Below are 115343 nucleotides of genomic sequence, written 5' to 3' on the forward strand. Positions count from 1 at the left end.
TGTTTGTTCATCAAGTGATAAATGAATTTGAATAAACTGAATTTCTGAAAGAGGTAAATCGATCGCAAAGCTTTGTTCCAGTTCTCTTACTAACAGGTGTATATCTTGTGTTAAAACAAATTCTTTTTCGATTGGCGCTTTTTCTATGAACTTTCCTTCTTTAATTCGTTCAACCGCTATCAATAAATGGAGTAACAACGAATGATAACTCATATCACTCAGTTTTTGCTGCCTATTGGATAAATAACGCTGAACGATTTCATCGATCTGCTTTAACAAATCTAAATTGACTACATCACTCGCAAAATCAGGAATGCCATCGATCGTATGAACAAACGAATGCTCCGTTTTTACTACCTGCCAGTTTTGCCCCCAAAAGTAATAAATCAGATCGACAGCCAGTTTTCGTTTTTCTTGTTCCATCAGATTAAGAAACGAGCCTTTACCTGGAATCCATTCAATCGTCACATGGAATAATGAAAAGATTTCACTGACTTTCATCATATCTTTTTCCAGTGTTGTTTTACCGATATACAATGTCTCTTGTAGATCTTGTCTCGTAAAATAACCTGATTTTTTTAGTATCTCAAAGCAAAGATATTGAACACGTTCCTCTTTACTCGTTGGAATCGTCTGTTTAACAGATGACCGCATTTGTTTTTTTATTTCTTCTAGATTTCCCATTAAAGAAATGCCAACTTTGGGTTTACGAATAAGCGAAACACTACTTCCTTCAAAATAGTGGTCAATATTTTTTAAAGATTGTGAAATTGTTTTATTGGATAAATGCAGTGCTTCAGCAATTTGCGAGATGGTCATCAATTCGTTTTTCAACAAGAGATTTAAGATTTCTTGTTCTCGTCTTTCCAATACCATTTCAGTTCACTATCCTTTCTACATACCTATCATAAGTTTAAATCGCTTTCAGGAAAACCCTTTCTTTTACAGGATTATATCCTGTAAAAAGTGGGGAATGCCTTTAGAATTTACCTTTGAATTATAGCATTGAACCGTTTTTAATGGGTATCAAAAATCTTCACCGTTCTTCTAAACCAACAATAAAAGTGAGGAGTGAAAATCTTTTTACGATTTTCGCTCCTCACTTTTATAAAAATAATTTTGTTCTATTTATTAATGTTGCGCTTTTCTTTATTAATAATTTTCAGATAGCGTTTTACCATTTTGTTACTGATTTTTCCTCCTGTAAAACGTTCAATCTGACGAAACGGCATATTAATAACAAAATACATATTATTCGACCAAATCGGATTTTTAAATAGCATAAAGCCGTCTCTGATAATGGCGACTAAACCGTATGTGGCCTTTCCTAGCCAATGTTTATAACGCGCCTGAGCGATCGTATCATTCATTCCTAATGGTTTTTGGGGATCCCATAATTTTTCCGGTGGCTGATAACCTAACAATTCCTTGAACTCGTGATCCGTCACTTGTTGTACCTTACCAGCAAAATAATCTGGAAACTCATTTGGCGTATATTCGTCTATCACTTGCTTTCCATCGATCGTGATCGTTTCATTCAAATGAATCGCTTCGACCGATGAACCGATTTGAATGTCGTATTGCCCCGCTTCAGTTTGCCAAGAATTTTCTTTAATACCGAAATACTCAAAATCATGCGGGTCCAATTCAAATGTAATAGTTTTCGTTTCACCCGGTTTTAGATAAACTTTTTGGAAATCCTTTAGTTCTTTTTTTGCTCTAAAAATCTGTGTGTCTTTTTTCTCGATGTAGAGCTGTGCAATTTCTTTTCCCGCTATCTCACCAGTGTTTGTCACATCAAAAGAAACGGTTGCTCCATCGATTATAAGATTTTGGTATTCAAAGGTAGTGTAAGATAAGCCATAACCGAAAGGAAATAGAACTGGTTTTTCTACTGTGGTAAAGTAGCGATATCCGATAAACAGTCCTTCACGGTGTTCAGCTGTTGCTTCTTTTCCAGGATAAAATGGAGCGGAAGGCGTATCTTCATAATGCAACGGAAAGGTTTCACTTGTTTTTCCACTAGGATTCTCGTTTCCAGTCAAAATTTCTCGCAGTGCCTCTGCCCCGCCCTGTCCTGGCAAATACGTATGCAGTATTCCTTTCACTTTTTGTGCAAATGGCATCTCAATCACACCGCCACCAGCAATAATGACGACAACATTTGGATTGACTTTCGTAACAGCTTCAATTACTGCCAGTTGATTTTCAGGCAATCGCAGATTCTTGCGGTCTACACCCTCTGCTTCACTACTTTCATCTAAGCCGACGAATAGAAGAACTGTTTCTGCATGTTCCGCTAATCGTACTGCTTCTTGAAGCAGCCCATTAATCTTGCCGCCCATTCGTTTAAATCCTTGCGCATAGCCAGAGATATTGATCGAAGAATGTTGCAGTACTTCTAACGCATTTGGTAATTTTGTTGGGTTGATCAACGAACTACCAGCACCTTGATATCGTGGCTTAGCAGCAAATTCGCCAATAACTGCCACTTTTCTCTGGTCTGCGATCGGTAAGATTCCTGCATCATTTTTTAGTAAAACGATCGATTGCTTGGCAATTTCAACTGCTTTTTCATGATGCACTTCGTAATCGATCGAAATCTGCTTATCGTTGATTGCTTGACTTGTAAAAATCAGCTCCAATAAATGATCGACAGCATCGTCAACTATGGACTCTTCTAACTGACCATTTTCAACTGCTGTGATAATTTCTTGATCTGTAATTCCGTTTGTTGATGGCATTTCAAGTTGATTTTTTGCTTTTAAGCCAGCTACCCGATCGTTATTGCCGCCCCAATCCGTGACCATGACTCCTTTGTATTGCCATTCATCATATAAAATATCATTCATCAAATGTTGGTTCTCATTGGCAAAAGTACCGTTCACTTTATTATAAGAAGACATAATGACTTTTGGCTGACTTTGAGTAATTACTTTACGGAAGCCCTCTAAATAGATTTCTCTCAATGAACGCTCATCAACGATTTCATCGATCGTCATCCGCATATGCTCTTGGCTGTTCACAGCAAAATGTTTGGCACAGGCTCCTACCCCTTGAGACTGGATTCCTTGAACCATCGCTGCAGCTAATTCGCCTGTTAAATAAGGATCTTCAGAAAAATACTCAAAGTTACGTCCACCAAGCGGATTGCGCTTAATATTTAATCCTGGTCCTAAGATGACATTTACATCTTCGCTGATACATTCTTTTGCCAAATAAGTGCCCATTTCAGCAATCAATTCTCTATCCCAGCTGTTGGCAAGCGTAGCTGCAGTAGGATAACACGTTGCAGCGACACTTTTATTCAAACCTAAATGGTCTGCTTTTCCAGCTTGTTTGCGCAATCCATGAGGACCATCCGTCAACATGATCGAAGGGACACCTAACCGTTCAATCGCTTTTGTATTCCAAAAATTTTCACCTGACATCAGCGAAGCTTTCTCCGCCAATGTCATTTTTTCGATCAATGTTTTGTATTTCATTTTTTCTCCCTTATCTCTATTGAAACGTTATTTTTCAAATATATATGTTTGCAAAATGGCATACAAGGCATTGTGAGCACTTGTTTTTAAGCCATTTGCAATGCCGGATTGATCTTTTTTATAGGCTTGTTTCAATCTCTTTTTATTGGCCGTTTTTGACATGATATCAAGCATTAGATCATTCCCTGAAACAACCGCATCATCTGCATGCATGAAACCGAATACTGCATCGCTAGATACAATTCCTTCAAAGCCCCATTCTTTACGTAAAACATCATTTAATAAAGTTGAATTGGCTCCAGCCCATTGTCCGTTTAAGAAGCTGAAACTAGACATTGCACCATATGTTCCGCCTTCTTTTACGGCAATTTCAAACGGTTTTAAATGAAGCTCACGCATGGCTTGCTCATTTGCCCAAACGTATAAACCTGAACGAGCATTTGTTTCTTGATCATTCATAGCAAAATGTTTGATAAAGACGATCACGCCTTGATCTTGAGAACCCTTGGTAACAGAGGCAGCCATTTTTCCAGACAATAACGGGTCTTCAGAGAAATACTCAAAATTACGTCCGCCTTGTGCTGTACGGTGGATATTCATCGCTGGCGCATACCAACCATGAACGCCCATAGCACGTGCTTCTTTTCCGACTGATTGTCCCCACTCATAGGCCAACTGATCATTCCAAGTCGAAGCAATCACAATTTCTGTTGGGTAGGCTGCTGCTTTAACTGGCTTAAAGAAGAAGTTGATCCCAGCAGGACCGTCTAAAAGAACTGTTGCAGGCACACCTAAACGTTCAACAGCATTTGTTTTATATGCTCCTTGTGTGTAAAAATCCATTAATTCTTCTACTGAGAATTGTGCTAAGAAATCATCCCATTTTGGATCATCATAGCTTAAGTCTTTTAGATCTTCAAGCTTGATGCCATTTTCTTGTTCGAATTTTGGCATTGTCATTTTAGAATCAGTCCGTTGTTTATTCACTTCATCTAAAACAAATGTTGGCGCCGTATAATTTAAATTATCATCTGATGGATACGTTTTTTCCCAGTCATTACGAGATAGATAGGTCTGTTCATTCGCATTTTTCTCGAACTGATTTTGGATTTGTGTACCTGTTTGGGCATCTTCTTTGATCACTATTTCTTTTGGATTGTGATACTCAACAGTTTCTGTAATATCATGAACATTTTTGCCTAATTTGATCTTGTAAGTTCCTTCTTCTAGAACATACGCTTCTTTATCATTCATATCATAAGAAGCCATATCATTTGTTGAAAAAGTTAGGGTAACTATTTCTTTTTCATTTGGTTTCAATAGTTTTGTTTTTCCGTATGCGCCAAGTTCGATCGCTGATTTTTCTATGCCATTTTTTGTATAAGGTGCTGAAAAGTACAGTTGCAGAACATCTTTTCCTGCTGATTCACCAATATTTGTCACTTCAACGTCCAACGAGATCGTTTTTTCGTTCATTTTGGTATCGACGAGTTTCCAATCGAAGTTTGTATAACTTAGGCCATAGCCGTATGGGAATTGAACGGCTTTTTCATACCCTGCTTCGTTTTGCTCATAAAATGTTTCATAGAAACGATAGCCAATATAAATTCCTTCTTGATAGTTGACAAAGTGCTTGTCTAAATTATCGTATTTATAGCTGCCAAAATTTTCACTAGCCGGTGCAGAATCAATTTGATATGCATAGGTATCAGTTAGTCGACCGGAAGGATTTATTTTCCCTGCTAAAACATTACCCAATGAGCGTGTGCCGTATGGACCAGGTGTTCCGACCCAAACAATCGACCGAATCGTTGGAAATTCTTCTAAATAGCCTAATTCTAAAGTATTCCCTGAATTGATGACAATTGTGACATTTTCAAAATTTTCCGCCACTTGTTTAATCAACGCTTTTTTATTTTCAGTCAATTTCAACTGAGATTGATCCATATCACTGCTTTCTACTCCTGCACTAGCCAAAACGATCACTGCATTTTGTGAATAGTCAGTTGCTTGTTTTACGATATCTTTCGTCAAATAATCGATTTCAGGCTCATCGCCATCCTCTTTTGACACCATCATTTTTGCAATCGCCATTAACCCTGTATCGCTTTTTCCTGTTGTATCTTTCACCTCAGGTCGTTCCATATAAAAATCATATAAGTCCTTGTTATACGCTAGTCCTGCTTCTTCAAGACCGTCATACAAAGAAATCGCTCTAGAAGTATCTGAACCACCGGAACCGCCGCCACCATACCTAAAGCCAAAGGATGACACGCCAAACACGTTGACTTTTTTATCAGCTAACGGTAATGATTGCTGTTCATTTTTTAATAATACGATGCCTTCATCAGCAATTTTTTCAGATACTTTTTCTCCATCTGACCTAGCTTGGCTTGAAGCTTTTGAATCCTCTGCCAGTTCGATGCCCTTACCCGACATTGTTTCAGTCATATCTTTTACTGTCGGTCCAACTTTTACAACGATTGTAAGTATTGCCAAGACAATGACGGACCAAATGATCCCACGTCGTGGTCTATTTTTGATTTTTTTATATAATCTATGTTCTTTCTTTAATTGTTTCTTTTGAGCCTTGTCTGTTATCTGCAGCTGTTCTTTGTACTCGATTTTCTTAGCTTTTTGTTTCTGCTTCAATGCTTGCTTAGCCGCTTCTTGCTCTGCTTGTGGTAATGTCTTGATGGCAGCTTTTTCTTCTTTTAACTGTATTCGATCTTTTTTCACTTCAGCAACGATTTTCTTTTTTCGTACTTTTCTTGCTTGTATCCACTCTTTCATAAATAGCCCCTCCTCAAAAATCTATATCAATCATAAAACAGCGCTTTCATTTTGTCGGTCGATTAATTGTTTGAAATAAACAATAAATTGCTATTTTAGAAGAAACCTCATTTCTAAAATAGCAATTTTTCACCTATTTATTTTATTTTTTTTAAATCAATCATCATGATTCCCAGTAAAGGGACAGCTACATCCAGTTGGTAATCTTCCGATACATCCAGCCTTTTCATACTTCTTTTTGGCTGCATGAACTGATTGATCAGCGTTACATCTTCCCAAGACAATATCACGTCTTCTTGATAATCCATGTACTCTTTTTGCTGTCGTTTGACTTCTGGTGTTAATTCTTGCTTTTCAATCTGATATTGTCCATTCAATCCCTTTAACTGAAAATGTAAAGAAATCATCGGCTGTTGATGATACGTTGATTCTCCTTCTACATCCCAGCGATTTGCTAAATCCACTACCTGGTTTTCTGGATAGATTGCTAAAATCCGATAATTATCATTTTTCTTCGTGATACAGCAATATTCATTTTTAAAAACAACATCTGAATATAACGAATGAGAAAAAAGATAGGTAAACCAACTGTCTCTGATGACTCCTCTTGGTGACACTAATGCCAGTTTATTTGCCAATTCTTCAGGAAAATACGTAAATAGTTTTTCACCGTCTAGAGAAACGGGCTGATAAAAGTCAGTTTGATAATCGAAATCATTAAAAAACGTCCAAATCATTAAATTCGCATAAATCAGCTGAGGAAACTGTTGGTAATAGTCATCTTGCTCCAGCTCAGTCATTCGTTTTAAAATGATACTTTGCCAAATCATATTTTCATTCTTTTCAATGATTTTTAAATATTTCTGTTCAGCCAAACTGGCAAGTGCAGTTCCTAGACCTATTGGTTTTACAGATGTCATATCATCGATGCTGAACACTTTTTTTTCTCCAGAAACCTTAGCATCATAATGTCTGGTTTCCAATGGATGAGTAGGAAAATGAATCAACACTTTCTCTATACTGCTAAATAAAGGAATCAGCATTCGGATCGGTTCACACAATTCTCCTTTATCTGTAAATTCGTAAAAACAACGAAATTCGATCACCCATTGATCGTTTTCTGGAAAAGCAGCATCTAAAAAATAAACAAAGGCTTGGAAAAGTGTATAAAACTCCTGTTGCTGCTTACCTGTTATTTGTTTAAATCGATCGTAATCTGCCGCTCCAATCTGTAAATACGGAACCATACCTGCATCTAAAATTTGCTTAAGTATGCGTTCTACTTTATTAAAACTTGTTTCCCAGCTATCCACTTCAGCTGATAAATCAAATTTTTCTACTAATTGCTGGACAGCTACATATTGAAACCCAATTTGTTTTTTGACGAGTGGTAAAAATGCTGCCAAATTTTCTTCTCTCACTTTTACAACATGCCAAATTTTTTTCAGCTGGGCTTTTATTTCTCTCATATCTACTGAACGATGGATCACATGGGTTCGTTTCAAAGCGGTACTTATTAAGTCTGTTTCAGAAATATATGGGGTAAGTAGTTTAATGATTGCTTGATCGCCCTCAATCACCGGCTCTGATTCCTTCCATTGCTCATGATGCAGTTTACGAAAGACTTGAGGGGTAATGCCATTTTTCTTTTTAAATGCTTCATTAAACGAACGACTGGTCGGAAAGCCATTTTGTAAAGCAATGTCCAGTATACTTTTATTTGTTAATTCCAGCATTCTGACACTATTCAACAAACGAATTTCTTGTAAATATTGACCAATGGAAATCCCCAGCTGCTTTTTGAATAAGTGAGCTAGATAGTATTTGCTGATAAAGAAAGTTTCTGCCAGTTTTCCCAGTGTTAAATTTTCTTGGTAATGGTCATTGATATAATCGATAATCGCTGAAGTTTTGTCTGAAATAGCAATATTTTCTGGATTTACTTCAGCTGTTTCCCTTGGAACATATCGAAGCAAAAGACCTACTAATCGTTGAATAAAGCCATCGATAATGTAAGTGAAGCCTTCTTTTCGCTGCGCACCTTCTACAAAAATAGATGCTAAACATTGTGTCAATTTATCATACAAGCTTTCATTATAGGTTGGAGAAAGAGGCCGCGAAAGCTTGAATTTTTCTTTCCTTTGTTCTAATGGCAATAAGATCAGCTGAACACTCATGGTGAGATTATGTTCTTTTCCAATATAGCAAACGACTTCTCCCGCATTTACAAGATAGATCTCACCCGTTTGTAAATGAATCATTTTTCCTTCGGTCAAGACTTCCAATGTACCAGATAACACAAACAGAATTTTAGTCTTTTCATTTACGTGAAACTCTGTTTTTTCAATCGTTTCAACGATTGCTGGCGAAGCTGACTGATTCAACTGCATTTTATGCACCTCTATTGTTTTTAGTAGATTTCTTCAATCACATTATACTATAAGCGCTATCAGATAAAAGTCAATAAAAAAAGGAATGAGGCATAACTCTTCGAGTTATCTCTCATCCCTTTAAAAACTGAATAAACGCTTTTGTTCCATTTTCGTGTAACTGTTCGTTTATTCGGCTAGATCTTCAAACTGTGAATTGTAAAGTGACGCATAATATCCGCCTTCAGCCAACAATTCTTCATGTGTTCCTTGTTCTTTGATATCACCATCTTGCATATAAAGAATTTTATCTGCATCTTTGATTGTTGATAATCGGTGAGCAATAACAAATGATGTACGACCAGCCATTAAATTATTCATCGCTTCTTGAATCAAGCCTTCCGTCCGTGTATCGACAGAGGAAGTTGCTTCATCCAAAATCAAAATCGGTTTGTCAGCTAAAATTGCACGAGCAATAGTCAATAATTGTTTTTGTCCTTGTGAAATATTTGAAGATTCTTCATTTAATTCCATGTTGTACCCGCCAGGTAATGTTTGGATAAAGTGATGTACATGAGCAGCTTTTGCCGCAGCATACACTTCTTCATCGGTTGCGTCTAAACGTCCATAGCGCAAGTTTTCCATGATCGTACCCTTAAACAGCCACGTATCTTGTAAAACCATTCCAATATTTTTACGTAAATCAGCGCGGTTAAAATCTTTGATGTTATGACCATCGATTTTGATTGCACCAGAATTGACATCGTAAAAACGCATCAATAATTTTACCATTGTTGTTTTTCCTGCACCGGTTGGTCCAACGATGGCCACTGTTTGTCCTGGCTCAACATGAGAACTAAAGTCTTGAATGACGATTTTATCCGGTGTATAGCCGAACTGAACATGATCAAAGTCGACCATACCTTTCGCCTTATCGATTTTAACTGGATTTGGAACGGTTTGATCTTCTTCTTCCTCACCAAGGAATTCAAAGACACGTTCTGCCGCTGCAGCCATTGATTGAAGCATGTTTGATACTTGAGCTAACTGTGCGATCGGCTGCGTCAAATTACGAACATATTGGATAAACGCTTGAATATCCCCAACAGTAATTGAACCATTGTACGCCATAATACCACCGACGATAGCAACAGCGACATACCCTAAGTTTCCGACAAAGTTCATGATTGGCTGCATCAAACCTGAAAGAAATTGTGATTTCCAAGCTGATTTGAACAACACATCATTTTGGTCTTTAAATTCTTTTAATGAGTTTTCTTCATCATTGAACAAACGAACGATATTATAGCCGCCGATCGTTTCTTCAACTTTACCATTGATGACGCCAAGATATTCTTGTTGTGTTTTAAAGTATTTTTGAGAATTTTTTACAACGATCATGATCAAAATAAATGAAATCGGCACGATTAAAATTGCGATACCTGTCATTTTTACAGAAATCGAAAGCATCATTACGATAACCCCGATAATAGTAAATACAGATGTAATCAATTGAGTGATCGACTGATTCAATGATTGACCTAAGGTATCTACGTCATTTGTGATACGTGATAGTACTTCACCTGTTGTGCGACTTTCAAAATAATTCATAGGCATACGATCTATTTTTTCAGAAATTTCTTTTCTCATACGGTAAGTGATTTTTTGTGAGATCGTAGACATGATCCATCCTTGGATTATCCCAAAAAGTGCTGCAACCAGATACAGACCTAGCATAAATAGTAAAATACCGCCGATTTTGTCGAAATCGATGCCGCCTGTTCCTTGATATTTTTTGATTAAACCGTTAAACAATTCTGTGATTGCTTTTGATAAGATCTTAGGTCCCCAAATATTGAAGACGGTTGAGGCGATCGCAAAGATGATCACAAAGAATACCGGGATTTTATAGGCGCCGATATAGGACACTAATTTCTTAATAGTGCCTTTGAAATCTTTTGCTTTTTCAACTGGAGCAATATTTCCAGGACCGCCGCCGCGACGAGGCCGATTTTGTTTTTCTTCTGCCATTTTTTGCTCCTCCTTAATCCGCTTCTTCTATGCCTAATTCAGCATTGCTTAATTGTGACTGGGCAATTTCTTGATAGACTTGTGATGATTCCATCAACTCTTCATGTGTTCCCTGATCAACGATACGGCCTTCATTCAATACAATAATGTTATCTGCATGAAGAATGGTCGAAATCTTTTGAGCCACAATGATTTGGGTCACATCGTTGATATTTTCAGATAATGCTTTCCGTAAAGCTACATCTGTCTTGTTATCAAGTGCTGAGAAAGAGTCATCAAAAATCAATATTTTAGGATTTTTTGCTAATGCACGAGCAATCGATAAACGCTGTTTTTGTCCACCTGAAACATTGGTTCCGCCTTGAGAAATTTCACGAGTGTAGCCTTTTTCGTTTGAATCGATAAATTCTTCTGCTTGAGCGATCCGAGCAGCTTTTTTCATTTCTTCATCTGAAATATCTGCATCTCCAAATTTAATATTAGAGGCAATATCCCCTGAGAACAGCATTCCTTTTTGTGGTACAAAGCCAATGATTTCATGTAGTTTGTGTAAGGACATTTCGCGTACATCCACACCATCGATCGTGATTCTACCTCCAGTTACATCGAATAAACGCGGAATCAAGTTGATGATCGTCGATTTACCCGAGCCTGTCGATCCGATCAAGGCTGTTGTTTGTCCTGGCTTAGCAACAAAATTGATATGATGCAGCACATCTTCATCCGCATCACCATAACGGAATTGAACGGCTTCAAATTTCACTTCACCAGTAAAATCAGTGTCATCTTTTGGTTGTTTTGGATCTGTGATTGTCGGTACAGTATCTAATACTTCTTCAACACGTCCAGCTGCTACATTCGCACGCGGAAGAATGATAGAAACCATGGATAACATCATAAAGGCCATAACGATCATCATTGTGTATGTGATAAAAGCCATCATATCCCCAACCTGTAATTGACCGTTATTCATATTGTGACCACCGACCCAGACGATCAAGACAGAGATCCCGTTCATCATCAGCATCATCACCGGCATCATAATGGACATGGAGCGGTTAACGAAGAGCTGTGTTTTCATTAAATTCGTATTGGCAACATCAAATCGTTTTTCTTCGTACTTCTCACGAGAAAAGGCACGAATAACTGGCAACCCTGTAATAATTTCACGAGAAACTAAGTTCACTCGGTCAACCAAGTTTTGCAACGCTTTGAATTTTGGCATCGTAAAAATCAAGAGTGTCATTACTAAGACTAATACCGCTGCAACTGCGACTCCAACGATCCAGCCCATTCCAGTTCCAGTTTTGTATACTTGATAGATCCCACCGATCCCAAGAATTGGCGCATACAAGACGATACGCATGATCATGACGATCCCCATTTGCATTTGCTGGATATCGTTTGTATTACGCGTAATCAATGACGCTGGAGAGAATTTTTCCATTTCAGTATTTGAGAATTGTAACGTTTTTTCATATTGACCCACACGTAAATTACGTCCCACAGAGGCCGCAACAAGTGACGCAATCAAACCTACGATGATCGCAGCCACAGCTGAAACAAGTGTTAATAGGATCATTTTTGTTCCTGTTTTGATAATGTAATCTGTTTGAATTTGTTGTGTATCCATCTTCAATGCTTTGTATTCGGCTAAGGTCAACTGAATACCAACTGTTTTGATTGAATCTGCGCCAAGATCACCAAGGCTTTCTTTCGTTTTCTTTCTGGCAGCTTCGACTTTTTCAGGCATAGCATCTGTTGCAGATTTTAAAGAATCCGCAAGTTTTTGCGCTTCAGCCCCTTTGGCTTGTGCTTGCGCGGCTAGGGTTTGAGCTTCACTTGCATTTTCTGCTGCTGTAGCCATATCTGTTGCTGTAGCGGCAGCTTCACCTGCTGCTTGGGCTTGCTCTCCTAAAGCTTTAGCTTCTTCCCCTAATTTTTTGGCTTTTTCTGCATCTGTGCCGATTGCTTTATACTCTTCAATAATTGCTTTTGCTTCACTGGCAGAAGAAGAATCTTTTGCTTGAGAAGATGCCAACATCATCATTGGTAAGTTAAAGATATCTGCTAATTTTTCTTCAGTCATTCCATTTTGAAGATCTAATTTATAAATATCGACTTTTTTTCCATCAATCGTTTGAGTCGTTTCTTTATAATTATCTTCAATGATTTTCTTTTCATCTTCGGTCATAAACATTTCGATTCCCTGAAGAGTTGTTTTCCTGATTTTCTCAGGCGTAGAGTTTTCAAGCCCTCCTTGTTGAATACCGATATCAACAATGTCTGATGTTAAGTTTGGTAAGCTTAGATCACTATTAGCTTGCACGACTAAAAGCACAAGAACTGCGATGACCGCATACCAGTATTTGCCTAGATATTTAAAAATCTTCACTATTGGTCACCTTCCTCTTTCAGAGATATTTTTTGGGCGCAGTCAACAAATTTCGCAACAAGCTCTATGAACAATACTGTATCGTCTTCGCCCATCATTTTGAAAATTTGAACGATTTTATCACGCATCTGTTTTTTTTCATGCTTTGCCGCTTTTTTGCCACTTTCAGTTAACGTGACATTGATCCGTCTTCGATCATTTTCATCCATGTTTCGTTCAATCAGTCCTTTTTTCTCTAAGCTTCCTAAAACGACTGCAATTCGAGCGCTAGATAAATTCAATGAATCCGCTAAATGCTTTGGACTTGTTGGTTCACCATATTTATAGAGAAATTTGATGACCATACTTTCACCTTGATTACTCTTTTCAAATCTGCTAAACGCACTATTACGGTTTTCCACCATCAAACGAATGAGCTCTTGTTCAGCTTCTTCTGCGAATGACATATGACTCCTCCTTCTTTAAAAATAATCACTTTCACCATTAATAACTAACAGTGTTAGTAATTAATACTGTTTGATATTAACCCATGCATCTTTTAATGTCAATACTATTGAACGAAAATAGAAAATGAATACGTTTTTATTTAAAAAATTATAAATCATTCATTCTATCTATTAAGATTTTGATTTTTTCACTATAAAAAAGCATGGAACAAAACAAAAAAGCGAGCAATACAAGAAGCGTATCGTTCGCTTGTTACTCCAATTGCTCGAACCTAATTGACTGTTGGCTCAACCTCTTTTTCTACTACTGAATTTTTGCTTAATCTTTTGATAATATAAAAAGGTTTGGCGGGCGTGTTTCATCTTTCGATATCTTTTTGGTTGTTTTTTATAAAACTCTTGATGGTAATTTTCTGCTGGCCAAAAGGTTGTTGCTGGTTTAATTTCTGTGACGATTGGCTTATCGAATTTTCCCGAGGTAATCAATTCATTTTTAGAACGTTCGGCAATTTGTCTTTGCTGATCGTTTTGCACAAAAATAATGGGTCTGTATTGATTTCCTCGATCTTGAAATTGTCCAAAAGCATCGGTCGGATCAGAAATTGTCCAATACAAAGCCACCAGCTCTTCATAAGAAATACGCCGCTTATCAAAAATAATTTCGACTGCTTCAACATGTCCTGTATAACCGCCACTGACTTGGTCATAGGTGGGATGATCTGTTTTTCCTCCTATATAACCAGATAAGACAGAAATAATTCCTGGATGGGTTTCAAAAGGTTCAACCATACACCAAAAACAGCCTCCAGCAAATACTGCACGTTCTTGATTGATAGGATCTACTATCTCATGTTTCGAAAAGTCATACGTCACTTTTCCTAATGGATTATTTGTGATCCTTAAGTAAAAATCCATAACATCCGGAGTTAGATTGTTTCTGCTGGCTAACGGTCTGAATACTGCCTCTAGTTTAGCAAGTTGATCAGACAGTTTGCTGCCTGTTTCAAGCTTCTCTTTAGTTTCCATCAGTTGTGTTCGTTCCCACTCACGAGTTCCAGGATTCAAAATGAGGTTATACATTTCATTGAGTGCTTCTTCTTGTGTTAATCGCATCATAAAAACTCCTTTATCTTTTTTATTTTGCTTCATCGATTAAAGAGCCGGATCATATAGTTGAATCCTAACTGACGATCATGAGTAGCCACCGATTTTCAGTCAAAAAATCTCATCTGAAATGTATCACATTTTTATTTTCTACGCTACTAAACGAATTGGTCTAATTTTTTGTAAAAAAATAACTGGAGCATAACTCAACGAGTTACAATCCAGTTATTTAATATTTGAATACAGATGGAAACTTTTCAACCTAAGCCATGTTCGAATCAACGGACAAATGCCTTGATCGTCTTTATGGTCTTTCCTTTACTTTTACCATAAGGTTCAATTTCATAGCTGCCTATGGTTGCTGGAATAATAAACGTTTGAGCATATTGGACAGAAAATGGTTGAAATTTGCCTTCTGTACTCGTGACCAGTGCCTCCTCTCCTTCAACAAGATTCAAAACATTGACACTGCCATGATTTTCATGGTGTACTTTTTTGCTAAATGTGTGTCGGCGTGTTTCAATAAATTCCGTTTCATGAAGCCCCGTCTTTTCCTCTATCCAGCCGTCACCTTGATCCACAACAGTGATCGGGTTAATCAACTCCCGTTCGACCCAAGCTGAATCTTTATACATATCAATATTTTTCTCACCATGATCGATATTGACAGGTCTTGGCAAGCCATCAAAATCAACGCGGTCCCAATCCCACAGCTTAAAGGTAAAACGGTTCGGTGTTGCACTGATTTCTAAAATCACTGAATCTTTCCCGCTGGAATGGATCGTCCCAGAAGGAATCGAATAATGATCATGTTTTTTCATGGTGTGGCGATAAATGTATTTTTCATCATCAAAACCAGCCCCGTTTTCAGCAGCTTTTAGTGCATCGATCAAGGCTTCTTTTTGTACACCTTGATTTAAACCCAAATATACGACCGCCTCATTTTTAGCCTCTAACACATAGTAGCTTTCATCCTGCGTATAATTGACGCCAAATTGCTGCTGTGCATAATCGACTTTTGGGTGGACTTGCAGACTGAGATTTTGTCCATCCATTGTATCCAGAAAATTAAATCGGATCGGAAATTCATGTCCAAATCGTCCAAATGCACGGGCACCTAATAATTTTTCAGCCTGATTAAAAATGAGATTATTTGCTGGAACCTCAATACTTATTCCTGAAAAATCTAATAATAAACTGTTTTCTTCTGGAACACCATTAAAACTCCATGCTAAATTCGGTTCATTTTCTCCAACACCAAATTGCTGCTGCATCCATGTTCCACCCCAAACACCGGGATCAAAAAAGGGCACTAAAGAAAAGGGCTGATTAACGACTTCTTCTAAGCCTTTTAAATAGTCTGGATAAGCAATCAATTTAGGTTCATCTTCATCATGGATATCCAATAAATAATCGATTTTTTCGGAAAGCTGCTGTTTGTAGCGATCAGCCAACGGCCATTCAAAAAAGTACCCTCGTTTGATCATTCTTAGAGAATCTTCTCCGTTATTTTCAGCCAGCCAGTTGCTATATTTACCTGAACGATACCTTTTTTGAATTTCCCATCTAGCCAAATCAACGTAGATAACCATATCTGCTTTTTCTATTAAGGAAGCGCCCATTCCATAAATGACGGTTAGACCGCCTTGTGACGATTGTTCTGTTATTCGTTGTACTTGATTTATATACTTTTGTTCGTCGATAAACTCTTGTATTGTATGGTGGCTCATCAAACCGAAAATGCGATCATCAGTTATATTTGCTTCAATTATCGTATTGATTTCTGCTGGCGTCTTAAACAGTTCTTCTGCCGCAATGACTAATGCTGGACTCAGTGGATGAATCAACTGCTTCAATAAAAGTTTTTCATTCGTTACAGGATAGCATTCAATAGCTAGTGTAAAAGAATCTTTCATAGCTATTTTTTCTTTCAAACTTTCGACGATCGTTTCATAGGTTGTTACAACGTTTGCTTCACGATTTATTTTTATCTTCGGACGTACAATTGATAATTTCAACATTGCTCTCTCCATTCTTAACTACTCTAATTGGAAAATGACAATTCACATAATCATGTCCAGATTCCGTCAACCAACACGCTCCCACTGACAATTTTTCAATACCGCTATTGATCAGACGATGACTAGTGTTGCCGGGAATATAATGAACGGATCCCTCTTTAACCTCTTGCAGCTCATAGCTATTATCAGCAAAAACAAGCAGTAACAAGCCTTCTCCTTTTAAGCCCCAATAATATTCTCCTGTCGCCTTTTTTTGATGAAGATGGCCTTTGGTCATATGGTATTCATCACCGATCGTTCCAGGCATCACATGTGAAATTCCCCAAAATAAACCGCCCTCATCGCCTTCTTTTAAACCATTATCATGATACTCCACCTCGTAGATCACCTTTTCAGGATCGTCCAGTTCAGTGAGCTCTTGATAATACTCTGCATAACTCCCTAGTTTGGGCTGGCTGTATTTTATTTCGTTTCCTTCTAAACAAAGATGTTCTTTATTAAAATGAATCATTTTTGTCCTCCCTTTTTATGGTTCAAAATTCTCCCATAATGATTGATAGGCGGCTGGATTTGTGACAAAATCAAAAGTCGATGTTTTTTGCTCATATTGAGAATAGAGGTTTTCTTTTGATAACCCAAATTCCGGATACATTCGAGCAGTTTTTTCTATTAATTTGGCTTGCGTGTAATGGTTATTTTTTACCCACACGACTTGATCATTTTCCATCACTGGATAAAAGGCTAAACCATGTTTTTCGCGTATTTCTTTGTATTCAAAGGCATAATCACGAATACACCATGCTCCAAAAAGCATTTTTTCACTCGTGCTCGCATTCACTGTATAATGTGCCCAGTTTGGCGGAACGATCACACTATCTCCCGCTCTAGCAATGACTGCAAAACAACGTCCTGGACTTTCAGCTACAAACTCCTGCATATAAATGTATGCTTTTCCCTGCCAAATTTCATATACTTCAGGTGTTGATGACTTGCAGGAGGCTGAAACTGCATGAATATGACCTTGACTTCTCACCAATTCAGTACCGATGAGTCCATTATTGTAAGCGACCATGCCATATAATAAGTGTCGCTTATGCAAATCTTCAAAATGAACTGTTTTCCCTACGTCCATTGCGATTGTATACAACACTTCCGGTCCTTCAGCATGTTTGTCCAGTAAACTGCTACGAACATCGTTTAAATACCTTCTTTCCAATCGGTTCGGATAAAACAAGCCTGTTCCAAATTCCAGTGTCAGCTCTGTCTCGTTTAACTGAACAGCCAATCCTCCATCAAAACTCATCATCAACCTCCTCATTTGTAACGATCGTATAGTCTTGAATCGCTTCTTTAGCAGAACTAATCGCCTCTGGAATCAACGCATCAATAGTTTTCACTGAGCTTGATAAGACTAAATCAAGAAGTAAGGGTAAATTCATTCCGCTAATCAAGCGGACATCACCAGTCCCATTTAATAGGCTGAACGCTGTTGCTCCAGGTGATCCTGCTGGAAGATCACTAACAATAATAGTTGTTCCTTCAAAAGAATCTTTAGATAAAAGACGACACTTTTCTTTAAACGCTTCAATCCCTTCTTCATCCAATTCGATCGTGTAAACTTCCTTTTGAACACCTACAATGAACTCTAAAGCCTTCTTTATTCCAGAAGCTAACCCAAAATGACTGACCAAAATAATTCGAGTATTCACCTTTTCATTCCTCCTCTTAAAATAGATAAGCTAGACCAACCGCAGCAAAAGCGACGATAAAATAAATGAAAATCAGCTTAACCGGAGACACACTTCTTTTTGCCATTAAGTACCATGAAGCAAAGATTGCAGCTAACGGTGCTAGTTTCGGGAATATCCCATCTAATATCGCCTGCACATCGATTTTCGTCCCTGTTAAAGCAAAGGTCGCAGCTATGTCAAGATTGACATAAGAAGCGGCTACACCTCCAATAACTGTCATCCCCAAAACCGTAATCGCTTTCGTAATTTGTTGCGCTTTTTCACCAGTAAATACATCCACAGATTCCGCACCTAATTCATATCCTTTAAAAAATAGATAGCGTGAACCAAAATAAACAATGCTATTAAATGAAAGAATATAAAATAAAACACCTAAGATACTACCATTCGCTGAAAGTCCCATTCCTATTGAAAGTAAAATAGGAATCAGCATTCCCGGAATCATTGAATCACCAATTCCAGCTAAGGGACCCATCAAACCAATTTTCAAACTATTGATCAGCTCTCCTGTGATACCAGTGTTGCCCATTGCTTTTTGCTCCTCAAGCCCAACGGCGATCCCGTTGATCAATGCACCTACTTGCGGTTCTGTATTATAAAAAGCAGTGTGTCGCTCCAGCATCTCTTTTTTCTTTTCTGGTTCTTCTTGATACAGTTTATCTGCAACCGGCTCCATTGAAAGTGCAAACCCCATTGCTTCTAAAAATTCAAAACTCATTGCTACTAAGTTATACATCATCCATCTATGATAAGATTTTGTTAATGTCTTTTTATCTAAAATTTTTTCAGCCATCCTTAAAACTCCTCCTCGTCCTCATCTTCAACAAGTACTCCTGCTGAACTAACCGGGGTATTTTTACTTGATCCAATATAATAAAGATAGGCAATCACTGCCGCAACAATCGTTAATGCGATCATATTTAACTCTAAGAACACAATGCAAACAAACCCCAATAAGAAGAATAAAAACAATGAATTCTCTTTGACTACCGCTGTTAATAGCATTGCAATCCCGATTGCCGGAAGTACACCACCTAAGTAGCTCATGACATCAACGATATATTGAGGCATCGACTCCAACATGTTTTTTGCGAAACCAGAACCAAAATAAATCACTAAAAACGATGGAACAAAACGAGAAACAAAGTTGACCAGCTGAGGACCTATGATTGCATTTGTTCGAAACTTCTTATAATCTCCTTCTTGAATAGCGGCAACAGCGCGATGATTCCAAAATGAGTTGACCACTTGATACATATTGAAAACGATCGTGCCAAGAATTCCAATTGTTGTTGCCAATGTCACCGCAACCTCGGTACTCGTATGAGAAAGCATTGCTAAAGCAATCGCTGGGAACGCCACAAAATTCAGATCAGCTGGCATTTGACCTCCAGGAGTAACCATTGCGATATAAACCGTTTGAATCGCAACTCCCATGATAATTCCCTGTTTCATGTCTCCTAAAATCAATCCAACGATCATTCCTGAAACTAAAGGTCGAGTAATCGTATACCAACCACCAGTCAATCCCAACAGCCAAGGTGTCGATAATGCGCCCAAGTAACAAAAGATCGAAATAGCAACTGCTTGAACCAATAAAGTGATGTCCATCCTATGCTCCTCCTTCTGCTTTCAACTCGTCCCATGTTTTCTTTTTCGAGTCCGGAACAAGTTGAAATGAAATAGTCATCCCGTATTTTTGTAAAGTATCAAATGCGCTTTCCTCTGCTGAGAGCATACTTAAATTTTTACCGTATTTTTTTGCGCCATCACGAGCACTCATCGGCCCAACATTTAATTCACTTAATTGCGAAATAAAATCGACACCGCTTTCAAAAATTCGGACAAGTGTTTCTGGCGAGCGTGCGATCAAGAAATACTGACGTTTACTCTCAACAATTTTCGGCCATTTTTGAATGATTTCCTCTTCTGTCATCACAAATCCTTTTAAAGGCAACGGAACTGCTGACTTCAACATTTTCGCTAGTACTGGATTTTTCGCTGATGGATCATCGACTGCCACAACACCATCACACTTTCTCTCACTCATCCAACGAGTGACCACCTGACCGTGGATAATGCGGTCGTCGATCCTAATAAATGAAATTGCCATTTTTTGCTTCCTCCTCAATTGATATAATGTCATTACAATAAGATATAATAAAAATATATTTCTAAATGAAGAAATATATTTTTTACCAAATTTAAGTGAAATCATTGACATAGTAACGATATTCACTACCTATATAAAAGCATTCTGAGTACTCATGAAACGTCTTTCCGACCTGTTGCGTGATTCGAACTCTTTTTAAAATGGGTGTGTGCTCATCAATTTCTAGAACCTTCACCAACTGCTCGTTAGGTTTGACTGCTTCCACATATTCCTTGATTGAATCAACAATAATATCAAAGGACTTCAAATATTCATAAAAAGAACCATAATAATCCTCATCATTTATTGAAAAGAACGATTCATAGGTGAAATAGGTGTCGAAAAAGGCAAAAGCCAATTCGTCTGTACCAAACACCCGCTGTAAATTCAACACAGGATTCCCTTCGTTGATATTTAAAAAGTTAGCAATTTTGGCAGTTGCTTTTTCCGTTTTGATTTGTGCTTTTAACGTATGGACTTTTCTGCCAAGATTATTCATTTCCTGTGTAAAACTTTTAACGACTGTTTCTTTCGCTTCTACTTCTTTTTCCTGAACAAACGTACCTACTGCACGCTTACGATATAACAACCCTTCGTTGACCAGCTGATCGATTGCTTTTCTAATCGTAATACGGCTGACATCATAAATCGTACAAAGTTCATATTCTGTCGGGATCTGATCTTCGACGTTCCACTCACCAGAGTTGATCTTAAACTTCAAGTCACTGGCAATTTGAATGTATAGCGGTAATCGATTATCATTCATTCCTCCACCATCTTTCTACATCTCATTGTCATAACAATAGCACATGATTTTATTTCATGCAACCGTTTTTAAAATAAATCGAATGATACGATACCTAAAAAAATGAAAAAAAGCTAGAAACGCCTTCATTTTAAAGGCCTTTCTAGCTAACACGTTTCATTCAAAAATATAGTTCCTGTTACTTTTCAATGCCGCATAGTTGATGCCTAAAAAAATTTTGATATAGATCAACCTATTGAAAAACATTCGTTAATGTCTTGAAAATGCTTACATGTCCTCATTTTGCACAAAATAACTAAGGTCAAATGAACCCGGAACAAAACGACTTTCGGTATACTCGAATGATTTGCCCATATCGTTATAGACTAAATTCTCTAAGACACCAACGCAATTATAGGTACCCAAATCCAGCTTCTCTTGATCATTACTCGTTGCAGCTACAACTAGAAATCGGCGTTTAGCTGCAGCTAGCCGTAAATTATGCTTTTTAAAATAGTCATAAACGGACTCTTCCACGATCGTCTGGTCTAACTCTGGCACCTGCTCTGCACGAAAATAGCTATGATCTAAAATCAGTCTAGACTCATTAAGAAATCGAATCCGCTCTACTTCATATAATGTCTCTCCCTTTGAAAACGGTAATCGTTGACTATCCTCTTCTTGAACAACGATTTTCTGGAATTTCGTCACTAATGTCTCTGTTGTTAGATCATTATCTGTTTTGATTGCTTCTAATCCACCAAACGTTTCAGCGTTGAACGACCAGCGGCTATCATCAAATGTCTCTAAAATGACAACTCCTCTACCTTTCACACTATACGTGTAGCCGTCCTCATTCAAAAGACTAATGGCACGTCGAATCGTATTTCTACTTGCATTGAATTCTTTTGTTAAAACGTCCTCTGTCGGCAACATTTCTTTGTATTGATTTGTTTTTATTTTTTCGACTAATGTTAAATAAATCGAATGAAACTTAGCTTGTGCCATTTTTCCCTCTCCTTATCAAGAATACACGTTAAAATGAATTGTAGTTGATTTATCGTTTATGAACAACCCTTTACTAATAAAATCTGCTATAACACAGCCGTATCTAAAGAGCCACTCACCTTTTTAGCATGAATTGTTTTCCCATACAAATAGGTTAACACAAAAGAAAGAGCAAATGCTACAAACATGATGATATAGTGCGGCAACCAAAATTGAACTGGAATGATTGTAAAGGCTAACGGTCCACTTGGTCCAAGTGATATTGCATAGATTTTGAAAATCATCACTAACGCACCAGCCACACCAGAACTAATAATTGAGCATATAAACGGAAATTTTGCCGGAATCGTTACACCAAACATTGATGGTTCTGTCACGCCTAAAACAGATGAAAGTCCAGCTGAAAATGCGATGCCGCGGTCTGATTTATTTTTTGCCAGTAAGCCCATAGCAATGTCAGCGCCTGCTTCTGCTACACAAACGATCGTAATAATAGACAACATATAGCTTTGCTGTGTAGTAGCAATGAGTTGAATGTTGATTGCAATCAATGCATGATGCATCCCAGTAAGAACTAACGGTTCCCATAATAAACCAAAAATCAATCCTGCTAAAATCGGATTAAAATCGAATAAGAACAAGACACTATCTGTAATCCAAGTAGCAACTTGATTCATTACTGGGCCAATCACAAGAAATGTTAGAAATGACGTAACCAAAATCGCAATAGGTGCAATCAAAATCAGTTGTAACACACCTGGAACAACCTTTCGTAAATTTTTTTCAATCAATACAAGAACGTATGAGGCAACTAAAGGAGGCAGGACTGAGTTTTGATAGCCGATTTTCATAATATCCAACCCAAAAATTGACCAATATTCCGGCTCAACGGCTCCTGAAATGACCGAGGACAACTGGCTGCCAGATAACAAGTCCGCATTGATCAAAACCAATCCAAGTAAAATTCCCAGTAATGGATTGCCCCCAAAACGTTTTGTCGCTGACCAAGCAACCAATACCGGAATGTATGTGAACGCCGTATTAGCAACCATCAATATCATTTCAGCTAAACCGTCGATTGCTGGATAGCTGCTAACTAGAGCATCCGTACCAAAAATCCCTGGTGCTGTAAGAATATTTCCGATTCCAAGTAAAATACCTGCACCGACGATCGCTGGTAGAATTGGGATAAACACGTCTGAGAATATTTTTAGTCCCTCTTGAAGCGGAGTTCTTTTATTCGTTTTTTCAGTACCTGTTTTTTGATCAGATAATCCACTACTAATTTGTGATTGAATCTCATCGAACACATCATCCACCGTTCCAGGACCAATAATCACTTGATACTGACCGTTAGCAACAATCGTGCCTTTTACTAATTTGATTTTTTTAAGTTCCTCTTCTTTGATAAGGCTTTCATCTTTGAGGACAAATCGTAATCTAGTGATACAATGAGTGAAATGTACAATATTTTTCTCCCCACCAATACATTCTACGATCTGCTTTGCATCTTTTTCAAACTTCCGGCTCATATTCACCACTCCTAAAATTTGTTTAAACACATTTTTTGTCTAAACAAATTTAACATGTCGTTGGTAGCGTTGTCAACTATTTTTTTATTTGTATTTCAGTCATTTTAGATAGAAAACTCTTAAACTGGCTAACAAGCATTTTCGGGTATTTGTTTAAACAAATATTGACAAAAAAATAAATCGACTGTATGATATTTCATAATCAGATAGCAGAATCAGAGAAATCATTCTCCATTGCTCTTTTTTTGCTGATTAACCAAAAGAATAAAGTAATTTTGAGGTGACAGTATGGAAGCCTTAGCATGGCATCAAACATTTTCTAACTACCATAATCTTTCTTATCAACCAAATCAAAAAAAAGAACACCTATGTATCAAACAAAATCTACAAGGTAAGCGCATTCGTGTTGAATTATCAAATCAATATGACTCAATTTCTCTTCATGTGAAACGAGTACAAGTCAGCTTAACAGCAGATATGAAACAAGCAGTCGCTTTGACTTTACATGGAGAAAAAACATTCACGATACCACCAAATCAACGTCTTTGGACTGATTCTGTAGCATTTGATATTCCTCCAGCACATGAATTGTATTTTGAATTAGAACTTCAAAATGAGCGAAATCTACTGGCCAGTTCTGCAAACCTTTTATCTAATGAAATCGTTCGTGGCAAAGAATACGCAGGACCTACTTTCATTTACGGATTGACCTCTATTAAAATTGATACCGGAAGACAAAAGCCAATGACTATCGCTTTTTTTGGAGATTCTTTAACCAATCAAGGCTATTTTAGTGATCATGTTCTTCACTCACTGTATCAAACTGATTTACCAATAACCGGATTCAACGCAGGTATATCAGGAAATCGCTTGTTATTAGCTGGAACTGCTAATTCTCAGTGGAAAGAAAGCTTCGGTCTAGCAGGTGTTCAACGCTTTCGCGACAATGTTATCACCCATCAACCAGATATCGTTATCGGTCTAATCGGCACCAATGATTTACTGCATCCAGGAACTGGCAGCTCAATCGCAGAATTGCCTTCAGCTGAACAAATGATTACAGGCTATCAGCGATTATATAACGAAGCGGATGCAAATAATACTAGTTACATCGCCCTGACAATACCGCCTTTTGGCAACTCATCTAATCACGATGTACCTGCTTGGAATAATGAAAAAGAAATCCTTCGACAGACAATCAACACTTGGCTTTTAGCACAGCCAAATACGATCGACAGCGCCTCTTTTTTAACCGATGCTGATCATCCTCATCTCTTAAAAGAAGCGGTTGATTGCGGAGATCATATTCATTTTTCAGAAAATGGCGGAAAGCTGTTAGGAACATATATTTTTGAAGCCTTGCTTCCATTATTGACTAATAAACTAAACGAGAGAGGTCCTAACTATGCAAACATTTAATTTGTCCCTTCAATCAAAAGAACAAGATTTTCCAGCTTCGATTGACGTGTACTTACGTGAAAATATTTCAATAGAAAATCATTTGTTGCCTGTTTTAGTCATTTGCCCAGGAGGAGGGTATGATTTTTTGTCCAACAGAGAGTCTGAACCACTAGCTTTAGCTTTTTTAGCCCAAGGTTTTCAAGCAATCGTGCTAAATTACACAACTATGCAAGATGATCTAAAAACAGATTTTCTGAATGCAACAGTGAATCAAGTGAAACAAACCTTTGATATGATTTATCAAAACAAGGAAGAATGGCAAATCGATACAAACAACATTTTTTTACTTGGTTGCTCCGCTGGCGGTCACTTAGCCGCATCTTATTCAACAAGATGGCAAGAATTTGCAGACAAGACTTCTCATTATAAGCCTGCTGGAACAATTTTATGCTATCCAGTGACTAGTTTTCAGCTAGGATGGCCTAAAGCTATCACTCATTTTGATTTTCCAATCAGTGATATCGAACGATATGATACAGCGAATAAGATCGATCAAAATACACCAGAAACATTTATTTGGCATACTGCTAATGACACTGCTGTTCCAGTTTTAAATACTTTGAACTATTGCGAAAAATTAGAGAAAAGTTCAATTCCCTTCGAATGTCATATCTTTGAATCTGGTCGACATGGTCTTTCCCTAGCCACTCGTGCTTCTGCTTCAAAAAATACTGAGCAGTATCTTGACCCGATTGTCGCAAGCTGGTTTCCCACCTGCATAACTTGGCTAAATAAACGCTTATAAATACAATTTTTATTCACGAAATAAGCTAAACTAAAAAAGTCTGCGGCAACTATGTTACGCCGCAGACACACTATTTGAATAGATTGATTGAGTATTAACCGCAGCTTTTCAGTACTCTATTCGCTATACAGAAAATTATTCCTTCTATAGCTAATTTAAAGCAACGTTAACGTTATGTATTCGTATATTTCCTTTTGAGCGGTAGATCCCTTTCCTTTTTAAATGATTATACAATGTTCCTGTTGAAATATCGCATTTCCGACAAATCTCGTGAATAGTTAAATCTGTTGTATAATAAAGTTCAAGCGCCTCTTCTACTTCAGTAACAAGTTTCGGTCTTCCTAGCTTGACCCCCTTTTTTTTAGCAGCATACAAGCCCGCTAAAACGCGTTCTCGAATCAGTTCCGATTCCATTTCTGCAAAAGCACTCATAATTGTAAAGAAAAACTTTCCAGTCGCTGTTGAGGTATCAAGATTATTTTGAATGCTGACAAATTGAATATTCCGCTCATTAAAGCTCTCCAATAAAGCCAGCAACTGCTGGGTTCCTCTTGAAAGTCGATCTAATTTAAATATAACAAATGTGTCACCAGGTTCCAAAGAAGAAAGCGCTTTATTCAATTCGCTTCGAGATTTTTTTCGACCACTTTCATTTTCTCTATAGATTTTATCTACACCATATTCTTCCAATGCTTGTTTTTGAGAATCAAACTTTTGATGCTGTGTGCTTACCCTCATATAACCAATAACTGCCATTTTATTCTCCTCCTAAAAATGGGTGCAGGATAGATAATTGTTTCTCTCCTACACCCAATACAAAAATAATGGACAAGTCGGATTAAAAGATTTTAGCTGTATTTCCCCACTTGATCGTTGAATTCATTTATTGATCTGACATTCATTTTGAAGAACCAGTGTACCTATTGAAATAATTTAGTTTTACCGTGTCTCCTTCTGACATCGTTCCTATTTGAATTTGAGATTGATTTTCTGCTAATACATAGTTCGGTGGACATGCTATTTGAATAACCGTATATCTACCAACTGACATACTATCGACCTGCACTCTGCCATTTTTATCACTGACTAAATCCCTATGCCAAGTACCATCCGAAGTGATAACTTCAAATTTAGCTCCCTCAACCGCATGGTTAGTCAGCTGGTTTTTAGCATCTACTTCGCGAACATAAATACTAAATCCGCCTGGTTCTCCTTCTTTTAAATTATATAGATCAATTTCTGTTTTTTGACCTTCCGTGATTATAACGGTATAAGGTGTGTTGTCAATAATGTAACCATTTGGCGCCTTCGTTTCTACAACAGTATACGTACCAGGTTCTAAGGTTAGATTGATAACCCCTTTGTCGTTGGTCGTAGCAACCTCCGTAAATCCTTGGGTATTTGTAATTGTATACTCTGCATCTTTCAAGACTATATCTGTTGGATAGCCACTCTCATCATAAGCATATTTCGTGATGATTAACTCTCCATTTTTCACCTGTTTTTTATTGATTACTGTAAGTGTTACTTTGTCTCTATCAACGGTTATCTCTTTAATACTATAATCACCTTCATAACCGTTCGGTGCTTGATATTCTGCAATTTTATATTTTCCGTATGGCAGATTTTCTAATAGAGCTTTTCCGTCAACGCCAGTTTCAACATCGGTACGCTGACCGTCCTGCATAGACCAGACATAGAACTTAGCACCTTGCAGTTTGTTACCTTCTTCATCTGTTTTAACGATCTCAATGCTACCTGTTTTTTGTTTATTAATGACAGTTAGCGTGACTTTATCTTTATCAACAGTTACATCTTTTACCGTGTAATCTCCTATATATCCATCTGGCGCTTTTGTTTCTATTACTTTGTACTCACCATAAGCTAGATTTTCCAGTATGATTTTGCCTTCTGGACCATCAACACCAGTCTCATACATTTCCATTGTTCCTGTGGTTGTAGACAATACGTGGAAAACAGCTCCAGACAACAGCTTGCCTTTTTCATCTGTTTTAACAATTTCTAGTGAACCTTTTGGTGTTTCTAGTTTTTTATTGTAGAAAGTAATGGATGATTTTGCTGAATTCAAAGATACGTTTTGGGCACCCATAAGTGCTTGATAGCCATTTGGAGCCTTTGTTTCTGTAACTGTGTAAGTGCCATATTCCAAACCACTTATTGTTACGAGACCATTTGTATCACTTGTACCCGTTCCTACCACCGTACCTTGCGCGTTTTTCACTTCAAACTCAGCACCAGCTAAAACTTTGTTCGTGCCATATTCAAGTTTTTTGATCTCTATTGATCCTTTTGAAGTTTCTAACTTCTTATTGTAAAAATTGATCGATTTATTTGCTGAATCAATTTGGGTCGTATAAGAAGCGTATACGATTTGATAACCTGTTGGTGCTACTAATTCTGTAATCGTATAAGTACCATAGGCTAAATCAGAGAGTGTCGCTCTTCCGTCATTCCCACTAGAAATAATGCCCACAGAAGCTCCTGACGAATCTTTCACTTGGAATATCGCTCCTGCTAAAGGCTGATTGTTCGCTTGATCCAGTTTATTGATCGTCAATGTGCCTTTTTGCGTCGCTATTTTCTTGTTATAAAATGTAACGGATTTACTTGCAGAATTTATTGAGACTGCCTGTGATGTCGTCAGAATTTGGTAACCTGACGGTGCAACAGTTTCTGTTACCGTATACGTTCCATAATCTAAATTCGACAATGTCGCTACACCTAAATTATTTGTCGTTACGGAACCGACCAGTGTGCCTGATGCATTTCTGACTTGGAAAACGGCGCCAGATAAAGGCTGATTGTTCGCTTGATCTAGTTTATTGATCGTCAATGTGCCTTTTTGCGCTGCTATTTTTTGGTTATAAAATGTTGTTGTAGTACTTGCTGTATTCAAATACACGGTTTGCGTGCTAGTCAACGCCTGATAACCACTTGGCGCTTGGATCTCTGTCAGCGTATAAACACCATAATCCAAATTAGCTAAAGAAGCATAACCGTTTGTGTTTGTTACCACGGTACCAACAACTGCCCCTGCAGCATTCTTGACTTGGAAGACTGCTCCCGACAATAATTGCTGTGAACTTACATCTCGTTTATAGATACCGATCGTCCCTCTTTGTACGACTACAGGCTTTTTCTTATTTGTAACATTAAGCGTCGTTACAGCTGAACCGATCGTTACATCTCGAAATGTTTGATCCAACTCATATCCAGGCGGGGCTACATCTTCTCTCACTCTGTAGTTTCCCTGTGGTAGTGAAATTGTAGCTACTCCATTTGAATTTGTAGCAACCGTCCCCATATCTATTCCGGTACCTTGTGTATATACTTTGAACACGGCACCCGCTAGCCTATTGTTTGATTCATCTGTTTTGATAATTTGCAAGGTTCCCATTTTTGCTTTTTGATTAGTAAATACAACCTCTTCATTCCAACAGGATATATATACTGTTCCAACATTGGTAACGAGCGGATAACCTGCGGGTGCTTGAATTTGTTTTACATAATAAATCCCTGGAGATAAATTGTAAACCGTAGCCTTACCGCTACCATTCGTAGTTACTGTCCCCATCAATTTTTGGAAACCATTTGTCCATACCTCAAATTTAGCGCCAGCTAAAGGTGTCTTGACTCTCGGAATACTATGATAATTATCATAATCATAGTTAGATATTTCAATATTGTAACCAGCAGCATCTGCTACTTCAGCTTTAGCAACAAATAAACCTATTACTACGAACATCAACGCCAACAACGGAATAAATAGTTTTGATTTAAATTTCATTTTCTTCCTCCCTTTCCATTTTCCCAAAATGTATACTATAAAAATTTAAATACACATAAATAAATCACCTCCTTATTTTATTTTTATTTTATTTCCATTTTAATAAAATTTCTTTATTTCTTTTGGTATAATAACATTATATAGTCTGTTGTTGTTGGTTGGTAAAGAACTCTTGACTATAAAGGAGTATTATGATTAATTATGGAACGATTATTCGAACAATAAGAGAGGAGAAAGGGCTTAGTCAAAAATGTATTTATGAAGGAATTGTTAGTCGCCAAGCTTATTATCTAATTGAATCTAATTTATCAATCCCCTCTCTAGATAATTTTTTAAAAATCCTTGAACGTTTAGCTATTTCTTTTAATGATTTTTTATATCTACTTGATTCAGAACAGTTTCCCTCAGATAAGGAACTGTATGATAAGCTGATTTTGCTTAAAACGAAACAAGATTCACAATCCTTTCAAACATTTATTCGACAAATGGAAAGGAGCTTTTTAGATACATCTAATGAAAAGTATCGACATTTTTCCTGTATTGCTAAAGCGACTTTTCTACACCTTTTCCCCTCAGAATACGACAGAAATAAAAATGAATTGGAACATCTCATTGAGCCCATTAAGAACTATTTACTTGAAATTGAAACATGGTACCTTTATGAACTTAGACTATTTCACCTATCAATTTTTGGTTTTTCTTTGAAAAATTTAGAACTTTTGGGAAATTTACTGACTGCACGTAGCTTTAACTATTGCAACTTCTTAGAATTTACAAGAATTCAAAAAAATATTCGTCAAGATATTTATCAAAGAATACAGCATTCTATGACATAAAAAAACCAACCATACTTATATGTGCAGTTCTATTATTTCTTCATTTAGAGTGTGTTTCAATAATAGGTCGTAATTCGAAACACGCTCTAACTCCTTAAAAAAACAAGAAAAAAGCAGCTGCTATCCCCCGCTGCGATTATAGTACTATTAACCCTAACCTATTATTCATTAGAACCTATCAAAAAAATTTACTTACTTCACATCTTACTATTTATCCACTTTCTGGAAACAAATTGAGCTTGTCGTTCACCACCTACTTTGCCAGCAAAATAGATGATGAACATTACTCACTTACTTGGTCATACACTATTAGTAACTACTAAGCAGACATTTATTCTCCAAAAAGATTTACCGCATAGTCCCAACTGTAGGCTCTAGGTGCAGTATCACCCGCTCCAAATTTTGGTTTAATAAACATCGTCAACCAGTACTCAGATGTGGCTGAATAGTCTATCGTTAGTTGTTCGTCAAAGGTCAAATCAACTAAATTACTTGATACATGCTTTTCAGAGATCTTACTTTTATCAGAAGTAAGGATATATCCGGAAAATTCATAATATTCAGGAATCCTTCCTTTAAGCGCTAACTGAACTTGTTGATCCATCAAATGAATTGCGTATTGATCAAAAACAGATTGATCAATTTCTATAGGCGAATCCTTAATAGAACTCTTCGACGTCAGATATACTTCACCACCATTTGAATATTTGGCTTGATAAAAAGCTTTCTCTGGCACAACAAGTTCTTCGTTAGGACTTAGAACCGCTTGTCGAATATTTAAATAGCCATTTAATAGTATTGCAGTATTAGATACAACAATCTGTTGATGAGCATAGCTATCTGGATCAGTGCCAAAATTAAAGACTGCGCTTACTTGATCATTGATCTTAATCTCTACGTCATACTTTTGACTACTAGATAATTGTTCACTTACTGTATAATCAGTATTATTTTTCCAAGGGTGAACAATAGAAATACGATTGCCATCAGCTTTTATTTGGAACTGGTCTGATTGTGTATAATTAATCTCTCCAGGTGCGAGTGCTTTGTCCTCATAACTCACGTTAAAGCGTTCATCACTCGTTGTGATTGGATTATCATTTGCATCAAACAACTTCTTTTCTAAATGAACAATAATGGGTTTTACTGATCCAAAAGTAGTATCAACACCTTGCTTTTGCTGGTCGAAATCTAGGTATTCAAACATATAATTGCGGCCAATCACTGTTGATTTACCTGCTATATTTGCATAATCACTCGTAATAATTCCAGGCTTCAACACATTATTATTCGCACTTACACGGTAGGTCATGCTTGCTTTCATATGTTCTTTATTGCTTGGAATCGGCGTAGCTAATGTTCCAGCATTCCAAAAAATTTCATTTGTTGCTGAATTATAGGTTATGCTTCCTTGAGAGACGTTGGTATTCGTTAACGTTCCTTCAATTTCAAAACCTTCTACTATTTTTTCTGTATAGCTACTTTGTTGAGCAGTATAAATCATTTTTTCACTGATTTCTTTAAGAATCCCTTCTACTTCGTCCGTATCGGCATTATAGTTATTTCCATTTGTCGCTACTTCTTTTAACGTCTTTTCAGCCACTTGGACAACATCCTCTGAAGAAGAGGTCAATGAAAGATCAATACCAATCGTATAGATTTCATCCAGCAATTTTTTTGACGTGTCTTTGCTAAACGCCATATCTTTTATCAATTTAGATTCTGCAATTGTACTATTTGAATGATTAAAAAAACGATATACTTCATTATTAATCAATTCTGGATACTGTAATTTAACTTCTGGTGTAATATTGTCACTTGTCATTGGAGGCGCAACAAATCCAAAACCATTGATCATTCTAAAGCGATAACTTCCAGCCGAACCCTGATAAGGAACGATTTTATCATAATCAAACGCATCAATTGAATCAATGGTTTCATATTGAATAATTTTGTTGTTATAAACTCCGAAGAAATCCATATTAACTTTATTATTCGTATAAGGAATCATCCACTTTTCATCTACAGGCAGCGCACTATCTGTTGGAACACCATCAGAAAGTAAAATCATACTACGACTGACTTCTCCTCCACTTACACCAGTCAAACGAGCATTGGAAGGATCATTCATCTCCTCCGCTGTTTTTCTTAACGCTAACTGAATATTCGTTCCATCTCCTGTCTTCACTGATATACTATCAATGTAAGCTAAAAGTTCATCTCTTTGTGAGGAAGTCTTGTAAGATACAATGTCGTTTACTTCACGACCAAATAGTAAGAAACCAACACGATTATCATAGCCATCTTGCAGTACTTCAGTGACAAATGTTTTAGCTGTTTCTTTTAACATCTCTAGTCTTGTCTTTCCCGTACTCGAAACGATGCCCAACATACTGCCAGATACATCTAAAGCGATAAAAATATCTTGAGATGGTGGTGGAAAATGATTCTTCGCTTCCAAATCAACGGTCACATCCCATTGGTTGACCATGCCGTCAACAGGCGTAACCTTTTTTGTTACTCTGACTTCTCCAGGTGCTAACTCACTTTTAGTTTCTGCCTTAATAATTTGTTGAGAACTTGATAGCAGATTGCTCGAAAAGAAGGCGCCTAATAAGATGAAAAGAAGTACAATCAATACTTTAGCTTTTGACATTGCTTTTTTTCTCATTTTTTCACCCTCTATTCCTTAATAACTTGCGGTTCTAATACTTGATCGATAGGTAATAGCACTCCAACTGTCGGTTTTTGTCCATTCCACCAGGCATCCCTATAGGCATAAGCAGTTGTGTTAACACTTTCTACCTTTAGTTCAAACGTTAATATCGCACCAGTGTAATTGGTATCGATCGATTGACTGTTCATGCGTACTTTTTCAAATAGGGAGCTCGTCTTTTCTCCTGTTTTTAATGCTTGTTTATAGTAATAAAAACCGTCTTGCCCATCAATCCAATCCACATCGTTAAAGTCAATACTTAAAACGGGTGCTGACCCATTCATTGTTGCAGGCAACAAAATCGTTTGATTAGTCATCGTGTCCTTGGTCGTAATTACTGGGGAAACAAGGACACGGACAAAGGCTAGATCTTCTCCATCATTTTTCACACGTACTATTTTTTTATAGTCGATATCTGCTTCAAATTTTTTACTTGGCTGAAAATCTTCTTCGATCGATGTTTTAAAATCAGCAATTTTAAAATTATTTTCTTTTGAATCTTGTCCTGTCAAAGCTGCATAGGTTTGGTACATTCCGATTCCTAGACAAACGAGGATAGTTAATGTGCTAAGTAGTAGGATTAAAAACTTTTTTGATTTTAATCGTGAAATAACGACGTGAGATTTCAAGAAGTATTTACGTTTTTTCATTTTCTATTCCTCCTACTTATTTTTTATGAACTCTTTATACATCTCATAAATTTCTCCTGTTTCAGATATATTCCATGCTGATACGATTGTTTTTGTTGTATCATGTGCATCTAATTCCACATCGATTTCATACACTGAACCTTTATAGCTATTTGGCGCACTGGCGCTTAAGGTGACATCGTTCAAAACAGCAGAGGTCGTTTGCCCTGACTCTAAAACTTCTGAATAGTAGAAATAACCATCCTTATACAACCAATAATTTTTTGTGCCTGTTGCTGGCTTGCTTAAATAAACATCTTCAGAAACGTTTAATTTAAACCATTTTAAAAGAGAGTTCTCACGTTGACTATCATTCATCTTAAACATGTCTGTTCCTGTTGTTTTGTCCGAAATATAGGCATCCTTTACGACATAAAATGTTCCACCAGCATCATATGTACCATTTGCAGTGGCAGCTGCTTTCCATGTCTCTTTATTCTCATAAATCAAGGTTGGGGCCTTTTCATTAGGAACTGTCAACAGATGACCGTTACCAGTTTGATCAGTCGTATCGATTTTAAATAAAGCGATATATTCATAAAAGGATAGTCTTACAAAGGAGGGAACACTACCAATATTTTTCGCTTTAACTAATTTCTTTTCTGTTCTTGCCGGTCGCCATTGATTCACTTGTTCAAAATCTTCTATGATTTCAACTGAGAGAATGCCTCCCTCAAAATGATTTTCTTTATCATCTTCAGCTGTTAGCCAAGCATACGTATTTCCTAAAACCATCAAACTAGAAAAGAATAGCGCTGCAATAAAAAGAAACAGTTTGTGATTTTTTGTCAAGTTTTGCTTTAAAAGATTGGCGAATTGCTTGCTTCTCTTCATCTTTTTGGTCCTCCTAATAATTTGATCGTTCTAAGAAATACATTTATTTCCCAATTTCATTTTTCTTTTTTTGCAAATAACGATGTTTGATAATCAATAAAAACAGTACAATGCAGCATAATCCTAAAGACATAATTAATAGAGCGTTTTTCCACTCTTCACCTGTTGATGGGAGGCGTAATAACTCTTTGATTTGATCGACAAACGTTTGTTCTTCGTCACTATCATCCGTTCCGGTTGACGGTAGCGTCGCTTTTACCGCACTAAAATACCAAACGTTTTCCACTACATTTTTTTCAAAGAATTCACTATTTCCATACTTATTTCCATCTAATTCAAAATACACCTTTAATACTTTTGTCTCTCCACTCACTAAAACCCCCAGATTCAGAGGCTGCGCCTTATTTTGTAGATTTACTGTATCGCTTTTGCCAGATAAAGGTCCCTTATACAATTCTTTGCCATCATAAACCAGACGCATTTGCACTGCTTCAGCTAGATTTATGCTCCCTTCAATGAAATCAGGCTGACTCGAATAAAATGTGACTAAGTAGCTAGTATCTTTCTCAACATTTAAAAAGTTAATCGTTGTTTCCCATTGTTTGCCTGGCATAATATCATTGATTTCAATTAAATATTTTCCATCTGCTTGTACTTTAAAGGCCTTATCGTCACCAATGACCATACCAGAAGGAAGAGACTCTGCTTTTGCAAACACTGGGCAAAAAAGAGTAAATATGATTAATATAAATAGAACATTACCAACAATTCTTCTTTTTTGCCCATTTTTCATTCTTCTTCCCCCTAGTAAAACTCATCAAACGTTTTTATTATACTTATTTTTCAGGTGTAATTGCTTTTAGTGCATCTGATAATGTAGTGTTGCTTGTTCCTACCCATTCATCCACAGCGCCCTGGAAGGCTTGAATACCTTTAGCATTTACTGTTAAATCATATTTTAGTTTACTATAGCTGTTATCATAGTTTCCTACTAAAGCAACAGCATTAATGATTTGAGTTGTATTATTCCCAGCAGAAACAACACTTGTGTAATAGAAGTAACCATCCGCAGTATTGAAATACCACTTGTTAGGAGTTGTTGGATCATCCGTAATATTGTTGAATGTAATTTGAATATTGTTGTCAATCATTGATTTTACATTCCAAGCATCGGTACCCACAGCTGTGAAAGCTGGGTTGTATGGATCAGTTGTCCAGTCTCCAGTCGTTGCAGCAGCATATTCTAAATCAACATAGCTTAATGAAGCTGCCCCGCTACGAATCTTGATCTCATCAGAAGCATTTCTGTCAAAGCCTGTAATACCTGAAGCATGGAATAATTCCCCATCATTTCTTTCCCAAACATAGCGATAAGTGTATGTAACTTCCCCTGTAGGTTCTGTCACTTTACTTTCTTTTGCTTTCAGCGTATACGTACCTGTGAATGCTCCATCTAAAACTGAAATCGTTGGCGCGCCGCCTTCAAATGTTGAATTAGTAAAATCACTTGATGTTGGCAACGCTGTACCTGGAACTAAATAAGTATTTGCCAATGTCTTTCCTTCTAAAGCTGTACCTGTTGTAATTCTTTTAGATTCATGATCTTTTAGTTTTGCTAAAGATTCATCAAAGGTTACCCGCACGAGTTGATCAAACGAACCAATATTGGCGATTGTAACTTTTTTCGCTACTTCTCCTTCCCAATCGGTAGGTGGTGTAAATGTTTCCACTACCTCAATGTCATCTCCCGTAGCAATTTGGCCTTCAAAGTGGTTGGTTTCGCTATCTGAGCTTTGGAACCAGGCAAATGTTCCTGCTAGAATTGCCAGCAATGCAAAACCGCTAGCCGCAGCAATTGTCTTTTTCTTGTTCATTTTTTTCATTTGTGAAAAATCCTCCTTGTAAAAACTTTTTTTATATTTTCTTTTTATTCTTCAACTTAGAAGATTAAAAAGTAAACACCATAATTATTTGTTTAGTACATAATGTTTCATTACCGTAATAAACCCAAAAACTGAAAATAGAAAAACAATTGATAATAAAAGATTATTGGTAATAAAATTTAGAATGCCACCAATTTTAGGAAGAACAGCTATTTTCTTTCCAACTACCTGTTCTGAATTGACTGGTGTATCTTCCACAAGATTGGCATCCCCTTGAGTGATATAATAGGTTCCTTCATGATTATCTAAATGATCCAATTTTTCTTTCACTCGGTGTGTTAAGAATGCTTTACTATTGATATTCGGACGGAAAGTAATGATATCTCCCACTTCCGCATCTTCACCTGCAATGTTTTTTACAATAATCACATCACCTGCATGAAACCCACCCTTTTGCGTTTTAGGATCTCTTGGCACCATTGAATCAGTCAAAACACCAAAAAAACGATACCCAAGAAAACTTTTATTTTGATCCTTACTTACAGCAAAAATGAGAGAGCCAATAACCATTAATAAGATCACGCCATAAAACAAACTGTTCATTATTAGTGAGCGAATTGGAGCAGACTTTTTTTTCGTATTGCGTTTGTTTTTAGTCTGGCCTTTTTTTGTCGTTGTCTTTTTTTTAGGTGACTTTCGCTTATTCTCTAAATTCTTTACGTTCTTTCCAGAACTCTTTTTCGTTGCAGTAGCCCGCTTCTTTTTTTGAATTTTTCTTTTGTTAGCTACTTCCAATAAGTTCCCCTCCAACGTTCTACACGCATATTTAGACTTTCCTCAAAATCCATCTTTTGATAGTTGTTATTTTATAATTCAAAATTTCTCGATTTCGAATTAAAATAAAGCTAATTTTTATGACAATAGCCTTTATACACTGGGCTTTTCCTTTAAAGAAACTTTCAAAAAAACAATTGTTAAAGTAAATGGCAAATAATATGCACACAAAAAAAGCGCCGAGTCGGAAAAATACCGTCCCTACGCGATTCTTATTTTTATATTTTTAGAAAAATAACAAAAATGACAATTTCAAAAAAACAATAGTTTATTATAAAAATAAAGCCGCGTCAATGGTTTTTTATAAATAAAGGAGAAATAAGGATTCAGTTGGAATAATGTTAAGGAGAGTGTGGCCAATGACTGTCATAGGCTATATGCGGGTGAGTACCCATCACCAAAAATTCGATTCTCAAGAAAGAGCTTTAAAAAAGTATGGCGTTGATCACATTTTTAAAGAGTATGAGAGTGGCAGAAAAACCTCTAGATCAGAGCTAGATAAGGCATTGAGTTTATTGAAGGAGGGAGATACATTAGTGATTTTTAAATTAGATCGCTTATCTAGGGGAACAAAACAATTGTTAACTCTATTGGAAGAATTCAATCAAAAAGGAATTCATTTTGTCAGCATTCAAAACAATATTGATACTTCTACGGCAATGGGGAAATTTTTCTTTACAGTTATGAGCGCCTTTGCTGAAATGGAAGCGGAACTGATTCGTGAACGAGTAATGGCAGGTTTAGAAGTCGCTAAAGAAAATGGAAAACGCTTAGGACGACCGCCAAAAACGCAAGAACGTGAATTGGCTATCAAAATGTATCAAAGTCACTCTTTTTCAGTATCGGAAATTGCTGAAAAAACAAGGCTTTCTCTTCCTTCCGTGTATAAAATTATTCATACACAAAAAGAAGAAGAACTGTAATCTAAGTTCAACATTTTTCATATTAAAGTAAATTAATGCAAACAATAAAAAATGCCTTTAAAAACTGGTACTGTAAAATACAAGTTTTGAAGGCATTTTTATTGTTTTAATGAAATAATATATAATTTTTGGCTATGCCATCTGTAGCAATTTAAATAGTTATCACACTGTGACTTACGATGCAAATACTACAAACTGCTTGATATCTTGAGCTTCTATTCTTCCAACTGCCCTTAAAGCTTACGTATCCAAACAGAGCTTAACAGCAGTAGCTTTAGCCGTATTCTATGCTCAATACAAATTCTATTTACTCATAAAAATCAAAACATGCAATGGCTTAAATCATTTTCCAGATACAATTGTCATATTTTTTCCATTAAACTATAATAGAGAAAGAAAGATATATCCACTAGGAGGCGATTTAGATGAAAAAGAAACTCTTTGTTGTACTTGCTTCTATCCTGACAATTGCCGTTTTCATTGTTCTATACTCTACTTCTAAGAACAATGACTCAGAAAAAATCATTGTTGAACAGCCAAAAACGAAAGCGCTATCAAACGAATCAACCAAACTACATCAAACGCTAGTATCTGAAGGTGCGCAGGATTTCCATTATTTTACTATTACAAGCGCCAACAAGAAACCAATCTATGTCGAACTATCTAGAAAACGAGCGTTTAATAATGAATCAAAAAATGAAGATTTCCAACCGTTTTTAGCTTTTCCAAATGATAAAGATAGCCTTACATCACATTTAAGCCAAACCAATACCCTCCTTGTTATTTTCAAAAAAGACGGGAACTTGCATGAACTTTTAACTTATGCGGATGCTACCTCACTTTTCAACTCAGGCAGCTCTGCTAATGAAAAAAGCTTTTGCAGCTTTATCCCTAACGTACATTCAGATACAAAGAAAAGTAGCACTTTAGGCTATAGTGTTTATACCGATAAAGAAAATATCATCAATAAAATAGAAAATGAGCCTAATAAAATTGAACAACTAATTTCTGATGATGATATCGTTTATGAATACAAGGTAACGATTGAGCCCTCAGAGAAGGATTGATGCTTTACCACCGTTTTTTTGAAATAAATCAGGCTGAGAGATAATTCTATGAATTACATCTCAGCCTGATTTATTTTTATTGGTCCTCACTAAGCATTAACCAGCTCGATATCCTCCACCGCCAGAACTAACCTCAGGAATCGTCATTCCAAAGCCGCCTGTCGCTCCTCTGGTAAACCCAAGGAGTAATAAAAAGCGGTAAAATAAACGAATACTTTTTGGTTTAGGAACCTTTTTCAATTTGATTCTTTCCTGACTGCCACACAGATAAATTGAAATTCCTTGCTTTTGATAATGATACAGAATAAATGATAAATCTTTTTGCAGGCCCTCCGTTCGAACTACGATCTCTTTGATCCCCTGTCTTTTCAAATAGTTAGCAGAAGGCATATCTTGTACAACAACACACCACCGATTATCAAAAGTACCAGGCTTTTTCTTGTTTCCTTTTAACCGATTACTATCTAGTAGAAAAACAGGATTTGCCTTATTGGACAGCTCAATGTTCGCTAATACTTCCGCACCTTTGCTTAATCCTTCAACAATTTTCTGGTTTGAAACAACAGCTTTACGTCCACCTGGCACACCATTATAAAGGGGTATCGGACGATAACCGATCGTTGCTAGAGCCAAGCCTTGTTTGATTCCTTCATCGCTTGGTAAATCAACGATCAGCATTCGATCTGCTTGATAATCTGTCCATGAGACAGTGCTTTTAGGCATCGTTCCTTTTGTCGTTGTTGATGACACATTCATATTCATAAAAACAACCGGCTTTACCCATTGGGTCCATAATGCTGTATCGGGCGCCCATTTTTTATATACTTCTAGTTCTTTGCTCATGGTTCCTCCTTGTACTTCTTGTCAAATTCTGATTTATACGTGCTAAACGCTGGATTTCCTTATAATGATTGGAATGTCCTTAGCCTTTTCATCGATTCTGGCGTAAGGACTTATCCGTCCATAAAATCCTGAAAAGACACCATCTACAACAAAAACACCAATACAAAGATGAAATTCTTTGCCGTCGTCTGTTTTTATAGGCTGACTGTTAAATCGTTTTTGAACCACCCATTCTTTTTTTCTCTTTAGAGCTTCTTTTTTGATTCGTTTAAATTCTTTTTCACTGGTTGCCTCTTTTATAGTGATATCGCCGCCAACACGGCCAAAAACAGGTTTATAAATAAAGTCAGACTCTTCGTAGCTTAACTCATAAGCCTTTTTTGTTTCAGGTAATAATTTCTGCCATGTCGGACACTCTACGTTCAACTTATCCCAAATTAAGGGCAGACTTTTTGGTTGCGTCAACATTGCAACTGGATGATTACACGAAGGTGTAGTTGTAGAATAGTAGCCTTGCCAATCTGCTGAAAAGGGTAATCTGGGCATCCACTCTAAAGGAAAAAAACGGATAATCCCTGATAAAAGCTGTGGCTGATCCTCTAAAACACTATATGCTTGTTTCTGCTCAAACTTAACATCATCAGGTGCTAAATAGACTGAACGATAGCCTTTAGACTCAAAATGATCTCCCATAAACTGCATAACTTGCCGATCATCTGCATACGATGTAGCATGAACAAAACCGATAGTGCTGCCTGGCTGAATCCGTTTCTCAAACCCTTGATATAAATGTCTCCCAAAATTTTCTGAAGGTTCCGTATCCGGAAAAAAACGAGCCGCAATTTCTGGCAAAATCGAACTTTCAGCAAAACCACCTGGAACATCGCTATTAACTTCAGAAATCTGCCAGCCTTGGTCTGTTGGATGAAAGTCAAAACGCATCAAGCGAACATGTTTTTCTTTTTGATAGTCCTTTGCCTTTTTCATTCCTCGACACATGCTTTTAGGCAAACCTAGCTCTTTTGCATATTCCAGATTGTCCAACAGTTCCAGCTCCATGGCTGTCGTTTCAAGTGCCAGCTGTTCGGCTAAATTAGTCAGCTCTTCAACTGCATGCTCGTCCAATACTGCAACATACTCACTTACTGTATTTGCATCCTCTACTTGTGGATCCCATTTATATGCTTCAAAAATCACCTCATAGCGATAATCTGAATAATCATGCTCAGGGACTTTCAATAATTGAATATTTCCTTTCACAGTTTACCTCCTAAACTCTCGGCATCAGCAACGTAAATGTAACAATCGCATACAAGATATAGCAAACTGATACTCCGATCGACATTATTTTTGTATTTCCTTCATCAGTATTAGTCGTTTGGGGCTTAAAAATAAACCGTTCAATCAAAATCACTAATCCTGCTAAAGGCAGCACCGGCCAGCCCACCATAAATTCTTTTACAGTCATTGAAAAAGACGTCCAATCCCCTGATGAAGCACGCGCCAAAATCACGCCAGAAGCTGCTAAATAAGTAGAAAAACGAATAGCACTATTGGTGTCATACTCCATTGTGATCGATTCGATGATTGTAGTTGTTTGATTGATCAACATACCTAAAACCAACCAAGAAACCGTGCCTAAGCCACCAGCAAACACAACTGTCCACCAGCCGGGACCATCACCAATATTAGCCCCTGCATAAATCAGTGAACTCCCCACAATGGCCCCTGTCATCAAGATTAACGCTGCTTTATTTTTACTCATTAAAACATCATCTTCATAAGAAAAAGACCACAATAATAGCATCCCATCAAAGCTTAAAGCAAGCCAAGCAATCCCTAAAAATAAATACATAATAATATAAGCCATTTCTCCTACGACATCCCACGAGGCAACTGTTCTCAATGTATATAGATATAACAGTATGGGAATAGCCGGCAATCCATATAAGTACGCTCGGCGCTTAGGTTGATTGAAAAATCGTGTCACATGAGCTGTTTTCACATACCAGCCTTTCAAAAAATAAAAACTAGTACAAATGGACAGCCCCATAATGAATCCTTCTCCGAGAGAAAAATATAATATTTCCCAACACAACACCATGGTAATCACTGAAATGAAAAATACCAGTTTCATATTTTGCTTTACAACCATAGAACTCTCCTTTTTTATCAATAATAGAACGTTCCTTTAACAGAACTTTCTATTAATTATACAATATTATTTATTGTACTAGCATATTAACTTAGAATTTTTTGCAAAAGTCCATATAAAATAGCCTTTTAAAATCACTCTGGTTTCACGCAAAAAAATACTGTTACGGCTCTGAATCATGTTCAGTGTCATAACAGTATTTTTTATTTGTTTGGACTTACGCTTTCACGGTATTTTATTTCATAAGGAACCGTTCGGCGCGTTTTAGCATTTGTTTCATTTTTATCTATGATATCTGTTAAAAGTTTTGCTGCTTCAAATCCAATTTCTTCCATATTTTGAGCAATAGAAGTCAATCGAGGTGTCACATACGAAGCTAAAATGATATCATCAAAACCGATGATCGAAATATCTTCCGGCACCCGTTTCCCCATATCTTTAACAGCGCGCATCGCACCAATCGCCATAATGTCACTTGCGCAAAACAACGCTGTAATCTCTTTATGGTTGCTTAATAAATTTTTCGTTATCAAAAAAGTAATATCCTCATCGAAATTGGCATATTGGATATACGCCTCATTGATAAGCATTTCATTTTCCTGCAATGCCTCACGATATCCTTGTTCCCTTAATATACTAACATTCGCGTCTCTGCTCCCATTGATCATACCAATATGTTGGTGGCCTTGACTTAGCAAATAATTCACTGCTTTCAAAGAGGCAGCCTGATTATCTATAGAAACGGTTCCTACTTTAGGATTGTCACTTACAATATCAATCAATACAGTTGGTAAATCAGTTTCTTGGATCTCATAATAATACGGATCCGTCATTTTCAATCCCTGAATAACTGCTCCAGTAATGTTATGTTCATTACAAAATTGCCTGAACGTTTTGGATTCCTGTTTTTCAGTGCTCGTTCCATAAAAAACAAATTCAAAATCAGATTGCTCAGTAAACTTGTAAACCCCGTTTAATACTTCCATCGGCATTGTTGATTTCCGATTAAAATTAAGTTCATTTAAAATCAAAGCAATTGTTTGCTGCTTTTTGGAAGACAATGTTCTGGCAGCCATATTCGGTGTATAATCCAGTGTTTTGGCAACTTCAAAGATTTTTTCTTTCGTCTCATTGTTAATATCCGTATATCCATTAAAAACTTTAGAGACTGTCGCAATCGAAACACCAGCTTTTTTCGCCACATCACGAATGGTTGCACGCATCTCTTTCGCCTCCTTTTAATTAATTAGCACTTCTTTCCCGCTAATCGTCAACGTATGTTTTGAGTTTGGAATCAATACACAATCTATTTTTTGTTGTGTCAATATCACTTCGATCCTTTCTCCTTTAAACATTAGTTGGAAACGAAGTTCTTCAATTTCTTTTGGTAAATAGTTGGTCAACTTAAGCCCTTGATCATAACGCAAACCAGCAAAACCATACATTAGGCTTAACCAACTTCCACCCATATTTGCAGCATGAATACCGTCTTCTACATTTCCTTGAAGATCTGTCACATCCATCAAAGCGGTATCCATAAAATAATTATACGCCTTTTTTACCTGCCCTGTACGACTTGCCATGATACTGAAAATCGAACGTGACAAAGAAGAATCATGTGTCGTTACTTTCTCGTAATACGCATAATCTCTTAATAACTGCTCCTTAGAAAAGTCATCTGTAAATAGCATTTCTGCTAAAACTGTATCTGCTTGTTTGCATACTTGATATTTGTAAATGATCATTGGATGATAGTTTAATAATAGAGGATAATGATCTTTTGGCGTTTTTTCGAAATCCCAAAGCGCTTGATCTAAAAATCCATCATCTTGTTTAGTCAATCCCATCTCTTGATTATACCCGAAATACATAAGATCGGCAGCTTTTTGCCATTTCTCTCGCTCATTTTCAAATAGCTGATACCTATTAGCAAGCTCAACTGCGTAGCGCAAATTGTTCTGTGCCATTTTATTTGTATAATAATTATTGTTGACTAAGGCACTATACTCATCCGGTCCAGTCACACCGTTGATACAAAAAGCAAGTTGACCCTCTTTGTTTATAAAATCACCAAAATCCACCCAGAATTTCGCTGTTTCAAAAACAACCTCACGACCTTTTTCCTCAATAAATTGGTGATCACCTGTTACCCGTTCGTACAGTTGAAAGCCGTAAACGATATCTGCATTAATATGAACTTGTGCGGTTCCAGCGGGATAGTATGCACTTGTTTCTTGACCATCGATCGTCCGCCAAGCAAATAAAGCACCGGACTGATTCAATTCTTTTGCACGAGCTTTTGCCTGTTCTAAAATGGTCCATCGATAGCTCAATAATGCTTTCGCTGTTTTAGGTTGAGTATATATGAAAAATGGCAAAATGTACAATTCAGTATCCCAAAAATAATGACCTTCATAACCTTCACCAGTCAAGCCTTTTGCAGCAAAATTCGTTTGCCCATCACGACCAGCTCCTTGATTTAGATGAAAAAGATTAAAACGAATCCCTTTTTGTAACGTGTCATTTCCTTTGATACGAATATCACTAACTGACCAGAAGTTATGATACATCTGTCTCTGCTCTTTCAAAAGGGTATCAAATTCAGCTAACTCACAGCTAAAGGAAGGAGCTGACTCGTCTGTCGCATCCATTATCGAACTGATTTGAAAAATAGAGACAAATTGATCTTTTTTCCCTTCAAAACTATCATCATTCTTAATCCATTTAATTGCAAGTTTTTTTTGACTATTTTTGGTAGTAAATTGATAGATATCCTGATTTTGCTCAATCCCTAAGTCTTGTTCTTTACTTACTACTCGAGGATCATCATTTTCATTGATCGCTTCCCTTTCTTGAAAAAGACTTTGAGTAAAATGAACCGGCTCTTCAAAGTTGTGCTTACTGATTTCATATTTGCAGACAAACAGTTCACTGCGAGCCAGCGAAGCAAATGACGTCATTTTCAGATCAAAGGATTTACCAGCAGGCGTCTTTACAGCGTAACGTTCAAACAGCACCCCCTGTTTCATATCCAGCTGTGCATGTGTCAGCTTTATTTGCCATTCTTCTTTAGCGGAATCTTCTGAGCCAATGCGCAAAGTCACTCCACGCAGATTTGGTAATTTACAGATCGTTTGATGTTGCTTCGCATAGCCATACGCCCATTCGCCATATTGAATCTCTTCACTTTCAAAAAAGCCATTGACAAACAAGCCCGGATTCCCAGGATATTGCTGATTGACCTTCAACGGATTACCAGCTCGCACCCCGAATTTACCATTTCCTAAAGCAAACAGTGTCTCTAAATATTCAGCATTGCGATTGGGTAATTCCTTGATATCGAGTATAAAGTCACTATTTTTCTCCATCCATCCTCACTCCTTGCAAGAAATACTTGTTGAATACCAAATATAAAATAATAATCGGAATGATCGTAATAACACTTGCTGCCATCGTCTGATCCCAACGTACGCCGCCATTTTGACTTTGGAAAGTTTGCAAGCCTAACGTCAGCGTATATTTGCTTGGTGTCGTTAAATAAAGCATCGGTTTCATAAATTCATTCCAAAATCCCATAAAAATAAATACTGCTTGAGTGGCAATCGAAGGTTTAGCTAGTGGCATGACAATTCTGAAAAAGGTTTGAAATCTGCCTAAACCATCGATAGCGGCGGCTTCTTCCACATCTTTTGGAAAAGACAAGAAAAATTGACGCATCATAAAAATATTTCCTATATTGATTGCCGCAGGTAAAATCAACGCAGAAAAACTATCTAGCATACCTAGATTCATTAGAATCAAATAATTAGGAATCAATAGAACTTGCGCTGGAACCATCATTAAAGCCAAAAAGCCATAGTAAACACGTTGACGACCTGGAAAATTCAGACGAGCCAACGCATAGCCAGCCATCGTGTTTAAAAGAATGTTGATTGCTGTTCCAATCACAGAAATAATCACTGAATTGATAAACCAACGGGTAAATAAAGATGAACGCCCCAACACATATTGATAATTGCCCAATGTAAAATTCTGTGGAATTAAGCTTAGATCGCCAGAAACAATCTCTTTTAAGGGTTTGAACGAAGCAGCAATTGCCCAGATGAAAGGATAAAAGGTTGCTAACGCATAAATGATCAACACTGCATATAATAGTCCTTTTAGAACTTTTTCTTTTTTCGTCGCTTTCATAGTTACCTCCCGCCGTTTAATTTTTCAGCCAAACGTGATGCCATAAATATTATAATCGCTAAAACAATTGCTAACGCTGCTGCATAGCCCATCGTATTCATTTGACCAAAAGCGTATTGATAAATCATTAATGAAATCGTTAGCGTTGAATTGTTTGGTCCGCCAGATCCATTTGAAAAGATATAAGCTTGGTCAAACATTTGAAATGTACCAATGATCCCAGTTAACAATACATATGTCGTAATCGGTCTTAAATAAGGAATCGTAATATAACGTAATTTGTCAATCGCTGTAGCGCCATCTACTGATGCGGCCTCATATAAGGACGAAGGCAGATCGACTAACGAAGCCAAATAGATCGTCATATAATAGGGAACGGTCGACCAAATATTCATCACCATGATTACTTTCAACGCATAAGCAGGCTCTTGTAAAAAATTGATCGGCTCATTATATAACCCTAAGCACATAAAAAATTCATTGATGGGGCCATAAACATTGAAGATAAACATAAAGATAATCGTTAAAGCTGAACTAGAAGTTAACGTAGGTAAAAAATAGACCATCCGAAACATTTTTTTCCCTTTGATGCCTTTACTACTTAAAATGTAGGCGATTACCAAAGCAAAAAGAGTTTGCAACGGCACTACAACAAACGCAAACGTCGCTGTATTCTTAAGAGCGATCAAGGCCTTTTTATCCTGGAACATACGTAAATAATTATCAAAGCCTTTGAATGTATACGTACTTGAATACAAATTCACATCATTAAAAGAAAGATAGACAGCAAATGCTATCGCTAACACAAAGAAAATCGAAACCACAATAATTGCTGGTGCTAAAAAAAGCCATGCTTGGCGGATTTCTTGCGCCTGCCCTTTCGTCCGCCTTTTTTTCATTTTTGGAATTTCCATAAGTTGACTCCTTTCACAAATGTAACGAAGGCCGAAACAAAATGAGCATGCGTTCATTTTTTTGTTTCAGCCTCAGTTATCAACAGCATTTACTGTGCATCAATATCTGCATTGGCCTGTTCATCTGCTTGTTTCATTGCTTTTTCAAAACTTTCACTACCATCAATTGCTTGTGGCAAGTAATTCTCATAAGCTTTGCCGATCGTATCAAGTGTTACACCGTTTTGCCAAACAGTTGCATAATCCCAAGCTTCCAAATGGACAAGTAAATCTGGATTATCTGTAATTTTAGCAGCCTCTGCAACATCTTCTCGGCTAGGCAATGTTCCGGTTCCTTCTACCCAAGTTTGCATTCCTTCTTTACTTGTTGTGTATTGAATCCACTTGTCAGCAAGTTCGGATTGCTTCGTTCCTGAATATTTACCCCAGCCAACTGAAAACATCATTGAACCCTCTGCATCTTTATACGTCGGCATTTCTCTTACAGTGAATGGAATATCTGAAAACTCAGTCTTCAACGTTTGATATACCCAATTCCCTTCATCCATAATCGCAACTTTCCCCGTTCCAAAGGCTTCGCCATTCCAGCCAGTTCCAACATCTTTTGGTGACACTACAGCCTTTGTATCAACTAATTCTTTTAAGATCGTTAAATTTTCAACCACTTTTTTATTCGATAAATTTGCACTACCATCATTTTTGATCGGTTCAGCACCATCACGAAGTGCTAAATGATAATTACGTGACAATTCTGGTGTATAGCTCATTGCAAAAACCTTACCTGCACCATAAGCATCATCGATTTTCTTTTGAAAATCTGGTAACCATTTTACATATTCTTCATACGAGCTTGGAATATCATCGACAGAAACGCCTGTTTTCTCAAAAACTTCTGTATTTAGATACAACGCTAATGTAGACATATCTTTAGGTACTGCGTATAAATCACCATCCGTTGAAAATGTTTCAGTCAAACTTTCATAAAATTTATCTGACTCAAATTGATCTTTATCCAACTTGGCTAACATGCCGTTTTGAGAGAAAAATGGGTACATTTGAGCATCAACATAAAACACATCAGGAGCGGTTTTTCCAACCATATCAGCTTGAATTTGTGTATTATAATCTGTATACACTTTTTTTTCGATTTTTGCGCCAGTATCTTTTTCAAACGTTTTAATCATTTCATTTAGTGAAACTTCCTCTGCTTCATTTCCTCCCCAGACACCAATCGTTAATTTTTCACCAGAAAAATCAGTTTTACCGCTTTCTGAACCTCCAGCATTTTTACCATCATTCCCACATGCGCTAAGCATGAATGCAGCCATTAACACCATTCCTGTACCGATCATTTTTTTCCAAGCTTTCATCTTTATTCCTCCTATAATGTTATTATTATTTCTTCTTTAATCGTGTAGCTTTTTCCAAATGATTCAATTTCTACCTCTTTTTCGCCATGATTGACAATGGTCATCTGCTCTTTTGTGATCTCGATCGTCAATGGGTTATTCTGCCAGATGATACCAAACGAAAGCTTATTCCACGCTTTTGGTAAGTGAGGCTCAATACGTAACTTCCCATCTAAACAACGAACACCGCCATACCCAAACACTGTCATCTGCCAAATACCGCCTAATGAAGCCGCATGGATTCCTTCGTTTGAAGAAGTCATGTTTTCGCCCATATCAATATCTAAGGCTTTATTAAATAATTCATATGACTCTTCTAATTTTCCTAAATCAGCAGCCAAAATAGCGTGTGTAGACAAGGAAAGTGATGAGTCATGCAAGGTTTTTGGTTCATAATAGTTCCAGTTGATCAGCTTTTCTTCCTTGGGGAATAAATCCTCGAATAAAAATAGTAAAAGTAGGACATCCGCTTGTTTTGTTGCCTGTAAATTATTGACTTGATCTAAGTTATATTCATGGAATAACGTTCCAACATGGGCATCATTTTTATATTTCGTCAAATCGATAATTGGTTTTGATAAATAAGTGTCATCTTGTGGTAAGACTTTGTCTTTATTTGGCTGCGGTAGGTATAATTTAGCTACTTTTTCTTGCCATTCATTATAGACACGCGTCAGATCTAGCTTTTTATTCAAGCGATCAAAGACTTCTGGATCGTTGGCTTTCAATTCTTCATAAAGCTTCATCGCTAAAGTAATATTCCAATGCGCTGTATAATTTGTAAACGCATTATTATCAACATGTTCTTTATATTCATCTGGACCAACAACTTCTAAAATTTCATATCGTTGGTTCGCTTCTTGCCATTCTAAACGGCTAGCCCAAAATTTAGCAGTGTCAAGGATCACTTCATACCCTTTTTCTCTGGAAAATGTTTTATCTCCTGTAACATCCATAAATTGTTTCATTCCAAAAGCAACATCACTAGTAATATGCTGTTCAATAAAGCCAGACCAAATCTTCGTTGGTTTGCCTGTGATGATATCAGCGGCTCCCCATACTGGCGTCGTCTCTCCGTCATCAGGCCAAGCTGCTTCCCATGGAAACTGCGCACCTTCAAACCCATTTTCTGCCGCCTTCTTATGCGCACCTTCAAGTCCGAGATAACGATAAGTCACTAACTTTTTAGCAATTTCTGGATGGGTAAATGTGAAATAAGGCAACATGAAAATTTCTGTATCCCAGAAAGTATGACCCTTATAACCTTCACCAGACATGCCCTTCGCCCCAATATTCATCCGTTCATCATGTGCTGGTGTCATAACATGTAAATGATATTTCGCAAAATTCACAGCTAGTTGATCTTTGATATTCTCTGACTCAATCGTAATCGGTAAAACAGACCAAACTTGTTTATCCCAAGCATTCTTTGATTCTTCATGGAGTGCTTGATACCCCAGCTCTTCTGCTTGTTTTAGTTCGACTAAGGAGCTGTTTTTGACTTCTTCCAGCGTTTTTCCGCTAGTTTCTAAGTCAATACTTGTATGAATAGACGAAATTTTTTCAATCGAGACTGATTCATTTTGATCCAGGTCCAGCCAATATCGGTTATAGATTTTGCGTCGTCCCATCTCAATTCTCTTTTTGGTTTCGTCATAGATATCGTGTTCTTTCGCAATTTTATGAACGGTCGATAATACAAAGAAGATATTTGACTGGCTAGTATACGGCATCATCTGCATATATTTACCCTCTGATAGCGCTTTATCTCCTTCCGTAAAGTGTTGAGAACCGCTATTCGATACTTGACCATTAATACCAGATATCACTTCAATTGTTAACGGTACTCCTAAATTTTGAATCTCAACTTTTTGCGCAATTAAATGTTTATTTGAAAATGAAGCAAAGCGCCTAAAAGTGAATCTAGCTTTAATCTCTTGATATTCCCAGACAAATGAACGAATCAATTCACCCGTTTTCAAATTTAGAGTGCGTTGATATTCAGACACAGTGCCTAAGGTTAAATCCAAACGCTGATTATTCAAGCGAAAGTCCATACCGATCAAATCAGGAACATTAGGCAGTTCGGTTACTTCATTGTCATCAAATTTGTTAAAGGTACCGGCTACAAAGGTGTTTCTTGTTTCTCCAATATACGATTCTTCTGTAGCAGAACGGATTCCTAAATAGCCATTGCCTAAACACATGATTGTTTCAGCTTTACCAAGCCAATCTGTTCTAAATTTCTCTTCTCCAATCAACCATTGATTGTCTTCAAAATACTTTATTCCTGTTTCCATGATTTCCCCCTAAAGAAAACGTTTTAGTTTTATTATAAAAAAATTAACCGTAAAAATAATGATTTGAACGAAACAGCGTGAATACACTGCCTAGCAAATAAGAGCCAATAACAAGAACCAACGCAGCTTTAAATACGAATAGCCCAACGAGTAAATGAATCATACCATATAAGAGATAGGCTCGAACTAAATAGCGAGCATTGTACTTATCTTTTAACAACCATGTCAGTAAATACCCCGCACCCACAGCAGCGAAAATCAATAAAAGCAAACACTCTGTGTTGATGTGTGCAATCGGATTTTTCACTAACACCTCATCGAGTGAGCCGTTTTTCATAAGAATCTCCTTTCTCTAACGTCACCTTTTCAATATCTAATAGTACTTGACTTTTACCAATCCAATCATGCAGTGTGCGATTCAAAAATAAACATGTAAAAAGATTGATTCCTAAAAACAGCATTCCTATATTCGGTAAAAAGTACAATAGCTTGCTAACTTCACGAATGCCTAAATGTAATGCCCCGCCTTCTTCCGAATATACAGAAAGTCGAGCAAAAAATTTTCCTATTGTCTTGCCATTAAACGATGTGATCGAAATAACATTGTAAACTGCAAACAATAATTGGGGCAGTAAATTATAAAGTAATCCGTCCACTTTTAAGACAGTCATCACCATATATCCTGGAATCAAGAGTAATAAAAGATCAATGGCGCCTGCCAATAATCTCACTATCCATTTACTTTTCATAGAAAACACCTCCTAACGAAAACCTTTTCGGTATAATTGGATATTAGCAGATTTTTCTTCGATAATCAAGCGTTTTCAAAAAAAAGTTGCATTTTAATCTAGACTAAATTATACTAAAAATCGAAATTATCTAAAACGTTTTAGGAGGAACTGGTATGTTAAAAGCAATTATTTTTGATTTAGATGGTGTTATTACCGATACTGCTGCATTTCACTTTATTGCCTGGAAAAAATTAGGTGAACGATTAGGCATAGAGCTTACAGAAGCATTTAATGAAGAACTAAAAGGAGTCGATCGAACGGAATCGTTGCGGAGAATTTTAGCGTTAGGAAATCAGGAAGACTCTTTTAGCGAAGAAGAGAAAAACGAGCTTGCTACTGAAAAAAATGATTTTTACGTACAGTTGATTCAACAAATCACGCCTAGCGATATTCTTCCAGGAATTGCACGTTTGTTGGTTGAACTAAAGGAGCATCAACTAAAAATTGCCTTAGCATCTGCAAGTAAAAATGCCCCGACAATTTTAGAAAGACTTGGACTAAGCGAATCCTTTGATACAATTGTCGATCCAACAACACTATCTAAAGGAAAACCTGATCCAGAAATTTTTATTAAAGCCTGCGAACAACTAGCTATTGTTCCTGACGAAGCCATTGGTGTCGAAGACGCATACTCCGGCATTCAAGCAATCAATGATGCACAGATGCTTTCAATTGGTATAGGTGATCCTGTCACTTTGTCCGATGCAGATCATACGTTTCCTACAACAGAAGAATTGACGTTTGAAAAGCTGATGACTATTTGGCAGCTACACAAAAAAGGGTAAGATAAAAAAGCTCTTCAGAAATCGGTTTGCCGCCACAAAAATCTAAAGAACGACTTTTGTGACTCCTAACTCCTTTCTTAGAGCTTATTTTTTGTTACTTCATATCATTTAGCAGATCCATTAATTCAAATCCTGTATTCATTTTAGAGTATATTGAGGAAACGACAAATAGTTCTTTATCTGCAAATGTTACCCTTTTGTATCGTCCTGTAGATGCTGGTATATGATGATGACCATGAATCGCACCAATTATATTATACTCCTCAAATAGAGCTTTGATTTTTGGCTCTGAGCATATATAGTCGCTATTATATGCTGCACTATCTGGAGAAAGCATACTTAGTTCATTAAACAAAGGAGCATGTGAGACAATTACAGTGGGTATAGCATATTCTTTGTTTAATAGGTGTGTCAATGCCTTAAGGATAAATGCTTGCTGTGCTTTTTTTCGTTTCACCAATACTACTGGAATCGTCAGTCCAATATAGCGGATCCCTTTATGGATAATACTGCGATTATTTAACACATTCATTGCTGGAAATCGTTTTTCTAGTTCTACTTTCACACATTCATAATAGATATGATTACCAATAGGCAGCTTATACCATGACTTGTCTGGATCTTGTAAAAGATCTTGGAACCACTTATAGTTGAAAAATGGCCGCCATTTCTCCCATTCCTCTGTTTCCTTACTCTGACTTTTTGGCAATACGGCAGTTAGATCATGATTTCCAATAACATATAACCCCTTCATATCTTCGTTTACAGCATTGGCATTCGAGCTATCCCCAGCTAGAATTGTAAAGTTTTTATTTGTAACAGCACGTTCACCGTTAATCGTATGAATATCTGAAACAACATTTATGATATTTGTATTTTCAGTTGGATGAACATTTTCAAAATATTGCTCCAGCTCTTTTGGATCAACACTATGTGCAATATAATTTTTCCTAACTTCTGACAATTCTTTGCCAAACTCTGAGCGTAAAAGCAACTTATTATTTACTGGCAGAGCTTGTTTTTCTGCAACTATCGATCTTTCTATCGTTTGTTTTAACTCTAGAGGAAGTAAATCTAATGCTGGTTTAATATCAGATGCTATAGATAATTGATTCTCAGAGACAAAGACACCTTGAAGATCCGCTTCCACTAGCTGTACACTTTTCCCATCAGTCTTTATAGGTAGAGCCTGAGTAAGCTGAACAATAAAATGAAGATATTCTGAAACATAGCCGGATATACCCGTTTTTCTATTTTCGCTAAACAAAAACTTTCCTGCAAGATTGGCAGAAAGCGCCCCCGTCTCATCGTGTTGCAACAAACGTCCGAGGATTTGAATCTCAAATAATGGATCTTCAAAAATGGCTGCATAGGCTTGAATAATTTCAGAAGAATTCTTATCCACTCGTTTGTTTGTTGTCTGAAAAATACTAAGTATAAGATAGGTTTCTAAAGTCTCCTTATGGGATTCAATGTACTGACGAGCTGCTTCCGGGTAGAGTAAATATTGAATTGCTGCGCGCTGGATATAGTTTCTGGCCGTATCATACGGGATCGCCGAATAGACAAGATCACCTCTAGAAGACACATTCATAGAAGTTGTTTTTACGTTATAAGTCAATTGAAAATAGTCATTTTTAAACAATCGTTTATTCACGGGTCGTCGCTTATTTTCTGGATAAAGCTCAAAACGACTAACAAGTTCGGGAGGTAATCCTCTTTCCACTTCTGACGTTAAAAATGGCTGTTGCTTTTGGCTAATCAAAGACGTTTCCTGTTGATTTGATTTCATTTTCGAATCCCCTCCTTTGAAATTTTTCTTAAATACTTTAGTCTAAATAATCTCTTGGCATTTTCATTGTATTATGCATTATTCAACAAATCAAAGGCTTTTTTTAATAATTTGGAGAAATCAAAATAAGAAGATAAAACTTTATGTTGTATTAATTTTTTCTGGAGTTTTGTGAGGTTGTCATATCCTCTTAATTTCATCCTTTCGGTTGATATATTTTTTATCCTACCTTACTTATACTTTAGATAAAGGAGCTGAAAACAATGACAACCTTAATCGAAGTTAAACACTTATCAAAAAGCTATCAGAAAAAACAAGTAATCCATGACATCAGTTTTTCAATCAACGAAGGTGAAATTCTATGTTTGCTTGGTCCAAACGGAGCAGCGAAAAGTACAACCATCAATATTCTATGTGGCTTGCTAAATTATGACCAAGGAGAAATTTTTTATCGTAATGAAAAAATAGAACGTAATCTCCTATATTACAAAAAATATTTAGGAATAGTCCCCCAAGAACTGGCGCTGTATGAGGATTTAACTGCAGAAAAAAATATCCAGTTTTTTGCTTCTCTATATGGTTTGAAAGGTGAAAAGTTAAAAGCAGGCATTGACTTTGCGCTGCGTTCAGTTGGCTTGTTAGAGCATCGCAAAGAAAAAGTTGAGACGTTCTCCGGAGGGATGAAACGCCGCTTGAATATTGCCTGTGCGATTGCTCATGAACCAGAGCTTCTAATCATGGATGAACCGACCGTTGGGATCGATCCACAATCACGTAATCACATTTTAGCTACCATACGGAAGATGCGAAAAAAGGGAATGACCATCCTTTACACGACCCATTATATGGAAGAAGTTGAAGAAATCTCTACTCGTATTATTATTATGGACCATGGCAAAATCATCGCTGAAGGAACAAAGGAATGGTTGAAAGATCGCAAAAATGAAAAGGAAATTGTCATTCAACTAGCTGATAATTCAGCGTTATCCCTTAAAGAAATCTATCAGATCGAAGGAATAATGAATGTGCAGCTTGAAGAGAATGAATTGAAGATAACTGTCATTAAAGGGGTTGAAAATTTAGATTCTATAATCGCTAAACTCATTCAACAAAATAAAAAAATTCAAAATATTGTAATTGAAGCAGACAATTTAGAAACCGTGTTTCTTGATTTAACTGGTCGTTCATTAAGAGATGTGAGGTGAAGATATGTATCGTTTTATGACTATCCTAAAAAGAGATACGCTCAATTTGATCATCAATCCTATGTGGGTAATTTTATGTATTGCCTTTCCCTTCCTTTTCACTGCCATTTTAGGTTTACTCACGGAGGGCCTTTATGGTTCGACCGTGTCCAGCTACGATTACTATGGTGTCACAATGCTTTTGTTCAGTTCATTATATGCAGGAACCTATTCAGCTAACAGTTTTCTTGAAGAGCGGATTAAGCAGCCAAACTTGCGAATTATTTTTTCGCCAATCCCTTCCTGGTTTATTCCAATTTCCAAGATAATCGCTACGTTTCTTTTCACAGGTATATTCTTTTCACTTTCCAGCGGCATTGCCTTTTTAGCATTTAATGTGAATTTCGGAGGGAAAATGCTGCCGTATGTGTGGTTGCTTATCCTAGCCTTGGATTTTCTATTTAGTTGTATAGGTGTGCTAATGTGTTGTATCTTCAAAAGTGAAGGTGCAGCCAATCAGGTATTAAGTATTTTAACAGCCCTTCTTGGCTTTCTTTCAGGTCTATTCTTCCCTATAGCTAGTTTAGGTAAAACGATGGTCACTATCAGTGAGGTTTCTCCTGTAACCAAAGTGCTGGATGCCATTTTCGCATTCATATATGATCAAAATGTCTCTCAGTTCTTTCCGCTTTTACTTCTATTGTCGGCTCTATCCTTTGCCACGATAGTACTAATCATTTTTCTATTTAATGAGGAGGATTATGTATGATTGCATTATTGAAAAATAATGGGTTTCGGCTCATTCAAAAACATCAAAGACTCTTATTGATGCTTGGGATAATGGTTATCTCGATCATTATTGCTATCTATATGAGTGGTCGAGAAAATGCGCCGCTGCACATAGGTGTTATCGGAGATGAACATCATGAATTAGTTTCCAATCAACGAATAACTGTTTCTCATTTAACCGAAGATCCCTCTATGCTTCAACTGCTTAAGGGAGAGTATGATGCAGTAATAACAAAAGAAAAAAACCAGCTTACGGTAGCTTCAATAAAAAATGAACCCTTTGAAAAAGAAATACGGCAATCTTTATTAAACCCAAACAACACAGCTTTGAAACAACAAACGACTTCGATAGGAAGCCGTATCATCGGCTTCTTATTGATGTTTCTACTAATGTCTGCCGTTGTAAATATGTACATTTTCAATGAAGATAAAGAAAAACACCTACTGGAGCGCATCGTCGCTACTCCTACATCTTTTTGGAAACTATTGCTCTCTTACAGTTTGCTCACATTTGGTTTGTTACTATTTCCAACCTTAGCGATCTTAGCTATAGCCAAAACCATATTTAGTGTCACGATTGGTTTTTCCTTTATACAGTATTTGTTTTTACTTTGCCTAATTTCGTTGATTGGAACAGCTTATTCGTTATTCATCGCTGCGTTCATTTCTACTAGTGATCAAGCCAATATGATAGGTTCGATGACCGTAATGCTAACAACGATTCTATCCGGCAGTTTCTTTTCATTTGAAGGAGGCAATCGCTGGATTGATGGGTTAATCAAATGGCTTCCTCAAAAAAATTATTTAAACATCGTTGAACTCATTGAATCAGGTGGTCCTCTAAAGAATGTCTATTTTGAGCTATTTTATCTTCTTGGTCTCACATTGCTTTTCTTTTCTCTAGCAGTTCTAAAAACAAAAAAAGAGTATGTACGCAAATAGCCAACCTGTTATACTAAGTAAAAAGACCTTTTGAAGGGAGATCGAAATGTGGATAAGAAAATTGCCAATATAAGGATCCAATTACCTGAAATTCGTAGAAACACTATAAACCGAAATGAACTGTCACAAAAAATCGAAATTGGCAGCTCAAAAAAGATTATGGTTTTAGAAGCGGGTGCTGGTAAAGGGAAAACTACAGCAATCTGCTCTTTCCTAACAAAAAAATCTCCTGAAACAGTCAAATGGATCAGTTTAGCTTCAGATTGCAATAGTCTTTCTGTTTTCTGGAGCTATTTAATTGAAATTTTTCAAGAGAACTTAGGAGAAGTCAAACAAGAATTTCTAGAATTTTTCCGAGTGACCTGTAATAGTGAATCTATTGATGAATTAGTCGTCTACTTTGTAAATAGTTTAATTGAAGAGACAGAACTATTTTTGGTTTTAGATGATGTTCATTTAATCGAAAACCCAATTGTCCTCAACTCTTTGGAACAATTTCTCGAGCAAGCACCAGATTTCATCCATATCATTTTATTAACTAGACAGACATTGACGCTTTATTTAAGCCGCTTTGAAATGGCTGACGAATTAACGTATATCGATGAATCTGCCTTCCTTTTATCTGATGAAGAAGCTGATGCTTTTATTCAGTGTACTGCTGGAGAAACCTTAACTTTAAAAGAAAAAAGGGAAATGACTGAAATTGCCGGAGGCTGGATTGGCGGTTTACAAATGATAACAGCCGCAAAATTACGAAATAATCTTTCTGTTGTAAAACAGATCCAAAAAGAGGACCACCTGCTAACTAATTATTTAACGCAAGAAATCTTTCAGCAACTCACCGAAGAAGAACGCTTATTTTTAGTTCAGACAGCTTATTTTCCTTACGCAACAGAAAAATTAACGAATGCACTTGGACTATCACTTGATTTCAGTTCCACTTTATCAAGATTAGTCAGTAAAAATCTCTTGATCATCTGTACAGATAGTCAACAGCAAGTGTATCAATATCATCCAATCTTTAAAGAATATTTGATTCGTCTTTTTAAACAACTGCCCTTTCTAAAACAACAAGAATTAAAGCAAAATGCAGCGACCTTTTTCATTAAAGAAGAGGATTTTTTTCAAGGCTTTGCCTTACTATTAGAGCTTGAAGACTATGAACAACTGATGGATTTGCTCTTACAACATCAAGAGTCTCTTCGAACGCTTTATTTTGTTGGTGAGATTCCGACAGAAATTGCATTAAACAATATAGACTTTTGCTATCAGAAGCTCTTTTACCATTACTCCAATCTAGAGTATGATTATTGTTCTCTCTTTTTAGATAAACTAGAAGAAAAATATCCCGACTCTGGCGAAGTTCAAGCAATCAATGATGTTCGTATCCTTTTTGACAATACTCTGTCACCACTTCAACAAAAGATTACTCACTCTGAAGAAATCCAACAGTTGAAGTTGAATGACTCTTCTAAAGCCTTTATTCTATTAAAAAATGCGATTTTTTATTATTACCAAGATGACTTTCAACTAACAGTTAATTTTGTGTTGGATGCCTTAAAAATGAACAGAAATTGGGACAACCCTTTTCTAAGTTTTTTTGGTCGAACATTACTTGCTCAAGCCTTTGAGGAACTTGGAGAACTCAATCAAAGTATACAAATGATGGAAAAAGCAAAACACACATTAGAAGCATTTAGATTAAGCAAAAAAATAAAGCAAAATTACCTCTTAAGCTTTTACGTAACCATTACAGGGGTCTATTTGAAGCAATTCAATTTGGTGAAAGCAAACCAAATGTTAAGTGAAATCAGTGACACAAATCAACAAGCGAATGCTCCCTATTGTTATAATTACGCTGAATACCTGTATTTATCCGATGAAATAGAATTAGCTTATTCTGCAGTGCAAAAGCTGCTCCAGCTTTCTTCCTCTAGTCCAATCAGTCCATTGACTAGAGCTGGTGTATTAAGGTATAGCTTGAAGTATCATCAATTAACCGAGGCAGAAAAAGATAACTTGATTACCCAATTTCACCAATATCCTGATTATCAAAATTTAAGTAATCGATTATTTTATGCGATGATTTTATTAGATCGTAAAAACTACAAAGAAACACTTTTACTAGTCGATGATATTTTAGCTGAAAGCAGAGAAAATAAAATTCATTTTAGAATAATCGATGCAAGTTTACTAAAGATTAAACTCTATTTACGTTGGGGAAACTGTAATCCTCGTGTCTTAAAAAACCTTTACCATGAAAGCCTCTATTATGCAGCAACAAATGAAGTTCTTGGTCTTTTTTATTATTACAAAGAGGATCTTGCACAGCTGTTCAAAGAATATTCTGAAACATTAACTATAGGTTTAGGTGTAAATGAGCAGCAATTTCACCAACAAGTTTTAGCGCTTTGTTTGGGTAACAACAACAGTGCCCTTTTAACAGAGCGAGAGCTAGACGTTTTAAAAGAAATCGCCAACGGTAAAAGTAATAAAGAAATTGGCGAGACGCTTTTTATTTCCCTAGCAACGGTTAAAACACATGTGTTAAATATCTATCGTAAACTAGAAGTTAATTCACGTGTCTTAGCCGTGGAAAAAGGACGAGAGTTAAGGTTGATTTGAGAACTGTGCTATGAAAGTGGTTGGCTCCATAGCTTGGAGAAGCTGTAAAAAATAATGATATGACCAGATATATAGTTTATTGCTCTCTAGAAAATGTTAGTTGTTGCTATGGAGAGGACCGTTTGGAGGTAAATATATTTATAATTTCTTTACTATTCATTGATGAAGATCTAAAAAACGGGATCACTCAGTTGTTTCCAATATTTGAATACCTGTAGTAGCTTTAGCGCCATTCTTTTTAAAGAAAACAAAAGCCTAGAGGAAATTTCCTCTAGGAATCATACTAATCGATTTTTTCTTCACCAACATTAGCTAACAAAGAGCTTTTTAGTGGTGCTTTTTTATAGATTCTCTAATACTCTTTTTCTTACTAAATAGTTTCTTTATTTCCCATATTTAATGAAGTGTTTAAGATATTTGTATACTGCAAACATAGAATATACTATCACTATTACAACTACTGGAATGATTAAAAATCTCGTTTGAATACCAAAAAACATTAAAATATAAACGATTATTAAAAAGCCACCTACAAGAAAAGCAATAGATGAAGCTCCTATTGCACCTTTTTTTTGAACTTCAATCGGCTTATCTTTAAATGTATTCCCAGCGACTATTCCATACCATTTGCCTCTTCTAAGTTGAATACCAACGATTATTAATAAAAGTCCAATAACAACTAACATGAACAACACTACCACTTCCTTTGATCTCTAAAATTAAATTATTTTATTTGCCAATTGATCAAAATAATTATCATGAGCCACGACAAAATAAATTTTATTTTTTTTGTAGCGGCTAAATATTCAAGTAAATTTTCAATTGACTGTTGATCCAATCCTGAGAATGGTTCATCTAAAATCATTATTTCCTTATCTCTAACAAAGGCTCTCATTAAATTTATTTTTTAAGTGTTTTATTTCCATAACCATTTCGGCACTTAACATGTTCTTTGAGGTCTTTAGAATGAGGTCCATATCCCAAATGATTGTTTAATTCTTCCTGCAGCATTTTCTCAAATAAGGGCCAAATACATCTTTTAAGGCATCTTGCATGTCATCTACAGATTCAGGTTGATAAGCGTTTAAAATGGTTTTCAGCATCAGGATTTCTTTTCTTTCTAGCCATAATAAAATCACATTTTAGCTTCATTTTAAAAAATAAAAACTGTGAAGCAACCACCTACCTAGGATTAGTGGTTACTTACACAGTTAATATTACACTCTATATGAGAGCATTTCTAGCGTTTACTTTATATCTATTCCGTTTATTTGAGTAACCAATACTATTCTATCTTCTTTTATGCTTGATAAACCATAATTATTGTAACTTTCTCCTGTATTCTCAACTGTTGCAGTTTCCATAAATTATTTTTGATGCTTCCAAGCTTATAGCGAATGACTCCTAATGTTTTTTCTTCATCTTCAAGTGTCATACCAATTGATTGAAAGTACGGAAAATAGCTAACGTCTCCCTCAGTCGAATATTCTTTGAAAAGGGCTTGAATAACGAGATCTATTCTTTCAGAAAAATAACATGTCTTGTCTATACTTTTTTGAAACTGTAAAGGAACAGACAACGGCTCTTTTGTAGAAATTTTTTTGACCTCTTTATTTATTTCAATCTCTGAAGTAACATCACCCATGGTCAAGTATAGCTTCATTTTAGATTCTGCCTTTTTTGATTTTCCGCTCATAGCTGCTTCCTTCATTTCCTTTTATGAATTAAATATCTATTTTACGGCTAGCCATCCATTTGATCATTTGAGGATCAGAATGTGAGAAAAATTGACTTTCACCAACATTTAACTTGGAAATCTGTTCTTTGTCTTCAGCTGTTAATGAAAAATCAAAAACATCGATATTTTGAGCCACTCTTTCTGCGTTCACAGATTTAGCTAAAACAATAATCTCTTGTTCAACTAACCAGCGAACAATCACTTGGGCAACGGATTTATTATTTTTTTCCAATTTCTGTTAAAACTTCATTATGAAAAATGTCATTTTTTCCTTCTGCAAAAGGTGCCCAAGCTTCCGGCATTATGCCTTCTTCTTTCAAAGCAGCAATATTCGCTGTTTGTTGCTGGAATAGATTGATTTCTATTTGATTCACTTGAGGAGTCACTTGATTAAACTCAGCTAAATCAATCGCTCGATCTACACCAAAATTGGAAATCCCAATTGCACGAATTTTTCCTGCCTCCTGTAGCTCTTCCATCGCCCGCCATGCGCCATACACATCAAGGTCTGTTATAAAGTATGAAATTCACTTCATAGTAAGAAAAAAATTTTTTATATGTTTCTTGAATTACTTGGTTCCCTCAAAATTTGCTAACCATTCTTGAACCAAGGCTTGCGACTGGCTCACATCATTTCTCGAAACAGTAAAGCTGCTTAACTCAACGGTTGCATCTGGTTCTAAACCACGAATAATCTCCTCGGTATTTGCAAAACCACTGCCACCATGTGTAGAAAATAAAATGATTGTTTTTCCTGAGAAATCCTCTTCTTCAAAAAAACTATATACTGGCATCGGCAAATCTGACCACCAGATAGGATAGCCAATAAAAATTGTATCGTAATTTTCCAGATTTTCTATGGAAGCTTTCAGCTTCGGACGCATATTTTCTGCTTTTTCCTTTTCCGCTTGATCCACTAATTCATCATGATCTCCCGGATAGTCATCCACACTTTCAATCTGATACATATCACTTTTGATGCTTCTTGCAATCCAGGTTGCAACTTGCTCTGTATTCCCTAAAATTTCGCCAGCTTCAGTCACTCGGCTCGCACCAGCAACTGCATCCATACCATCTGATTCTGGTTCAGAAAAATAGGCGACTAAAACATTGCCGTACTCTTTATCCATTGAAACCTCTGCCGATACTTCCGATGGTTGATTCGTATCGAGAGTTGTCAAAGAATTGTTGGCTTGATCGGACTGACAGCCAGATAAAATGAAGCTAATCATCACACTCAATAGAATAATGTTTTTTTTCATAGATTCTCTCCTTATTATTTTTAATTTTTATTCATCCAAGCAGCTACCTTTTCTTGATTCGCTAACAATTCTTCATCCTGTATACTTAAACTTTCCGCTAGTTTTGCATTCGCAACCAACTCAGAAATTTTAGTTAATGAATCTCCCTCACCATATCCTGCATTTGTAGAGAATGGATAAATCGTTTTATTCGATAAGTTTGTTCCGTTTGTTAGTAGAAAAGACATCATCGGATTAGATAGTGTCATTGCCCAAATTTGATACCCTAAATAAATCGTGTCATATTGTGACAAATCTGGAATATCTGTACTGATTTCTGGAAACTCCTGATTCTCTCTTTCTTCATTCGCACGATCGACAGAAGCTTCATAATCAGCTGGATAAGGATTTACGACTGATAATTCCAACATATCCGCACCATTTTGGTTATGAATCATTCTAGCGAGATTTTCTGTGTTCCCACTTCTGGAAAAGTAAATGATTATACTTGTTGCCTCTTCTGTTAAAATTCTGGTAGCTTCTTCATTGGCGTTCGTATCGTTTCCATCTGAAATGGCCTCCCTCCCATATTCGGTTTCTTTGAGTGGTAAATTATTTCCAGAACGACTTGCTACATTACTACTATCTGAACGATTATTCAACATGGAACTTTCTTCACTTCTTTCATTTAGTTGACATCCTGTGAGAAGCAAGCTTACAGCGAAACTGCTAATTATTATTATCCACTTCATTCACATAACTCCTTTTCAAGTTGAATATACTATTCATTAGCCAATTGATCAGTAAAATGACGGTTTCGCTAATTTTTCAGAACCAGGCTCGTATACCCCAAGACTTTGATTAGAGAACTGATTATCTTTAGCTGCCAAGATATCACTGACTAATCGAGCAACTGCTTGTCTCGTTACTTCGGCACCCACAAAAGGTTCTCCTTTCAGCGTATATGCATAGTCCTCGTTTCCTTGCTCGTTATACAACCAAGTTAATCGTAAGAGTGTATAGTCAACTCCAGATTCTTCAATTAATTTAGCAGAATCTTTTTGGTCTTGGTAACGGCGGCTATTGCCTAACATTTGTTGATTCCAGCGACCAAATGCGCCTGAAACTTCATCATAAATACCTAAAACTGTAGCACTAATAATCCTTTTTACGCCAGTTTCTTCCATAATTTCTAAAATCGTCGTAATTGCTTTGGGATCCCCCATATCATTTAGATAAACAGCTTCAACTCCCTGCATCGCTTTTGTCAAAGATGAACGATTTGAAAAATCTCCATCTACCGTTTGTTCTCTTTCTGAATCAAGTGGAGTAATTCTTTTAGCTGCATTTCTTGCATATAGAACCAGCTCATTTTCTGTTTCTAGAATCTGGTTACGTTCAATCATTTTCGAAATTTGTCCCGCAGCACCTAAGATTAATATCTTCATCTTTTCTCCTCTTTTCTTTTTCTATGATAAAAGCATAAACTATGAAGTGGACTTTAAGGCAAGTAAAAATAATCTTAATCGTTTTTCACCTTAAGCTTTGATAAACTTCATATCTGATCTACAAAAAAAGAACAGCCTAATAAAACTGTCCTCTTCGCTATTTATCAATAGTTGATACGTGTATAAGAAAATGAGATTAGTTCCAACTTATCCTTGTTTTCCGTATAAACTTCTGTCACTACAAAAGGATTTATAACCTCTTCTCCACCTACTATTGCCGTGAGTTTCACTTTGTTTAACAGAACAATCACTGAATCGAACGGATGAATAGTATGCTCCTCAAATACAACATCTTTATAAATAATTCTCTCAGATTTTATCACTTCAATTTCTTCATCCCTCGTTAAGGTCACGCCCATATGCACGAAAATTGGCTCTGAATGGATGTACTCTTTTAGAGCAGTGGAATCCATTTCTTTTAATCCTTGCCAGATTTTTTTAGATAGATCTTCTACATTTTCCATACAATTCCTTCTCTCTTTTCATCATTATCATATGTTCACCTTACAAGCCTACTCGTTTTGCTAATTCTGGTGTATAACGATTGCCGATAATTTGAATTTGATCAGCTGCCTTTGTCAAAGCAGTCACTTCTTCCATTGATAAATGAATTGTCGCAGCATCCATATTTTCTTTCACACGATTTATTTTTGTCGTGCCGGGAATCGGAACAATCCATGATTTTTGAGCAAGCAGCCAAGCTAATGAAATTTGTGCTGGTGTAGCATTCCTTCTAGTAGCGAATTCCTCAATCACTTCTACTAGCTTTTGATTGGCTATCATCGCTTCCTTTTGAAAGCGCGGCAACGCATTGCGGCCATCGCCAACATCGAACTTCGTCTCTGTTGTAATTTTCCCGGTTAAAAATCCTTTCCCTAATGGACTAAATGGCACAAATCCAATCTTTAGTTCTTCTAATGTTGGTATCAATTCGATTTCTGGCTCTCTTGTCCATAAAGAATATTCACTTTCTACAGCAGTCAATGGCTCAATAGCATGCGCTTTTCGAATCGTTTTTACTCCTGCTTCTGAAAGTCCCCAGTGCTTCACCTTACCTGCCTTGATTAATTTTTGCATTGTTAGAGCTACTTCTTCAATAGGAACATTAGGATCAACTCGGTGCAAATAATACAAATCAATCGCTTCAATATTCAAACGCTTTAATGAACCTTCCACTGATTTAATGAGTTCTTCTGGTCGACCATCTACTACTTGTTTCCCATTGATGATTTTGATACCACCCTTTGTTGCAATCGTCACCTTGTCCTTATAGGGAGCTAAAGCTTCTCCCAGCAGTTCCTCATTGGTGAATGGTCCATACACTTCTGCAGTATCAAAAAAACGTTCTCCTAACTCAACAGATTCCCGCAAGACTTTTACCATTTGTGCTTTGTCAGGTATTTCACCATAAGCATAGCTCATTCCCATAGTTCCAAGCCCAATTTCTGAAACAGATAAATCTTTTCCAAGTTTTCGTTCATTCATTTGAACGCACCTCCATTGTTTTGTTTATGTGAAGCATACAGTATGAAGTGCACTTCAAGGCAAGCGAAAGCTAGTTTTTTGTTTAGTTTGAAATTGAGCTTGTAGTTTAGATTTGCATAGCCATAAGAAATGTAAAATACTCAAGTTTTGAGCATTAGAAAAAGCTAGGAACGCTGCTAGATAGGCATTCCTAGCTTTTATTTTGTTACTAGCCGACAGACCCTTCCAATACCAATTTTTGATTGAGATAGATTGAAATATCAGTCATATTAAGGATTTTAGGTAATTAGGAAATTTAAATATTCCAATGCATTTTATTGATTTTGAAGTCAACCAGCGTAAGTTTCGGTGTATAAAACATGACTTTCGTGGACGAACGTTTGGTAAGTATTTCTGACTTAGATCTTATTGGTGCAAATAAGTAGAATGATCTAACTTGTCCCTCAAGGTTAACTTGGAGAAGAACCTCAATTACTCATCAACCTACAAGCCACTTCTGTCACTTTTTCTATGTAGCGCAAATACAACATACATACACAGAACAATAGCTCACAAAATAATAGCCTGAAAACATCAAAATAGAAACTTCTAAAAAGTAATAAAATAAAATTTAATGACAATAAAGCTATTCACTCTACACAATTAAAAGAATAAAAACGTCCATAATACAAGAAGAAAATAACAAAGCTCTCAATTACTTATATTTTGTTATTTGTTTTTTACTTATTGAAATTTAATATCAATTTGTAGTAAAATGAAGTATAGATACTAGAAGGAGTGTGTACAATGGGCAAAATTGCTTCAAGTACGTCATCAGCGGGTGCAGCAATTGTAGGAATTACCTCAATTGCTGTTCAAAAAGGACAACAAGTTTCTTTAGGAAAAAGTACCATATCCAGCATGAAAACAGGTATAGAGATAAATAATCAATTATTAACCGATTTTTCTGAATTAGTAGAGTGTGTCAAAAAACAAAGTGAAAAATTCCCAAAAATTGCAGAACTAATTGCACTTAGAGATAGTCAGATTAAATTTGAAGGAAGTGACTAGATTGGAAAAGAACAATCCAGAACAAGAGCAGAAAGTCTATAATCAAAAAATCAGAAAAAAAGAAAATCAAATGGATGATTTAGCCAATGAAAAGCGGAAAATAGAAAGTGTGCTTTCTGAACTAGAAGCTGACCTTCACAGAGGCTTTCGGCAACTCTCTGAGTTAAATGAAGAACAAGCACGATACGGAAATACTCAAAATTTATGGGAACTAAGAAAAAATGAAGAACAATCTCACATTATTCAGCAAAAGCTACAAGAATCAAACGAGCAAATTGCTTTGGCTTATAAAAAAGAAACGAAGGTGTTGGATGATGAACGAGAAACACTTTACAAGAAGAGGAGTGAAATTTCTTGGGACTAATTTATTCAAGTACTGAATCTAGTGAATTAATGAATGCTTTATCTAAAAATTTAGCTAGCGGAAAAGAAGCCACTAGTCAATTGAAAAGTGGAAGCCAAAGAGTTGTTTCAGCAGTGGATGGACACACGTTAGCAGGTGCGGCGTATACCGCGGGAAAAGGATTATTTAGCGATTTAATTATTCCTACCATTACACGTGTCACAACGGCAATTGATACTATTGAGCAAGAATTACAAAAATATACAACAGCAGATTCCTCTATTTCAAACGAAGGGTATTTGGATGAAGATTCACTAAGTCAACAGATTGCGATAAAGAAAGCAATGAAAGCATCTGTAGATGCGACGTCTTATTTTGTGAAATATCAAACAATGCGTAACCCTGTAGCAAGCCTGTTAGATGCCTTATTTGATGCTCAAAGAAATTTAAATCAAATATCAGAAAGATTCCAACAAGATATTGATGAGTTAACGAAAAAATTACAAAAATTGCATGATTTTTCTTCTCAAACGAATGGCTTATTTAGTACTAGCTTAAGTGATATGAAACTAGCGATGCAAGGTATTTTAATATTAAACAATACAACAATTAATAGTGATGGTACGTATAAATTGCCTGCCGGAACAGATAAAAGCTGGTTTACGGAACTAAAATCTAATTCAGACTTAGAAAGAAATGCTTACGATAGTGCACTAGATGAGCTTTTAGCTTATGATAGTGATGGTACAATCAAAGATGTTGATGAAGCTAAATTACAAGAATGGTTGAAACTCTTTGTGCAGGGTAAATTGACTCCGGCGCAAGCAGAAGCTCTAAAAACTGCACTATTAACTCTCCCTGGCTACTTAGATAAGATGTCTAATGCAGAAGGCATAACAAATGAAGCCTTGAAAAAATTAGCTGAGCTTCAAGATATTGTTGGTGGTGGTTGGTCTGCCTTTGGCTTCAGTTATGATGAAGAAGGAAAACATTTTTATACCAAACAGGATTCTCTTCAAAGTTTGTTTGGTTTTGCGGATATTTATGATGAGGCAGGTCCATTGCTTGGTATGGATTTAGATACAGAAGTTATTCAGTTTTTCCACAACGGAAAAGAGTATCGTTTTCAAGTTTGGAAAGGTACATACGGTGGTGGAACAATGGTCGGCGGTGAACAAGGATGGTATGTTTATAATCCTAATGATGTTGTACAAAATATGCAAAATAGCTTTGCAGACACCTTAGGACAAAGTGATTGGGTACCTGTTGCGGCTCCTGAGGATAGAATACGAATGGTCAATTCTCTTTATAATGAGACAACTAATAGAAAAATAACTGACCCAAACGATACTAATAAATACGCCCCAGAAGGTGCTTATTGGAATCTAAATACCACAGCAGACTATCCAGGATATACAAAATCAAATATTTATACTAAAGGAGAGCTTTATATCGATGATGCAAATTTACGAAATGAAACTTTCCAACAACTTAAAGCTAATGGCTCATTCACTAATGTCCAAATTATAAGAAACAAGGTGATCTATACATGGAAAGATTAAAACAAATTTTCAAACGCCTTACTCTCATCAGTTCAATTATAATAGTAGGAGGATGTTCTATGAAGGAAGATACAGCACAAAATTATAAGAATAAGAACGAAGCAGAAAAAGCAGTATTAAACTTTCTTGAAAAAAAATACGATAAAAAATTCACACTTGTCGGTGAAGGCAAACTTGAATCGTCTAAAAATATAAAATACTTTCAAACAAAATTTAAAGATGAAGAAGGTTTAGAAGCAGAAATTGTACTACCCCAAGAAAAAAAGAGTAGTTTAGGTGATGTTTTAGGTTCAGGAGTAGCAGGAACAAGTGACACATACTCACAAACTTTCTATACAAAAAAAACACGTGAAGCAGTAGAACCACTATTTAAAGATGAACCATTTGAAAAATTTTTTATAGATTTAGAAGGCGCAGGTCATGCTAAAAATGACTTATCCCTCTCTGTAGATGAATATTTCAAAAAATACCAAACAGAATATACCTTTTTTATCATACTTAAAGATAATCAAAATGCTGAGTATTATGCAGATATTATTTATCCATTTTATCAAAAATTAATAACCGAACAATCTCAGAATTTCGGTCTATTTATATATGCTGATAAGAAAGAAATCTTTAGTGTTGCATATGTTAACTCAAAAGGATTCAATGCAGAAATAACCTATGAAGAAGTTCTTAAAGATGTACAAGATGGGCTAGATTATAACCAACCGCAACCAGAAGAAAAATGGTTACGTTCAAAATATTATAATGGAGAAAATGAGTAGCTCTTAACTTAGTTAAAATGTAACTCTCAGTTTATCCTGATATTTAAAAAGCTCGCAGATTTACTCACCACAAATTAATCTTGAAATAAATACTTTGATTAGGACAAATTTTAAGAATACTGTACCTCACCTCACTGTGATTGCTAAAAAATAAAATACCTTATTCGTTACTTCTTTCAATAATCGATATAATGTACAGATTAAATCAAGCTAAAACTGTTTATTCAATGGCTTTCTGCACTATGCATAATCAGTTGAAAGCTCAATCGAAGTAATTAAATCATTCATTCCGCATCTTTATTCGTAAGCGGGTAATTAAATGACGGGTACACAAATAATGGCACAACCACAAAACAGAGAGTGTAAAATAAACTGTGTAAGTAGCTAATTCTAGATAAGCTGCTTATACAGTTTTTCTTTTCGTGTAAAGGAAATTCAGATAAAATAAAAATGAAAGGATGCGAGAATATGGCAAGACAGAAAAGAGATCCTAAAACCGTTGAACTAGCAAAAAACATTCTAGAAAGCTACAATCCTGAATATGTTTTCATCCAATGAAATAACCAACTCAATAAAGTATTCCACTCTAACTTGTAGTAATTTAGAATTGAGTTGCTTTTCTATAAATAGTCCTCTTCGTTCAATATGATTTTCAATTTATAAATTAGGGTCTGGTATATTCATTATTATTTTTCTAGTTTGCTCATCATATTGAGCAAAACTTATTAAATTTAAAGATTGTTCTTTCCAATCATAATTCTGTTCAGGATACACAAGTTCTTTTTTTATTTTGAGATTTCTTACTCTGCTTTGCGTTATACCCAACTCTTTACTTAAAAGATAATCTGAATCTGCATTGAAATCACCACTTTTTTTTCTTTTAAGTTTATTTTGATAGAAAAATTTGAACATTAGTAAATCCATCTCTGATTTTGATGTTAAACTAAAATTTTTTCGATAGTACTTTTCGCATATTTCGTCAAAATATTTTATTTTTTCTTCTTCTGAAAATTCATTATTCATAATTATTCAGCACTCCTCTTTTTATTAATATCTCTACTCTTCTTTACAGTTGCATGTATGCTAATAAAGTAGACAGTTTTTTTAATATACTATTAATTAATTAGACATTATTTGAGAAAGAGATTTTGATTATGGTCGACAAACGTAAATCTCCACGAAAATTTAATGAAGAGTTCAAAAATCAATCGTGAAACTTTATGAAGGTGGCAAATCACAAAACGCTTTAGCTAATTAATATGGAATCGCCCTGTCCTCCGTAGCTCGCTGGATGAATCAATATTCTGAAGTTAAAATTGATGATGATACGATCCTCACGGCTCGACAGACCAAGCAGTTACAGAAAAGAAACCTTCAGCTAGAAGAGGAAAATTTAATATTAAAACAAGTGATTACCATATTCATGCCAAGCTCAACGAACGACTAAATACGATTCGTATTTTACGTCATGAACACTCTGTTGTTACGCTTTGTAGGGTTCTTAAAGTTAATCGTTCGACTTACTACAAATGTTTTTCTGGAAAAATTGCTCCTAAATCAACAGTTGAGAAAGACTATCTTAGAAATCTATACAACCTCTAAAAAACGAGTAGGTCCAAGTACGACGCATGCTTCTACGTGACTATGGCATTTCTATTAGCATTGGCCGAGCTTATCGCCTAATGAGCACTATGAACTTACCTAAAATGTCTACAGTAAAACCTGTATTTAAACCGACCACTGGTCAGGCTTCTTTGAAACGCCCAAATCATTTGAAGCAAGCGTTTAACCCTCCTGCACCAAATGAAATGGAGGATAAATACTTTGATTCTCACTAAGTATCCGCTCTGTTTGTGTCTACTTTATTGACATTTATCTACTATTCGTATTGAGCCTTGTGTTCTTCAAAATGATTATTAATTTCTATGGAAATATTTTCTGTAGGTATGTTTAATTCCCAATTAATATTATAATTTTCTCTAGAATGACCTATGTCACAAAAAATACGCAATTTATATTCATCATCAAAGAGCATTTCTAAATCATACTGCGGCGTTAAGTTGAAATTAATTAACTTTCTACCTTCAAGAATAGGTGATTTTTCACCTATAAAACCATTTGGACTACTATTACTTTCCGTTGGTAAAATAGTATCAGAAGAAGTAACAACTACGTTTTCTTCATCCTCAATTCTCCATGTACACCAGATAAACAGATATGAAGTATCTTCAAATTCTATAAATAAAATTGATCCTGCTGCACCACCTGCACTACTTTTAACAACACTTTTATTAATAAGACTTTTCAATTTATCTTTCATTTGCTATGTCCTCAACAATTCAAACATTAATTATTTGATTTCATATAAGAATAGTACTCAGCTAGAGTCTCTTGAAAATACTCTTTATTTTCGTTGTTCACAGTCATTGTAGATAAAAACTGTTTAATTTCTTTGTCTGTTTCCTCTAGAAACCTATCCATATCAAATGAATAGACGTAGTATTTTTCATTATCGTAATAAGATATTTCTCCACAACCATTTGGCGATAAACCTATATAAAAATCTGGTGTTGTGGTTCCCCTTAGATGAAAATGATGATTCATAAAATAATCAGTCAACTGATCCTCATAAGCAAACTGTTCTTGCAAATTTGAAAAATCATCAATTTTATCAAACAATAACTTTCTAGATTCAGCTATTGAATTTGTAAACGAAAATGGGAATATTTCCACTTTTAGGTATTCCTTTTTCTCTGCAAACCATTCGATAAAACTAGCTACATCCCACTCTAAATTAAGTAACGTCTCATTTTCATAGTGTATAGCAAATTTCCCCCATAATTCTAAAAGTTCAGATGGGTCATCTTTATATGGATTGACTTTACTTTCTAATTCTATTTTCAAATTTTTCATATCTATTTTCCTCTTCTCAATTTATTATATTGAGAATTATTGATTTTCCCTTCTTTTAACCAGTTTCTCAATACATCAGCTCCACCTTTTTTATCGGTCAGTTCTGTTCCTTTTATTTTATATCCATGCCATCCGCCTGAACCATCAGGTTGAAATTCATAGATTTGCCCATCTTTTAATCCATATTTTTGTTTCCCAACTTGTTGAGATTCGTTCAAAACTTTCTGAGCCTCATCTGCTCCTAAATCCATTTCAGAACCCCAACCGCCCTTGCCATTAGGTGTATGTTTTGGACTAGAAACATATTTTCCATTTGGATATAGAGATTGTTGACGATTTCCGTAATTATTTGCAAAACTATAACTAACAGAACCTGTTTCCACACCCATTTTACTGATAGCATCCGAAACTATTGCCACACCAGCTCCTGTGGTTGCTGTACCTGCTACGACTCCTGCTTGTGTGATGCCAGTTAAGGCAAGCGTTCCTCCAGAAAAATAAGTTCCTCCTAAACTTAGTCCAGTTATCCCAAGTCCTCCAAGTGCTGTAGTTACTCCTGTAGCTAATTGTAACAGAGATTGATTTAAAAGTTCTCTTTGTTGAGCATTCAATTCTTTGTTAGCTTGAGCGGTTAATTCTGCATCATTTACGCCATTTTTTAAGATAATGACTCCGTTACCTGCACCCATATTCACAGGTAATACTCTCAATATATTCCCGTCATCATCAAACAATAATAACTGATTCAACTCATTGATAGCTGCTGCCCATTTATCAGCAGGGACATTCTTCAATGCCTCTTTCATAATTTCTTGATAGTATTTCCGAGCTGCTTTCGGTAACTGGAGTTCGTCCATCCCGTTTTCTAGAGCAACCTGTTTTCTTGTTGCGGTTACACTCGTTGATTTTACCGATGTTAACCACGAAGAATCAAAACCTTCTGGAAAAGCATACGCTCCTGTTTTAGGATTCACAGTCATTAGCCCTAACACTTCTATTGCCTGCATGCCAATCTTTAATTGCGTCAATGAATCACGAAACAAGCCATTTGTTTCTGATTGAAAATTAGCTAAAGCTTCTAATTTTTCTTGCTCTTTCTTTACTTTATCTTCCAAATTAGAGCGCGCTTGCTCTAATTGTTGGTTATCGTGAACTAAAGCTTCTAAAGCACCTTTAGCTAGTTTTCCCAGTAATCCTAATTTATTTGAGCATTGAATTTGAAAATTAATCACTGAAATTTGGCGTTGAAACGATTGAATTAATTCATTTTGCACCTGTTCATCAATAACAGCCCATTTATTCACTAGTCCGTCGGCTGCTTGATAACTGCTGAGTTCTTCTTTTATTGCCTCAACTGCATTATCTACACGTTCAACGGTTGGAAGAATCAAGTCTTGGAATAAGCCTTTCCCTGCTGTGTAAGCAGCCCCAGACAATTGTTCACCATCCACTGACTGAATCAAATGTTGACTACCTGATTTCAGTTGTCCTGTAACGCCTTTTGCAGTAGCTATACTCGTCGTTAAACCTTGAATCAAAGCTGTGGAATCTGCACTTATATATTTTACCATTCTAACGCCCCTCGCTCTTTATACAAAAGTTCGTTAGTCTCTTCTAATTGTTTGTTAGATTTTCTATACGCAGATTCTATAGATTCTTCCTGAGAACGAAAGACAGCTTGAACCGTTTTGTAAATATCCTGAGCATCCTCTTGGTTATAGTAAGCCGTCTTATCACCAAAATGGGCAAGTTCTTGATATAATGAAGCGATTTGATCAGTCTGTTGTTTCATTTGCCACTTACTTGCTTCTAACTGCTCCTGCCACTTCCGTTGCTCTCTCTTCAAATCCTCTGAAATTTGCTCGTTTTCTCGAATTTGCTTGCTTAACACAATTTTATCAGCTTCTATTTTTTGCTTATCCTTTGTCAATAGACGACACCCCCCATTTGGTGAGCAGCTTGGCGATCTTGATACTCCATCATTTCTGCAATTTGAGGGAATTTTTCTGCTTGGGACCAAACGCACTCTGCAAGACTACTCACTTCACCGACAATTTGATTGGCAATTGTCAATCCGTCTGTCATGCTGGATACAGTACTTCCAGAAAAACTGATTGCCTTTTTAGATAAATCTACATTTTTTCCAGTTAATTTGGTTACAGCATTTTGAGCTGCTGCTGTACTTGATGCTATTTTTCCTGTCATAAAAAAACTCCTTTTATAGATATTATCCGAAATAAATGTATCCATATAATTACATAAAGTCTGTTTATATAATAAAAGTCTACCAAATCTAATGCCTAATGACAACAACTTAATTACACCTTAGTATCTAATGGTACAAAACTTATCAGCTATTCTATGAAGAAGTGTTCTTTTTTATGTTAGTTGATGAAATATTTCTATGATGCAAAAGTTCTGAAACATTGCATCACAAATTAAATCCATTTTATAAATGAAAAAAATGGCAGCTTACAATAAATCCGAATTTTTGTTCGCTTTTTTTCTCTGTTCGCCTTGATTCTCGCGATCAAGTTATTTATACTTAGTGTATAGAATGGAAATAAAAAAGCTGAGTAAGTCCTGATTCAGAACATCACTCAACTTTATGACAATTTAATCCTTGGCACCTTTTTGTTTGGCTGGCACCGAATGGAAATGGTCTTGAAAACATCAGTAAATGTCTACGCAAGTATGCCAATAGTAAATGAATCACTAGCTTTTTTGTCGTATCTCTTTTTGAGCTACCACTAGAAAGGATTGCTAGGTTTCTTTAAGGTACTATTGACTTATTCAGGTATTGGACATTGCGCCAATGCCTTTTTTGTTTCTATTCTAGGTCTGATTTTTATTGATGGTGGTGATAACGAAACGTAACGATGTACAAGTTTAAAAATAGAAAAATAAAAAACGGCACCTTACAACCTGACTGGCATCAAGTTGCAAGGCCCCGAATAAGCAGCAGTAACTGCATAATCGAGTTGCCGATAGCGCGTACCGAAGTACTCGCATGTTTTATTGTACTTAATTTTGATTGATTTTACTAGTCTCTTTGCTGGATTCTTTCATCTTTTTGGCGATTTCATGTGTTCTTTGGCGAACTATTGCACACGATGAGGCACAGATAGGTCTGATCGTTTTTTATTTTCCTGTTGGTTTTTCAAAAAACTAGGAATGGATGTGTAGTGATGAGTAAAGAACAGAATTTGAAGGCGGTACCTTATCAGGATATTTTGGATGTGCGGAGTGAGTTGATCAAGCTTCGGTCTTGGCAGAAGTCGTTGGTTTATTTGGATGAGTTTTTTGATGGGAAGGTTACGAGGAATAAGAAGGATATGCGGATGCGGTATTATTCTTGTCAGCAGTTGTATCAGGTTTTTGCTGGGGATTTTGAGGAGGTATTGAAAGAGAGTGAGGAGATTGTAGCTAGGATGGTTCAGCGAGGGAAAAAATGATAACTCTAATTTAATATTAAGTAAAAAAAGATCAATTGATTGAAGAACTTCATCCATTTCAATCAATTGATTTTTATTATTAATGAGAGATAGTTAAAAATTGATCTCGGCTTTCATTGTTATCTTCAAAATTAAACATTTGAATAAACTGTTTGTAGGCTGTTATACGTTCTTCTGGAATAGTGATAAGTTTTACTACAGGCTCACATTCATCCACTTGATTCAATCCCCATTCACTTAGCAAACTAAACAACTCGTCTGAAATGCGAATATCACGTTCACGAATTTCATCAAGCCCCCAATCCGTATTATCTTTTGCTAGTTCAAGTAAGATTTGAACGTTCGATTTATCATAGCTGTCTTTCTTTTTCATAAAATAGCCATTACTTGCGATAATATTTAATTTCTTTTCAAATGGAATCTTGTTCCCGATATGCTCTACTAGTTCTTTCACTTCTGTATCAGAATTTTTTGGAAAATAACTTGATTGCCATTTTTGAGGTAAAATATGCTCAATTTCCCATTTTTCTGGAAGTAACACGTCTTGATGTTGATAAGCTAAAACTTTTAAAATCATACGAACTGTATTACGATGGGCATCTCTGATATTATCTTTCAGTTCCTTTTCATCAATTTCACTAAAATCAAATTTTGGTGTCACCGATTTAATAATTTCAGCATTCAAATTTAAAATGCCACTTTTTACAGCATTAATTGTTGGTGTAACAATATAACGAGCACAAAGAACTGCGAATAACCTCTTCAAGAAGGCTAAAAACTCAATTTCAAAATTCTTTTCAGTATGATACTTCAAATAATAGATCACAACTGGTTATTTCCAAAACTCGTTAGGATAGGAAGCTAGTGCATCAAGAACCTGATTAATCTCGATATTTTTAGACCAAGGCTCATCTTCAATCTCAGTACGATTGTTCACTACTAACCATAAGTTTAAAATCGTCTTGAGATTTTCCATGACATCATCTTGATATAAGCGTTCAAAATTATTTTGTGAATAATACTTTCGAATCCCTGGGGTTGTTGTTTTTCTATCATTTTCTACAGCTCTTAAATAAAACATATAGTAATAGAAAAGTTTTTGAATGCTTTCATTAGCATTGCTCGCTTCTTCATCCAGCCTTTGCCAAAACTCAATGAAATCAGCTTTTCCTTTTCCATCTAAATGGTTGTAAATTTTCGCTTTGAAAATATCAGCATCAGAAAGAGCTAATCCACGATCATTTAATGTCGAAAAAATTGTTAATGCTGTATCTTGAGAGTCTGCTGTAATAGGTAGTAATATTGCTTTATTTAAAATATTTCTGATAAACCAATAAAACAATTCAGGCTGAACCGTAGCGTATTTTTCAATTAACTCGACAAATAGTTGATAATTAGATGAATAATTATCTTTCGCACCTTCTTCTGTTTTTCCTGTTATTAAAATTTTTGAAAATATCTCATTCCCTTCATCTCCCATTACTTTCGATATAATCAGTGTCTTTTCATAATCGACTTTCGCCGTAAGCTCATCCTGTTCCCAAAGTGCAGATTCAATTTGCGATTTGAAATTTTTTGATTCATCCGTTTCTTGCATTGATTGTAATTTAGCATATAATGCTCGTAATAATAGAAATAATGATGTGATTCTTTGTTGACCATCAATGATTTCTTGCTCATTATTATCATTTTCGTAGGACACAATTGTTCCTAAAAAGTATGTGCTCTCATTATTATTTTCTGTATATTCTACTAAATCATCAAATAAAGTTTGAATTTGTTCATCCGACCAAGCATAAGGACGTTGATATTCTGGAATCACAAATTTTTGATTTTTACCTGTTTCAAGAAGTTGTTTAACGCTTTGTTTATTCACTTCAATTGTTGTCGCCATATTATGCCCTCTCCAATACAATGAATTTCAATTTTAAATTCTGAGAAATAGTCTACATTATTAACTTTCCCCAAAAGCAGTATTTCTAAAATAAGCTATTCATATTTACCTTGGTGTTCTTCAAAATGTTTATTAAATTCTAGTTTGTCTATTTTAATTCTGTACTATTTTATTGGCAGACCCGTTAATAAAGGTTACTTAACATCAATAATTTCTACTCGCTCAGCTAAAACCCATCCATTCATTTCATATGAAGAATATAAAACTTGGTAAGCTACATTGGCATTTCTGATTTCATTTTCAAGTTTCTCAAAGGAATCATACATTATAGGCCATGCTTTTTTTTCTCCAAGCTGTAACAACTCTTCATTTTCAGAGAAAAATTTTTCTAGTGGTCTTTCCTCTAAATCTAAAATCACACTATACGACATTTCATCGTAAAATTGATAACTAAAAATGTTATGAAATAATACTTGTTTTTCCTTTATGTCATTGCTTACTTCTAAAGTTATCTTCTTTTCTTTGAAGTTTACAGTATAACTTTTTATTATCTAATCATGCAGGTTGTTCATCTCTACCATTCTCCTTTTGTCTAGGTGGTCTTTTATTCCAATCCCACTGATGTCTATTTGGACATGTTGAGTTAAAATTACATATCAAAGAACTTGTATTAGCAGTTGAAGCAACATTAAAAAACTAAAAAATAATAGTAATACGACCACAAACATTCTTCTTATAAAAAATGAGATTTTCCAAATATTATTACCTATTACAAATTGAAATATTAAAGATTCTACATAAGCTGAAATTAAATATAAAATTATTAAAATATAAATAGAATCCGAATTGTTTGTCTCTGTAGAACTTTGGAGTATAGAGCCACCTACATTTATTACAGATATCATAAAAATAATTAAAGGAAATAAAAAGAATTCAATCCCTCTTATTATTTTGCTTAGAACATCTTCTTCATGACCTCTATTTTTTATTTTTCTTATATATCTTTGATATACATATCTCAAATAAAGTGAAATTGAATAGGAACAAACAACTATTATACTAATACGAATGGCGTAATCAATTGATTCAATTTTCTTAAAATAAGTTAAAACAAACATCACTACTGGAAACACTATTAAAAAGAATTTGTTATACCCTTTTAATCTTGTAAGATTCTCCTTAAATTTCTCATCTTTTATTTTATATTCTTTATGATTTTTTACAACAACTGATTGCTGAATTTGAGTCGCATTAATATTTATAGCTGAATTATCACCTTGCGTTGTTATATTGTTAAACTTTTGATCTTGATTATTTATTGATTTTTCTGTCTTTTCTATAGCTTTCTTTTCTTCAAAAACGCCTAAAATTGTTGTAACTAAAGTTATGATTGCGCTAATTGCAGTTAAAATGGGTTCAATCAATTTCAATTCTCCTTTTTATCTAATCATACCAGGAGTAAGAAAAAATAGCTATATTGATTTTTTATAAGATATCTCTTTTCTTAGGACTATCCTTTCAATTTGTATGTCCGTTACCTTATCTCCTGCTCAACAAGCGTAACCCTCCGCTGGTTGAAGGCTAACTTTTGAACACTCTTTATCGTATCCAATACAAATCTGAATACTTAACGCTATATATGTAAAAACCAGAAATTCTGTACTATTTTTATTGTAAAAAATGTTGATAACAGCTACTTAAAACTAATAATATCTACTTTCTCAGATAAAAATCCAAACTATCATACCACAAGAGGACTATAGGACATAGTAACGAATATAACTTTCTTGTATCATTTCCTCAATATTTATATATGACTAATCATGCACATAAAATATTAGATGAGTGAAATACAGACTATAATATAATTTAACTAAAGTAAAAAAGCTAGAAGCACTGTTATATTAGTGTTTCCAGCACATATTAAAGTTTTATCCCACTGACCCTTCCATTAGATTTTTTAACAATTAATGGATATCAATAAGCTTTAAATTAAGATTCAATCATTTCCATTTGACTAATCAGAATGAATGAGATTCAAGTTAATTAAACTAAATGGTATTTAGTTTAATTAACTTTTTGAGGAGCTATTTCAGATATCAATTATATCTATATATTTTGATTTTATTTGTTTTTTACTACTTCCCCACGGCATCAGTTTTTCCATAGGATATGTTAAATAACACTCTCTTTTGGCTCTTGTAAGAGCAACAAACATATTATTTAATTCTTCCTTTTCTTGTTCAGAATTTTTTACTCTGTAATCAGGAAAAGTCCCATCTACCATTCCAATAATAAAAACAACTTCAAACTCCAATCCCTTTGACATATGAACTGTTAATAAAGAAACTCCAGAATTACTATTTGTATTTAACTTTCCTAAAGATATCTGATTTCTAAAATAAGATAAACTTCTATCACCTTTCACAGATTGTTTAACGTATTTATTCCAACGTTCTTTCCATAATTCAATATCACCTTGAATCAAAAATTTAAATTCCTCATTATCTTCTTTATCAAATACAACATCACTAATTATATTTAAAGATTTGATAAAATTTTCTTGATTTTCATGTAACGTATTCCAAGCCTTAATTATTGAAATAAAAACTTCTTTATCAATTTGATTCGAATTAACTTCTTCATTTATTAAAATATCTTCTAAAAAATCTTTTTCCTTTCCTTTCCTAGAAAGACATTGATTTAACTGTCTATAATGTAAATCATCAAAAGGATTAACGAGTATTCTAATTCCTAATTCAAATATTTTCATTTCTATTGTTTCACACTCTATAGTTGAGTTAGAACCACCAAAAGAAAAATCAATTTTTTTTTCAGAAAATTCTTCTTCCAATTTCGAAAATAAGTATCGATTTCTTGCTATAATAGCAATATCTTCTAATTGAATTTCATTTTCTACCCATTTACTACCATTTTTTAATAGACACTCAATTTTTTCAGCAATCCATTTAGCTTCTTCTATCTCATCTTCAAAAGCATGTGCTTGAAGTTCTCCCTCCAAAGGATAAACTGATAATGATTTTGAGTTAGGTTGTATTTTACTTGCCGCCTTAATTATTTTTGAAGTAGACCTAAAATTTTCTACTAAAGAAAATTTTTTGGGATTATAATCGTTGACAAAATATTCAGTCATTATCTTACTATCCGAACCATTAAAGCCATATATAGATTGAGCCGAATCTCCGACCATCATTAAATTATTAAAATTTGGAGTCAAGGCTCTTATTATTCTGTATTGTGTCTTATTAAGATCTTGCGCTTCATCTATCAAAATATATTTATAAACTCTTGTATAGTTTTTAGCAACTGATGGACTTTCAATTAAAATCCTATATGAATAATATAAGATATCATCAAAATCAATCATTCTATTGCTCTTTAATAAATTATTATACGTTTCAAAAATATCTTTAAATTCCCCACCATTCTTAATATCTTCAGGGTATAAAAAATTCTTTTTATATTTTTCTATTTCTCGTAATGCTTGATTCAATATTTTATCTTCTGGAAGAATCAACTTAGAGTTTAAATAAGCCCTCTTTAAAATTTCTAATTTATCATTTGTATCTTCAATCACTGTTAACCCACTATCCAGACCTATTTGATTACCTCTATTTAAAACTAAATCTAAACAAAAACTATGGATTGTTTCTACTTTAATTCTATTATGACTTTCTACTGAGAGCTGATTTTTTACTCTCTCAGAAATTTCTTCAGCAGCTTTATTACTAAAAGTTAAAGCAAGAACTTTTCCTTTTTTTACTTCTAATATATTTGAAATTCTATTTGTTAACACACGCGTTTTGCCACTACCTGGACCTGCTGTCACTAAAATTGGCCCTTCAATATAATCTACTATCATTTGTTGACTATCTGTTAACTTCATCTGGATCTCTCCTTTCTAATTATCAAACATTTCGTTAATTGGAATACCTTTAACTTTAGATATTTCTAAAAACATATTTTGAATTACTTCAGGTACTTTAGTTGTATCTTCTCTTTCAAGTATTTTTTTTCCTATCAATGAAGAATATTCTGTTTTATTTGAGTTTAGATATTCTAACAATGCTCTTAAAAATCCTTCTTCACCACTATAATCTCTAACAATATTTTCAAATATATGTTGGTCACATTCTTTACATTTTTTATCAGTTTGTACTCTTTTTCCTTTTTTTCCGTTATTATTTTCAATAAATGTTATCAAAAAATCCTCTGTACTTTCAATGTCATCAATAACTTTGATTAATTCATCCTTATAACCATTTTCTATTAAATATTTTTCAAAATCGCACTCATCCGGTAAAAATTTTATTCTTTCTAAAATAAGTTCATCTGACATTTCACCGAACACTTTTTTATAAGCATTCTTTACATCTTTTATAACCCTTTTCTCACCATCGCTCAAAATAAACAGCTCAATACCTAAATCTTTTGCAACTCTGAGGAATGGTTTATATTTTCCAAAGCCACCAACACCTACTATATTTACACCTAGTTCAAAAGGTTCACAGCCAAAATATTCTTTAAAGAATTGTGGTAAAACTTGATCTTCTGTTTCTCCCTCACATAAAATTAGTACCTCTGCAAATAACACATCTCCTCTAGTTTTGAAAACCTCTTCTTTTATTTTTCGTATTTCATTTCCATCTAATTCATTTACAAGAATATTGTTTGTTTTCGAATTGTCACCTTTTTTATATACATGAATTATTTCTTCAATTTTTGCTTGAGAAGCTATTATCGGTGAATGTGTACTGATTATTTTTTGTCCATCCAAACTACTCATTTGAGTGTAAATTTTTCTTTGAGCTTGTGGGTGTAAATGAGCTTCGGGTTCTTCTAATAAAAGTATTGGGTGAAATGCAGTCCCATCTTCTGACATTTCATTAGTTTTCCATTTAATATATGCTGACAAAGTTAAAAAAGTAGCCCAACTTCTAGTTCCCATTCCTTGATTAATAATTGAAAAAGATTCTGATTTTTTATCAGTAAAGCGAATTTCCATGCCTTGGTTCAAATCTTTTATTTTTCTACTAACTGGATTTATCTGCACAGAGCTTTCTCCAGAATCTAACACCTGACTAATTTCATTTAAACAACTAGATAAATGCTTTAATACTGCACTATTTTCTATAATATTATCATTAATTTCATTTAAGTGTTTTTCCATTTCATCTAAATTTTCATCAGATAGCTTAATATCTTTAACTAATCTTCCAAAATAAGAATATTTATCACCCATTTCAGAAGCAATATCTCTTTTAGCATCTAAATAAAAAACTGGAAATGCTTCTAGTATATCTTTAGTTATTCTTTCTGTATGGAAATTTTGGAATTCTTCCATTTCGTTTGTCTTTGGCCAACTATTCATTGCCCTTCTATCAATTTCATAGTCTCCTCTCAAAACATTGTACTTTATTGTAGTTCTTATCCCTACATACTCCTTCTCATCTTCCTCGAAAATTAATACTCCAAATAAATCAACCCATTTTTCAGAAAATTCTTTTCCTTTAGATTCTATCAATACATCTAAAATTATTGATTTATCTTTTGATAGAACTTCATCTTTTTTCACAAAAATTATTTCTTCATTAATTCTCTTATACTGTGTAAAACAGAGCTCTAAGGCTTCTAACAATGATGTTTTACCAACATTGTTGACACCTAAAAGTAAATTAGATTCCTTTAGATTGACATCGACTTTCTCATAACACTTGTAGTTTCTTACTCTTAATTCCTTTATACAAATATCCAACTTGACTTCTCCTTTTTTACTCTATTTAAAATAAAAACAATCTTAACTATTTAATATATTTTACCTTTTCAATTGTCTTTTACATCGATAATGTACCAATATTAATAACTCATCTATCCAAAAATTCTTCAAAATCAACATCTAAAAACTTCTTTAGACTCTTTAATTGCTCCAATTTTATATGTTGCTTTCCACTCTCAATTTTAACAAGTGTTTCCCTCGTAATATCAACGTCCATCAATTGTAATTGTTTTACCAATTCAGTCTGTCCGATACCTTTTTCAATACGAATTCTCCTTATATTACTTCCAATTATATTATCACTATCTATAATTTTCTCTTCCCTCAAGATTAACACACTTTCTGGACTAAAATTAGTCCTTTTTTATTTATCTTATAGAATTAATATGTTACAATGGGACTAATACTAGTCCACTCGAAGGAGAAAATTATGACTTTTAATGATATTAAAATTTTTGAGAAAAGAAGATACTCTAAAGTAGTTTTTTCAAAGATTGTTATTTCTTTAATTATTGCTTTTTACCTATATCAAATCCCTATAATTCTAAAATAGGAAATATATTTCTTACCCACTTAGTTACTTCTATTATTTATAAGCGTTGGAAATTTCAAGCATATCTAGGTACTCATCCTGTTAAAGGAATACCTGTAAAAACAACTAGAGCGGTTTCAAAACCAAAAAAGAAGCTCAAATTGCCTTAGCTCAATTCCGAACTGATTTTGAACAAAATAATCGTGAATTAACTAATCAAGAAAAAATAACTTTCTCAGAGCTTTACGACTTGTGGTTAAAACAATATCGACTAAAAGTAAAACCTTCAACAGTAGCTACATTACGGCGATTTGTTGAAAACTATGCACTGCAATACTTTGGTAAATTAAAGTTGGATAAAATCACTGTGAGATACTGTCAAGAGATAGTTAATCTTTGGCATGATCAATACAAACAGTATCACTATTTTAGAAAAGTAGTCGGTCAAGTTCTTCTGTTTGGTGTTCAAATGGAGTTAATCGATTCTAACCCCATGTGAAAGACCGTACTGCCCCGAAAAAAAGAAGTGGAGGAATTTCCTGACTTTTATACTAAAGAGCAACTAGAGGTGTTTTTTGAGCATTTAGAGAGCCATACAGAACAAGTTAGTCCTTCTAGCACTAAAATTTTAACTTTTTTCCGAATTTTAGCTTTCACTGGAATGAGAAAATCAGAAGTTCTTGCCTTACAGTGGAAAGACATAGATATTTTCAACCAAAAACTAACAATTGGAAAAACGCTTGCTATGGTCGAGCATAATCAAATTATTATTCAAGAACCTAAAACCATTAGTTCTCAAAGAGTTATCGCCCTTGATGTTAAAACGATTAAAGTCATAGAACAGTGGCGATATAATCAAAAAGAATGGTATTTCAAGTTTGGCTATAACACATCTAAAGATACTCAATTTCTTTTTACAAACAAATTCAATGAATTGTATTATCCTCAAACACCTAATGATTGGTTATATAATATTCTTGAAAAATATGACTTACCTAAAATCACTTTACATGGTTTTAGACATGCTCACGCTAGTTTACTTTTTGAATCTGGGGCAAATATCAAAGAAGTTCAAGAACCTTCAGGACATAAAGATGTCAAAACTACTATGAACATTTACACTCACGTTACTCCTGAAAAAGTTAGAGAAACAGGGGAACGTTTTGCAAAATATGTTAATTTTTAGCAGATGGCATTTAATTTGGCATTTACTCTTAAACTACACAACAAAAAAAGAGCCCAAAACATTGTTAATTCAATGTTTTGGTACTCTTTAAATTTATTAGCCCACTGACCCTTCCATCTCATAACTAATCAATCGATTCAACTCAACCGCATACTCCATCGGTAATTCCTTCGTAAACGGCTCCACAAATCCCATAACGATCATCTCAGTCGCTTCAACCTCAGTCAAGCCACGACTCATCAAGTAATAAAGCTGCTCTTCCGAAATTTTCGAAACCTTCGCTTCATGCTCCAACGCTACTTGACTGTTATGAATCTCATTAAACGGAATCGTATCCGATTTCGATTTATCATCCATAATAATCGTATCACACTCAATATGTGAAATCGAGCCAGCACTATCTTTCCCAAATGTTACTTGACCACGGTAATTCACTTCTCCGCCGTCTTTCGCAATTGATTTAGAAACGATCGAACTTGATGTGTTTGGTGCGTTATGAATCATTTTCGCCCCTGTATCTTGGATTTGGTTTTCCCCAGCAAATGCAATCGAAAGCATTGTACCACGAGCGCCTTTTCCATCTAAATAAACACTTGGATATTTCATCGTTGTTTTGGCACCTAAGTTTCCATCGATCCACTCAACTGTGGCACCTTCGTAAGCTTTGGCACGTTTTGTTACCAAATTATAAACGTTATCAGACCAGTTTTGAATAGTTGTATAACGTGTATAGGCATCTTTATGGGTAAAGATCTCAACGATTGCTGCATGTAAGCTATTGCTTGTATACGTAGGTGCTGTACAGCCTTCTACGTAGTGAACACTTGCGCCTTCATCAACAATAATCAGCGTACGTTCAAATTGTCCTGTGTTTTCCGCATTGATTCGGAAGTATGTTTGTAATGGCACATCCACACGGACCCCTTTTGGCACATAGATAAACGTTCCACCAGACCAAACTGCTGAGTTTAGTGCTGCTAATTTGTTATCTGTTGGTGGGACTAATTTTGCGAAGTATTTTTTAAATATATCTGGGTATTCTTTCAACGCTGAATCGGTATCGGTAAAGATGATTCCTAATTTTTGGAATTCTTCTTTCATATTGTGGTAAACCACTTCTGATTCATATTGCGCTGAAGCGCCAGCTAGATACGCACGTTCGGCTTCTGGAATCCCGATTTTTTCAAACGTTTCTTTGATTTTATCTGGTACATCATCCCAGTCACGAGCGGGTTTGTCACTAGCTCTTTGGAAATATTTGATTTTTTCAAAATCGATATCAGATAAATCAGGACCCCATTCTTGCATGGCCATCTTGTTGAATTGTTCCAATGATTTCAAACGGAACTCCAACATCCATTCTGGTTCTTCTTTCTTACGTGAAATTTCTCTAACGACTTCCTCTGTTAGTCCATTTCCCGTACTGAAAATTGGTTTCACATCATCATGAAAACCAAATTGATATTCTTCTAACTCAGGTACAGTACTCAAATTATCTCACGCTCACTTTCTTAGGTTGAGAATCAAACGATTAGTTTCGAGTTATTTGATTTCTCACTAATTTTCTATTCTTCGCAGTGTAATTGTCCTGCGGTTCCTTGTCCGTCATTTTCAACTGCTTGTTCTAATGCTTTCCAAGCTAATGTTGCACATTTGATCCGAGCTGGGAATTTTGCTACGCCGCTAAGCATCGCCGCATCACCTAATTTTTCTTCTTCTGGCACGTCATTTCCTTGTACCAACTGAGAAAAATCTTCAGCCAGCTGTTCTGCTTCAGCTAATGTCTTTCCAATCACCGCATCTGTCATCATACTGGCACTCGCTGTACTGATTGAACACCCACTTCCGCTAAAGGCAATATCTTTAATAACATTGTCTTGAATAGCCACTTGCAATTCAATCACATCGCCACAAGTTGGGTTATTCATTTCGATTTTCTTGCTTGATTCTGCCAACGTTCCATGATGATGAGGATGGCTGGAATGATCTAAAATCACTTGACGGTATAAATTATCTAATCTAGATAGAGCCATGTTGGAAAAACTCCTTTGTCGCTAAAATTGCTTCGATCAATCGATCCGCATCTGCTTTGGTATTATAGAGATAGAAACTCGCACGAGCTGTCGCTGGAACATCTAAATACTTCAATAATGGCTGCGCACAATGATGTCCTGCACGAACTGCCACCCCTTCCATATCCAACGCTGTCGCTGTATCATGCGGGTGTAAGCCATCTAAATTAAACGCCAAAACGCCTGTATGATGGGCTGGATCTTGCGGTCCGTAAACCGTCAAACCTTCAATCGCCAATAGTTTTGGCAATACGTAAGCCACTAATTCAGCTTCATGTTGATGAATTTCTTCTAAACCAATCTCTGTTAGAAAATCGATTGCCGCACCTAGAGCAATCGCTCCAGCAATATTTGGTGTTCCTGCCTCAAATTTCCAAGGCAGTTCTTTCCACGTACTATCATACAAATTCACGAAATCGATCATTTCACCACCGAATTCCACTGGTTCCATTTGATCTAGTAATTCGCGTTTTCCATATAATACACCAATTCCAGTTGGACCACACATTTTATGCCCACTGAATGCGTAAAAATCAGCATCAATTGCTTGAACATCTACTGGCATATGCGGTACCGCTTGAGCACCATCGACAACTAAGACAGCACCATGACTATGAGCTAACTCTGCCAACTCTGCTACTGGATTGATTACACCTAAAACATTGGATACATGCGCAATAGAAACAATCTTGGTTTTATCCGTGATTTGTTTTTTCGCGCTTTCCATATCTAAAAAGCCATCTGCTGTGATCTCGATATATTTTAAGGTTGCGCCTTTGCGTTCCGCTAGTTGTTGCCAAGGAATAATATTAGAGTGATGCTCCATATAAGAAATCACGATTTCATCTCCTGCTTCAACGGCTAAATCACCGTAGCTTTTGGCAACCCAGTTTAAACTTGTCGTTGTGCCTCGGGTAAAGAGCGTTTCGGCTGTTTCTTTGGCATTGATAAAGGCTCTAACTTTTTCACGAGCTTCTTCATAATCTTTCGTGGCACGTTCTGCCAACGTATGCACACCACGATGGACATTGGCGTTATCGTGTTCGTAATAGTAAGTCAGTCTATCTAAAACTGCTTTAGGCTTTTGAGTTGTTGCTGCATTATCCAGATAAACAAGCGGCTCGTCATTTACTTCTTGAAACAAGATGGGAAACTGCTGCCGAATCTTATCTGCGTTTATCATGCATTCAACTTCCCTTCGATTACGTCTACAAATTCTTTTTGCACATCTTTCACAGGAATCGCTGTGATCACTGAACCTAAGAAGCCACGGATAACCAAACGTTCCGCATCATCTTTACGTAAACCACGACTCATTAAATAGTACATTTCTTCTGGATCAACACGACCAACACTGGCTGCATGTCCTGCGGTTACTTCATTTTCATCGATCAATAGAATTGGGTTGGCATCACCACGAGCTTTGTCAGAAAGCATCAAGACACGACTTTCTTGTTGCGCATCTGCCCCTTTAGCTCCTTTTAAGATGTGACCGATTCCGTTAAATGTTAAAGTACCACGTTCACGAATAACACCATGTTGTAGAATATGCCCCACAGAGTGAGACGCTTTATTCGTCACACGAGTATCGATTCCTTGAGTTTGTTTGCCAGCGCTGATTGCCACAACTTTCACTTCTGAATGAGAGCCTTCGCCTACTAAATCAGAATCAAAATCAGCAACCACGTCACCGTCATTCATCACGCCTAACGCCCAATCAACAGACGCATCACGCATGATATGTCCTCGACGGTTCATATAGGTTGAAACGTTTTCGCCTAATTGATCTACAGCTGAATATTTCACTTTTGCACCAGCTTTTGCAATCACTTCAACCACGATATTCGCAGACACTTTGATTTTTTGATCGCCAATTGTTTGGAATCGTTCTAAATAGCTGAACTCACTATGCTCGTCTGCTACGATCAAGACATGTTTAAAGAACGATTCTTCACTCGCTGAATCTTGAATAAAGATCGCTTCGATCGGTTCTTCGATGACAACATTTTTCGGTACATATAAGAACACACCACTATTCATAAAGGCTGTATGGAAAGCTGTTAATTTATCTTCATCCATTTCAACCGCTTTGTTCATATAATATTCTTTGACTAAATCACCATGTTCTTGTAATGCAGTGAACATATCCGTGAAAATTACGCCTTGATCGGCTAATTTTGCTGAAAGTTGTTCAAACGCTGTGATCGACCCTTGTTGCACGATTACTGGATTGTCTTTCATTGCGTCAAAGCTTGGGATGTTCATTATTTCAGGTGCATACTCTTCAGTATTCACATTAAACAAAGGCCAACGGTGAAATTTCACACGTTCGATCTTTGGTAATTCTAAGTTTTCAGCTTTTTCTAAAGCCGCTACACGTAAGTCAGTCATCCAAGTAGGTTCTTCGTTACGTGCTGAAAAAGCTTTAACGTCGTCAAGATAATTCGCTGTTGTTATTTCCTTCATTTATCTTGTCCTCCTTATGCTTCTTCTTTGTATTCGATACCTAATTCTTGGCTGATGCCAGCATAGCCTTCTGCTTCTAAACGTTTCGCAAGTTCCGCACCGCCAGTTTTCACCACACGGCCTTCCATCATGATATGCACCACATCTGGTGTGATGTAGTTCAATAAACGTTGGTAGTGAGTGATGATCAACGCGCCAAAGTTTTCACCGCGCATTTCGTTTACGCCTTTTGATACAACTTTTAAGGCATCGATATCTAAACCAGAATCGATTTCATCTAAAATGGCAAATGTTGGTTCTAACATCAATAATTGTAAGATTTCGTTCCGTTTCTTTTCCCCACCAGAGAAGCCTTCGTTTAAGTAACGTTCAGCCATTTCTTCTGGCATATTTAAAAGTTCCATTTTTTTGTCTAATTTTTTGATGAATTCCATGACTGAGATTTTGTCGTCTTCATCACGTTTGGCGTTGATCGCCGCACGCATGAATTCAGCATTCGTGATTCCTGGAATTTCACTTGGGTATTGCATGGCAAGGAATAGACCTAGACGAGCACGTTCGTCCACTTCAAGTTCTAAGACATTTTCTCCATCAAACAAGATTTCGCCTTCTGTAACTTCGTAATTAGGATTTCCCATGATCGCCGCAGATAAGGTAGATTTACCAGTTCCGTTTGGCCCCATGATTGCGTGGATTTCACCTGTTTTCATCGTCAGGTTAACCCCTTTTAAAATCTTTTTATCTTCGATTGACACGTGTAAATTTTTAATTTCTAAAACGGACATGTACAATTCCCTCCAACTTAAAATAATTATTTTATCGTTCTCATTCATTTTATCCTAATTGAGAATGATAAGCAATCTCTTTACTAGAATAATTCTTATTTAATCTAGGTTTTCTTTGTGAAAACATGGACTTAATTAGAATCTTTCTAAAATGGCTATACTTCTCTTTTTCGTTTCCATAGACATTCTTTCACACTACTGAATGAAAGATCTCTTACAATGATTACCTCGTTTTGATTTTCCACTTCCTTTGTGAGATAATTTATCACGATTTTAGAAAAATAGCGACTAGAACAAAAAGAGTTTTGTCCCAGTTATTTAAAGAGAGGTCTTTTCATGTCAAAAAAAGGAATCATTATTGTTAATCTAGGTACGCCGGAAAAACCCGAGACAAAAGAAGTACGTGCTTATTTAAAACGATTTTTAGGCGATAAGCGTGTGATCGATACAAATCGTTTAATCTGGCTGCCCGTTTTACACGGAATCATATTACGAACACGCCCTAAAAAATCTGCTGCCTTATATCGCGAGATCTGGCAAGAGGAAGGTTCTCCTCTTTTGATTTATACTAAATCACAGGCTGAACAGTTACAGACACGTCTTCCAGATTATGTTGTTCGTTATGCAATGAGCTATAGCCATCCGCTAATTCCAGAGGTGTTACAAGAAATGCATGATGAAGGTGTTACCGATTTAACGATCGTTCCATTATATCCGCAATATTCGACAACTACTACAGCCCCGATTTTCGACGAAGTAGCTAAATTTTATTTGAATGCGGAATTAATTCCTAGCTTGCATTTTATTCAATCATTTTACGATGAGCCCTTATATATTAATGCTTTAGCAAATCAAATCAATCAAGCTTTATTAGAAAAAACGATTGATAAAATTGTTTTCTCCTATCATGGTGTTCCGGTTTCTTATATAGAAAAAGGGGATCATTATTTAGAGCATTGTCAAAAAACTACCGCGGCTGTTATGGAAAAAGTTGGGGATGTTCCGTTCATCACTACTTTCCAGTCAAAATTTGGACCTGCTGAATGGCTGACGCCTGCAACTGATCACACACTAAAAGAATTGCCACAGCAAGGAGATAAGCGTATTTTGATCATCACACCTGGCTTTGTGGCAGATTGTTTGGAAACCATTGAAGAAATCGAAAATGAGAATCGTGAATACTTCATGGCTAGCGGCGGAGAAAGTTTCCAGTATCTTCATCCGTTTAATGATGATCCAATTTTTATCGATTTACTAGAACAACTAATTATTAAAAACTAAAGGGCTGATTCTTCTTTAGTTATCTATACAAAAAACAGGAAAGAATGCTTTTTAGATAAGCGTTCTTTCCTGTTTTTTGTTTTTTTTATTGTGGTAAAATCGAAATATATGATCCTTGGATTTCCACTTTTGACATGCTATCAATAGTAGGCAATACTGACCAATTCGGTACTAAAGGACGATCTGCTTTCACATGAAGAACTGTTCCACCTGGCAACCCTTCAGTCACAGCCAGCTTCGTTTTGTAAACAGGAGTTAAACCATTCACCCTTTGAATGTTGAAGGACCAAATTTTGGTATTTCCATTAAAGTAAGATTCACTTGGTGAATACGTTCCTTCGAAATCAAAAATACGATCTTTTACAACATACGCTGCTTGAATATTCTTTGTGTTAGCCGTTACCTGCGCGTATTGAATCGTACCAGAATAATCTGTGTAGCTAAAGCCAGTCGTACTATTTCCTGAAAAGACACCTGAATTGATTCTGTTCCATTGTCCATTTTCATTAAAAGTAAATGTTGCTCCTTGATTTAAATCAAACTCACTTGCCTCTGCAATTGAGCCACTGCCGATGATAGCCATACCAGCAGCTGCCAACGTCAAAACAAATAAAGTCAGTCTTTCTTTTTTCATTTTATGCTCTCCTTTTCTAATTGATTACATGCTATATAGTAGCACACTAAAAATAAATAATCAACTTAAGGAACGTTATTTTTTATTATTAAAAATAAATACATTACAATAAACAGGTCTTTTTTGTATAGAATTTATGTAGTATAAAAAGCTCTACGCTAAAACTAAACATAGAAAAATAGAGAGCAAACTTATCCGTCGATGAGTTTACCCTCTATATTTTAGTATGTTTTTATTTATCTACTGGTTTTACAGATCCATCCCATTTTTCAAGAATCCAATCTTGAACTTCTTTGCTATGCAATGCATCTACTAATTTTTTAATTTTGTCGCTATCTTTATCTTCAGAACGAACAGCAACAATATTTACGTACGGTGAGTTATCTTTTTCAAGCAATACAGAATCTTTTAATGGATTCAAGCCTGCTGTATAGGCAAAGTTTGCATTGATTGCTACAAGATCCGCTTCATCGTTATTATACGTTGTTGTTAACACTTCAGGATTGATGTTGTGAATGAACTTCAAGTTTTTAGGATTTTTATCGATATCTTCAAATGTCGCTATTTCTAAATCAACACCATCTTTTACAGTAACTAAATCAGCATCTTGTAAGATCGTAATGATGCGGCCCCAGTCTGACTCTGAATTAGATGTGATGATTGTTGCGCCATCTTTCAAGTCTTTGATATCTTTGATACGTTTTGAATATAAGCCCATTGGTTCAATATGAATACCGCCAGCATTGGCAAAATCATAATTGTTCTCTTTTACTGCTAAATTGAAATAAGGAATATGCTGGAAATAGTTTGCATCAAGATCGCCTTCTGCTAAGTTTTTATTAGGCAAAATGTAATCGTCGAATTGAACGATTTCTAAATCAATGCCTTCTTTTTTAAGGATCGGTTTTACTTGCTCTAAAATTTCGGCATGAGGTGAGGCTGACGCTCCCACTTTCAAAACGGATGATTCTTTGTCTGATCCCGCAGTTTTGCTATCATCTGTTTTATTGTTTCCACCACCACATGCGACTAAACCGACTGCTACTACTGCCAATGCTGCTAAACCGAATAATTTCTTTTTCATCTTTATTCCCTCCAAATAATTTCTATATTTAATTGTTTATCGTTTGTCTGAACGTTTTACCAGCTGATCACCGATAAATTGAATGATAAACACAATAACCAAAATCAATATTGTTGCAACTAATGTCACCGTATTGTTGTTACGGCTAAACCCTTCTTGATACGCTAATCCACCGAGACCACCGCCGCCGATGATCCCAGCCATAGCTGTGAAACCAATCATCGTGATCGTCGTCAAAGTGACACCTGATAATAATGCCGGCATACTTTCTGGAATCAATATTTTAAAGATTTTTTGGATTTTAGAAGCACCCATCGCATCTGCTGCTTCCAGTACACCGTTATCAACTTCTCGAAAAGCTATTTCAACTAACCGAGCATAAAACGGTGCTGCTGATACGATCAAAGACGGAATCGCAGCCTTTGCCCCAATCCCTGTACCAACCAGTTTCCTAGAAAAATCCATTAACAGAATGATCAATACGATATAAGGAATAGAACGAAACACGTTACTTACAACAGATAAAATGCTGTAGCTGATTCTCGCAAAAGGTGATTTGTTTCGGCTTAAGCTGTATAGAAGAAGTCCTAATAAGAAACCGATAATAATAACAAAAACCATTGCAACGACTGTCATAAAAAGTGTATCGATCGCTGCTTGTTTCATTGATTCTGGGTTCACCCGACTAAAATTTAAGTACTTTTCAACAAATGTTTCATTCGCCACGGTGAATCACCTCCAGCCCCACTTCTTTTTCTTTGAGGAAAGTCAGTGTTTTTTCAACTTCACTTTCATCTCCTAAAATCATAACTGTCAACGTGCCAAAGGCGCCTTCTTTTGCTTGCTGCACTTGTCCTTGTACGACATTGATATCAACTTCAAATTGTCGAATCGCTTGGGAAATCACAGGTTCGTTCGCATTGTCTCCACTAAATTGAAGTGTCACGACTAATCCAGTTGGATTTTCTTTGATCAGTTCTCCTAGCAATTCTTCTGTATCTTCTTTTGGTTCTAATTCTTGCTGAACGAAACGTTTTGTCACAGCCTGTTGAGGATTTCTAAAGACCTCTAAAACGTCTCCTTCTTCAACGATTTGACCTAATTCCATCACTGCGACTTTATTGCATATTTTTCGTATCACATGCATTTCGTGAGTGATCAATACGATCGTCAAATTCAATGTTTGATTGATTTCCAACAATAAATCCAGAACTTCGTCTGTCGTTTGCGGATCTAAAGCACTTGTTGCCTCATCGCATAACAGAATTTCGGGGTTATTAGCTAAGGCTCTCGCGATCCCAACCCGTTGTTTTTGTCCCCCGGATAATTGACTAGGATACGCATCTCCTTTGCCTTCTAAACCAACCAATGTCAAAAGTTCCTGCGCGCGTTGCTTTCTAGTATTTTTTGGTACATTAGCTAATTCTAGCGGAAGCATGATATTTTCTAAAATAGTTCGTGACCATAAAAGATTAAAATGCTGAAATATCATCCCAATTTTTTTTCGGAATTGACGTAATTCGCGATTGGTCATCTGAGCAACGTTTTGATTCTGAATGATTACTTCACCATTTGTCGGCAGTTCTAAACCATTCAATAGCCTAACAAGCGTGCTTTTTCCTGCACCTGAATAGCCAACGATTCCATAAATATCTCCTTGATCTACAGTAAGAGAAACATCATTGACTGCTGTCACTTGTCCGTTTTTACCGGAAAATTGCTTTTTAACCTGTTGTAATTCGATTAGAGGCATTTTTTCCCCTCAACTTTCTTTTGTTTTGCTTGTTTTAGTATACTATAAATTGGGCGGTATGATTCGATTTATCTTGGTGATTGAGCGTAAGTTTTAAATAATATAATATAGATACTTTATTCTTTTGATTCTAGCACTTATAATGCTTTACCAATATTAGACTGAGTTGTGTCACTATTAATGTGACTTCGCTCCCTTTGGTCGCCAAGTATTGTTCAACACCTGCTCTGGCCTAGCCAGTCGCAGTGTTTCACAATAAAAAGCTTCCGCCCCTATGTCTTATCTGACAAAAGGACGAAAGCTTGTCTTTCGTGTTACCACCTTGATTTGTTATTATTTCACAATAATAACCTCATACAGTACTTGAATCCGCATACTGTTGTGCTGTAACGGGCACTTCCCGTAATAAGTTCACTTTTGCTCACTTATTCTGCTCAAAGACCATCTTCCATTTCAACTATGTTGCCCATTTTCAGCAAACAGGGCTCTCTTTAAAACATGTTTGATATGTACTCTTCTTTTCAAAGCATTCACTTTATATTGACAAAATTATAGCAACAACCAAATGGGTTGTCAATCATTTTTACGCCTGATTTAGTTCTTCATCATTTACATCTGTTAAAACAGCAATCCACGCATTTGTTTGTGTAGAGTCGTCTAATAAACTAGGCTCATTTTCAGCAGCTTCGTTTACAGCAATAATTGTTCCGCTAATCGGTGTGCTAAATTCGCTTACCGCTTTTTCGGCTTCAAGCTCGATCAATGAATCACCCTTTTTTAATACTTGACCTACTTTCGGCAACGTTGCAAATGTAATGTTGCCCAACTCTTCTTGTGCGTCATTTGTCAAACCGATTTTATAGCCTTTATCTGTTTTCATCAGCCATAAGCTGTCGATGATTTTTACTTCTTCAGCCATTATTAAATAGCTCCTTCATAGTCAGATTCTTTAAAGCCATTTGCTAAAAATTGATCCCCTTTAACAAAAATCGGACGTTTGATCAACATACCATCCGTTGCTAAAAGTTCACTTGCTTCTTTGATTGAGAAATCATTGACCTTGTCTTTTAGGCCTTGTTCTCTGTAACGAATACCGCTTGTATTGAAGAAACGGCGAATCGGTAACTCACTTTGCTCCATCCAGTTCGCTAATTGCTCAGCAGTTGGCGGATTTTCGATCATATCGATTGTTTCGTATTTGGCTTTCTTTTCGTCTAGCCAAGCTTTTGCTTTTTTACATGTTGAACATTTTGGATACCAGTAAAATGTATACATACTAACGCCTTCTTTCGTTTAATATTCTTCAATCGTTGCTTCTTTTTGATATTTCATGGACATGATCAAACCAACGCCTAGCATATTTCCTAAGATAGAGGAACCACCTTGACTAATAAACGGTAACGGAATCCCAGTTAATGGCAGCAATCCAATATTAGCGCCGATGTTCTCAAATACGTGGAATAAAATCATCATAATAATTCCGGTCGCAATATAAGCATAAAATTCATTATTTGTCTCAAAACAAACACGAATCATACGGTAAATCAATATAAAGTATAGCAAAATAATAAAACAACCGCCAATGAAACCAAAATTTTCTCCTACTACAGTAAAGATCATATCTGATTCTCTGACTGGAACGTAAACATCACTATTGTTGAAGCCTTTACCAAACAAGCCACCTGAGCCGATCGCAGTCAATGCTAGTGCCGGTTGTTGGGAACGGTTTGGGTCATGATGGAATGGTTTCATCCATAAATCGATTCTATCAAACTGGTATGATTTAAACCCTACCGAATACAGAAATTCTCGACCAGCTGTAGTCGTCACTAGATAAATCGTTCCAGCTCCGAGCAAAATTGCGACTAGAAAGGTTGGTAAAATAATTTTCCAGGAAATACCTGACATGAGAAAAACACCGCTAAAAATGGCAAGGAAAACCAACATCGTTCCGAAGTCATCCTGCAGTAAAATCAAAATCAAGACTGGTAACGTAACTAATAGCATCTTCCCGATCAACCAAAAATCAGACTTCAGTGTCCGATTGATATTTTTCACATTATGCATTGTGACAATGTAAGCCAACATAAGAATGAACGCAATTTTCATCAATTCAGACGGCTGAAACGTCGTTCCGCCAAAAGAAATCCAGTTTTTTGAACCTGTTTGTGATTCTAAATAAGGATCATAAAATTTTAACAGCAAGCCCATCATGACTAAGCCTATAGCATAAAAAATTGGCGTTAGCCGCCAAAGTAGCTTGGAGTTAAAGTGCATCACAACAACGATGCTAATGCCGCCAACCAAGTACCACAGCCCTTGCTTCATCAGCATGTTGCCGATTTCCGGACGTAATGGATCATTGCTCAATGCTACATATAATGAAAGTATTCCAATGATCGATAGAAGAAATACTGGTAAGATTACTCCATAGTCGATTCGATTATCTAGGTTATTTAGTAATTTTTTTTTATTCATTCGTCATCCCTTTTCCTTGAATCATACGCTTTTTATTATAACTTTGTATGGATAGAAAAGAAAGTGTAGACTTGATGATTTTGGAAAAACTTTAGAGAATTCTATTGATTATTGTAAACTATTTCTTCTCTTGATAAATAGACAAATCAACGTATAATAGAGTTTTGGGGGAGATTTACTATGAGAAAAGTATACTTATTAGGAATTGTTTTGGGGTTGTTCGTATTTGGCGGCTGCACACAGAAAAAAAACGAACAGTCTTCTGTTACGGAGCCTTGGCTCACTATTGACAATCATACCGTTGAAGCTGATGAAAACGGGCAGTTTGAACTAACCGGAAAAGCGAAATATAGCAGTTTTTCAGCAAAGGTAGCCATTAAGAATAACTCTGGCAATACTACTCAGGGAACGAGAGGAATTCTTAAAATCGATAAAGATGGCACATTTGTTTGGAGAAATATTTTTATTGATGGTCATCAGCCAACGACGGATGTCTCTTTTTATACATACAAAGAAAAAGAGAAAATGAACTACACAGTCAATGTTGATTATAGTGAATATGTTGCAAGGAAAGAAGCTGATCAATTAGCAGAAGAAAAAATGAATCAGACGATGCCCACACTTTTAGCAGAAATTGTCACAGAATCTGAAGGAACGATCGTAAAAATAGATAAAAAGCGTTCTAGCTATAAAAGTTTACTCGTCACGGTGCCATTAACAGTAAAATATGAGCGCAATGGTGAGAAGAAAAAATATATGGATACTATTGGATTTTTTGTTCAAGATAAAACAGCCGATACATTGTATCCTGAAAAAGAGCAGATCCCTTATATTACCTTTAGATATGAAACAACCGATGAACTTTTAGGGGGAAGTGATTTAATCAATCGTCGGAAATTTATTCTTTATGATGATGGTAATTATTAATAGACTCTAGAGTGTTATCATAACAGACAAGAAAGCGACTCACGCACTCAATACGTGAATCGCTTTTTTATTCTAAAGTAATCAAGCTTCCACTACTTTGTTTGCTTCGGCTTTTTTCAGTTGACTATAGATTATATTTAGTAGTAAACCAATACAAGCAACGATAATCGCCACATAAAATGCATTTGTGAAACTACCATTATTAGCTGCTGCCATATTCACTGCTACCTTTGGCGCAAAAAACGCAGCTGTTGAATAGCCAACAAAAACAATTCCATAGTTGACGCCTTGATTGACAGGACCATAATTTTCCATAACAACTGGTGGAAAAACGCCCATTACTCCACCAAAGCAAAGCCCTAAAGCAATGATTCCAAACGCAAATCCTACCTGTGAAGATAAAACAGTCAATACGATAAGCGCAATAATAATCACACTTAAAATAATATTCAATGTTTTGTTCCGTCCAAACTTATCAGAGACTGTACCCCACAGTACACGTCCTGCACAATTACTAAGTGAATATAGGCTTACATAAAATGCCGCTGTTCCTGCACTTAGACCAAACATTTGTTGACCAATCACAGAAGCATTTGATGCAATCATCAAACCAGAAAACGCTCCTGTACACAGCATGAAAAAGATCAAGTAAAAATAAGGTGTCTGCAACATTTGCTTCCAATTTTTATTAATCATTTTAGTTCCACCATGTGTTTGTGGTGGCGTCCATCCATTCGGAAGATAATTCGCTGGAGCTGTTTTGATGAAAAAACTGGCAATCACTATAACTACCACATAAGCGATCCCTAAGAGACGAAATGCGTAAAACACATCCTTATTTTCAATAAAGTAGTTGCCGATTGGCGCAGCTACGATAGCTGCCCCGCCCATACCAGCAGTAATGATCCCCGAAGCCAGACCTTTTTTATCTGGAAACAACTTGATTGTATTACTAAGACAGCCTGAATAGGCTAAACCTTGCCCAAAACCACCGATCAATCCATAGGTTACATACAACATTGCCGTACTTGTCACAAAACCTGTTAGGAAAAATCCTAGTCCAAATAATAAACCGCCAATAATAATTGCCCATTTAGCTAACCCTCGGTCGGTAAGAAAACCACCGAAGATCATCGGAACTGGACCTATTGCAGCGTTTATCGTAAAGGCCAGCATGATCTCAGCCATTGACCATCCTTTTTGTACACTTAATGGGCCAGCAAAAACACTAAATGCGTAAACAGCACCTGTACATAAAAGCACTGCTGTTGAGGCAATAAGCACCTGCCATCGATTTACGTTAGAATTCATCTTTAATCCTCCATTTATTTATCATTCATCAACTATTTTGCTGCGATATCTTTCAAAGCTGTTTTGCCAGCAATACGACCAAACGTAAAGATATCTGTCAATGAATTTCCACCTAAGCGATTTCCTGCGTGAATCCCGCCTGCTACTTCACCTGCAGCATACAGTCCAGAAATAACATTGCCCTGTTCATCTAAAACATGCGTATCCGTATCAATTTTCAACCCGCCCATCGTATGGTGAACGGCTGGTTTTCTTGGCGTTGCATAGAATGGTGCTACAGCTACTTTTAAGTCAAAAACATCTTTGCCAAATTCCGGATCATTGCCCTGTTCAACATAACTATTGTACTTATTGATGGTTTCGACAAAAATAGTTGGTTCTATGCCAAGTTGTTCAGCTAGTCCTTCTAATGTTTCTGAACGGAACAATGTTCCCGCAGCAACCTGACGATCGATTTTTTCCTGTGTAGTATTGTACGCAGTCTTCTTGATTTCATTATCAGCAATTAGATAGAATAATCCGCCATTATCAATCGCTGCTTGTGTTAAGGCATCTCGACTGCCATATTCATTCACAAATCGTTTTCCTTCTTGATTGACCATTACAAAGTTTTGTGGTGGAACTTGAAGCCCACTAAACAATGCGCCTGTTTCTGGATCTGAGACTGGCATCATTTGTGAAAAGCCCATTCCAACAAGGTCTGCGCCTACACTCTGACCTAAACGAATGCCATCACCAGTGATAGCAGGTGAATTGGAGGTTTTTATATCATCATCGATTTGTGTCCAATACGTATTGTATTCCTTCAACATTTTCGTGTTCGCACCAAAACCTCCAGAAGCCAGAACAACTGCATCAGCATGAACTGTTACTTTTTGTCCATTTGGACCGGAACCAATGATTCCACTGATCGCTCCATTTTCAATAATCAATTCTTCAACTGCGGTATCCGTGATGATCGTTCCGCCATTCGTTTCAACAAATGTTTGAAGCGCTGAAACAAAGGCATAGCCTTCATTTTTCAATGGTTTATGTCCTCGACGCCACAAGGCTCCAACTGGCATAGTAACATCTTCTGTATCAAATTCAACGCCGATTTCTTCTAGCCATTTCACAGAATCAAGTGCCTGATCTGTCAAAATTTTTACTAAATCATACTGACCGTAGATAACATTTCCTTTTTGGTCCGTACGTTTACCACCAAGATAAGTTTGCATCCGGTGGAAAATCGCTGAATCGAATAGATAACCAGTTTTTCCTTCATTTTCAGATAAGTAAGTGTTGATTTGTTGTTTTAGCTTACGGAAATCATCTAAATAGTCTGGATCGATCTGACTTTCATCAATTGAAGCCATTTCTTCTAGTGTATGACTTTCGCCTGGAATCGCATCAAATGTATTTTGCCATTTTGGATCAGCCGCATTCATTGGTCCTCCAGTACGTACTGTATTTCCGCCAACTGCTGGGAATTTTTCAACTACAATAACCTTTTTCCCTTCCTGTAATACGCTTGCTGCTGCAGCTAATCCTGCTCCACCCGCACCTACTACCACTACATCTGTGGCATATTCGACATCTTCAGCAACTGTACTTGGCGCTTTGGGGCGTTTTCTAAGAATGTCAGGATTGGCTCCAGCCATTTTAACTGCTTTTGCCACTCCGTCAATTACTCCATTACTTGTAACAGAAGCACCAGATAAAACGTCTACATTCAAGGTTTGCCCTTCAAGAATTTGAGTTGGGATTCTTGTGAATACCACATCGGCAATTCCTTCTGATTCGCCAGAAGTATCAATATCGATGGCGTCGATTCGATCAGTGGTTAGAGTGACAACCATCGGCAAGTCTCCGTTATGTCCGGGAGCCGTAACCGTATAGTTGCCTGGTTCAAACGTTACCTCTTCTGGAACATTTAATAAGTTAGCAATTTCTGTGAAGCGAAGAAAACGCCAGAAACAGCTCTCTAGAAAATCGATAGTTCGTTCTTCTTTAATATTTCCTTCTTCATCAAAGGCTTGATGCGCACGTCCCAGTAAAAATTCATATCCTGGCATAACCGTTGCATTCACACCTGGCGCATCTAAAATTTGTCTTAAGTGGAGCTGTGCACGTGAGGATCCCTGAACATCATATGAAGCACCAACAATCATCACTGGTTTGCCGTCAAATGGATGTAGATTAAATGAAAGCCATTCAAGAATGCTCTTTAGCGCGGAAGGAATAGAATGATTATGCTCTGGCGTAGCGATGATCACACCGTCAGCTTCGGTGATCTTTCTATTAAACTCCTGGATTACATCACTGTTGGATTGATCATTTGTTTCGTTAAACATTGGTACATTTGTTAATTCTAAAATTTCAATATCTGCTTGCTTACTAAAATGTTTTTGCATAAACTGCAAAAGCAATCGATTGTATGATTCTTGTGCATTCGTACCGACGATTCCAATAAATTTCATTATTTTTCTCCTCCATCAGCAAGTTGTTCCCATGTAAATTTTCTATTTTGTTCTGTCTTAAAACGATGATCTTTAACCAACTGGTTTGTCATCGAAACAAATAAACAGAATTCCTCAAAACATTCTTCTAACTCCGTTACTCTTTCCGGATAAATTAATTCACCCTCTTCATCAAATGCCTGAAGTGAATGACCCAATAAAAATTCTGATCCAGGCATAATTCGGGCTTTTAATTCAGGTGCATCCAAAATTTGGCGTAAATGTGCCTGTGCTCTGGAAGAACCTAGCGACCCATGAGAGGCGCCGACGATCATCACTGGCTTGTCGATCAAAGGACGAGTCGTATAAGATAACCATTCAATTAAACTTTTAAGTGCCGCCGGAATTGAATGATCGTATTCTGGTGTACTAATGATCACACCATCTGCTTCGTTGATCTTATCTGACAATTCTTGGATTCCTTTAGGTGCAGTTTTGTCTTTTGGTTCATTGAACGCTGGAAAATCCTTGATCTCACAGACTTCGATTTCAGCAGTTTCAATAAAATGTTTGCTCATAAATTGTAACAAGGCCCGATTTGTCGATTGATCCGAATTCGTGCCAACAATACCGATAAATTTCATAAGTAAGTCACCCTTTCTTTTTGTGAAAATATACACATGCAACCGTAAAAAAAATCACTTTTAGACTAGCTTTTTCATAAAAATATATAGAAAAACCAAAAAACCCAGTTAAAAAGACTCATTTCGTATATCTTCCTTTATGCAATTAGTTTAATTCAGAAGAAAACGTTTGTGAAATATTTATTTAATTATCAAACTATAAGTAATTTGTTATAATAGTTAAAAAAAGGAGGATGTGAACCCATGAGCTTTATTTATTCACCTAATATGTTGAAATACCTTGATATGCTTTTGAAATATGGAAACTATACAAAAGCAGCTAAAGAGCTTTATATCTCACAACCGTATCTCACACAAACAATCAAGAAAGTCGAGCTGGAACTTGGGACAGAAATCATCAATAGACAGTCTTCTCCTTTGCAGCTAACAGAAGCAGGTAAAATCTACTATCAATACTTACTATCGTTAGAAACAGAGCAAGATCAGTTTCGAAAAAAAATCTCTGCCTATTCTTCTCAAAAACAAACCGTTATTCGCATTGGGATTTTATCAAGTTTAGGGACGTATCTACTTCCACTTTTCTTACCAGATTTCATTAAGAATCATCCGCAAATCAATATTCAACTGGTGGAATCGATACCAGAATTGAACGAAGAAAAAATTATCGCTAAAGAACTTGATTTTTTTATTGGACAAAACCCAGAAACCATTTCTCCAAATCTTACAACCTATAGTCGCGGTCCGCATGGGTATTATGCAATTATTCCTAAAACTTCTACGTTGTATCAAAAAAATCAGATTTTACTTAAAGAAAATACGGTTTCGCCAACGCAGTTACTTCAAGAACCATTAATTTTAACAACTCGAAGTTCAGCAATCAGACGTCAAATTGACTACTTGTTACAAAAACATAAAATCCAACCAACCATTGTTTTGGAGAGCAACAATATATTTACAGTGTTAGAATTAGCAAAACAAAATCTTGGCGTAACCTTTATCCCAGAAAGTGTTTACGTGTCTAAGTCAGATGGTGACTACAATGTGTATCCCATGCCTTTAGAGCTTTTGTCGCTAGACTATTTTATCGCACATTCTGCTGAAAAAAAGCTGGTCTCAGAGGAAAAAGAGCTAGTTGACTGTTTTCTTCAATCCCTAGACTTAGCATTGCTACAAAAATAAGAATAGAAGGCAAACTCATCCGTTTATACGTTTGCCCTCTATTCATTGGATCTTTTATAATCATGCGTCTAGCTGATTCTTCAACCCTTGGGTGCATGCCATTCGACCGTCACTTGTTATAACCATCCCTTGGATTTTATTTGATAGACCATTAAGAAAAGTAATAATTTCAGCAGCACGTTTCCCATATAAGCGGGTCGTCCAAATTTCTCCATCTAATGATATATCAGACACAATAGTTAAACTGGCAAGATCCGTTTGAATTGGATAGCCTGTCTTACTACTAAAAATGTGATGGTACGTTTGTCCTTGCCAGTCAAATTTCCGTTCGTAAATACCTGACGTAACCACAGATTGATTTTTCACTTTTATGATAGCTGCTTGATTTCCTCTTGGTAAGAAAGGATTTTGAATACCAATACGCCAAAAACCATCTTTATGATTCGGTGATTCTCCAAAGGTTAAGACATTTCCACCTAAATCAATGAAAGCTGCTTGTGCTCCTTCCATTCGAAAATAGTCAATAATTCGATCAGCAAAATACCCTTTTGCTAGAGCACCAAGATCAATAGCCATTTTAGGTTTGCTAAGGAAAACGGTTTGCTCCTGATCATTAAGGATGATATCCCGCGGATCAATTAATTTCAGCAACTCGTTTATTCTTGCTTCGGTCGGATGACTAGCATCTGAGAACCCCACTCGCCATGCTTGAATCAGTGGTCCAATAGCTATATTCAGAAAACTCCCCTCAGCCAGACTCTGCTGTTTTCCTATTTTTATCAATTCATATAAATCTTTAACAGTTCGTACCGGGGCTTTCCCCGCCTGTCGATTAATTTCCATTAAATCTGAGTTTGGATCATTTGCGCTAAACCGTTTTTCATAATCTATGAGTCTTTCTTTTGCTTCATTCAATAATTTTCCTGGCTTATCGTGCTGTACCCAAAGCTTGATAACAGTACCCATTAAATGAATTGTGCTTTCTTCAGCGTTCATCGTTTCAACTTCTTTCTACTGTGGAATAGCCATATATTCAAAAATAACAAAAATTTTCAAAGTTCTCCATTACTTCCGGTCAGTAAAAAGTATACTCTTTACATAAATTTGGAGCAATAACTCTTTTAAAGTATTTTATACGCTTAAGTATACAAAAAAAGGATGGGGCAGAAGTGTTTAATCCCGAGAAATAAGAGGGAATTCACGAAAATTGCCAAGCATCACAGTGAGTTTACGAACTGATGATAATTGGTACCTACCTGGTGCTCTTCAAATTTTTGTGACCAAGTAGGTACTGTGCAACACTGTTTATCTGCGACGAGTCTTTGACGAGAAAGCATCAACTCGTTCCTCGTTGTGTTTTACAGCAATTCCAGCTTATTTCCGAAAGGATTGCTTCTGCTTCCACCGTTTATTCGGAGTACAAGTGAGTGGGACATGACTCTTCGAGTCATGTCCCACTCACAATAAAAAAATGAAAAAGTTGGTTTGTTAGGGTTGAGTACATCATAGCTCGCCAAACTTAAATGAATCTTAAAAATAATATTTTTCCCATAATTCTCAACCTGACTACCTTATAATTTCGTTCAATCTAGAGACAACAAGATAAGCTAAGAATCAGATTGACACTAATAAGCACTTACATTAGTATAGGTATAGGGTTTAAATGTCTACTAACTTATGGTAGCGCCCTTTTTTTAATTATTGAACAGTACAGTTATACTATGGTACTGTTACTATCATAAGGCAGATGGCGGAATACACAACACAAAAAATGCATTTGTCACTAGCATGCGACTCATGTTTTTTATCTGTGCGGTTTTTATAGTTTACATAGAAGAGACAAAATAGAATATTTCAGACTAGGAGAGTTATTTTGGACAGAATAAACAGAAGACTTAATAAAGTCACAAAAAAACAATTTATGCTTTTATTTTTCGCTGCAGCAATTATTTTAGTGCTTATCCCTTTAGCGTTCACCCCCATGTTGAGCGATGATTTTATTTATATAACGAATAATACTAAATGGTCTGACTTGGGATGGCGTTATTTGCATTGGTCAGGTCGATTAGTGGCAGACTCATTTTCGTTAATTCTATTACAGCTTCCATCCATTATCTATAAATTATTAAAAGCGATTATTTGGATAGGATTACTCTTACTTATTTCCTTTCTTCCTTCAATTTTTAATAATAAGTACACATGGAGAATGAATAATTTCATCATTATATTTCTTCTTTATTGGGTTGCCAATCCTAATTTAGGTGAAACTTCCCTTTGGTCTGTAGGTTTTGCAAATTATCTTCTTACTAATTTCTTTATTGTGGCATACTTTGCTTTACTTTTTTATCTTAAAGATAGACCATTACGCATTTGGCATTATTTGGCCATTGCTGTTCTTGGTTTACTTTCTGGAAACTCTAATGAGAATACCTCTATTATAGTTATTTTACTCACGTTAACCTTTTTATTGATAGAAAAAAAGAAACACGTATTCTTGCTTGGGTTACCTTTTACAGTTATTGGAACGTTAAGTCTACTGCTTTCTCCTGGACAATATGCACGACTTCAACACCCTTCTTTTCAAATTTCACGAGAGAAATCTTTGTTTCAAAGACTATGGGATTACTTTTCCAGTCAGTGGTTTATTGACACATTCAGCAGTTTCTCTTGGCTATTCGTAACATTTATTTTTATAGGATTTATTTACTTTTTTAGAAAACAGTATCCTCAAAAAAGAAATGCTGTTTACAGTATAATATTCTTTTTCTCTGCGATTATTGCAAATGCTGCATTTGGCGGCTCTTATGTTTTTCCAGTCGCTATTAGATCATTGAATGGCTCTTTGATTCTCTTTCTAATTTCAATCGCCTTCATTTCAGAAGATATACGATATACTACGGAACCGTTTTATAAAAAAGCCATGTCCTACCTTACCATTTTGCTTTGTATCCCATTTCTTTTCAGCTATGTCTACTCTACAAAAAGTGTCATCTCATTGCACAGACAATTTAATGTAAGAGAACAAGCTATATTAGCTGGAAAATCTAGTAACCAAGAATCGATATATATTCCAAATTACTATGTTGGTAAATTATATAATCCCTCTGATAGTGTCAACCTGTATCACGGAGGGCTCGAAAATTATTATGACATAAAAAAAGGGAGTTCTATCGTTCAATTTAATAAAGATTTTAGTTTTGATTACAGCAATAAAAAGCTTATCAACACTGAGCAAGTTTCTTTAAATGAGTCTTTTGGAGACTCAATCAAGTTGAAAGCGATAAATATATTCCCCGATGCACGCTCGAGTGACAAATATAGTATTAATTTAACATTTGATAACGACTTAAAACAAGTGTATTCAGCCAATGATCATGTATTATTCGTTCACATAAACTGGCAGAGAGATGCTCAAGCTAACCCTGTGATGTTTAATGCAGATACATCATTGAACAATCAGCTTTTTGTTGATGGAAAATATGTCTTTTCTTCGCCGATTAGTGATATCCGCCCTCAGGATATAAAAAGTATTGATGTAGGGATTTATGATACAACCAAAAAAACAAATCCTATACAAGTTACTATTGATATGGAGAACACTCACGCTGATAAAAAATAAAGTTAAAAGAAGCTTCAGACAAGTATAAACGTCTGAAGTTTTTTGACTTTATTCATCAACTGGATAGATATGCAAAACATTAAAAGTCTAAGCTGAATAGAAATCTTCTAACCTCATTTGTATAATAGCATTAGAGATTACATCCATGATCAATGTCTTACATACTAGTTATTGAACTATTTTCTATCGTTTCCCTTAAAACTAGAGTCATGATGTGCTCAAAAAATATGTTTAGTATTTAGCATTTCGACACCTGTATGGGCTATATTTTTATTCTAATATATGTAATAGTTATTTTTTCCCTTATAGTCAATTAATTAGTCTCCATGATCATGACTAATTGAGAGATAACAATAATAATGTATCTACAGTATTTTTCAAAATATCTCTTACAATAAATCATTTAATTGTGGTAATATAGGTGTAAAGAGGTGATAATATGCTTTATATTGAATGGATTACAGCATAATCAGTACTGCAAATTAACGGGTTGATATATGGTTATTGTGTTTGATCACCACTATCCAAAGATTGACATTTAATTATTGAAATGTTCTAGGTCGAATTGATCCTCGATTAGATATTATTCAGATTAACGCATATTCGTTAATCTGGTTTTTTATCACTTCATACGTTTTAACCATCGATTGGTACTCACGCCATATATTTGCGGTGCTGTTTATAAGTCCTAACTCTCTCTTTAATGAATGTTGATCGAGCTCTAATAAGTTTAGCAATAATTCTGTAATTTAGGCTATTTCATATTTCTGTATCAATTTTTTTCTGATTAAAAGTACTCAGCTTTTTTGATTTGGTATTCTTCAGCTAGCTAAAAAAACTTGATACTTTTTTAATCAATAGATATTAAATAATGACAGCTTAAGATGAAACAATTAGCCATGTTTGAAAATATTTATTCGAGATATAAAATTGTGGAGGTTATATTATGGGTATTCTTGATTTTCTAAAGGTTAATTCAATAAAAAAGGAAAATGAAGATTTAAGTAAAAAACTCAAAGCTCTAAAAAATGAAAAAATGACTTTTGAGCAGATGAGTGCTCTAGAACTAAAAGAAGATATACAAAATAAAAAATCTTCCATCCAGTCACTAGAAAATAAAATTCAAGAGCTAAATATTGAACAGACAAAACTTGAACAAAATATCAATGATAAAAAAATGCAAATTATCACTATTGAAAAGGAAATAATAAGTAGTTCTGAATATATAGAAATGGAGAGTTTCGGATTATATAAACCTAGATATGATTTTGCGAGTTCTATTGGTTATAAGGAGCGTTTGGAAACTGTACGACAACTCCAAAAAATGATGATAAAAGAAAAAACATCTGTTCATTATTTTGAAGATTGGACTGTTGATGGCAGTAAAGCTAAAGGACGAAAAATGACCAATGACAATATAAAACTAATACTACGTTCTTTTAACAATGAGTGTGAAGCTGCTATTAACAAAATAAAATATAATAACTTATCAAATATCGAAAAAAGAATATACAAATCTTTCGAGCAACTAAACAAATTAAATCAATCTGTAAGAGTTTCTTTGAGCAATCAGTACCTCGATCTTAAGATTCAAGAATTACATTTAGCTTACGAATACGAACAAAAAAAACAAGAAGAAAAAGAAGAATTACGCGAACAACGTGAACGTGAACGCGAAGAAAAAGCACTGCAAAAAGAAATACTTAATAAGAAAAAGATAATTGATAAAGACATCCAGCATTATGAAAAAATGATAAAAGAACTTCATGCAAAAATATTGAACACCGAATCAAATGAAGAAAAAGAAAGTCTAAATCAACAAATTGCTGATCTTGAACTTCAAATATCGGAAAAAGATAAAGAAAAATCTGAATTGGATTATCGAAATGCGCATGCCTCAGCTGGATATGTTTATATAATTAGTAACATTGGTGCGTTTGGAGAAGATGTTGTAAAGATTGGCGTCACACGTCGACTAGAACCTTTGGAACGAATTAGCGAACTCAGCAGTGCCTCTGTTCCCTTCAAATTTGATGTCCATGCACTCATCTTTAGCTACGAAGCTTACCAATTAGAATCTAATCTACACACTTATTTCCATGATTACAGAATAAATAAAGTCAATAGCCGAAAAGAGTTTTTCAAAGTACCGATAGATTTAATAGAAAATAAGCTTACAGAGTTTAAAAACCTGACCATTGATTTTCAAAAGGTTGCTGACGCAGAAGAATTCCGCCAATCTCTGGCCTATGATAAGTAGCTGATAGTAACAGGATATTTGAAGGGTTAAATAAAAAAGACTGATAAATCAATGTTTTGCGCCATTGATTTATCAGTCTTTATCTAGTGCCAGCTGCAGGGATCGAACCTGTGACCTATGCGTTACGAGTGCATTGCTCTACCAACTGAGCTAAGCTGGCGACACAAACAAAATTATAGAACTAATCTGTTTTTTTGTAAAGCTTTTGAACGTTTTTTTTTGAAAAATCAGCCTTAAGAAATTTTTCTTCATTTGTGGTATAATGGAAGTAGTTAAGAAAGGAAGTTTTTATAAATGTCTAATTTCGGTAACTTTAATCGCCCTGTTGTGCCTTCATCTGAAGGGGAATTATTCACAGTTGATACTCAAGTCACTTTCTTGATGCATGGACAGCAACAAACTGGGATTATCACAAAACAATTAAGTAATTCCGCTGTTGTAGAAATTGATGAAAATGCTAGTAATACAGATCTGATGGTTAAAAGCAACGGTGTCATCGTCATCAATTACAAAAAATTACAAAAAGTATAACTCCTTCCATCCAACAAATTTTGGATGGATTTTTTATAAGTAAAAACAATGAGTCTGGGACATAACTCTATGAGTGACAATCTAGTCACTTGACATCCGAATAAACGGTGGGAGCAGAAACAACCCCTTCGGAAATAAGCTGAAATTGCTGTAAAACACAACGAGGAACGAGTTGATGTTGCACAGTACCTACTTGGTCACAAAAATTTGAAGAGCACCAGGTAGGTACCAATTATCATCAGCTCGTAAACTCACTGTGATGCTTGGCAATTTTCGTGAATTCCAGCTTATTTCTCGGGATTAAACATTTCTGTCCCAGCCTCATTGCTTATTTTTTTATTTTGTACCGAATAAACGGTCTCCAGCGTCTCCTAGTCCAGGGACGATATAGCCATTTTCGTCCAGCTTCTCATCTAAAGCTGCTGTATAGATATCGATATCTGGATGTGCTTCTTGTAATGCTTTGACGCCTTCTGGTGCTGCAACTAAGCAAACAAATTTAATATTGCTGCCGCCGCGTTTTTTCAGGGCATCGATCGCCATGATTGCTGAACCGCCTGTTGCTAACATTGGATCTACAACAAATAATTGACGTACATCAATATCCTCAGGCATTTTCACAAAATACTCTACTGGCTCTAATGTATCGTGATCACGGTACAATCCGATATGTCCAACTTTGGCAGCTGGAATCAATTCCAAAATACCATCTACCATCCCAATACCTGCACGTAAAATCGGCACGATCGCTACCTTTTTACCAGATAATGTTTTTTGTGTTGATTTACAGATAGGTGTCTCAATAACAACATCTTCTAACGGCATATCTCTCGATACTTCATAGGCCATCAACATCGCAATCTCATTCACGACTTCACGAAAAACCTTTGTTCCACAATCTTTATCTCTAATGATTGTTAATTTGTGTTGGATCAGTGGATGATCAATAACTTGGAATTTTCCCATGCTCATTCTCCTTCAATAATTTATTCCTTCCTATTGTAAAACAAAAACGAGCGATTGACTAGTCAATCACTCGAATCTTTTACTTATAAAGTGGATATTTTTTTGTCAACTCACTGACAGCTGCACGAACTTCTGAAAGAGTTGTTTCATTTTCATGGTCTTTCAGTACTTTAACGATCAATTTAGCAACTTCTACACAATCATCTTCTTTGAAGCCGCGTGTGGTGATTGCAGGTGTACCGATGCGGATTCCGCTCGTTTTGAATGGGCTAAGCTGCTCAAACGGAATTGAATTTTTATTCGCTGTGATATTCACATTGTCTAAAATCGCTTCTGCTTCTTTTCCGTTCAAACCAAAACCAGACACATCGATCAGCAATAAATGATTATCCGTTGAACCACTCACTAAGCGCGATTCAGGCGTTTGGTTAAAGACCTTGGTCATAGCTTTCGCGTTTTCGATCACTTGTTCACTGTACTCTTTAAAGCTAATGTCCAATGCTTCTTTAAAGGCAACTGCTTTACCAGCAATTACGTGCTCTAACGGTCCGCCCTGAATGCCAGGGAATATATTGCTGTTTATTTTTTTAGCTAATTCCTCGTCGTTGGTCAAAATCAAACCACCTCGAGGACCACGTAAGGTTTTATGTGTTGTTGATGTCGTAATATCTGCATAAGGTACTGGATTAGGATGTAAGCCGGCAGCAACTAAACCAGCGATATGTGCCATATCAACCATTAATTTAGCTCCGACTTCATCTGCAATTTCACGGAATTTTTCAAAATCGATTGTCCGAGAGTACGCACTAGCTCCTGCAACAATCAATTTTGGTTGATGTTCGCGAGCTAATATACGAACGACATTATAATCGATCACTTCAGTTGTCGGATCGACACCATAACTAACAAAATTGTAGGTTTTTCCACTAAAATTCACTGGTGAACCATGGGTCAAATGTCCTCCCGCAGACAAATCCATCCCTAAAACAGTATCACCTGGTTCGATCAAAGAAAGATAGGCTGCTGTATTTGCTTGTGAACCTGAATGAGGTTGTACATTGGCAAATTTTGCTCCAAATAATTCTTTTGCACGATCGATCGCCAAATCTTCAACGATATCGATAAACTCACAACCGCCATAATAGCGTTTGCCAGGGTATCCTTCCGCATATTTATTTGTCAAAATACTTCCTTGAGCAGCCATTACTCCTTCTGAAACTACGTTTTCTGAAGCAATTAACTCCAAATTGTTTTCTTGACGGTCATTTTCTTTTGCAATTGCATCCCATAAATCAGGATCAAAGGTTTTATAATCCATTAAACAAGCCTCCATTTCATTCAGTTGTTTCGATTGTATCATACTTAAATGCTCTCTACTCAAAAATCGAATCATTTTTGATGATTTTTTGATTTGCTGCTTTTTTCAATCGATTCATGTAAGCGATCCCTAGTCCATTTTCTGGAAAGGACTGAGCAAAAATAACATCGATCGGTTTTTCATCAAGAGTCCTAAGTCCAGCAAACAATGCTTTTGTCGCTGCCTCAACAGAATTTTGGCTAAATGAAAACGTTGCTTCAACTTTAGTAGCAGTTTTTGCAATAATCAGATCATCAGCAAAAATCCCTACTCGTCTATTGTTCTTGTTTGCCCAGTCAATAGCCTTACTAAACACGTCTAATCCGCCTTCTATGATCCAAACAGGAACATCAGGAGAATAATGCTTATATTTCATTCCAGGGGCCTTAGGCGCCTCATTTTCGCTGATTAAATGCTGATCGATCTTCACCTTACCGATCACTTGCTCCAGTTGTTCTTTTGTAACAGCTCCTGGTCTTAAAATAACTGGTACTCCGTCCGCTACTGTCAAATCCAAAACGGTTGATTCAACACCGATTTGTGTCGCTCCATCATCCAAAATACCAGCAATTTTACCATTTAAATCATGATAAACATGCTGAGCAGTTGTTGGACTTGGTTTGCCTGATGTATTGGCACTTGGACCAACTAAAGGCACACCTGCTTTTTTGATCAACTCGATTGTTTTACTATTTTTTGGCATCCGAAAAGCCACAGTTTTTAGACCACCTGTCACGGTTTTTGAAAAGGTCTGTGGTTTTACCTTAAAAATCAATGTTAAGGGGCCTGGCCAAAAATGTTTTACTAATGCTTCTGTCTGAGCAGGAAACTCTGATACATAATTTTTGACCATTTCAAAATCACTCACATGAACGATCAACGGATTATCACTGGGACGTCCTTTTACAGCATAGACTTGTTTGACGGCAGACTCATCCAACGCACTTGCACCAAGTCCATAAACAGTTTCTGTCGGAAAAGCAATTAGCTCACCTTGACCGAGCAATGAAGCTGCCTGCTCGATTTCATCTATTTTAAATAGTTTTGTTTCCATGTTTTCACGCCCTTTTTTTGCTAGGTCTAACAGTCACCATTCGGTCATTTCCAGAAAGGTCTTGGATCACACGTACAACTTTTTTAGGAAATGCTTGCTGAAATAGCTCTTTGACTGCCTCTCCTTGTTGAAAACCGATTTCTAAATAAATTTTCCCTTCAGGTGTCAAAAGTGCTGGTGCTTCTTTCGCTAATCGTTGATAGATAGCTAGTCCATCGTTTTCTGCAAAAAGAGCACTCTTTGGTTCAAACGTTCGAACACTAGTATCCATCAATGCCCACTCTTTATTACTAATGTAAGGCGGGTTAGAAATCAAAATATCGATTTTTTTCTCAATAAGGGGTTCTAAAAGATCACCTTGATAAAATTGAATCTCTGTTTTTAATTGCTCTGCATTTTTCTTAGCAACCACTAACGCCTCTGGAGAAATATCCACCGCCGCTACTTGCCAGTTTGGACGCTGTGCTTTCAAACTAATAGCGATCGCCCCTGTTCCTGTTCCAATATCTGCAACGTTAAGTATACTATCCGAGTTTTCAGCCAAGCAAAGATCGACTAATTCTTCTGTTTCCGGTCTGGGTATCAAAGTATGTTCGTTCACTTGAAAGCGCTGCTCATAAAAATCACTATAGCCTAAAATATATTGCGCAGGATAATGCTCTGCAAGTTGCTGCACATCCTT

General features: G+C 35.9%; 102 protein-coding genes, 1 tRNA gene, 2 pseudogenes and 1 other annotated feature (2 of these 106 cut by a window edge). Of the genes and pseudogenes, 23 read left to right on the plus strand and 82 right to left on the minus strand.

Features of this window, described 5'->3' with window-relative positions; genetic code table 11:
* The 18 genes from BCR25_RS12690 to BCR25_RS12775 all read right to left on the minus strand — a co-directional run.
* Positions 1-876, minus strand: partial view of a BglG family transcription antiterminator gene (locus BCR25_RS12690; RefSeq protein ID WP_069663961.1) — the 5' portion only. Its footprint begins 1032 nt before the window's first position; only the first 876 of its 1908 coding nucleotides appear in the window; it begins with the start codon at positions 874-876; its stop codon lies beyond the left edge, outside the window.
* A 248-nt stretch (positions 877-1124) separates the two neighbouring features.
* Complete coding sequence (locus tag BCR25_RS12695) at positions 1125-3485, minus strand: beta-glucosidase family protein (protein WP_069663962.1); 2361 nt, start codon at positions 3483-3485, stop codon at positions 1125-1127.
* Positions 3486-3512: 27 nt separating this feature from the next.
* Positions 3513-6278, minus strand: a complete 2766-nt coding sequence (locus tag BCR25_RS12700) for a glycoside hydrolase family 3 protein (RefSeq protein WP_069663963.1) — start codon at positions 6276-6278, stop codon at positions 3513-3515.
* A gap of 137 nt (positions 6279-6415) precedes the next feature.
* On the minus strand, positions 6416-8668 hold the full coding sequence (locus tag BCR25_RS12705) for a helix-turn-helix domain-containing protein (protein WP_069663964.1): 2253 nt from the start codon (positions 8666-8668) through the stop codon (positions 6416-6418).
* Between the two features lie 168 nt (positions 8669-8836).
* Entirely contained in the window at positions 8837-10678 is a 1842-nt protein-coding gene (locus BCR25_RS12710) for an ABC transporter ATP-binding protein (protein ID WP_069663965.1), read from the minus strand.
* Positions 10679-10691: 13 nt separating this feature from the next.
* On the minus strand, positions 10692-13073 hold the full coding sequence (locus tag BCR25_RS12715; protein WP_069663966.1) for an ABC transporter ATP-binding protein: 2382 nt from the start codon (positions 13071-13073) through the stop codon (positions 10692-10694).
* The gene (locus tag BCR25_RS12720; protein ID WP_069663967.1) at positions 13073-13519 is read right to left on the minus strand and encodes a MarR family winged helix-turn-helix transcriptional regulator; all 447 of its coding nucleotides are present in this window, start codon (positions 13517-13519) and stop codon (positions 13073-13075) included. The genes BCR25_RS12715 and BCR25_RS12720 overlap by 1 nt, the downstream gene beginning before the upstream one ends.
* 288 nt (positions 13520-13807) lie before the next feature.
* Positions 13808-14632, minus strand: a complete 825-nt coding sequence (msrA, locus tag BCR25_RS12725; protein ID WP_069663968.1) for a peptide-methionine (S)-S-oxide reductase MsrA — start codon at positions 14630-14632, stop codon at positions 13808-13810.
* A gap of 269 nt (positions 14633-14901) precedes the next feature.
* Positions 14902-16644 (minus strand): class I mannose-6-phosphate isomerase, encoded by a 1743-nt coding sequence (locus BCR25_RS12730; protein WP_069663969.1) that lies wholly within the window; start codon positions 16642-16644, stop codon positions 14902-14904.
* Entirely contained in the window at positions 16598-17155 is a 558-nt protein-coding gene (locus BCR25_RS12735; RefSeq protein ID WP_069663970.1) for a glucose-6-phosphate isomerase family protein, read from the minus strand. The genes BCR25_RS12730 and BCR25_RS12735 overlap by 47 nt, the downstream gene beginning before the upstream one ends.
* A gap of 15 nt (positions 17156-17170) precedes the next feature.
* Positions 17171-17947, minus strand: coding sequence for a glucose-6-phosphate isomerase family protein (locus BCR25_RS12740; RefSeq protein ID WP_069663971.1), 777 nt, complete (start codon positions 17945-17947; stop codon positions 17171-17173).
* The gene (locus BCR25_RS12745; protein ID WP_169819021.1) at positions 17937-18353 is read right to left on the minus strand and encodes a PTS sugar transporter subunit IIA; all 417 of its coding nucleotides are present in this window, start codon (positions 18351-18353) and stop codon (positions 17937-17939) included. Before BCR25_RS12745 ends, BCR25_RS12740 begins: the two co-directional genes overlap by 11 nt.
* Before the next feature lie 16 nt (positions 18354-18369).
* Positions 18370-19188, minus strand: coding sequence for a PTS system mannose/fructose/sorbose family transporter subunit IID (locus BCR25_RS12750; RefSeq protein ID WP_069663972.1), 819 nt, complete (start codon positions 19186-19188; stop codon positions 18370-18372).
* Between the two features lie 2 nt (positions 19189-19190).
* Complete coding sequence (locus tag BCR25_RS12755) at positions 19191-20006, minus strand: PTS mannose/fructose/sorbose/N-acetylgalactosamine transporter subunit IIC (protein WP_069663973.1); 816 nt, start codon at positions 20004-20006, stop codon at positions 19191-19193.
* Between the two features lies 1 nt (position 20007).
* Positions 20008-20508, minus strand: a complete 501-nt coding sequence (locus tag BCR25_RS12760; protein WP_069663974.1) for a PTS sugar transporter subunit IIB — start codon at positions 20506-20508, stop codon at positions 20008-20010.
* A 91-nt stretch (positions 20509-20599) separates the two neighbouring features.
* Positions 20600-21313, minus strand: a complete 714-nt coding sequence (locus tag BCR25_RS12765; RefSeq protein ID WP_069663975.1) for a GntR family transcriptional regulator — start codon at positions 21311-21313, stop codon at positions 20600-20602.
* A 267-nt stretch (positions 21314-21580) separates the two neighbouring features.
* Entirely contained in the window at positions 21581-22300 is a 720-nt protein-coding gene (locus BCR25_RS12770; protein WP_069663976.1) for a GntR family transcriptional regulator, read from the minus strand.
* Positions 22301-22386: 86 nt separating this feature from the next.
* On the minus strand, positions 22387-23832 hold the full coding sequence (locus BCR25_RS12775; RefSeq protein WP_069663977.1) for a PTS transporter subunit EIIC: 1446 nt from the start codon (positions 23830-23832) through the stop codon (positions 22387-22389).
* A 288-nt stretch (positions 23833-24120) separates the two neighbouring features.
* Here BCR25_RS12775 and BCR25_RS12780 point away from each other — a divergent pair, with 288 nt between their 5' ends.
* Both BCR25_RS12780 and BCR25_RS12785 read left to right on the plus strand, forming a co-directional pair.
* Positions 24121-25251, plus strand: coding sequence for a GDSL-type esterase/lipase family protein (locus BCR25_RS12780; RefSeq protein ID WP_069663978.1), 1131 nt, complete (start codon positions 24121-24123; stop codon positions 25249-25251).
* Positions 25238-26038, plus strand: coding sequence for an alpha/beta hydrolase (locus BCR25_RS12785; protein ID WP_069663979.1), 801 nt, complete (start codon positions 25238-25240; stop codon positions 26036-26038). The genes BCR25_RS12780 and BCR25_RS12785 overlap by 14 nt, the downstream gene beginning before the upstream one ends.
* 150 nt (positions 26039-26188) lie before the next feature.
* On the opposite strand, the gene BCR25_RS12790 is transcribed toward BCR25_RS12785, so the two are convergent.
* Positions 26189-26794, minus strand: a complete 606-nt coding sequence (locus BCR25_RS12790; protein ID WP_069663980.1) for a recombinase family protein — start codon at positions 26792-26794, stop codon at positions 26189-26191.
* A 142-nt stretch (positions 26795-26936) separates the two neighbouring features.
* Positions 26937-29846, minus strand: coding sequence for a SpaA isopeptide-forming pilin-related protein (locus BCR25_RS12795; RefSeq protein ID WP_069663981.1), 2910 nt, complete (start codon positions 29844-29846; stop codon positions 26937-26939).
* A 191-nt stretch (positions 29847-30037) separates the two neighbouring features.
* Between BCR25_RS12795 and BCR25_RS12800 the strand changes: the two genes are divergently transcribed.
* Positions 30038-30682, plus strand: coding sequence for a helix-turn-helix domain-containing protein (locus BCR25_RS12800; RefSeq protein WP_069663982.1), 645 nt, complete (start codon positions 30038-30040; stop codon positions 30680-30682).
* A gap of 331 nt (positions 30683-31013) precedes the next feature.
* Here the strand turns inward: BCR25_RS12800 and BCR25_RS12805 are convergent, their stop codons facing one another.
* The 6 genes from BCR25_RS12805 to BCR25_RS12830 all read right to left on the minus strand — a co-directional run bounded on the left by BCR25_RS12805 (position 31014) and on the right by BCR25_RS12830 (position 37599).
* Positions 31014-33353 (minus strand): vWA domain-containing protein, encoded by a 2340-nt coding sequence (locus BCR25_RS12805; protein WP_069663983.1) that lies wholly within the window; start codon positions 33351-33353, stop codon positions 31014-31016.
* An 11-nt stretch (positions 33354-33364) separates the two neighbouring features.
* Positions 33365-34048: a hypothetical protein gene (locus BCR25_RS12810; protein ID WP_083242681.1), complete on the minus strand. Its 684-nt coding sequence runs from the start codon at positions 34046-34048 to the stop codon at positions 33365-33367.
* A 12-nt stretch (positions 34049-34060) separates the two neighbouring features.
* Positions 34061-34921: a BsaA family SipW-dependent biofilm matrix protein gene (locus BCR25_RS12815; protein WP_069663984.1), complete on the minus strand. Its 861-nt coding sequence runs from the start codon at positions 34919-34921 to the stop codon at positions 34061-34063.
* A 43-nt stretch (positions 34922-34964) separates the two neighbouring features.
* Positions 34965-35714: a hypothetical protein gene (locus tag BCR25_RS12820; RefSeq protein ID WP_069663985.1), complete on the minus strand. Its 750-nt coding sequence runs from the start codon at positions 35712-35714 to the stop codon at positions 34965-34967.
* 43 nt (positions 35715-35757) lie between these two features.
* Positions 35758-36804, minus strand: a complete 1047-nt coding sequence (locus BCR25_RS12825) for a SipW-dependent-type signal peptide-containing protein (RefSeq protein WP_069663986.1) — start codon at positions 36802-36804, stop codon at positions 35758-35760.
* Positions 36805-36888: 84 nt separating this feature from the next.
* Positions 36889-37599, minus strand: coding sequence for a signal peptidase I (locus tag BCR25_RS12830; RefSeq protein ID WP_245792155.1), 711 nt, complete (start codon positions 37597-37599; stop codon positions 36889-36891).
* Between the two features lie 398 nt (positions 37600-37997).
* Here BCR25_RS12830 and BCR25_RS12835 point away from each other — a divergent pair, with 398 nt between their 5' ends.
* Together BCR25_RS12835 and BCR25_RS12840 are read left to right on the plus strand one after the other, a co-directional pair.
* Positions 37998-38561 (plus strand): recombinase family protein, encoded by a 564-nt coding sequence (locus BCR25_RS12835; protein ID WP_069663988.1) that lies wholly within the window; start codon positions 37998-38000, stop codon positions 38559-38561.
* Positions 38562-38986: 425 nt separating this feature from the next.
* Positions 38987-39628 (plus strand): hypothetical protein, encoded by a 642-nt coding sequence (locus BCR25_RS12840; protein ID WP_069663989.1) that lies wholly within the window; start codon positions 38987-38989, stop codon positions 39626-39628.
* Between the two features lie 96 nt (positions 39629-39724).
* Here BCR25_RS12840 and BCR25_RS12845 read toward each other — a convergent pair whose 3' ends face one another.
* The 11 genes from BCR25_RS12845 to BCR25_RS12895 form a co-directional block, all read right to left on the minus strand.
* Complete coding sequence (locus BCR25_RS12845; RefSeq protein WP_069663990.1) at positions 39725-40471, minus strand: hypothetical protein; 747 nt, start codon at positions 40469-40471, stop codon at positions 39725-39727.
* A gap of 42 nt (positions 40472-40513) precedes the next feature.
* Entirely contained in the window at positions 40514-41731 is a 1218-nt protein-coding gene (locus BCR25_RS12850; protein ID WP_069663991.1) for a glutathionylspermidine synthase family protein, read from the minus strand.
* Positions 41732-41741: 10 nt separating this feature from the next.
* Positions 41742-42626, minus strand: coding sequence for a hypothetical protein (locus tag BCR25_RS12855; RefSeq protein WP_069663992.1), 885 nt, complete (start codon positions 42624-42626; stop codon positions 41742-41744).
* 203 nt (positions 42627-42829) lie between these two features.
* Entirely contained in the window at positions 42830-43849 is a 1020-nt protein-coding gene (locus BCR25_RS12860) for a LacI family DNA-binding transcriptional regulator (RefSeq protein ID WP_069663993.1), read from the minus strand.
* Between the two features lie 15 nt (positions 43850-43864).
* Positions 43865-45994: a glycoside hydrolase family 65 protein gene (locus tag BCR25_RS12865; RefSeq protein WP_069663994.1), complete on the minus strand. Its 2130-nt coding sequence runs from the start codon at positions 45992-45994 to the stop codon at positions 43865-43867.
* Positions 45981-46817 (minus strand): carbohydrate ABC transporter permease, encoded by an 837-nt coding sequence (locus BCR25_RS12870; RefSeq protein WP_069663995.1) that lies wholly within the window; start codon positions 46815-46817, stop codon positions 45981-45983. The genes BCR25_RS12865 and BCR25_RS12870 overlap by 14 nt, the downstream gene beginning before the upstream one ends.
* 2 nt (positions 46818-46819) lie before the next feature.
* Entirely contained in the window at positions 46820-47731 is a 912-nt protein-coding gene (locus BCR25_RS12875; RefSeq protein ID WP_069663996.1) for a carbohydrate ABC transporter permease, read from the minus strand.
* Between the two features lie 89 nt (positions 47732-47820).
* A complete protein-coding gene (locus BCR25_RS12880; protein ID WP_069663997.1) occupies positions 47821-49101 on the minus strand; it encodes a sugar ABC transporter substrate-binding protein in 1281 nt (426 codons plus the stop codon).
* 11 nt (positions 49102-49112) lie between these two features.
* Positions 49113-51440: a glycoside hydrolase family 65 protein gene (locus tag BCR25_RS12885; protein WP_069663998.1), complete on the minus strand. Its 2328-nt coding sequence runs from the start codon at positions 51438-51440 to the stop codon at positions 49113-49115.
* 43 nt (positions 51441-51483) lie between these two features.
* Positions 51484-51777: a hypothetical protein gene (locus tag BCR25_RS12890; protein ID WP_069663999.1), complete on the minus strand. Its 294-nt coding sequence runs from the start codon at positions 51775-51777 to the stop codon at positions 51484-51486.
* Positions 51755-52189 carry an RDD family protein gene (locus BCR25_RS12895; RefSeq protein WP_069664000.1) on the minus strand — a complete coding sequence of 145 codons (435 nt, stop codon included), beginning with the start codon at positions 52187-52189 and terminating at the stop codon, positions 51755-51757. The genes BCR25_RS12890 and BCR25_RS12895 overlap by 23 nt, the downstream gene beginning before the upstream one ends.
* Before the next feature lie 155 nt (positions 52190-52344).
* Here BCR25_RS12895 and pgmB point away from each other — a divergent pair, with 155 nt between their 5' ends.
* Entirely contained in the window at positions 52345-53016 is a 672-nt protein-coding gene (gene pgmB, locus BCR25_RS12900; protein WP_069664001.1) for a beta-phosphoglucomutase, read from the plus strand.
* A 94-nt stretch (positions 53017-53110) separates the two neighbouring features.
* Here the strand turns inward: pgmB and BCR25_RS12905 are convergent, their stop codons facing one another.
* The gene (locus BCR25_RS12905; RefSeq protein ID WP_069664002.1) at positions 53111-54808 is read right to left on the minus strand and encodes a metallophosphoesterase family protein; all 1698 of its coding nucleotides are present in this window, start codon (positions 54806-54808) and stop codon (positions 53111-53113) included.
* Between the two features lie 263 nt (positions 54809-55071).
* Between BCR25_RS12905 and BCR25_RS12910 the strand changes: the two genes are divergently transcribed.
* From BCR25_RS12910 to BCR25_RS20985, 4 genes are read left to right on the plus strand one after another with little or no spacing between them, the layout of a single operon-like run.
* Complete coding sequence (locus tag BCR25_RS12910) at positions 55072-56013, plus strand: ABC transporter ATP-binding protein (protein WP_069664003.1); 942 nt, start codon at positions 55072-55074, stop codon at positions 56011-56013.
* A gap of 4 nt (positions 56014-56017) precedes the next feature.
* The gene (locus BCR25_RS12915) at positions 56018-56761 is read left to right on the plus strand and encodes an ABC transporter permease (RefSeq protein ID WP_069664004.1); all 744 of its coding nucleotides are present in this window, start codon (positions 56018-56020) and stop codon (positions 56759-56761) included.
* Positions 56758-57723, plus strand: coding sequence for an ABC transporter permease (locus tag BCR25_RS12920; protein WP_069664005.1), 966 nt, complete (start codon positions 56758-56760; stop codon positions 57721-57723). Before BCR25_RS12915 ends, BCR25_RS12920 begins: the two co-directional genes overlap by 4 nt.
* Before the next feature lie 48 nt (positions 57724-57771).
* Positions 57772-60348, plus strand: a complete 2577-nt coding sequence (locus tag BCR25_RS20985) for a helix-turn-helix transcriptional regulator (protein ID WP_069664006.1) — start codon at positions 57772-57774, stop codon at positions 60346-60348.
* A 383-nt stretch (positions 60349-60731) separates the two neighbouring features.
* Here the strand turns inward: BCR25_RS20985 and BCR25_RS12930 are convergent, their stop codons facing one another.
* The 10 genes and pseudogenes from BCR25_RS12930 to BCR25_RS12970 all read right to left on the minus strand — a co-directional run bounded on the left by BCR25_RS12930 (position 60732) and on the right by BCR25_RS12970 (position 66320).
* Complete coding sequence (locus tag BCR25_RS12930; protein ID WP_071879536.1) at positions 60732-61034, minus strand: hypothetical protein; 303 nt, start codon at positions 61032-61034, stop codon at positions 60732-60734.
* A 220-nt stretch (positions 61035-61254) separates the two neighbouring features.
* Positions 61255-61476 (minus strand): annotated as a pseudogene (locus BCR25_RS20570) (transposase); the annotation flags it as partial.
* Between the two features lie 172 nt (positions 61477-61648).
* Entirely contained in the window at positions 61649-62044 is a 396-nt protein-coding gene (locus BCR25_RS12940; RefSeq protein WP_069664008.1) for a hypothetical protein, read from the minus strand.
* 28 nt (positions 62045-62072) lie between these two features.
* Positions 62073-62318: an aldo/keto reductase gene (locus BCR25_RS20840; protein WP_281247175.1), complete on the minus strand. Its 246-nt coding sequence runs from the start codon at positions 62316-62318 to the stop codon at positions 62073-62075.
* Entirely contained in the window at positions 62305-62565 is a 261-nt protein-coding gene (locus BCR25_RS20845; protein WP_282956787.1) for an aldo/keto reductase, read from the minus strand. Before BCR25_RS20845 ends, BCR25_RS20840 begins: the two co-directional genes overlap by 14 nt.
* A gap of 90 nt (positions 62566-62655) precedes the next feature.
* A complete protein-coding gene (locus BCR25_RS12950; protein ID WP_069664009.1) occupies positions 62656-63348 on the minus strand; it encodes a flavodoxin in 693 nt (230 codons plus the stop codon).
* Positions 63349-63368: 20 nt separating this feature from the next.
* A complete protein-coding gene (locus tag BCR25_RS12955) occupies positions 63369-64079 on the minus strand; it encodes a flavodoxin (protein ID WP_069664010.1) in 711 nt (236 codons plus the stop codon).
* A gap of 48 nt (positions 64080-64127) precedes the next feature.
* Positions 64128-64775: an NAD(P)H-binding protein gene (locus tag BCR25_RS12960; protein ID WP_069664011.1), complete on the minus strand. Its 648-nt coding sequence runs from the start codon at positions 64773-64775 to the stop codon at positions 64128-64130.
* A 164-nt stretch (positions 64776-64939) separates the two neighbouring features.
* Positions 64940-65299 (minus strand): nuclear transport factor 2 family protein, encoded by a 360-nt coding sequence (locus BCR25_RS12965; RefSeq protein WP_069664012.1) that lies wholly within the window; start codon positions 65297-65299, stop codon positions 64940-64942.
* A 40-nt stretch (positions 65300-65339) separates the two neighbouring features.
* Positions 65340-66320: an aldo/keto reductase gene (locus BCR25_RS12970; RefSeq protein WP_069664013.1), complete on the minus strand. Its 981-nt coding sequence runs from the start codon at positions 66318-66320 to the stop codon at positions 65340-65342.
* 786 nt (positions 66321-67106) lie between these two features.
* Here BCR25_RS12970 and BCR25_RS12975 point away from each other — a divergent pair.
* Genes BCR25_RS12975 through BCR25_RS12990 form a run of 4 tightly spaced genes read left to right on the plus strand, consistent with a single transcriptional unit; the run spans position 67107 to position 70045 of the window.
* Positions 67107-67370 (plus strand): hypothetical protein, encoded by a 264-nt coding sequence (locus BCR25_RS12975; RefSeq protein ID WP_069664014.1) that lies wholly within the window; start codon positions 67107-67109, stop codon positions 67368-67370.
* Position 67371: 1 nt separating this feature from the next.
* On the plus strand, positions 67372-67734 hold the full coding sequence (locus tag BCR25_RS12980) for a hypothetical protein (protein ID WP_083242682.1): 363 nt from the start codon (positions 67372-67374) through the stop codon (positions 67732-67734).
* Positions 67725-69275 carry a DUF4474 domain-containing protein gene (locus BCR25_RS20420; protein ID WP_069664015.1) on the plus strand — a complete coding sequence of 517 codons (1551 nt, stop codon included), beginning with the start codon at positions 67725-67727 and terminating at the stop codon, positions 69273-69275. Before BCR25_RS12980 ends, BCR25_RS20420 begins: the two co-directional genes overlap by 10 nt.
* Before the next feature lie 59 nt (positions 69276-69334).
* On the plus strand, positions 69335-70045 hold the full coding sequence (locus tag BCR25_RS12990) for a hypothetical protein (protein ID WP_069664016.1): 711 nt from the start codon (positions 69335-69337) through the stop codon (positions 70043-70045).
* A 657-nt stretch (positions 70046-70702) separates the two neighbouring features.
* Here the strand turns inward: BCR25_RS12990 and BCR25_RS12995 are convergent.
* Complete coding sequence (locus BCR25_RS12995) at positions 70703-71068, minus strand: hypothetical protein (protein ID WP_069664017.1); 366 nt, start codon at positions 71066-71068, stop codon at positions 70703-70705.
* 659 nt (positions 71069-71727) lie between these two features.
* On the opposite strand from BCR25_RS12995, the gene BCR25_RS20425 reads away from it, so the two are divergent.
* Positions 71728-71883, plus strand: coding sequence for a hypothetical protein (locus BCR25_RS20425; protein WP_169819022.1), 156 nt, complete (start codon positions 71728-71730; stop codon positions 71881-71883).
* Positions 71884-71924: 41 nt separating this feature from the next.
* Here the strand turns inward: BCR25_RS20425 and BCR25_RS13000 are convergent, their stop codons facing one another.
* Genes BCR25_RS13000 through BCR25_RS13020 form a run of 5 tightly spaced genes read right to left on the minus strand, consistent with a single transcriptional unit; the run spans position 71925 to position 75163 of the window.
* A complete protein-coding gene (locus BCR25_RS13000; protein WP_069664018.1) occupies positions 71925-72365 on the minus strand; it encodes a hypothetical protein in 441 nt (146 codons plus the stop codon).
* A gap of 26 nt (positions 72366-72391) precedes the next feature.
* A complete protein-coding gene (locus BCR25_RS13005) occupies positions 72392-72958 on the minus strand; it encodes a hypothetical protein (protein ID WP_069664019.1) in 567 nt (188 codons plus the stop codon).
* Positions 72959-72960: 2 nt separating this feature from the next.
* A complete protein-coding gene (locus tag BCR25_RS13010; RefSeq protein ID WP_069664020.1) occupies positions 72961-74529 on the minus strand; it encodes a hypothetical protein in 1569 nt (522 codons plus the stop codon).
* Positions 74523-74888, minus strand: a complete 366-nt coding sequence (locus BCR25_RS13015; RefSeq protein ID WP_069664021.1) for a hypothetical protein — start codon at positions 74886-74888, stop codon at positions 74523-74525. The genes BCR25_RS13010 and BCR25_RS13015 overlap by 7 nt, the downstream gene beginning before the upstream one ends.
* Positions 74885-75163, minus strand: a complete 279-nt coding sequence (locus BCR25_RS13020; RefSeq protein ID WP_069645108.1) for a hypothetical protein — start codon at positions 75161-75163, stop codon at positions 74885-74887. The genes BCR25_RS13015 and BCR25_RS13020 overlap by 4 nt, the downstream gene beginning before the upstream one ends.
* Positions 75164-76146: 983 nt before the next feature.
* Between BCR25_RS13020 and BCR25_RS13025 the strand changes: the two genes are divergently transcribed.
* A complete protein-coding gene (locus BCR25_RS13025) occupies positions 76147-76413 on the plus strand; it encodes a hypothetical protein (protein WP_069664022.1) in 267 nt (88 codons plus the stop codon).
* Between the two features lie 79 nt (positions 76414-76492).
* Here BCR25_RS13025 and BCR25_RS20575 read toward each other — a convergent pair whose 3' ends face one another.
* The 7 genes from BCR25_RS20575 to BCR25_RS13055 form a co-directional block, all read right to left on the minus strand.
* Entirely contained in the window at positions 76493-77239 is a 747-nt protein-coding gene (locus BCR25_RS20575; protein ID WP_211272508.1) for an HNH endonuclease family protein, read from the minus strand.
* Positions 77240-77245: 6 nt separating this feature from the next.
* Entirely contained in the window at positions 77246-78307 is a 1062-nt protein-coding gene (locus BCR25_RS20580) for a DUF262 domain-containing protein (protein WP_211272509.1), read from the minus strand.
* Positions 78308-78501: 194 nt separating this feature from the next.
* Entirely contained in the window at positions 78502-78726 is a 225-nt protein-coding gene (locus BCR25_RS13035) for a hypothetical protein (protein ID WP_071879535.1), read from the minus strand.
* A gap of 237 nt (positions 78727-78963) precedes the next feature.
* On the minus strand, positions 78964-79731 hold the full coding sequence (locus BCR25_RS13040; protein WP_069664024.1) for a hypothetical protein: 768 nt from the start codon (positions 79729-79731) through the stop codon (positions 78964-78966).
* Between the two features lie 668 nt (positions 79732-80399).
* A complete protein-coding gene (locus tag BCR25_RS13045) occupies positions 80400-82214 on the minus strand; it encodes an ATP-dependent helicase (protein ID WP_069664025.1) in 1815 nt (604 codons plus the stop codon).
* Between the two features lie 15 nt (positions 82215-82229).
* Positions 82230-84083 carry an ATP-dependent nuclease gene (locus BCR25_RS13050; RefSeq protein WP_069664026.1) on the minus strand — a complete coding sequence of 618 codons (1854 nt, stop codon included), beginning with the start codon at positions 84081-84083 and terminating at the stop codon, positions 82230-82232.
* A gap of 109 nt (positions 84084-84192) precedes the next feature.
* Positions 84193-84441 carry a helix-turn-helix domain-containing protein gene (locus tag BCR25_RS13055; RefSeq protein ID WP_069664027.1) on the minus strand — a complete coding sequence of 83 codons (249 nt, stop codon included), beginning with the start codon at positions 84439-84441 and terminating at the stop codon, positions 84193-84195.
* A gap of 221 nt (positions 84442-84662) precedes the next feature.
* Here BCR25_RS13055 and BCR25_RS13060 point away from each other — a divergent pair.
* Positions 84663-85822: pseudogene (locus tag BCR25_RS13060) on the plus strand (tyrosine-type recombinase/integrase).
* Positions 85823-85918: 96 nt separating this feature from the next.
* Here the strand turns inward: BCR25_RS13060 and sufB are convergent.
* The 5 genes from sufB to sufC all read right to left on the minus strand — a co-directional run bounded on the left by sufB (position 85919) and on the right by sufC (position 91145).
* Positions 85919-87313 carry a Fe-S cluster assembly protein SufB gene (gene sufB, locus BCR25_RS13065; RefSeq protein ID WP_010765427.1) on the minus strand — a complete coding sequence of 465 codons (1395 nt, stop codon included), beginning with the start codon at positions 87311-87313 and terminating at the stop codon, positions 85919-85921.
* Positions 87314-87387: 74 nt separating this feature from the next.
* The gene (gene sufU, locus BCR25_RS13070) at positions 87388-87855 is read right to left on the minus strand and encodes a Fe-S cluster assembly sulfur transfer protein SufU (RefSeq protein WP_069634821.1); all 468 of its coding nucleotides are present in this window, start codon (positions 87853-87855) and stop codon (positions 87388-87390) included.
* On the minus strand, positions 87842-89077 hold the full coding sequence (locus tag BCR25_RS13075; protein ID WP_069664028.1) for a cysteine desulfurase: 1236 nt from the start codon (positions 89075-89077) through the stop codon (positions 87842-87844). Before BCR25_RS13075 ends, sufU begins: the two co-directional genes overlap by 14 nt.
* Positions 89074-90360: a Fe-S cluster assembly protein SufD gene (sufD, locus tag BCR25_RS13080; protein WP_069664029.1), complete on the minus strand. Its 1287-nt coding sequence runs from the start codon at positions 90358-90360 to the stop codon at positions 89074-89076. The genes BCR25_RS13075 and sufD overlap by 4 nt, the downstream gene beginning before the upstream one ends.
* A 14-nt stretch (positions 90361-90374) precedes the next feature.
* Entirely contained in the window at positions 90375-91145 is a 771-nt protein-coding gene (gene sufC, locus BCR25_RS13085; RefSeq protein WP_069664030.1) for a Fe-S cluster assembly ATPase SufC, read from the minus strand.
* 336 nt (positions 91146-91481) lie between these two features.
* Between sufC and hemH the strand changes: the two genes are divergently transcribed.
* Positions 91482-92426 (plus strand): ferrochelatase, encoded by a 945-nt coding sequence (hemH, locus tag BCR25_RS13090; protein ID WP_069664031.1) that lies wholly within the window; start codon positions 91482-91484, stop codon positions 92424-92426.
* Between the two features lie 85 nt (positions 92427-92511).
* Here the strand turns inward: hemH and BCR25_RS13095 are convergent, their stop codons facing one another.
* The 7 genes from BCR25_RS13095 to BCR25_RS13125 all read right to left on the minus strand — a co-directional run bounded on the left by BCR25_RS13095 (position 92512) and on the right by BCR25_RS13125 (position 98375).
* Positions 92512-93060 (minus strand): hypothetical protein, encoded by a 549-nt coding sequence (locus BCR25_RS13095; protein ID WP_069664032.1) that lies wholly within the window; start codon positions 93058-93060, stop codon positions 92512-92514.
* 232 nt (positions 93061-93292) lie between these two features.
* Entirely contained in the window at positions 93293-94144 is an 852-nt protein-coding gene (locus BCR25_RS13100; RefSeq protein WP_069664033.1) for a MetQ/NlpA family ABC transporter substrate-binding protein, read from the minus strand.
* A gap of 36 nt (positions 94145-94180) precedes the next feature.
* Positions 94181-94810 (minus strand): methionine ABC transporter permease, encoded by a 630-nt coding sequence (locus BCR25_RS13105; RefSeq protein ID WP_069664225.1) that lies wholly within the window; start codon positions 94808-94810, stop codon positions 94181-94183.
* A gap of 49 nt (positions 94811-94859) precedes the next feature.
* A complete protein-coding gene (locus BCR25_RS13110; RefSeq protein WP_069664034.1) occupies positions 94860-95897 on the minus strand; it encodes a methionine ABC transporter ATP-binding protein in 1038 nt (345 codons plus the stop codon).
* A gap of 287 nt (positions 95898-96184) precedes the next feature.
* Positions 96185-96431, minus strand: a binding site (T-box leader).
* A gap of 49 nt (positions 96432-96480) precedes the next feature.
* Positions 96481-96816 (minus strand): glycine cleavage system H family protein, encoded by a 336-nt coding sequence (locus BCR25_RS13115; protein ID WP_069664035.1) that lies wholly within the window; start codon positions 96814-96816, stop codon positions 96481-96483.
* 2 nt (positions 96817-96818) lie between these two features.
* Complete coding sequence (locus BCR25_RS13120) at positions 96819-97172, minus strand: arsenate reductase family protein (protein WP_069664036.1); 354 nt, start codon at positions 97170-97172, stop codon at positions 96819-96821.
* An 18-nt stretch (positions 97173-97190) separates the two neighbouring features.
* Positions 97191-98375: an FtsW/RodA/SpoVE family cell cycle protein gene (locus BCR25_RS13125; RefSeq protein WP_069664037.1), complete on the minus strand. Its 1185-nt coding sequence runs from the start codon at positions 98373-98375 to the stop codon at positions 97191-97193.
* Positions 98376-98555: 180 nt separating this feature from the next.
* On the opposite strand from BCR25_RS13125, the gene BCR25_RS13130 reads away from it, so the two are divergent.
* Positions 98556-99302 carry a hypothetical protein gene (locus tag BCR25_RS13130; RefSeq protein ID WP_069664038.1) on the plus strand — a complete coding sequence of 249 codons (747 nt, stop codon included), beginning with the start codon at positions 98556-98558 and terminating at the stop codon, positions 99300-99302.
* Between the two features lie 81 nt (positions 99303-99383).
* Here BCR25_RS13130 and BCR25_RS13135 read toward each other — a convergent pair whose 3' ends face one another.
* Genes BCR25_RS13135 through BCR25_RS13145 form a run of 3 tightly spaced genes read right to left on the minus strand, consistent with a single transcriptional unit; the run spans position 99384 to position 103695 of the window.
* On the minus strand, positions 99384-100613 hold the full coding sequence (locus tag BCR25_RS13135; protein WP_069664039.1) for an L-lactate MFS transporter: 1230 nt from the start codon (positions 100611-100613) through the stop codon (positions 99384-99386).
* A gap of 32 nt (positions 100614-100645) precedes the next feature.
* On the minus strand, positions 100646-103072 hold the full coding sequence (locus BCR25_RS13140; protein WP_069664040.1) for a flavocytochrome c: 2427 nt from the start codon (positions 103070-103072) through the stop codon (positions 100646-100648).
* Entirely contained in the window at positions 103072-103695 is a 624-nt protein-coding gene (locus BCR25_RS13145) for an NADPH-dependent FMN reductase (protein WP_069664041.1), read from the minus strand. The genes BCR25_RS13140 and BCR25_RS13145 overlap by 1 nt, the downstream gene beginning before the upstream one ends.
* A gap of 243 nt (positions 103696-103938) precedes the next feature.
* On the opposite strand from BCR25_RS13145, the gene BCR25_RS13150 reads away from it, so the two are divergent.
* Positions 103939-104874: a LysR family transcriptional regulator gene (locus BCR25_RS13150; RefSeq protein WP_069664042.1), complete on the plus strand. Its 936-nt coding sequence runs from the start codon at positions 103939-103941 to the stop codon at positions 104872-104874.
* A 60-nt stretch (positions 104875-104934) separates the two neighbouring features.
* Here BCR25_RS13150 and BCR25_RS13155 read toward each other — a convergent pair whose 3' ends face one another.
* On the minus strand, positions 104935-105870 hold the full coding sequence (locus BCR25_RS13155) for an FAD:protein FMN transferase (RefSeq protein WP_069664043.1): 936 nt from the start codon (positions 105868-105870) through the stop codon (positions 104935-104937).
* An 877-nt stretch (positions 105871-106747) separates the two neighbouring features.
* On the opposite strand from BCR25_RS13155, the gene BCR25_RS13160 reads away from it, so the two are divergent.
* Together BCR25_RS13160 and BCR25_RS13165 are read left to right on the plus strand one after the other, a co-directional pair.
* Positions 106748-108493: a DUF6056 family protein gene (locus tag BCR25_RS13160; RefSeq protein WP_069664044.1), complete on the plus strand. Its 1746-nt coding sequence runs from the start codon at positions 106748-106750 to the stop codon at positions 108491-108493.
* 946 nt (positions 108494-109439) lie between these two features.
* Positions 109440-110753, plus strand: a complete 1314-nt coding sequence (locus BCR25_RS13165; RefSeq protein WP_083242684.1) for an SNIPE associated domain-containing protein — start codon at positions 109440-109442, stop codon at positions 110751-110753.
* Between the two features lie 87 nt (positions 110754-110840).
* Here BCR25_RS13165 and BCR25_RS13170 read toward each other — a convergent pair.
* Positions 110841-110913, minus strand: a tRNA-Thr gene (locus BCR25_RS13170).
* A gap of 134 nt (positions 110914-111047) precedes the next feature.
* Between BCR25_RS13170 and BCR25_RS13175 the strand changes: the two genes are divergently transcribed.
* The gene (locus BCR25_RS13175; RefSeq protein ID WP_069664045.1) at positions 111048-111284 is read left to right on the plus strand and encodes a hypothetical protein; all 237 of its coding nucleotides are present in this window, start codon (positions 111048-111050) and stop codon (positions 111282-111284) included.
* Between the two features lie 336 nt (positions 111285-111620).
* Here the strand turns inward: BCR25_RS13175 and upp are convergent, their stop codons facing one another.
* From upp to prmC, 4 genes are all read right to left on the minus strand, one after another.
* Positions 111621-112250 (minus strand): uracil phosphoribosyltransferase, encoded by a 630-nt coding sequence (gene upp, locus BCR25_RS13180; protein ID WP_069664046.1) that lies wholly within the window; start codon positions 112248-112250, stop codon positions 111621-111623.
* Between the two features lie 79 nt (positions 112251-112329).
* Complete coding sequence (gene glyA / locus BCR25_RS13185) at positions 112330-113568, minus strand: serine hydroxymethyltransferase (RefSeq protein ID WP_069664047.1); 1239 nt, start codon at positions 113566-113568, stop codon at positions 112330-112332.
* Between the two features lie 55 nt (positions 113569-113623).
* Entirely contained in the window at positions 113624-114661 is a 1038-nt protein-coding gene (locus BCR25_RS13190; protein ID WP_069664048.1) for an L-threonylcarbamoyladenylate synthase, read from the minus strand.
* A 4-nt stretch (positions 114662-114665) separates the two neighbouring features.
* Positions 114666-115343, minus strand: the 3' portion of a protein-coding gene (gene prmC, locus BCR25_RS13195) for a peptide chain release factor N(5)-glutamine methyltransferase (RefSeq protein ID WP_069664049.1). Its footprint extends 174 nt past the window's final position; 678 of the gene's 852 nt are visible here — the last part of the coding sequence; its start codon lies off the right edge, out of view — the gene reads right to left on this strand; its stop codon occupies positions 114666-114668.

It is taken from the genome of Enterococcus termitis (assembly GCF_001730305.1).
In the GTDB taxonomy this organism is placed as follows: domain Bacteria; phylum Bacillota; class Bacilli; order Lactobacillales; family Enterococcaceae; genus Enterococcus_L; species Enterococcus_L termitis.

Coding starts and splice junctions, on each gene's coding strand:
- BCR25_RS12695 (WP_069663962.1), bottom strand. CDS start 3,485: ATGAAATACAAAACATTGATCGAAAAAATGACATTGGCGGAGAAAGCT.
- BCR25_RS12700 (WP_069663963.1), bottom strand. CDS start 6,278: ATGAAAGAGTGGATACAAGCAAGAAAAGTACGAAAAAAGAAAATCGTT.
- BCR25_RS12705 (WP_069663964.1), bottom strand. CDS start 8,668: ATGCAGTTGAATCAGTCAGCTTCGCCAGCAATCGTTGAAACGATTGAA.
- BCR25_RS12710 (WP_069663965.1), bottom strand. CDS start 10,678: ATGGCAGAAGAAAAACAAAATCGGCCTCGTCGCGGCGGCGGTCCTGGA.
- BCR25_RS12720 (WP_069663967.1), bottom strand. CDS start 13,519: ATGTCATTCGCAGAAGAAGCTGAACAAGAGCTCATTCGTTTGATGGTG.
- msrA (WP_069663968.1), bottom strand. CDS start 14,632: ATGCGATTAACACAAGAAGAAGCACTCAATGAAATGTATAACCTCATT.
- BCR25_RS12730 (WP_069663969.1), bottom strand. CDS start 16,644: ATGTTGAAATTATCAATTGTACGTCCGAAGATAAAAATAAATCGTGAA.
- BCR25_RS12735 (WP_069663970.1), bottom strand. CDS start 17,155: ATGATTCATTTTAATAAAGAACATCTTTGTTTAGAAGGAAACGAAATA.
- BCR25_RS12740 (WP_069663971.1), bottom strand. CDS start 17,947: ATGAGTTTTGATGGAGGATTGGCTGTTCAGTTAAACGAGACAGAGCTG.
- BCR25_RS12750 (WP_069663972.1), bottom strand. CDS start 19,188: ATGGCTGAAAAAATTTTAGATAAAAAGACATTAACAAAATCTTATCAT.
- BCR25_RS12755 (WP_069663973.1), bottom strand. CDS start 20,006: ATGGACATCACTTTATTGGTTCAAGCAGTTGCTATTTCGATCTTTTGT.
- BCR25_RS12760 (WP_069663974.1), bottom strand. CDS start 20,508: ATGGCAATTTCATTTATTAGGATCGACGACCGCATTATCCACGGTCAG.
- BCR25_RS12765 (WP_069663975.1), bottom strand. CDS start 21,313: ATGAATGATAATCGATTACCGCTATACATTCAAATTGCCAGTGACTTG.
- BCR25_RS12770 (WP_069663976.1), bottom strand. CDS start 22,300: ATGGCACAAGCTAAGTTTCATTCGATTTATTTAACATTAGTCGAAAAA.
- BCR25_RS12775 (WP_069663977.1), bottom strand. CDS start 23,832: ATGAGCCGGAAGTTTGAAAAAGATGCAAAGCAGATCGTAGAATGTATT.
- BCR25_RS12780 (WP_069663978.1), top strand. CDS start 24,121: ATGGAAGCCTTAGCATGGCATCAAACATTTTCTAACTACCATAATCTT.
- BCR25_RS12785 (WP_069663979.1), top strand. CDS start 25,238: ATGCAAACATTTAATTTGTCCCTTCAATCAAAAGAACAAGATTTTCCA.
- BCR25_RS12790 (WP_069663980.1), bottom strand. CDS start 26,794: ATGGCAGTTATTGGTTATATGAGGGTAAGCACACAGCATCAAAAGTTT.
- BCR25_RS12795 (WP_069663981.1), bottom strand. CDS start 29,846: ATGAAATTTAAATCAAAACTATTTATTCCGTTGTTGGCGTTGATGTTC.
- BCR25_RS12800 (WP_069663982.1), top strand. CDS start 30,038: ATGATTAATTATGGAACGATTATTCGAACAATAAGAGAGGAGAAAGGG.
- BCR25_RS12805 (WP_069663983.1), bottom strand. CDS start 33,353: ATGAGAAAAAAAGCAATGTCAAAAGCTAAAGTATTGATTGTACTTCTT.
- BCR25_RS12810 (WP_083242681.1), bottom strand. CDS start 34,048: ATGAAAAAACGTAAATACTTCTTGAAATCTCACGTCGTTATTTCACGA.
- BCR25_RS12815 (WP_069663984.1), bottom strand. CDS start 34,921: ATGAAGAGAAGCAAGCAATTCGCCAATCTTTTAAAGCAAAACTTGACA.
- BCR25_RS12820 (WP_069663985.1), bottom strand. CDS start 35,714: ATGAAAAATGGGCAAAAAAGAAGAATTGTTGGTAATGTTCTATTTATA.
- BCR25_RS12825 (WP_069663986.1), bottom strand. CDS start 36,804: ATGAAAAAAATGAACAAGAAAAAGACAATTGCTGCGGCTAGCGGTTTT.
- BCR25_RS12835 (WP_069663988.1), top strand. CDS start 37,998: ATGACTGTCATAGGCTATATGCGGGTGAGTACCCATCACCAAAAATTC.
- BCR25_RS12840 (WP_069663989.1), top strand. CDS start 38,987: ATGAAAAAGAAACTCTTTGTTGTACTTGCTTCTATCCTGACAATTGCC.
- BCR25_RS12845 (WP_069663990.1), bottom strand. CDS start 40,471: ATGAGCAAAGAACTAGAAGTATATAAAAAATGGGCGCCCGATACAGCA.
- BCR25_RS12855 (WP_069663992.1), bottom strand. CDS start 42,626: ATGGTTGTAAAGCAAAATATGAAACTGGTATTTTTCATTTCAGTGATT.
- BCR25_RS12860 (WP_069663993.1), bottom strand. CDS start 43,849: ATGCGTGCAACCATTCGTGATGTGGCGAAAAAAGCTGGTGTTTCGATT.
- BCR25_RS12865 (WP_069663994.1), bottom strand. CDS start 45,994: ATGGAGAAAAATAGTGACTTTATACTCGATATCAAGGAATTACCCAAT.
- BCR25_RS12870 (WP_069663995.1), bottom strand. CDS start 46,817: ATGAAAGCGACGAAAAAAGAAAAAGTTCTAAAAGGACTATTATATGCA.
- BCR25_RS12875 (WP_069663996.1), bottom strand. CDS start 47,731: ATGGAAATTCCAAAAATGAAAAAAAGGCGGACGAAAGGGCAGGCGCAA.
- BCR25_RS12880 (WP_069663997.1), bottom strand. CDS start 49,101: ATGAAAGCTTGGAAAAAAATGATCGGTACAGGAATGGTGTTAATGGCT.
- BCR25_RS12885 (WP_069663998.1), bottom strand. CDS start 51,440: ATGGAAACAGGAATAAAGTATTTTGAAGACAATCAATGGTTGATTGGA.
- BCR25_RS12890 (WP_069663999.1), bottom strand. CDS start 51,777: ATGAAAAACGGCTCACTCGATGAGGTGTTAGTGAAAAATCCGATTGCA.
- BCR25_RS12895 (WP_069664000.1), bottom strand. CDS start 52,189: ATGAAAAGTAAATGGATAGTGAGATTATTGGCAGGCGCCATTGATCTT.
- pgmB (WP_069664001.1), top strand. CDS start 52,345: ATGTTAAAAGCAATTATTTTTGATTTAGATGGTGTTATTACCGATACT.
- BCR25_RS12905 (WP_069664002.1), bottom strand. CDS start 54,808: ATGAAATCAAATCAACAGGAAACGTCTTTGATTAGCCAAAAGCAACAG.
- BCR25_RS12910 (WP_069664003.1), top strand. CDS start 55,072: ATGACAACCTTAATCGAAGTTAAACACTTATCAAAAAGCTATCAGAAA.
- BCR25_RS12915 (WP_069664004.1), top strand. CDS start 56,018: ATGTATCGTTTTATGACTATCCTAAAAAGAGATACGCTCAATTTGATC.
- BCR25_RS12920 (WP_069664005.1), top strand. CDS start 56,758: ATGATTGCATTATTGAAAAATAATGGGTTTCGGCTCATTCAAAAACAT.
- BCR25_RS12930 (WP_071879536.1), bottom strand. CDS start 61,034: ATGTTAGTTGTTATTGGACTTTTATTAATAATCGTTGGTATTCAACTT.
- BCR25_RS12940 (WP_069664008.1), bottom strand. CDS start 62,044: ATGAGCGGAAAATCAAAAAAGGCAGAATCTAAAATGAAGCTATACTTG.
- BCR25_RS20845 (WP_282956787.1), bottom strand. CDS start 62,565: ATGGAAGAGCTACAGGAGGCAGGAAAAATTCGTGCAATTGGGATTTCC.
- BCR25_RS12950 (WP_069664009.1), bottom strand. CDS start 63,348: ATGAAAAAAAACATTATTCTATTGAGTGTGATGATTAGCTTCATTTTA.
- BCR25_RS12955 (WP_069664010.1), bottom strand. CDS start 64,079: ATGAAGTGGATAATAATAATTAGCAGTTTCGCTGTAAGCTTGCTTCTC.
- BCR25_RS12960 (WP_069664011.1), bottom strand. CDS start 64,775: ATGAAGATATTAATCTTAGGTGCTGCGGGACAAATTTCGAAAATGATT.
- BCR25_RS12965 (WP_069664012.1), bottom strand. CDS start 65,299: ATGGAAAATGTAGAAGATCTATCTAAAAAAATCTGGCAAGGATTAAAA.
- BCR25_RS12970 (WP_069664013.1), bottom strand. CDS start 66,320: ATGAATGAACGAAAACTTGGAAAAGATTTATCTGTTTCAGAAATTGGG.
- BCR25_RS12975 (WP_069664014.1), top strand. CDS start 67,107: ATGGGCAAAATTGCTTCAAGTACGTCATCAGCGGGTGCAGCAATTGTA.
- BCR25_RS12990 (WP_069664016.1), top strand. CDS start 69,335: ATGAAGGAAGATACAGCACAAAATTATAAGAATAAGAACGAAGCAGAA.
- BCR25_RS12995 (WP_069664017.1), bottom strand. CDS start 71,068: ATGAATAATGAATTTTCAGAAGAAGAAAAAATAAAATATTTTGACGAA.
- BCR25_RS20425 (WP_169819022.1), top strand. CDS start 71,728: ATGAGCACTATGAACTTACCTAAAATGTCTACAGTAAAACCTGTATTT.
- BCR25_RS13000 (WP_069664018.1), bottom strand. CDS start 72,365: ATGAAAGATAAATTGAAAAGTCTTATTAATAAAAGTGTTGTTAAAAGT.
- BCR25_RS13005 (WP_069664019.1), bottom strand. CDS start 72,958: ATGAAAAATTTGAAAATAGAATTAGAAAGTAAAGTCAATCCATATAAA.
- BCR25_RS13010 (WP_069664020.1), bottom strand. CDS start 74,529: ATGGTAAAATATATAAGTGCAGATTCCACAGCTTTGATTCAAGGTTTA.
- BCR25_RS13020 (WP_069645108.1), bottom strand. CDS start 75,163: ATGACAGGAAAAATAGCATCAAGTACAGCAGCAGCTCAAAATGCTGTA.
- BCR25_RS13025 (WP_069664022.1), top strand. CDS start 76,147: ATGAGTAAAGAACAGAATTTGAAGGCGGTACCTTATCAGGATATTTTG.
- BCR25_RS20580 (WP_211272509.1), bottom strand. CDS start 78,307: ATGGCGACAACAATTGAAGTGAATAAACAAAGCGTTAAACAACTTCTT.
- BCR25_RS13045 (WP_069664025.1), bottom strand. CDS start 82,214: ATGAAGTTAACAGATAGTCAACAAATGATAGTAGATTATATTGAAGGG.
- sufU (WP_069634821.1), bottom strand. CDS start 87,855: ATGGCTCTATCTAGATTAGATAATTTATACCGTCAAGTGATTTTAGAT.
- BCR25_RS13075 (WP_069664028.1), bottom strand. CDS start 89,077: ATGATAAACGCAGATAAGATTCGGCAGCAGTTTCCCATCTTGTTTCAA.
- sufD (WP_069664029.1), bottom strand. CDS start 90,360: ATGAAGGAAATAACAACAGCGAATTATCTTGACGACGTTAAAGCTTTT.
- sufC (WP_069664030.1), bottom strand. CDS start 91,145: ATGTCCGTTTTAGAAATTAAAAATTTACACGTGTCAATCGAAGATAAA.
- hemH (WP_069664031.1), top strand. CDS start 91,482: ATGTCAAAAAAAGGAATCATTATTGTTAATCTAGGTACGCCGGAAAAA.
- BCR25_RS13095 (WP_069664032.1), bottom strand. CDS start 93,060: ATGAAAAAAGAAAGACTGACTTTATTTGTTTTGACGTTGGCAGCTGCT.
- BCR25_RS13100 (WP_069664033.1), bottom strand. CDS start 94,144: ATGAAAAAGAAATTATTCGGTTTAGCAGCATTGGCAGTAGTAGCAGTC.
- BCR25_RS13105 (WP_069664225.1), bottom strand. CDS start 94,810: ATGAAACAAGCAGCGATCGATACACTTTTTATGACAGTCGTTGCAATG.
- BCR25_RS13110 (WP_069664034.1), bottom strand. CDS start 95,897: ATGCCTCTAATCGAATTACAACAGGTTAAAAAGCAATTTTCCGGTAAA.
- BCR25_RS13115 (WP_069664035.1), bottom strand. CDS start 96,816: ATGGCTGAAGAAGTAAAAATCATCGACAGCTTATGGCTGATGAAAACA.
- BCR25_RS13120 (WP_069664036.1), bottom strand. CDS start 97,172: ATGTATACATTTTACTGGTATCCAAAATGTTCAACATGTAAAAAAGCA.
- BCR25_RS13125 (WP_069664037.1), bottom strand. CDS start 98,375: ATGAATAAAAAAAAATTACTAAATAACCTAGATAATCGAATCGACTAT.
- BCR25_RS13130 (WP_069664038.1), top strand. CDS start 98,556: ATGAGAAAAGTATACTTATTAGGAATTGTTTTGGGGTTGTTCGTATTT.
- BCR25_RS13135 (WP_069664039.1), bottom strand. CDS start 100,613: ATGAATTCTAACGTAAATCGATGGCAGGTGCTTATTGCCTCAACAGCA.
- BCR25_RS13140 (WP_069664040.1), bottom strand. CDS start 103,072: ATGAAATTTATTGGAATCGTCGGTACGAATGCACAAGAATCATACAAT.
- BCR25_RS13145 (WP_069664041.1), bottom strand. CDS start 103,695: ATGAAATTTATCGGTATTGTTGGCACGAATTCGGATCAATCGACAAAT.
- BCR25_RS13150 (WP_069664042.1), top strand. CDS start 103,939: ATGAGCTTTATTTATTCACCTAATATGTTGAAATACCTTGATATGCTT.
- BCR25_RS13155 (WP_069664043.1), bottom strand. CDS start 105,870: ATGAACGCTGAAGAAAGCACAATTCATTTAATGGGTACTGTTATCAAG.
- BCR25_RS13165 (WP_083242684.1), top strand. CDS start 109,440: ATGGGTATTCTTGATTTTCTAAAGGTTAATTCAATAAAAAAGGAAAAT.
- BCR25_RS13175 (WP_069664045.1), top strand. CDS start 111,048: ATGTCTAATTTCGGTAACTTTAATCGCCCTGTTGTGCCTTCATCTGAA.
- upp (WP_069664046.1), bottom strand. CDS start 112,250: ATGGGAAAATTCCAAGTTATTGATCATCCACTGATCCAACACAAATTA.
- glyA (WP_069664047.1), bottom strand. CDS start 113,568: ATGGATTATAAAACCTTTGATCCTGATTTATGGGATGCAATTGCAAAA.
- BCR25_RS13190 (WP_069664048.1), bottom strand. CDS start 114,661: ATGGAAACAAAACTATTTAAAATAGATGAAATCGAGCAGGCAGCTTCA.